This window comes from Sinosporangium siamense, assembly GCF_016863435.1.
In the GTDB taxonomy this organism is placed as follows: domain Bacteria; phylum Actinomycetota; class Actinomycetes; order Streptosporangiales; family Streptosporangiaceae; genus Sinosporangium; species Sinosporangium siamense.
Genome location: NZ_BOOW01000037.1, coordinates 1 through 115,343 on the forward strand (window position 1 = coordinate 1; position 115,343 = coordinate 115,343).

Annotated in this window: 100 protein-coding genes, 1 tRNA gene, 1 other RNA gene, 1 pseudogene and 1 riboswitch (1 of these 104 running past the window's edge); of the genes and pseudogenes, 52 read left to right on the forward strand and 51 right to left on the reverse strand. The window is 68.3% G+C overall.

From position 1 onward, the window contains the following. Positions 1 to 694 precede the first annotated feature (694 nt). The 5 genes and pseudogenes from Ssi02_RS40125 to Ssi02_RS28245 form a co-directional block, all read right to left on the reverse strand. A pseudogene (locus Ssi02_RS40125) lies at positions 695 to 1,150 on the reverse strand (transposase); the annotation flags it as partial. A gap of 339 nt (positions 1,151 to 1,489) precedes the next feature. Further along, positions 1,490 to 1,777, reverse strand: a complete 288-nt coding sequence (locus Ssi02_RS28230) for a hypothetical protein (RefSeq protein ID WP_204030628.1) — start codon at positions 1,775 to 1,777, stop codon at positions 1,490 to 1,492. 398 nt (positions 1,778 to 2,175) lie between these two features. Then, positions 2,176 to 2,640, reverse strand: a complete 465-nt coding sequence (locus tag Ssi02_RS28235) for a hypothetical protein (protein ID WP_204030629.1) — start codon at positions 2,638 to 2,640, stop codon at positions 2,176 to 2,178. Between the two features lie 1,614 nt (positions 2,641 to 4,254). After that, entirely contained in the window at positions 4,255 to 4,668 is a 414-nt protein-coding gene (locus tag Ssi02_RS28240) for a TIGR03668 family PPOX class F420-dependent oxidoreductase (protein WP_204030630.1), read from the reverse strand. A gap of 532 nt (positions 4,669 to 5,200) precedes the next feature. Beyond that, positions 5,201 to 6,541, reverse strand: coding sequence for an aspartyl protease family protein (locus Ssi02_RS28245; protein ID WP_204030631.1), 1,341 nt, complete (start codon positions 6,539 to 6,541; stop codon positions 5,201 to 5,203). A 470-nt stretch (positions 6,542 to 7,011) separates the two neighbouring features. On the opposite strand from Ssi02_RS28245, the gene Ssi02_RS28250 reads away from it, so the two are divergent. Then, a complete protein-coding gene (locus Ssi02_RS28250) occupies positions 7,012 to 8,001 on the forward strand; it encodes an ABC transporter substrate-binding protein (protein ID WP_204030632.1) in 990 nt (329 codons plus the stop codon). Positions 8,002 to 8,124: 123 nt separating this feature from the next. Here Ssi02_RS28250 and Ssi02_RS28255 read toward each other — a convergent pair whose 3' ends face one another. Then, the gene (locus Ssi02_RS28255; protein WP_204030633.1) at positions 8,125 to 8,898 is read right to left on the reverse strand and encodes a bestrophin-like domain; all 774 of its coding nucleotides are present in this window, start codon (positions 8,896 to 8,898) and stop codon (positions 8,125 to 8,127) included. Between the two features lie 775 nt (positions 8,899 to 9,673). Between Ssi02_RS28255 and Ssi02_RS28260 the strand changes: the two genes are divergently transcribed. Continuing rightward, entirely contained in the window at positions 9,674 to 10,381 is a 708-nt protein-coding gene (locus Ssi02_RS28260; protein WP_204030634.1) for a hypothetical protein, read from the forward strand. A 146-nt stretch (positions 10,382 to 10,527) separates the two neighbouring features. Here Ssi02_RS28260 and Ssi02_RS28265 read toward each other — a convergent pair whose 3' ends face one another. From Ssi02_RS28265 to Ssi02_RS28285, 5 genes are all read right to left on the reverse strand, one after another. After that, entirely contained in the window at positions 10,528 to 11,586 is a 1,059-nt protein-coding gene (locus Ssi02_RS28265; RefSeq protein WP_204030635.1) for an aspartate-semialdehyde dehydrogenase, read from the reverse strand. Further along, positions 11,583 to 12,872, reverse strand: a complete 1,290-nt coding sequence (locus Ssi02_RS28270; protein WP_204030636.1) for an aspartate kinase — start codon at positions 12,870 to 12,872, stop codon at positions 11,583 to 11,585. The genes Ssi02_RS28265 and Ssi02_RS28270 overlap by 4 nt, the downstream gene beginning before the upstream one ends. Before the next feature lie 110 nt (positions 12,873 to 12,982). Further along, on the reverse strand, positions 12,983 to 13,513 hold the full coding sequence (locus Ssi02_RS28275; RefSeq protein ID WP_204030637.1) for a DUF5063 domain-containing protein: 531 nt from the start codon (positions 13,511 to 13,513) through the stop codon (positions 12,983 to 12,985). Next, positions 13,506 to 14,105 carry a recombination mediator RecR gene (gene recR, locus Ssi02_RS28280; RefSeq protein ID WP_204030638.1) on the reverse strand — a complete coding sequence of 200 codons (600 nt, stop codon included), beginning with the start codon at positions 14,103 to 14,105 and terminating at the stop codon, positions 13,506 to 13,508. The genes Ssi02_RS28275 and recR overlap by 8 nt, the downstream gene beginning before the upstream one ends. Continuing rightward, positions 14,106 to 14,453, reverse strand: coding sequence for a YbaB/EbfC family nucleoid-associated protein (locus Ssi02_RS28285; protein ID WP_204030639.1), 348 nt, complete (start codon positions 14,451 to 14,453; stop codon positions 14,106 to 14,108). 328 nt (positions 14,454 to 14,781) lie between these two features. On the opposite strand from Ssi02_RS28285, the gene Ssi02_RS28290 reads away from it, so the two are divergent. Continuing rightward, positions 14,782 to 16,254, forward strand: a complete 1,473-nt coding sequence (locus Ssi02_RS28290) for a GAF domain-containing protein (RefSeq protein WP_204030640.1) — start codon at positions 14,782 to 14,784, stop codon at positions 16,252 to 16,254. A gap of 38 nt (positions 16,255 to 16,292) precedes the next feature. Here Ssi02_RS28290 and Ssi02_RS28295 read toward each other — a convergent pair whose 3' ends face one another. Beyond that, entirely contained in the window at positions 16,293 to 18,470 is a 2,178-nt protein-coding gene (locus Ssi02_RS28295) for a DNA polymerase III subunit gamma and tau (protein WP_204030641.1), read from the reverse strand. Between the two features lie 15 nt (positions 18,471 to 18,485). After that, an RNA gene (gene ffs / locus Ssi02_RS28300) (signal recognition particle sRNA small type) lies at positions 18,486 to 18,581 on the reverse strand. Positions 18,582 to 18,664: 83 nt separating this feature from the next. On the opposite strand from ffs, the gene Ssi02_RS28305 reads away from it, so the two are divergent. Then, a tRNA-Ser gene (locus tag Ssi02_RS28305) sits at positions 18,665 to 18,750 on the forward strand. Positions 18,751 to 18,862: 112 nt separating this feature from the next. Here Ssi02_RS28305 and Ssi02_RS28310 read toward each other — a convergent pair. From Ssi02_RS28310 to Ssi02_RS28320, 3 genes are all read right to left on the reverse strand, one after another. After that, entirely contained in the window at positions 18,863 to 19,756 is an 894-nt protein-coding gene (locus Ssi02_RS28310; RefSeq protein WP_204030642.1) for an alpha/beta fold hydrolase, read from the reverse strand. Further along, a complete protein-coding gene (locus tag Ssi02_RS28315; RefSeq protein WP_204030643.1) occupies positions 19,731 to 20,225 on the reverse strand; it encodes a hypothetical protein in 495 nt (164 codons plus the stop codon). Before Ssi02_RS28315 ends, Ssi02_RS28310 begins: the two co-directional genes overlap by 26 nt. A 364-nt stretch (positions 20,226 to 20,589) precedes the next feature. Next, positions 20,590 to 20,940, reverse strand: coding sequence for a winged helix-turn-helix transcriptional regulator (locus Ssi02_RS28320; RefSeq protein WP_204030644.1), 351 nt, complete (start codon positions 20,938 to 20,940; stop codon positions 20,590 to 20,592). Positions 20,941 to 20,983: 43 nt separating this feature from the next. Here Ssi02_RS28320 and Ssi02_RS28325 point away from each other — a divergent pair, with 43 nt between their 5' ends. Together Ssi02_RS28325 and Ssi02_RS28330 are read left to right on the forward strand one after the other, a co-directional pair. Next, positions 20,984 to 21,871 carry an NAD(P)-dependent oxidoreductase gene (locus Ssi02_RS28325; RefSeq protein ID WP_204030645.1) on the forward strand — a complete coding sequence of 296 codons (888 nt, stop codon included), beginning with the start codon at positions 20,984 to 20,986 and terminating at the stop codon, positions 21,869 to 21,871. A gap of 730 nt (positions 21,872 to 22,601) precedes the next feature. Next, entirely contained in the window at positions 22,602 to 23,189 is a 588-nt protein-coding gene (locus tag Ssi02_RS28330; protein WP_204030646.1) for a hypothetical protein, read from the forward strand. 43 nt (positions 23,190 to 23,232) lie between these two features. Here the strand turns inward: Ssi02_RS28330 and Ssi02_RS28335 are convergent, their stop codons facing one another. The 3 genes from Ssi02_RS28335 to Ssi02_RS28345 form a co-directional block, all read right to left on the reverse strand. Then, on the reverse strand, positions 23,233 to 23,661 hold the full coding sequence (locus Ssi02_RS28335; protein WP_204030647.1) for a hypothetical protein: 429 nt from the start codon (positions 23,659 to 23,661) through the stop codon (positions 23,233 to 23,235). Positions 23,662 to 23,816: 155 nt separating this feature from the next. After that, positions 23,817 to 25,814, reverse strand: a complete 1,998-nt coding sequence (locus Ssi02_RS28340) for a hypothetical protein (protein ID WP_204030648.1) — start codon at positions 25,812 to 25,814, stop codon at positions 23,817 to 23,819. Positions 25,815 to 26,023: 209 nt separating this feature from the next. Then, positions 26,024 to 26,266 (reverse strand): hypothetical protein, encoded by a 243-nt coding sequence (locus Ssi02_RS28345; protein WP_204030649.1) that lies wholly within the window; start codon positions 26,264 to 26,266, stop codon positions 26,024 to 26,026. Positions 26,267 to 26,683: 417 nt separating this feature from the next. Between Ssi02_RS28345 and ypfJ the strand changes: the two genes are divergently transcribed. Beyond that, a complete protein-coding gene (ypfJ, locus tag Ssi02_RS28350; RefSeq protein ID WP_204030650.1) occupies positions 26,684 to 27,616 on the forward strand; it encodes a KPN_02809 family neutral zinc metallopeptidase in 933 nt (310 codons plus the stop codon). 80 nt (positions 27,617 to 27,696) lie between these two features. Then, positions 27,697 to 28,014, forward strand: coding sequence for a type II toxin-antitoxin system VapB family antitoxin (locus Ssi02_RS28355; protein WP_204030651.1), 318 nt, complete (start codon positions 27,697 to 27,699; stop codon positions 28,012 to 28,014). Positions 28,015 to 28,038: 24 nt separating this feature from the next. Here Ssi02_RS28355 and Ssi02_RS28360 read toward each other — a convergent pair whose 3' ends face one another. After that, complete coding sequence (locus tag Ssi02_RS28360; protein WP_204030652.1) at positions 28,039 to 28,602, reverse strand: hypothetical protein; 564 nt, start codon at positions 28,600 to 28,602, stop codon at positions 28,039 to 28,041. Between the two features lie 162 nt (positions 28,603 to 28,764). On the opposite strand from Ssi02_RS28360, the gene Ssi02_RS28365 reads away from it, so the two are divergent. Together Ssi02_RS28365 and Ssi02_RS28370 are read left to right on the forward strand one after the other, a co-directional pair. After that, positions 28,765 to 29,064 (forward strand): hypothetical protein, encoded by a 300-nt coding sequence (locus Ssi02_RS28365; protein ID WP_204030653.1) that lies wholly within the window; start codon positions 28,765 to 28,767, stop codon positions 29,062 to 29,064. A 102-nt stretch (positions 29,065 to 29,166) separates the two neighbouring features. Beyond that, on the forward strand, positions 29,167 to 29,565 hold the full coding sequence (locus Ssi02_RS28370; protein ID WP_204030654.1) for a hypothetical protein: 399 nt from the start codon (positions 29,167 to 29,169) through the stop codon (positions 29,563 to 29,565). On the opposite strand, the gene Ssi02_RS28375 is transcribed toward Ssi02_RS28370, so the two are convergent. Beyond that, on the reverse strand, positions 29,532 to 30,620 hold the full coding sequence (locus Ssi02_RS28375) for an NAD(P)/FAD-dependent oxidoreductase (protein WP_239129878.1): 1,089 nt from the start codon (positions 30,618 to 30,620) through the stop codon (positions 29,532 to 29,534). The genes Ssi02_RS28370 and Ssi02_RS28375 overlap by 34 nt on opposite strands. A 1,409-nt stretch (positions 30,621 to 32,029) precedes the next feature. Here Ssi02_RS28375 and Ssi02_RS28380 point away from each other — a divergent pair. Beyond that, the gene (locus tag Ssi02_RS28380) at positions 32,030 to 32,410 is read left to right on the forward strand and encodes a DUF1232 domain-containing protein (RefSeq protein WP_204030655.1); all 381 of its coding nucleotides are present in this window, start codon (positions 32,030 to 32,032) and stop codon (positions 32,408 to 32,410) included. A 113-nt stretch (positions 32,411 to 32,523) separates the two neighbouring features. Here the strand turns inward: Ssi02_RS28380 and Ssi02_RS28385 are convergent, their stop codons facing one another. The 4 genes from Ssi02_RS28385 to Ssi02_RS28400 form a co-directional block, all read right to left on the reverse strand. Further along, positions 32,524 to 33,672: an amidohydrolase family protein gene (locus tag Ssi02_RS28385; RefSeq protein ID WP_239129880.1), complete on the reverse strand. Its 1,149-nt coding sequence runs from the start codon at positions 33,670 to 33,672 to the stop codon at positions 32,524 to 32,526. Positions 33,673 to 33,811: 139 nt separating this feature from the next. Further along, entirely contained in the window at positions 33,812 to 34,381 is a 570-nt protein-coding gene (locus Ssi02_RS28390; protein WP_204030657.1) for a putative glycolipid-binding domain-containing protein, read from the reverse strand. A 37-nt stretch (positions 34,382 to 34,418) separates the two neighbouring features. Then, entirely contained in the window at positions 34,419 to 35,234 is an 816-nt protein-coding gene (locus Ssi02_RS28395) for an SURF1 family cytochrome oxidase biogenesis protein (protein WP_204030658.1), read from the reverse strand. 34 nt (positions 35,235 to 35,268) lie between these two features. Then, positions 35,269 to 35,757 (reverse strand): winged helix-turn-helix transcriptional regulator, encoded by a 489-nt coding sequence (locus Ssi02_RS28400; protein ID WP_204030659.1) that lies wholly within the window; start codon positions 35,755 to 35,757, stop codon positions 35,269 to 35,271. A 193-nt stretch (positions 35,758 to 35,950) separates the two neighbouring features. Between Ssi02_RS28400 and Ssi02_RS28405 the strand changes: the two genes are divergently transcribed. Together Ssi02_RS28405 and Ssi02_RS28410 are read left to right on the forward strand one after the other, a co-directional pair. Continuing rightward, on the forward strand, positions 35,951 to 36,556 hold the full coding sequence (locus Ssi02_RS28405; RefSeq protein ID WP_204030660.1) for a TetR/AcrR family transcriptional regulator: 606 nt from the start codon (positions 35,951 to 35,953) through the stop codon (positions 36,554 to 36,556). Positions 36,557 to 37,168: 612 nt separating this feature from the next. After that, a complete protein-coding gene (locus Ssi02_RS28410; RefSeq protein WP_204030661.1) occupies positions 37,169 to 38,131 on the forward strand; it encodes an ATP-binding protein in 963 nt (320 codons plus the stop codon). A gap of 483 nt (positions 38,132 to 38,614) precedes the next feature. On the opposite strand, the gene rnhB is transcribed toward Ssi02_RS28410, so the two are convergent. Beyond that, positions 38,615 to 39,283 carry a ribonuclease HII gene (rnhB, locus tag Ssi02_RS28415; protein WP_204030662.1) on the reverse strand — a complete coding sequence of 223 codons (669 nt, stop codon included), beginning with the start codon at positions 39,281 to 39,283 and terminating at the stop codon, positions 38,615 to 38,617. Between the two features lie 11 nt (positions 39,284 to 39,294). Further along, complete coding sequence (locus Ssi02_RS28420; protein ID WP_204030663.1) at positions 39,295 to 40,236, reverse strand: LysR family transcriptional regulator; 942 nt, start codon at positions 40,234 to 40,236, stop codon at positions 39,295 to 39,297. Between the two features lie 670 nt (positions 40,237 to 40,906). Here Ssi02_RS28420 and Ssi02_RS28425 point away from each other — a divergent pair. Both Ssi02_RS28425 and Ssi02_RS28430 read left to right on the forward strand, forming a co-directional pair. Then, complete coding sequence (locus Ssi02_RS28425) at positions 40,907 to 42,205, forward strand: pyridoxal phosphate-dependent aminotransferase (RefSeq protein WP_204030664.1); 1,299 nt, start codon at positions 40,907 to 40,909, stop codon at positions 42,203 to 42,205. 564 nt (positions 42,206 to 42,769) lie between these two features. Further along, the gene (locus Ssi02_RS28430; RefSeq protein ID WP_204030665.1) at positions 42,770 to 45,763 is read left to right on the forward strand and encodes an AfsR/SARP family transcriptional regulator; all 2,994 of its coding nucleotides are present in this window, start codon (positions 42,770 to 42,772) and stop codon (positions 45,761 to 45,763) included. Positions 45,764 to 46,183: 420 nt separating this feature from the next. Here the strand turns inward: Ssi02_RS28430 and Ssi02_RS28435 are convergent, their stop codons facing one another. Continuing rightward, the gene (locus Ssi02_RS28435; protein ID WP_239129883.1) at positions 46,184 to 47,602 is read right to left on the reverse strand and encodes a DUF7059 domain-containing protein; all 1,419 of its coding nucleotides are present in this window, start codon (positions 47,600 to 47,602) and stop codon (positions 46,184 to 46,186) included. Between the two features lie 383 nt (positions 47,603 to 47,985). Here Ssi02_RS28435 and Ssi02_RS28440 point away from each other — a divergent pair, with 383 nt between their 5' ends. Beyond that, positions 47,986 to 48,297, forward strand: coding sequence for a hypothetical protein (locus Ssi02_RS28440; RefSeq protein WP_204030666.1), 312 nt, complete (start codon positions 47,986 to 47,988; stop codon positions 48,295 to 48,297). A gap of 212 nt (positions 48,298 to 48,509) precedes the next feature. Next, positions 48,510 to 48,695, forward strand: a complete 186-nt coding sequence (locus tag Ssi02_RS28445) for a hypothetical protein (protein ID WP_204030667.1) — start codon at positions 48,510 to 48,512, stop codon at positions 48,693 to 48,695. 39 nt (positions 48,696 to 48,734) lie between these two features. On the opposite strand, the gene Ssi02_RS28450 is transcribed toward Ssi02_RS28445, so the two are convergent. The 13 genes from Ssi02_RS28450 to Ssi02_RS28510 all read right to left on the reverse strand — a co-directional run bounded on the left by Ssi02_RS28450 (position 48,735) and on the right by Ssi02_RS28510 (position 62,006). Continuing rightward, the gene (locus Ssi02_RS28450) at positions 48,735 to 49,388 is read right to left on the reverse strand and encodes a potassium channel family protein (protein ID WP_204030668.1); all 654 of its coding nucleotides are present in this window, start codon (positions 49,386 to 49,388) and stop codon (positions 48,735 to 48,737) included. Positions 49,389 to 49,455: 67 nt separating this feature from the next. Then, complete coding sequence (locus Ssi02_RS28455) at positions 49,456 to 49,854, reverse strand: RrF2 family transcriptional regulator (protein ID WP_204030669.1); 399 nt, start codon at positions 49,852 to 49,854, stop codon at positions 49,456 to 49,458. Between the two features lie 9 nt (positions 49,855 to 49,863). Beyond that, positions 49,864 to 50,748 (reverse strand): ABC transporter permease, encoded by an 885-nt coding sequence (locus tag Ssi02_RS28460; protein WP_239129885.1) that lies wholly within the window; start codon positions 50,746 to 50,748, stop codon positions 49,864 to 49,866. A 32-nt stretch (positions 50,749 to 50,780) separates the two neighbouring features. After that, a complete protein-coding gene (locus Ssi02_RS28465; RefSeq protein WP_204030670.1) occupies positions 50,781 to 51,572 on the reverse strand; it encodes an ABC transporter ATP-binding protein in 792 nt (263 codons plus the stop codon). Continuing rightward, positions 51,569 to 52,642, reverse strand: a complete 1,074-nt coding sequence (locus tag Ssi02_RS28470) for an ABC transporter substrate-binding protein (RefSeq protein ID WP_204030671.1) — start codon at positions 52,640 to 52,642, stop codon at positions 51,569 to 51,571. Before Ssi02_RS28470 ends, Ssi02_RS28465 begins: the two co-directional genes overlap by 4 nt. Before the next feature lie 210 nt (positions 52,643 to 52,852). Further along, positions 52,853 to 54,088 carry an LCP family glycopolymer transferase gene (locus tag Ssi02_RS28475; RefSeq protein ID WP_239129892.1) on the reverse strand — a complete coding sequence of 412 codons (1,236 nt, stop codon included), beginning with the start codon at positions 54,086 to 54,088 and terminating at the stop codon, positions 52,853 to 52,855. Between the two features lie 223 nt (positions 54,089 to 54,311). Next, a complete protein-coding gene (locus Ssi02_RS28480; RefSeq protein ID WP_204030673.1) occupies positions 54,312 to 55,259 on the reverse strand; it encodes an NAD-dependent epimerase/dehydratase family protein in 948 nt (315 codons plus the stop codon). Further along, positions 55,256 to 56,728: a class I adenylate-forming enzyme family protein gene (locus Ssi02_RS28485; RefSeq protein ID WP_204030674.1), complete on the reverse strand. Its 1,473-nt coding sequence runs from the start codon at positions 56,726 to 56,728 to the stop codon at positions 55,256 to 55,258. Before Ssi02_RS28485 ends, Ssi02_RS28480 begins: the two co-directional genes overlap by 4 nt. Before the next feature lie 40 nt (positions 56,729 to 56,768). Then, positions 56,769 to 57,908 (reverse strand): cytochrome P450, encoded by a 1,140-nt coding sequence (locus Ssi02_RS28490; protein ID WP_239129893.1) that lies wholly within the window; start codon positions 57,906 to 57,908, stop codon positions 56,769 to 56,771. Continuing rightward, positions 57,905 to 58,654, reverse strand: a complete 750-nt coding sequence (locus Ssi02_RS28495; RefSeq protein WP_204030675.1) for a glycosyltransferase — start codon at positions 58,652 to 58,654, stop codon at positions 57,905 to 57,907. The genes Ssi02_RS28490 and Ssi02_RS28495 overlap by 4 nt, the downstream gene beginning before the upstream one ends. Before the next feature lie 2 nt (positions 58,655 to 58,656). After that, positions 58,657 to 59,604 carry a 3-oxoacyl-ACP synthase III family protein gene (locus tag Ssi02_RS28500; RefSeq protein WP_239129895.1) on the reverse strand — a complete coding sequence of 316 codons (948 nt, stop codon included), beginning with the start codon at positions 59,602 to 59,604 and terminating at the stop codon, positions 58,657 to 58,659. Positions 59,605 to 59,694: 90 nt separating this feature from the next. Next, a complete protein-coding gene (locus Ssi02_RS28505; protein WP_204030677.1) occupies positions 59,695 to 60,354 on the reverse strand; it encodes a response regulator in 660 nt (219 codons plus the stop codon). Between the two features lie 26 nt (positions 60,355 to 60,380). Further along, complete coding sequence (locus Ssi02_RS28510) at positions 60,381 to 62,006, reverse strand: sensor histidine kinase (RefSeq protein WP_204030678.1); 1,626 nt, start codon at positions 62,004 to 62,006, stop codon at positions 60,381 to 60,383. 183 nt (positions 62,007 to 62,189) lie between these two features. Here Ssi02_RS28510 and Ssi02_RS28515 point away from each other — a divergent pair, with 183 nt between their 5' ends. From Ssi02_RS28515 to Ssi02_RS28570, 12 genes are all read left to right on the forward strand, one after another. Next, positions 62,190 to 63,257: a sporulation protein gene (locus Ssi02_RS28515; RefSeq protein WP_204030679.1), complete on the forward strand. Its 1,068-nt coding sequence runs from the start codon at positions 62,190 to 62,192 to the stop codon at positions 63,255 to 63,257. Positions 63,258 to 63,448: 191 nt separating this feature from the next. Then, positions 63,449 to 64,033 (forward strand): hypothetical protein, encoded by a 585-nt coding sequence (locus Ssi02_RS28520; RefSeq protein ID WP_204030680.1) that lies wholly within the window; start codon positions 63,449 to 63,451, stop codon positions 64,031 to 64,033. Positions 64,034 to 64,185: 152 nt separating this feature from the next. Beyond that, a complete protein-coding gene (locus tag Ssi02_RS28525) occupies positions 64,186 to 64,875 on the forward strand; it encodes a hypothetical protein (RefSeq protein ID WP_204030681.1) in 690 nt (229 codons plus the stop codon). A gap of 75 nt (positions 64,876 to 64,950) precedes the next feature. Continuing rightward, positions 64,951 to 68,124 carry an AfsR/SARP family transcriptional regulator gene (locus Ssi02_RS28530; RefSeq protein ID WP_204030682.1) on the forward strand — a complete coding sequence of 1,058 codons (3,174 nt, stop codon included), beginning with the start codon at positions 64,951 to 64,953 and terminating at the stop codon, positions 68,122 to 68,124. Between the two features lie 214 nt (positions 68,125 to 68,338). Beyond that, entirely contained in the window at positions 68,339 to 69,994 is a 1,656-nt protein-coding gene (locus Ssi02_RS28535) for an MFS transporter (protein WP_204030683.1), read from the forward strand. Between the two features lie 37 nt (positions 69,995 to 70,031). Continuing rightward, a complete protein-coding gene (locus Ssi02_RS28540; protein ID WP_204030684.1) occupies positions 70,032 to 71,207 on the forward strand; it encodes a cytochrome P450 in 1,176 nt (391 codons plus the stop codon). A gap of 573 nt (positions 71,208 to 71,780) precedes the next feature. After that, entirely contained in the window at positions 71,781 to 72,941 is a 1,161-nt protein-coding gene (locus Ssi02_RS28545) for a LuxR C-terminal-related transcriptional regulator (protein WP_204030685.1), read from the forward strand. A gap of 1,260 nt (positions 72,942 to 74,201) precedes the next feature. Then, entirely contained in the window at positions 74,202 to 74,918 is a 717-nt protein-coding gene (locus tag Ssi02_RS28550) for a methionyl-tRNA formyltransferase (protein WP_275410755.1), read from the forward strand. 261 nt (positions 74,919 to 75,179) lie between these two features. Beyond that, positions 75,180 to 76,790, forward strand: coding sequence for an ABC-F family ATP-binding cassette domain-containing protein (locus Ssi02_RS28555; protein WP_204030687.1), 1,611 nt, complete (start codon positions 75,180 to 75,182; stop codon positions 76,788 to 76,790). A gap of 172 nt (positions 76,791 to 76,962) precedes the next feature. Then, a complete protein-coding gene (locus Ssi02_RS28560) occupies positions 76,963 to 77,856 on the forward strand; it encodes a hypothetical protein (RefSeq protein WP_239129897.1) in 894 nt (297 codons plus the stop codon). A 533-nt stretch (positions 77,857 to 78,389) separates the two neighbouring features. After that, the gene (locus Ssi02_RS28565) at positions 78,390 to 79,907 is read left to right on the forward strand and encodes a sigma-70 family RNA polymerase sigma factor (RefSeq protein WP_204030688.1); all 1,518 of its coding nucleotides are present in this window, start codon (positions 78,390 to 78,392) and stop codon (positions 79,905 to 79,907) included. A gap of 191 nt (positions 79,908 to 80,098) precedes the next feature. Beyond that, entirely contained in the window at positions 80,099 to 81,319 is a 1,221-nt protein-coding gene (locus Ssi02_RS28570; RefSeq protein WP_204030689.1) for a C40 family peptidase, read from the forward strand. Positions 81,320 to 81,560: 241 nt separating this feature from the next. Here Ssi02_RS28570 and Ssi02_RS28575 read toward each other — a convergent pair whose 3' ends face one another. Then, positions 81,561 to 82,049, reverse strand: coding sequence for an inorganic diphosphatase (locus Ssi02_RS28575; RefSeq protein WP_204030690.1), 489 nt, complete (start codon positions 82,047 to 82,049; stop codon positions 81,561 to 81,563). A gap of 109 nt (positions 82,050 to 82,158) precedes the next feature. On the opposite strand from Ssi02_RS28575, the gene dacB reads away from it, so the two are divergent. The 11 genes from dacB (at position 82,159) to Ssi02_RS28630 (ending at position 92,964) form a co-directional block, all read left to right on the forward strand. Beyond that, entirely contained in the window at positions 82,159 to 83,544 is a 1,386-nt protein-coding gene (dacB, locus tag Ssi02_RS28580) for a D-alanyl-D-alanine carboxypeptidase/D-alanyl-D-alanine endopeptidase (RefSeq protein ID WP_239129907.1), read from the forward strand. Positions 83,545 to 83,625: 81 nt separating this feature from the next. Beyond that, positions 83,626 to 84,720, forward strand: a complete 1,095-nt coding sequence (locus tag Ssi02_RS28585; RefSeq protein ID WP_204030692.1) for an Rv3626c family coenzyme F420 biosynthesis-associated protein — start codon at positions 83,626 to 83,628, stop codon at positions 84,718 to 84,720. 736 nt (positions 84,721 to 85,456) lie between these two features. Beyond that, positions 85,457 to 86,599: a tRNA lysidine(34) synthetase TilS gene (tilS, locus tag Ssi02_RS39965; protein WP_204030693.1), complete on the forward strand. Its 1,143-nt coding sequence runs from the start codon at positions 85,457 to 85,459 to the stop codon at positions 86,597 to 86,599. 67 nt (positions 86,600 to 86,666) lie between these two features. Further along, positions 86,667 to 87,227 (forward strand): hypoxanthine phosphoribosyltransferase, encoded by a 561-nt coding sequence (gene hpt, locus Ssi02_RS28595; protein ID WP_239129910.1) that lies wholly within the window; start codon positions 86,667 to 86,669, stop codon positions 87,225 to 87,227. Positions 87,228 to 87,567: 340 nt separating this feature from the next. Then, positions 87,568 to 89,541: an ATP-dependent zinc metalloprotease FtsH gene (gene ftsH / locus Ssi02_RS28600; RefSeq protein WP_204030694.1), complete on the forward strand. Its 1,974-nt coding sequence runs from the start codon at positions 87,568 to 87,570 to the stop codon at positions 89,539 to 89,541. A gap of 3 nt (positions 89,542 to 89,544) precedes the next feature. Continuing rightward, a complete protein-coding gene (folE, locus tag Ssi02_RS28605; protein ID WP_204030695.1) occupies positions 89,545 to 90,129 on the forward strand; it encodes a GTP cyclohydrolase I FolE in 585 nt (194 codons plus the stop codon). Between the two features lie 192 nt (positions 90,130 to 90,321). Continuing rightward, complete coding sequence (folP, locus tag Ssi02_RS28610) at positions 90,322 to 91,179, forward strand: dihydropteroate synthase (RefSeq protein WP_239129913.1); 858 nt, start codon at positions 90,322 to 90,324, stop codon at positions 91,177 to 91,179. Next, the gene (locus Ssi02_RS28615) at positions 91,176 to 91,616 is read left to right on the forward strand and encodes a nuclear transport factor 2 family protein (protein ID WP_204030696.1); all 441 of its coding nucleotides are present in this window, start codon (positions 91,176 to 91,178) and stop codon (positions 91,614 to 91,616) included. The genes folP and Ssi02_RS28615 overlap by 4 nt, the downstream gene beginning before the upstream one ends. Positions 91,617 to 91,637: 21 nt before the next feature. Beyond that, positions 91,638 to 92,009, forward strand: coding sequence for a dihydroneopterin aldolase (folB, locus tag Ssi02_RS28620; RefSeq protein WP_204030697.1), 372 nt, complete (start codon positions 91,638 to 91,640; stop codon positions 92,007 to 92,009). Further along, positions 92,006 to 92,506, forward strand: coding sequence for a 2-amino-4-hydroxy-6-hydroxymethyldihydropteridine diphosphokinase (folK, locus tag Ssi02_RS28625; RefSeq protein ID WP_204030698.1), 501 nt, complete (start codon positions 92,006 to 92,008; stop codon positions 92,504 to 92,506). Before folB ends, folK begins: the two co-directional genes overlap by 4 nt. Further along, positions 92,503 to 92,964 carry a DUF3180 domain-containing protein gene (locus Ssi02_RS28630; protein ID WP_204030699.1) on the forward strand — a complete coding sequence of 154 codons (462 nt, stop codon included), beginning with the start codon at positions 92,503 to 92,505 and terminating at the stop codon, positions 92,962 to 92,964. The genes folK and Ssi02_RS28630 overlap by 4 nt, the downstream gene beginning before the upstream one ends. Positions 92,965 to 92,976: 12 nt before the next feature. Here Ssi02_RS28630 and Ssi02_RS28635 read toward each other — a convergent pair whose 3' ends face one another. After that, the gene (locus Ssi02_RS28635) at positions 92,977 to 94,137 is read right to left on the reverse strand and encodes an NADH-quinone oxidoreductase subunit D (RefSeq protein WP_204030700.1); all 1,161 of its coding nucleotides are present in this window, start codon (positions 94,135 to 94,137) and stop codon (positions 92,977 to 92,979) included. Between the two features lie 17 nt (positions 94,138 to 94,154). Then, complete coding sequence (locus Ssi02_RS28640; RefSeq protein ID WP_204030764.1) at positions 94,155 to 95,420, reverse strand: aminotransferase class V-fold PLP-dependent enzyme; 1,266 nt, start codon at positions 95,418 to 95,420, stop codon at positions 94,155 to 94,157. Between the two features lie 53 nt (positions 95,421 to 95,473). Next, positions 95,474 to 95,589, reverse strand: a riboswitch (SAM riboswitch). Positions 95,590 to 95,719: 130 nt separating this feature from the next. Between Ssi02_RS28640 and Ssi02_RS28645 the strand changes: the two genes are divergently transcribed. After that, positions 95,720 to 96,490 carry a TerC family protein gene (locus Ssi02_RS28645; RefSeq protein WP_204030701.1) on the forward strand — a complete coding sequence of 257 codons (771 nt, stop codon included), beginning with the start codon at positions 95,720 to 95,722 and terminating at the stop codon, positions 96,488 to 96,490. 84 nt (positions 96,491 to 96,574) lie between these two features. Here Ssi02_RS28645 and Ssi02_RS28650 read toward each other — a convergent pair whose 3' ends face one another. Beyond that, positions 96,575 to 96,949, reverse strand: coding sequence for a YccF domain-containing protein (locus Ssi02_RS28650; RefSeq protein WP_204030702.1), 375 nt, complete (start codon positions 96,947 to 96,949; stop codon positions 96,575 to 96,577). Positions 96,950 to 97,089: 140 nt separating this feature from the next. Between Ssi02_RS28650 and Ssi02_RS28655 the strand changes: the two genes are divergently transcribed. Then, on the forward strand, positions 97,090 to 98,328 hold the full coding sequence (locus tag Ssi02_RS28655) for a cytochrome P450 (RefSeq protein ID WP_239129916.1): 1,239 nt from the start codon (positions 97,090 to 97,092) through the stop codon (positions 98,326 to 98,328). Here Ssi02_RS28655 and Ssi02_RS28660 read toward each other — a convergent pair. The 3 genes from Ssi02_RS28660 to Ssi02_RS28670 all read right to left on the reverse strand — a co-directional run bounded on the left by Ssi02_RS28660 (position 98,291) and on the right by Ssi02_RS28670 (position 101,320). Then, the gene (locus Ssi02_RS28660) at positions 98,291 to 99,469 is read right to left on the reverse strand and encodes a cation:proton antiporter (protein WP_204030704.1); all 1,179 of its coding nucleotides are present in this window, start codon (positions 99,467 to 99,469) and stop codon (positions 98,291 to 98,293) included. The two genes, Ssi02_RS28655 and Ssi02_RS28660, sit on opposite strands and share 38 nt — an antisense overlap. 17 nt (positions 99,470 to 99,486) lie before the next feature. After that, a complete protein-coding gene (locus Ssi02_RS28665) occupies positions 99,487 to 99,969 on the reverse strand; it encodes a cation:proton antiporter regulatory subunit (RefSeq protein ID WP_204030705.1) in 483 nt (160 codons plus the stop codon). A 391-nt stretch (positions 99,970 to 100,360) separates the two neighbouring features. Further along, complete coding sequence (locus Ssi02_RS28670; RefSeq protein WP_239129921.1) at positions 100,361 to 101,320, reverse strand: SAM-dependent methyltransferase; 960 nt, start codon at positions 101,318 to 101,320, stop codon at positions 100,361 to 100,363. A gap of 302 nt (positions 101,321 to 101,622) precedes the next feature. Between Ssi02_RS28670 and Ssi02_RS28675 the strand changes: the two genes are divergently transcribed. The 6 genes from Ssi02_RS28675 to Ssi02_RS28700 all read left to right on the forward strand — a co-directional run bounded on the left by Ssi02_RS28675 (position 101,623) and on the right by Ssi02_RS28700 (position 108,184). Further along, on the forward strand, positions 101,623 to 101,862 hold the full coding sequence (locus Ssi02_RS28675; RefSeq protein WP_239129928.1) for a chaplin family protein: 240 nt from the start codon (positions 101,623 to 101,625) through the stop codon (positions 101,860 to 101,862). A gap of 450 nt (positions 101,863 to 102,312) precedes the next feature. Further along, positions 102,313 to 103,203 carry a Rossmann-like and DUF2520 domain-containing protein gene (locus tag Ssi02_RS28680; protein ID WP_204030707.1) on the forward strand — a complete coding sequence of 297 codons (891 nt, stop codon included), beginning with the start codon at positions 102,313 to 102,315 and terminating at the stop codon, positions 103,201 to 103,203. Beyond that, positions 103,200 to 104,054 (forward strand): pantoate--beta-alanine ligase, encoded by an 855-nt coding sequence (panC, locus tag Ssi02_RS28685; protein WP_204030708.1) that lies wholly within the window; start codon positions 103,200 to 103,202, stop codon positions 104,052 to 104,054. The genes Ssi02_RS28680 and panC overlap by 4 nt, the downstream gene beginning before the upstream one ends. A 120-nt stretch (positions 104,055 to 104,174) precedes the next feature. After that, on the forward strand, positions 104,175 to 104,588 hold the full coding sequence (panD, locus tag Ssi02_RS28690) for an aspartate 1-decarboxylase (RefSeq protein WP_204030709.1): 414 nt from the start codon (positions 104,175 to 104,177) through the stop codon (positions 104,586 to 104,588). Between the two features lie 177 nt (positions 104,589 to 104,765). Next, positions 104,766 to 107,300 (forward strand): L-aspartate oxidase, encoded by a 2,535-nt coding sequence (locus Ssi02_RS28695; protein ID WP_204030710.1) that lies wholly within the window; start codon positions 104,766 to 104,768, stop codon positions 107,298 to 107,300. Between the two features lie 95 nt (positions 107,301 to 107,395). Further along, positions 107,396 to 108,184, forward strand: a complete 789-nt coding sequence (locus Ssi02_RS28700) for a type III pantothenate kinase (RefSeq protein ID WP_204030766.1) — start codon at positions 107,396 to 107,398, stop codon at positions 108,182 to 108,184. Between the two features lie 81 nt (positions 108,185 to 108,265). Here Ssi02_RS28700 and Ssi02_RS28705 read toward each other — a convergent pair whose 3' ends face one another. Then, entirely contained in the window at positions 108,266 to 108,778 is a 513-nt protein-coding gene (locus tag Ssi02_RS28705) for a hypothetical protein (RefSeq protein ID WP_204030711.1), read from the reverse strand. Positions 108,779 to 108,950: 172 nt separating this feature from the next. Here Ssi02_RS28705 and lysX point away from each other — a divergent pair, with 172 nt between their 5' ends. Then, the gene (gene lysX / locus Ssi02_RS28710) at positions 108,951 to 110,453 is read left to right on the forward strand and encodes a bifunctional lysylphosphatidylglycerol synthetase/lysine--tRNA ligase LysX (protein ID WP_204030712.1); all 1,503 of its coding nucleotides are present in this window, start codon (positions 108,951 to 108,953) and stop codon (positions 110,451 to 110,453) included. 159 nt (positions 110,454 to 110,612) lie between these two features. On the opposite strand, the gene Ssi02_RS28715 is transcribed toward lysX, so the two are convergent. Continuing rightward, positions 110,613 to 111,302: a TetR/AcrR family transcriptional regulator gene (locus Ssi02_RS28715; RefSeq protein ID WP_204030713.1), complete on the reverse strand. Its 690-nt coding sequence runs from the start codon at positions 111,300 to 111,302 to the stop codon at positions 110,613 to 110,615. Positions 111,303 to 111,467: 165 nt separating this feature from the next. Between Ssi02_RS28715 and Ssi02_RS28720 the strand changes: the two genes are divergently transcribed. Continuing rightward, entirely contained in the window at positions 111,468 to 111,716 is a 249-nt protein-coding gene (locus Ssi02_RS28720; RefSeq protein WP_239129936.1) for a LuxR C-terminal-related transcriptional regulator, read from the forward strand. A 977-nt stretch (positions 111,717 to 112,693) separates the two neighbouring features. Here the strand turns inward: Ssi02_RS28720 and Ssi02_RS28725 are convergent. After that, positions 112,694 to 113,734 carry a C40 family peptidase gene (locus Ssi02_RS28725; protein WP_239129938.1) on the reverse strand — a complete coding sequence of 347 codons (1,041 nt, stop codon included), beginning with the start codon at positions 113,732 to 113,734 and terminating at the stop codon, positions 112,694 to 112,696. A gap of 519 nt (positions 113,735 to 114,253) precedes the next feature. Between Ssi02_RS28725 and Ssi02_RS28730 the strand changes: the two genes are divergently transcribed. Then, the gene (locus Ssi02_RS28730; protein WP_204030715.1) at positions 114,254 to 114,832 is read left to right on the forward strand and encodes an amino-acid N-acetyltransferase; all 579 of its coding nucleotides are present in this window, start codon (positions 114,254 to 114,256) and stop codon (positions 114,830 to 114,832) included. A gap of 112 nt (positions 114,833 to 114,944) precedes the next feature. Further along, positions 114,945 to 115,343, forward strand: partial view of an RDD family protein gene (locus Ssi02_RS39440; protein ID WP_204030716.1) — the 5' end (the start) only. 1,374 nt of this gene lie beyond the right edge of the window; only the first 399 of its 1,773 coding nucleotides appear in the window; it begins with the start codon at positions 114,945 to 114,947; its stop codon lies off the right edge, out of view.

A 115,343-nucleotide genomic window follows, 5' to 3' on the forward strand; every position in this document is an offset into this window, starting at 1 on the left:
CCACCTCCACCGCCAGCAAAAAGAGCCGCTGACCTGCGTGAACAGGTCGGTGGCTCTTTTTGTTTGGCGATTTGGGGGCACATTTGGGGGCACGGCCCTCCCGGCGCGCCACGTCACAAGGAGGTTCCATGGCAGGGATCGAGACGAGGAAGGGCCCCCGGGGCACCACTTTCCGGGTCTACTGGCGGGAGGGCGGCGGCCGCGACGGGGCGCGCGACAGCGAGACCTGCGACACCAAGGCCACCGCCAAGCGGTTCAAGGCCCTCGTCGAGGCGGCCGGTGAGCGGCGGCCAGACGGCTACCCCAAGGGCTGCAGGGGCATGGGGATCGGCACACGCGGCACCCGCGCCGGCAACGGCCAGGCGGCCGACCCCGCCGGCGCCCCGACCTGCGCATGCTGGAGCAGCGCATCGAGCTCCTGCCGCCCAAGGCGCTGATCTTCACCGGGGCCCGCAGCGGCATCCTCAACAGCTCGGGCCGGCACCAGACCCACTGGCGCAAGGTCGTCCGGCTGGCCCGCGAGCACGAGGTGGCGACCCGCACCCCCCTTCACAAACTCAGGCACGCCCACGCCGTCGACCTGCTGGGCAGCCTGTCGCTGGACACCGTCTCCAAGCGACCTCCTGAACGACGCCGAGGCGATGGAGGCACAGATAGAGGCGGCTGAGGCGGCGGCCGCCGAGAAGGTGGCCGTGATGCGTGCGGCGGTCAGATCGTGCACCCCGCCCGGCAGCGCCCCCGACGTCCACAGCGGCGTCCCCTCGGGAGAGGCGACGACCTGCACGTTTACCCCGTGGGTGCGGTGGTTCGAGGAGAAGTACGGCCGGTCGGCCCGCACCCGGTCGGTGCGGACGAGCGTTCCGTCCAGCACCAGGTGGCGCGGCCCCGCCCTCTTCGCCGCGTCCAGCGCCCGCCCGAGTTTCGGGGAGCGCGCCGACAGCAGCACCACGGTCTCCTCCACGTAGCGCCACGCGGTGGCCGCCGACACCCCGAAACCGGCTCCGAGCTCGGCGAAAGTCTCTCCCTTGCGCAGGTGGACCAGCACCAGTAGCGCCTGCTGCCCCGGGTTGAGCAGCCGCCATGCCGACCGTACGGCCTTGCGTCGGCGGCGGATCAGCCCGGCGACGTAGTTCAGCGTTGAACGCGACAAATCGACGGCGGCACGCTAGAAAAGCACCTGAAGCTCCTGGCTCGACGGGTGTGGTTGTGGTGATCAACCCGTCTACCAGGAGCTTTCCTACGTCATGGGGTGAACGCCGGATCCGCGATCAGGCTGTGACCAGTGAACTGGCATCAGAGGATGAAAAAGGTTCAATGTTGGGTGAGGCGTCGAGCCACCACATTTCGTGCGGCAGAAAAGCGGCGACAATCAGACAGGCGGGTACGGCGCCGAGGGCCATCGCCCGCACTTATGGGAGCTCCGGTGGCGAGCAACCTCACATTGAACTGGAGTGCGGCCCGTTGGCCGTGTGCAGCACCCCGGAGGAACTCACCTGCTCGCCAGGTTGACGACCGCCTCCCAACCGTCGAGGTAGGGCCCGATCGGCGCGGCCTTGAGCACGAGGTCGGACGTGGGCGGCGGGAGTCTGTGCGCGGTCAGGGTGACACCGACGGTCCCACTCCGGCCGAGGCTCTCTCCTGGGACGGGAAACTGCGCGATGGTCCACTGGTCGCGGTCGACGGTGATGGGCGACTCCAGGCTCGCGCCACCGGGGAGGACGAGGCGTGCCGTCCGTTCGGTGGAGGGGGCGGCGGCCACTACGGAGTCGTCTTGCAATTCTGCTTCGACATAGCCGAAGTCAAAAGAGGAAGGATCGCCGAATTCCTTTACGGCTGTCGTCGTGTGGAGGAGGCAAATGCACCTCTCCTCACGCCGCACATGTTCAAAACCACCATCTGCCAGCGGCAGAGTATGCCCCGACCGGCGATTCGACATGTGCTTGAGATAACGGTGGCCGTTTCCATGTGGCGGCGGCAAAACGGTCTCGATCACCATCGGCCACATAGCGGCTACGCGCCCCCGTGACCGCTGGACGCCGACATCGAGCGGGACACGGTTTTCCTGCCACCACATGATTACTCCTCCGTGCGTAGGCATGTTTAGGCGGCAACCCCACCTTGAGGCCGCCGCCAAACATGTGTTATTCGAGTCCGAAAACCATTTCTGTCTTCAGGTCACAAGACGTTTGCGCTGTCCGAGGGGCCACCTGAATAGCATACTGCGCCGCTTGTGAGGATGGCATGGCTACCGGAGCGCACATATCCAAGGTGGGTACCGTTGATCGGTGACCTGTCGACTACGGTCGGACTCGACCAGGTGGCGGAGGGCCATTGAGGGCCGTTATCGCTCCATGACCTTGAGTAACCGCCTCCCACAAGGTCCTGGATGTAGACTCGCCATTGGAAGTCGTAGGCTTCGCCCCCGGTAAGGCGGAACCCCGTGTACCACTGGTAGAGGTCTCTACCAGGTGCGTTCATGATGTAGAACCACGAGCTTCCGCAGTTGCCCACGACCTCGTCTTCGGGTGTCACTCCCGCACTGGCGGCACTTTTCTCGACCGCCTCCTCCTGCGCCCGCTGGGAATCCGCGGGCACCCTCGCGAGCTCCTGGCCGCTCTTGCCGTCGACCAGGATTTTCATGTCGCCTTCAAGGCGTACGATGTTGCCTACTTACTTGGCCTGCGTCTCGTCTATGCCGCCGACGAACATGGCGAGTTCCTGTGCGATCTGCCGCTGAGCAGGGGAGGGTTCCGCGGCGGCGGACCCTGCGGTAACCATTGTTGCGCCGACTGCACATACGGCGGCAATGCCTAGCGTAACGATACGATGGCAGGCGGATGATTCCAGATATGGCTTTACAAATCCTCCATCTCCCTGTGACGAGAATTGCCTTGTCGCGAAGCTAACACGACCATTTCGCCAGGCTCAATATTCTCATTTCATTACTTTCCGTGGTGCCAGGCCTGCCTATACCGCCACACGTGGCCTAACTGCGGCGCGTACTGTCAGCACTACAGCGGGAATTATCTCCTGACGAATTCAGCAGGCCCGCCTTTCAAATTGCAGGACTGAATGGGCGGTGCCGGTGCCGCGACCCAACCCGCACGGTTAGCAGCGGTCGACTCGGGGAGCGTGAAGGCTTTGCGTGCACGCCACCTCGTCAAGAGCTTCGAAGGTGTGGATGTGCTCCTGCTGATCTCCGCAGGCTACGGCGAGGACGACACAGTGAACCCAACGAGTGGGGTGGGCAGCTCAGCGTTCTACCTGGCGCCTCGCGACAAGGGCGATGCCTGGTCTGAGGAACTCGCTGCAAGTGGCCAACAAGGTGCGCAACGCCTTCTGGGGGTCAGCCAAGTCATCCCTCCGCGGGAGAAGGGCCTGGCACTCAACTTGGCGGATGAGCCTGTGGTGCTGAGACGTCGGCTCATGTTGGCCGGTGATCGTCCTGTGGAGGTGACTGATTCGTACTACCCTGCCTCGTGTCACGGTCGAGGCGATGCGTGCGGCCGGACTACCGGTCATCGTCGAGTTGTGGATCCCGGGGAGCGAGTGCAGTCAGTGCCATCACGCGCTGGCCGGGGACACACTCCTGCACTACGACCTGCACCCCGGTAACCTCCACGTCACCCCGGAGCGGGTTGAGGTCATTGACGGGGGTTCGCGGCGCGTGGCGCCACCTGGATCGACGCCTTCATGTTCGGCCCCGCCTCATCGAGGCGGGGCACACACCTCCACAGGCCGAGGGCCTCCTCGCAAGGGTTCCCGTGTGGCAGAACGCTCCCGCCAACGCGGTGACCGGTCTAGCTGCCCTGTGGACCTTGTTCCGCGTTTACAAGGCGATGTATGGCCCCAGCGAAGACCGGGAGTTTCGGGCACGTGCTGCCGAGGCTGGCCGGGTTTGGGTGGATCACCGTACTCGCTGATCACGACGGCGGGGGGTGCTGCTCCCACTTCCAGGTCTACTGCGGTGCTTCAAGATCGAAAGGTGATCTGGGAAGCGGGTGACAGAGGCGTGCCGGCTATCCGTGGGTTCGAGTCCTGCCTCCATGACCGTGTGATGTCTCAGGACATTGGAAACCCGTGCATCTCGGCTGGCGGTGTCGAAGTCCATCATGCGTACGGCGAAGGCCTTGCTCATCAGGCGGTCGAACTGCTCTGCGTCGTGGGGGGCTACGGGTTCAGGTAGGACCAGCCGCCATTGTGCGTACGGCGAAGGCGTTGCTCGCCAGGCGGTCGAACTGCTCGTCGTGGGGCTTACGTGTTCAAGTAAGACCAGCCGCTCCAGCGGCTCACGGCGATATCGATCACCGGGCCTTGCGGGACACGGTCCTGGTACTGGGGGTATTTGAGGGCGAGCAGGTGGAGAGCGGGTAGGCGGTCCTCGTATTCGCGGATGGTGGCTCGTCCGTCGGCTCTGGCCCACCACAGCTGGGTCCAGTCCTCGGTGTACTCGTCGGCGAGTAGACACACCTTGGGGTTCGCCCGGATGTTCTGGAGCCTTCGCAGGTTGTGGGTGGTTTTGGATTTGTGGTCAATGGCGATGACCACGTGGTCGCCGTCGACGGCGAAGGTGACGGGGACGAGGTGGGGCGTGAGGTCAGCCGATGCCGTGGCCAGCCGAGCTACGCGGGACTGGCTCAGTCTCTCGCGTGCTTGGTCTTCCTTCATTGGTTCCCCCATCTCCGGCCCGCACCGAGGTAGCTGATCGTGGCGGGGACGCCGTGTACGGCCTGCCGGCGCTAAGGCCGCGGGTTGTCGAGAAGTAGCAGTGTGTATGCGGCCAGCACGATTACACCCGTTCGGATCATGTGCTCGACCTGTGCCCGAGGGAACCAGCGGTGGCGCAGGTCTTGCTCCTCGACTTCCAGCTCCGCGTTGCCAGGTGTCAGCTCTATCGACAGGAACGGTGGTCCTTGCGATCAGTCTCTTGCCCAGATCGGCGTGCTGATATCAATGCGTGTTGCCTGCCGGATTCGACAGCCGAGTCGATGAGACAGTCGCCTGGCCAACGCCCATCCTCGTGAGCAAGGGCCTCTGACCCGGCCGAATGGGGAAGAGGCCCTTGTGTTTCGCGATTGTCGTGGGGAACACGTTCCGTGCGAGAGGAAGGTTCGCCCGCCAGTGGCGGTGAACCTTGGTTGATCTTGCCTTCCGCCGCGAATGTGGTCCCGTCATTCGCTGTGATCGCGGATAGAAGCTGTTACCGGAGTGACTTGCCCGCGATGTAAAGGTGCATGTTGGTGTAGTCGAAGGTGATGGCGTACGGCTTGAAGAACTCGTGGGTGAAGTTGGCGATCAGGTCGAAGCCGAACTGGGCGGATTGGCCCGGGCCGGGGAAACCGGGGAAGACCTTGTCAGCCACGCGGCCGCGGACGTTGCGTTGGACGGCCTTGCCGAGGCTGATGCGATCGCCCTTGGCCCAGTAAAGCTTGTTGTTGCCGGGCTGGGGGATCGGGTTTTTGAGGTCCACCTCGAAGCCGACCTGTTTGGCGATTTCCACCGTGCTGTCGAAAGCAGCGCCGATGCCGCCGGTGTCGACGGTGACCATCCGGGGGCCGTAGTCACCGAGGCTGCCCATGCTGCACGGGAAGTGGTCGCCCGCCAGCCACAGGGGTAGCCGGTCGTAGCCGGTGCGTGCGGCCTCCGCGCGGAACCTCCGCAGCTGGGACTCCGTTTTGCGGCGCAGGATGAGGGCCTTGCCTGCATAATCCATCGTGGTGAGGAAGTGGTAGAAGATCGTCGTGCCGAACGCCCCCGCGGCCGCTGAGCCGTCAGGGAGGGGCGGCCTTTGCACGTCGCTCCACTGCACCGGGATGTTGCGCATCTCGATGTCACCGATCCGGAACGACTCCAGGACACCAAGGTAGATGTTGATCGGACGGTTGTTGGCGAACCCGCCCTCCATGGTGGCCACGGCGCGAATTCCAGCCGCCTCAGCCACCTCCGGAGACAGGTCGAGTGTGCCGTAGGTGTCGAGCCAGAACTTCTGCGGCTTGCCACCGTTGAGTGTGGCTTCGACGGAGGGAACGGGGTCCAGGGTGTGGAAGGGCACTCTGGTGCTTTGCGGACCCGACAATTGCCAGGCCTCGCCCTTGATGTGGGAAAACATCTCGGCGAACGACTTGTCGCGGGGGCGGCCGGTGCCCTGCAGAAGCGGCACCGCACGGGCGAATTGATCGCGCCGTACATAAGACTCAGCGAGTCGCTGGGCGGAGGCAATGTCGGTGGGTTGCAGGGCGACGGCCTTGGACAAGTATGTCTCGGCGTCGCGGAACCGGTTGGACAGCAGCGCCATGTAGCCCAGCTGGGCGAGGGCGCGCGCGTTTCGCCGATCCTTGTGCAGAAGGCGTCGGTAGCCGCGCTCGGCTGCGGAGAACTTGCCCTGCTTGAAGAGCTGATCCGGGTCCCCGCTGACGGCGGCGAAGGCCGGGCTCGCGGTGGAACTCAGCAGGGGGAGAGCGGCGCCCGCGGCGGCGGCCAGGCCCGCTCGCTGGAGGAATGCCCGCCGGCCGGGGTTGTGGATATCGTTGGGGAGGGTCATCCGTCGTGTCCTCGTGTTGTGGTTGAGCGCACCGCCGAGACGATCGAAGCGGAGCGCACGGTAATACAACAAAGCGACACGTTTCACCAGCGTTAACTCACTAGTGGCACCCCCTCTCGCTTCCTGTGGCGGGTCACAGGCACAGGCCGGCCGGCACGCCTGTCGGCAACCGGAAGGCCGCCCGCGGGGGGCACAGCATAAGGGGCACCAGCACAGGTCGGCATGCACGTTGGCGACCCCACGGCGATCCCCAGCCGACCGGTTCGATTGCTCTCCTTCACGTGCTTATCCCCCATGGAATCTGCGGCCAGAAGTATGGAGATCCTCCCTGGGGGTCATAGGGCTCGGCACACGACGTACGGAAGTCGTCCGCGATCGCCAAAGCCCGCGCATGATGAACGCGTTCGATCCTGTCGATCCGTGGTGAGGCAACAGTGAAGAACCCAGCGATCAGGTGGAGGAGGGTGAAGGTGGAGGTTGGAGCGGTGCTTTCGCTGTCGGGGAGGTATGCCCGGTTCGGGACGCAGGCTCGGTTTGGCCTGGAGGTGTGGCGGTCGTTCAACGGCACTGTGGGGCTCGTCATCGAGGACGACGAGAGTGACCCTCGGGGGGTTGAGATCGCCTTGCGGAGGGTCGCGGCGCGGTGTGACATCCTGCTTGGTCCCTATTCCACCCACCTGATGCGCAGGGCCGGGGATGTCGCGGCTGACCTGGGTCGTCTCATCTGGAACCATGGTGGTTCAGGGGATGACGTGCAGATCGCCCATCCGGGACACGTGGTGTCGGTGCTCACGCCTGCCAGCCGATATGCGGAGCCATTTCTCGGATATCTGTCGGCTTCTGGGGATATGTCGCCGCTTTGGCTCTATAGAGGCAAGGGGCGTTTCGCGGAGCAGGTCACCGCGGGAGCCGCAGCCATCGCGCGCTCTGTCGGTATTCGGGTCGTCGAGGACGAGCCGCCCCCACACCTCGAAAGCGGCTGGAACCTTTTCTGCGCCGGCTCCTTTGAGGAGGATGTGGACAGAGTGCGGCAGGCGTTGGCTCTACCACACCCTCCTGCGACCCTGTGTGCTGTGGCGGCCGGCGTCCGCGAGTTCGGTGCGGCGGTTGACAGGGCCGACGGCGTCTACGGGGTCGGGCAGTGGTTCCCCGGGGCCGGGCACGAGGTTCAGGTCGGAGTCTCGGAGTCCGACTTTGTCCGTGCTTACGTTGATCGTGTTGGACATTTGCCCGACTACCCGGTCGTCCAAGCGGCTGCCGCCGCCACGATCGCCACTCACTGCGCGCAGCTCGCGGGTAGCACCGAGCGCACGGCACTGTGGGCGGCGGCCACGGCGTTGGAGACGCCCACGCTGTTCGGTGGTTTCCGGGTCGATCCGGTGACCGGAGCACAGGCCGGTCACGCCGCGACACTCGTGAGATGGGGATCCGGCGGCCTGGCAGCGGCCCGGCCAAGATGATCTCACGCTAGGGGACGAGGCTCTCGCCGTACGGCGCAGCCAAGGGAACGCTCTGCCGTACGGTCTCGTCGGCGGAGCGTTGTCCACAAGGTCGGTTGTCCGCGAGGTTGGTTGTCCACAAGGTCAGTTGTTGGCGGTGGTGACCACCGGGAACTGCGCGTCGATGCGGTTGTACTGCTGCTGGGCCGACTCGAAGGCGGTGGGCTCCACGGCGCTGGCGCCGCTGTAGGGATGGCTGATCATCTGGATGAAGACGATGCCAAACAACACCACGGTCATCCGGACGACGTCGCCGACAACCGACGCACCTGAGGGTTTCGCACCGTTGAACCATGGAAGTGCGATGACGAACATTCCGGATAGGAGCATGGCCACCACGAAGATGCTTTCCAAGTGGGTGCCGGCGTCTTCGGCGCGGATGGTGCGGGCGTGGCTGACCTGGGAGGCCAGGGAAAGGGCGTCCTTGTGGAGGTCGCGCATGTCCTCTTGCTTGGGGCTGAGGCGGAGCAGCGACGCGCGGAGGCCTTCCAGCGTGGTGTCGGGCACGGGGGAGAGCTTGTCCTCGGGCATCAGGGGCCAGTCGAGGGTGATGCTCTGCGAGGTGTACGTCTTGATCTGGTTTCTGATCTCACCCGAGCCGGGTATGGGCGCGACCGTCCAGTAGAGCTCGGTAAGGGTTTCGGCCTCGGCGGTGGCGTCGGTGCTGGCGGCGGTGATGGCGTCGCGGCAGAGTACGGCGGCGTAGGCGAGGACGAGAAGGTATACGGCCAATGCCAGGTTTGCGGCGAAATCCAGGGCGATGGGACCGTGTTCATGGTTATCTGCGCCTTTTCGCCGCAAAATCAGAAGTACGATGAGCAGTACGGCAACAGCCACTCCGATGGTTAGCGCGATCAACCGTGGTCCCTCCTCAGTTTGTTCATCACTGAGAGTAAGGGGACGGCGCGCCACACACGAGCTTTCCACCGTGTTTCCCAAAGAAATCCAGCTCTGAGTGGAAATTGTTACACACCGCCCGCTAGCCGATCAGGCACATGCGGCCACCAAAGCTTGATATATGGGGCTTTCAGATAATTTTTCGGGTCATATGGTGACAAGTCGGCTGGCGTCCGACCCGGCGGGGCGCCGCCGAGGAGCTGCGGCTTCGCCGCGGGACGACGAGCCGCCCTGCGACGCGATACCCCGACAAATCCCAATCTTTCCTACGAGCTGCCGCTTAATGCGCAAGCGCGGGCATAAATAACCACGCTCCTCACATAGCCAAGACAAGCACCCGAATCTACCACCGCAAAGAGTGACGCGCCGAGCCAAAAATAAAGGCTCAGTCACGTATCCGCTCCATGATTGCCGACATCATGTAAAGACTCCCACCAGACAGGGATCATCCACGCGAAATCGTGGGATTGAACGTCTTGGCGGAAGGGCACCCGTGAAAAGAGATCATATGTGGATACGTCCCTGCAGTCGGGGGGCTGTGCGGCTGACCATGGCCACACTGTTCGCCACGCAGATATCGATCATTGTTATCGCCTCAACCGGCCATCCGGCCACGGCGAAGACACCCGCGGACTCGCCGCCGATCAGGCTTGACCTCGCACCGCCGGCAGCCGCGCACACACCGCTCACCGTCTCATCGGCACCCGCACAGTCCACAAAACCGGACCGGCCAAGCATGCAGCACCAGCTGGTCATGCTGACCTACGGCCTGGACGGACTCATCGAAAGCGCCCAGCCCGACGACACAAGCGCCGCCGAGAAGATCCCGGTCATCATCTACACCACCGAAGCCGACGAGGCCGCCACAAAGGCCAAGGCAGCCCGAGAGGCTGACAAGCACCACGACACCCGCAAAGTCAGCCGAACCGCCTCAGGCGACACCCAGGATGCCGACAGCCAGGACACAGCGGGTACGGCAGAAGCCGTCGAAGGCATCGCCGTACTCAAACGTGCCATTCCCCGCCGCGCGGCGCGGGCCGCCCGGGCGGGGGCGCGGATGGCGCATTCGGCGGCGATGTTCCGGCTGCGCCGGGCCGGGCTGGGATGGCGGTCGTCCCGGGGGTGTTCCCACCGCTGGCTGCGGTGGTGCACCTCGCTGGAGACGATGCGCCGCGGCACCCTGACGGAGGTCATCCGTCTCAAACGGCGCAGCGGGTGTCCGATCATCGTCACCGGGGGCACCGAGGTGGGCCACGCACCGGGGCCCTTCAGCCACGGCGCGGGGTACAAGGTGGACATTGCCCAGGGCAAGTGCATCAACCGCTACATCAACCGGAAGTACCGCTATATCCGCACCCGTGGTGACGGCGCCCGCCTCTACCGCGACCGCGACGGCGACATCTACGCGAGGGAACCCTCCCACTGGGACATCCTCGTCACCTAGGAAGCCGCTCAGCGCGGATCAAACGGTGCCGCGCAAAACAGTGCCGCGCAAAACAGTGCCGCGCAAAACAGTGCCGCGCAAAAACTGAGTGCCGCCGCCCCGGCAAACAAGGGCGGCGGCACTCAGCGTGCAGCGTGTATCAAACCTCAGGCGTTGAACTCCGCCGCCACCAGCTCGCCGATCTCAGCCGTGTTGAGCGCGGCCCCCTTACGGAGGTTGTCACCACACACAAAGAGGTCGAGCGTGTTCGGGAAGTCAAGCGCCTGCCGGATGCGCCCGACATAGGTCGGATCCGTGCCCACCACATCGGCCGGCGTCGGGAAGATCCCGGCAGCCGGGTCGTCGAGCACGACGACGGTCGGCGCGGCGTCGAGGATCGCCCGCGCGGCCTCCACCGTGATCGGCTTGGCGAACCTCGCGTGCACGGCCAGCGAGTGGGTGGTGATCACAGGCACCCGCACACAGGTCGCGGAGACCTTCAGATCGGGGATGCCGAGGATCTTGCGGGACTCGTCGCGGACCTTGAGCTCCTCCGACGCCCACCCGTCCTGCTTGAGCGAACCCGCCCACGGCACCACGTTGAACGCGATCGGCGCGGGGAACGGCGACTCCGCCAGGTCGGGCACGGCCTTGCGCACGTCGCCCGCCACGGTGCCGAGCGTGCGGTCACCGGCGAGGGCCTGGACCTCATCGTAAAGCCGGTCGGAACCGGCCACACCTGCGCCCGACACCGCCTGGTAGGAGGCGACGACAAGCTCGCGCAAGCCGAATTCCCGGTGGAGAGCTCCCATCGCGGCCATCATGGACAGGGTCGTGCAGTTGGGGTTGGCGATGATGCCCTTCGGGCGGTTGCGCACCTGCTCGGGGTTGCACTCGGGCACCACGAGCGGAACGTCGGGATCCATCCGGAAGGCGCCGGAGTTGTCCACCGCGATGGCGCCGCGGGACACCGCGACCGGCGCCCACTCGGCCGACACCTCGTCCGGCACGTCGAACATCGCGACGTCGACGCCGTCGAAGGCCTCCGGGGAGAGCGCCTGGACGACGACGTCCTCGCCGCGGACCTGGAGGACCTTGCCCGCTGAGCGCGGGGAGGCGATCAGGCGGATCTCGCCCCACACGTCGGGGCGGTGGGTGAGGATGTCGAGCATGACGGTGCCGACCGCACCCGTCGCGCCGACGACCGCCAAGGTGGGCCTGCTCATCGTCCGGTACCTCCGTAAACCACTGCCTCGACCTGGTCGGCGTCAAGGTCGAACGCGCGGTGGGCGGCGGTGACCGCGGTGTCCACCTCGTCCTGTCCGACGATGACAGAGATGCGGATCTCCGAGGTGGAGATCATCTCGATGTTGACTCCCGCGTCGGCGAGAGCCGCGAAGAACTTCGCGGTCACACCGGGGTGCGACCGCATGCCGGCGCCGATCAGCGAAACCTTGCCGATCTGGTCGTCGAACAGCAGCGACTCGAAGCCGACGGAGTCCTGGATCTTCTTCAACGAGGTGAGCGCGGCCGAACCGTCGCTCGCCGGAAGTGTGAAGGAGATGTCGGTGCGTCCGGTGGCCGCCGCCGAGACGTTCTGCACGATCATGTCGATGTTGACGCCCGCGTCAGCCAGGGTTTTGAAGATCGTCGCAGCCTCACCGACCTTGTCGGGCACACCGACAACAGTGATCTTGGCCTCGCTCCGGTCGTGGGCGACGCCGGAGATGATGGGCTGCTCCATCTCGGTTCCTTCGCTGTTTGCGTCACGCATGGCGGCACCAGAGACCACCCACGTGCCTTCCTTCTGGCTGAACGAGCTTCTGACGTGGATTGGCAGGTCGAACCGGCGCGCGTATTCGACGCAGCGCAGGTGAAGGATCTTTGCCCCGCAGGCCGCCATCTCCAGCGTCTCCTCGTAGGAGATGCGCGGGATCTTCCGTGCCGTAGGCACGATGCGCGGGTCCGCGGTGAAGATGCCGTCCACGTCGGTGTAGATCTCGCAGACGTCGGCGTCGAGGGCGGCGGCCAGCGCCACCGCCGTGGTGTCCGAACCCCCGCGACCGAGCGTGGTGATGTCCTTGGTGTCCTGAGACACGCCCTGGAAGCCGGCCACGATGGCGATCTGGTTGTTCTCGAGCGCGCCCCGGATGCGCCCGGGGGTCACGTCGATGATGCGCGCCCGGCCGTGGCTGGAGTCGGTGATCACACCTGCCTGGGAGCCGGTGAACGACCGCGCCTCATGACCGAGGTTCGCGATCGCCATGGCGAGCAATGCCATCGAGATGCGCTCACCGGAGGTCAGCAACATGTCGAGCTCGCGTCCCGGCGGGAGCGGCGAGACCTGCTGGGCAAGATCAAGCAGCTCGTCGGTGGTGTCACCCATCGCGGAGACCACTACGACGACGTCGTTGCCGGCTTTTTTCGTCGCGACGATCCGCTGGGCGACCCGCTTGATGCTGGTCGCATCAGCGACGGACGAACCACCGTATTTCTGCACAACGAGCGCCACGAGATGTCTCCCCACTCAGAGATGTGGAGCTCACAGTCTAACGGCGCTCGAATATGCCACTTGAGTGAGACCACAATGTGGACATTTCATGCTCAGAGGACGTCTTCCCGTCAGGCAGTCGTGCGCTCCTCCACCACGTCGAGTCGGGTATGCGCGACAAGTGCCTGAAGCGCCCGCAGAGCGGCACCCGCGTGATTGCCCCAGGTGTTGAAATAGGAGTATTGCCACCACCACAGCGCCTCCAGCGGACGACCCGCCTGGAAGTGCCGCAACCCGTGGATCAAGTCCGCCGCCACCGCCGCGAGATCATCCGAAAGCCGGTACGGCGTGACCGACGTGTCCTTGTACGGATCGAACACCTCGGCATAGTCGTCGACCGGGCCAAGCCGCTCGGCGAGAGCCGTACGAATCTCGTCGAGATCGGGATCCTCGCTGAGATGCGGCTCCCAGTTGCCGGAAAGAATCACGTCCTGGCTCGCTCCCAACTGGGCACCGGCCAGACTGACCTGGGAAACCTCCATAAGCAGCAGCGGCAGGGTGGCGTCACCCCCTTCCCCACGGGCAAGGCGGGTCAACCCGTCCAGATAGTTCTGTGCGTGCCCGGCGACACTCTCCGCGAGGGCACTCCACTCGTCAGACATCCAGCAGCCTCCGTCCTTCGAACGCGCGGCCCAAAGTGACCTCGTCGGCGTATTCGAGATCACCGCCCACCGGCAGGCCGCTGGCGAGCCTGGTCACTTTCAGGCCCATCGGCTTGACGAGCCTCGCGAGGTAGGTGGCTGTCGCCTCCCCCTCCAGATTGGGATCGGTGGCGAGGATCAGCTCCGTCACCACCCCGTCCGCCAAGCGGGTCATGAGCTCACGCACCCGCAGGTCGTCGGGGCCGACGCCGTCGATCGGGCTGATCGCCCCACCGAGCACGTGGTAGCGGCCCCGGAACTCGCGCGTCTTCTCGATCGCGACGACGTCCTTGGACTCCTCCACCACGCAGATGACATGCGGATCGCGGCGGGCGTCCCGGCAGATCCGGCACTCCTCCTCCGCCGCCACATTTCCACATGTACGGCAGAAGCGGACCTTGGCCTTCACCTCCAGCAGCACGTGAGCCAGCCGCTTGACATCGGCGGGATCGGCCGCGAGCAGGTGGAACGCGATCCGCTGCGCGCTCTTGGGACCGACGCCGGGAAGCATCCCGAGCTCGTCGATCAGGTTCTGCACGACCCCTTCGTACATCTAGAATCCCGGCAACTGTCCGAGCCCGCCGCCGAGTCCCTGGGCGAGCGGGCCGAGTTTCTCCTGCTGAAGGTCGGCCGCCGCGCGCACTGCGTCGCGCACGGCCGCGATGACCAGATCCGCGATCGTGTCCGCCGTCTCCTGGGCGTCGCCGGAGTCGACGACCTCTGGACTGATCTTGAGTTCGAGCAGCTCGCCCGAGCCGTTCACCGTGGCCACCACAAGGCCACCGCCCGCGGTGCCCTTGACCTCGGCATCGCTGAGCTCCTGCTGGGCGCTGACGAGCTGCTGCTGCATGAGCTGCGCTTGCTCCAGCAACTGCTGCAGGTTGACATCCCCTGGGTTCACCGTCGTGCGCTCCTCGTGACTCCGTGTCCGTGACTTTCCCGAGCCTACGGGGTTTGGGTCGGCAGTTGCACTGAGCGGTCACGTGTTCCCGCGAGGGAGGGGTGAAGGCCGGGCCCCGGCCCCCTCTACCGGAAGGGCCCGGCCTTTGACGCTAGCCGCAGCGGCCGCACTACGGCAGCGCGCCGAGTGAAAACTAGCCGGAGCGAGGTTGCGCACACGTTGCATGCGTTCGATCACTCTTCGTACACGTCGGATCGGCGGAATCGGTTGCGAGAAGGGGTGCATAACCCGGATGCTTCGCCCAAGTAGCCAAGAAATGGGGGTGGCGGTGAGCACGGGCCACCTGCACAGTGGAACAATCCAAGATCTAGAAGCGTACGGCGAACGAGTTCGGACGGCGCACGACATGATGGCCGCGGGTGACGGGCACCACTCCGCCGATCCGCCCCGAGGAGTGATCTCCGCCTCGTGGCGGCGCTCCCTGGCCGCCGGTGTCGACCCCGACACCCAGTCCGCCACCCAGGTCTGCGATCACCGCGACCTCGGCACCGTGCGCTCCTCCCACCCGCTGCAGCCCCTGCTTCCCATGCTGGCCCACACCCTGCTCGCTGTGGCCGACGAAACCGCCCACATCATGATCGTGACCGATGCGCGGGGGCTCGTCCTGTGGCGCGACGGCAACCACGGAGCCATGCGCAGCGCGGACCGGGTCGGGCTCGCCGACGGCTTCGACTGGGGGGAGCAGGCCATCGGGACGAACGGCATGGGCACGGCTCTTGCCGTACGACGGCCTGTTCACGTCTATTCCACCGAGCATCTCGTCCGGGCGTTGCACGTGTGGTCGTGCAGTGCGGCCCCCATCACCGATCCTGATACCGGTGACCTGCTGGGATGTGTCGACATCAGTGGGCCTATGCACAGCATGCACCCGGCCACCGTCGCTCTGGTCGGGGCGGCCGCGCATCTCGCGGAGAGCCATCTCGAACTCAGGATGCGCGAGCGGGACGATCGGCTCAGGGTGCGTTATGAGGCCTATGTTCGCTCGCGTCAGGGGGAAATTGCGGCACTTGTCACCCGAACCGGGCGTGTCATCGCGGGGGATCCAGCGGGCACCTGGGGGAATCGTGTCCATATGCCCGTCGTCGGCGACCACGTCACCCGCCTCGACGGTGGGGCCGGTGTGCTTGAGCCTCTGGGCGAAGGTTTCATTCTGCGCACTCCCGACCGTCCCGGCACCACACCTGCTCTGCGGCTCGCCTTCCTCGGCACCGAACCGCCTCAGGCGAATGTGGACGGCAGGTGCATCGTGCTTTCCCTCCGCCATGCGGAGATCCTCGCTCTTCTCGCGCTCAACCCGCGGGGATTGACGGCGGAACAGCTCTCATTTCACCTCTATGGCGATGATGGCAACCCTGTCACCATCCGTGCGGAGATCCATCGGTTACGGGCACAGCTGGGGGGCATGGTGGTGGCCAAGCCGTACCGGCTGGCCGCTCCCGTCTATGCGGACTTTCTCGATCTTCAGCGGCTTTTGTCCAACATGGACACTATGGCGGTTGCGCGTGCCTATACCGGGCCGTTGTTGCCGCGCTCGGAGGCCCCTGAGATCCGCAGGGAACGTGAACAGCTCGAAGGTCAGGTCCGGGCCCGGCTGTTGCTCAGCGGCTCGGCCGAGGCCCTCTGGGCTTATGTTCAGACCGAGGGCGGGCGTGAGGACTATGAGGTGCTGGAACGTGTCAACGCCATGTTGCCGCCCGACGACCACCGCGCGGTGGCGGCCCGGCTGCGGTTGCGCGGGTAGCCGTTCGCCGTTTGCGAGCCTTGGCGGCGCCTGCTCCGCTAGCTGTGGTCGATCTCCCCGATGACCTTCGCGCCCAGCATGCGCTCAAGCAGCGCCATGCCGCTGACCGTGTCGACATCCGCGTCGGCGTCGTTGAGCGGGTCGACCTCGTCGGCCTCCGGCCTGGCCGGCTGCCGCGACGGCACCGACTCCGGCCAGCCCGCGGAACCCGCCTGCCGGGGACCACTCTGCGCCGCCGCCCTCGCCGCGGACCGCGCCGCCGCCAGCCCCGAACCGGGCGGGGGGGAGTCCGGCGGGGGCGCGCCGACATCCTCGGGAGGTGGGGCGGTCGGCCATGACTCGTCGGTGACCTGCGGGGCCGGCCTGGCAGGCGGGCCCTGCTGCGGCTGCGGGGCGGGCGGCTGGGGTTGTGACTGGGCTTGTGGCTGGGTTTGTGGCTGGGTTTGTGACTGCGGGGCCTGCGGGGCCGCGGGTTCCGGCCGGCGCGGTGGCGCCTGGCGTACGGTGGCCGCGTGCGGAGGTCCCCCCGGAGACCCGCCGACGACCGCCTCGACCCGCCAGTGGCCGCCGAGCACCTCGGTCAGCACACCGGCCACCACGGAGTCCTTGCCGCCGCCCATGAAGTTCTTCATCGCCCCGACCTGGGCGAAGCCGAGGGTCACCGTGTTGCCCTCGACCCCCACGACCTGGGCGTTGGTGTTGACGTTGGCCCAGACGACGATGCTGCGCTGCTTAAGCGCGGCCAGCACCGACGGCCACGCCTGCTGCACCCCGCCCACCGCACCGGACAGCGCGGCCGCGGGCGTGTCGGGCCGGGCCTGAGCCTGGGCTGCGGCCTGGGAGTGGGCCGGGGACGGCGGTTGTGAGCCCGGGCGTGTCGCCGCGGGCCAGTCGCCCTCTCCTCCGGAGGGCTGCGGCGCCGGGGCCTGGGGCTGGGCTTGTGGAGCTGTGCCGTATGAGACCGGGGGGGCAGGAGGTGCCGAGGGCGGGGCCGCCATCACGGGGGGTGCGCTCGGAACCGGCGCCGGGGCCGGGGCTGCGGAGGCGGCGAGCGACGGCGGCGCGCCGCGCTCAAGGCGCTCAAGCCGCGCCAAAAGCGCGGTCTCCCCCTGATCAGCCGCAGGCAGCAACACCCGTGCACACGTCAACTCAAGGACCAACCGGGGCGAAGCCGCCCCACGCATCTCCGTCAGCCCCGCGTTGAACAACTCAGCCGCCCGCGTCAGCTCGGCCGACCCCATGGACGCGGCCTGCTGGACAAGCCGCTCAAGCTCGTCACCCGGCCGATCGAGCAGCCCGCTCGACGCCGCCTCAGGCACATTCGCCAAGATCACCAGGTCGCGGAAACGTTCCAACATGTCCATGGTGAAACGCCGGGGGTCATGTCCCCCCTCGATCACCCGGTTGACCGCCTGGAACACCAGGCCGCCGTCGCGGGCCGCGAACGCTCCGACCATCTCGTCAAGAAGATCGCCGTCGGTGTAACCGAGCAGCGAAACCGCCCGCGCGTAAGTGATGCCGGCCTCGTCGGCCCCCGCCAGCAACTGGTCGAGAATCGACAACGAATCGCGCGCCGACCCCGCCCCGGCCCGCACCACCAGCGGCAGCGCCGCGGGCTCGAACGGCACGTTCTCCGAGACCAGGATCTCCTCCAGCAGCGCCCGCAGCGTCGCGGGCGGCATCAGCCGGAACGGATAGTGGTGCGTGCGCGACTTGATGGTGCCGATGACCTTTTCCGGCTCGGTCGTCGCGAACACGAACTTCAGGTGCGGCGGAGGCTCCTCGACCAGTTTGAGCAGCGCATTGAACCCCTCGCGGGTCACCATGTGCGCCTCGTCGATGATGTAGATCTTGAACCGCGCCGACACGGGCGCGAAGAACGCCCGCTCACGCAGATCACGCGCGTCGTCCACACCACCGTGCGACGCCGCGTCGATCTCGATCACATCAAGGTGGCCCGGCCCCGTCGGCGCCAGCGCCACACAGGACTCACATTCCCCACAGGGATCGGGCGTCGGCCCCTTCTCGCAGTTGAGCGACCGGGCGAGGATGCGCGCGCTGGACGTCTTGCCGCAACCACGCGGGCCGCTGAACAGATATGCGTGGTTGATGCGCCCGCTCCGCAAGGCCTGCCGCAGCGGATCGGTCACATGCTCTTGGCCCTTGACCTCTGCGAACGTCCCGGGCCGATACTTGCGGTACAGCGCGAGGCTCATGGGGCTGCCCTCCGACTAAGAGACCCCCCGCACACCCGCCAGAGCCCGCTTATCCTTGCTGCCTTCCGGCCCTGGGGAGGTTCACAGGATGACGCCGCGCGAGGGGTCCTGACACATTCTAGCGCTGTACGGCACCGCCTCGACCCATGTTTTTCCCGTCACACCGACTCCAGAAGTCCGGTAAGCTTCTCGACGGAGGATTCGCCTAGTTGGCCTAGGGCGCACGCTTGGAAAGCGTGTTGGGGGCAACCCCTCGCGAGTTCGAATCTCGCATCCTCCGCGCTTGGTTGAGGCAGCTCGAAGCCCGGTCCCTACCCAGACCGGGCTTCTCGCTTTCCAGGCTTCAGGGACGTCCCTGTCCTGGGGATGCGGTCAGTCGTTGACGTCAAGCGTCAGTACGGCAGGCCGGGCCGATCACTCGTGGCCTGGCCGGCGATCCCCCTCTGAAGCCCCAGCACTGCCTGGGCGATCTGCTCAGGCTGCTCGGCGACCATGTTGTGGCCGGCGGCCAGTTCGAGCACCTGCAGATGCGGCCGGTGGGCGGTGACGGCCAGCAGATCCCGGCGGATTCCCGCACGCAGCGCCTGCATGAGCTCGCCGACTCGGCCCGGCATGCCAGGCAGATCCCGCGTGGCTAGGACAAACAGGGCGGGACACTGGATATCGGCCACCGCCGCGACGCTGTCCTGGAAGTACGCGTCGTACCTGATCTGCCCGGCCAGCGCGGCGTCCGGACGCAAATACACGCCCTCGTCCGTGGTGCGCAGTGCACGCTGGGGATACATCACGGCGTGGGCCTCGGGCAGTGGCCGCGCCATCGCCTCGGCCTGGGCGTCGAAGACGGCCTTCATCTCCGCCAGTAGCGCGGTCAGTTCCTCTTGCCCGATGCCGGCGTAGTGCCGCGGCGAGGTCTCGGCCGAGCGCAGCCCGTCGAGGTTGACGATCCCGGGACCGCCAGGATGACGCAGCGCCCACCGCACCGCGACCATGCCGCCGAGGGAGTGTCCCACCACGAGGGGAGTGTCCAGGCCGAGGTGGTCGACGACCGCCTCTATGTCGTCGAGCACCGCCTCCCATTCCCACGCCCCGTCGCCGGACAACCCGTGGCCGCGCAGGTCCATGGAGACGACCTGGTGCGCGCCGGTAAGCAGCGGCGCGACCGCGTCCCAGTGCTGAAGGGTGCCGCCCAGGCCGTGGAGCAGCAGCACAGGAGTCCCTTGGCCCCCATGATCGCGGACTGCCAGGTGGACGGGACGGTTGTCAATGAGGAGATCGTGCGGTGCCACGGGTGCTCTCCTGAGGTCGGTTGAGCCGGTCGCGAATGGATGAGGTGGTGACGCCGCCATCGGGATGTTTGGCGAGCTTGCCGCGTTTGACCAGATCATGGACACCCTGGCGGGTGATGCCGAGCATCGCGCCGGCCGTGGCATACGACACCGTCACGGCCGCGGGATGACCGACAGAGCGGGCCACGGCCCGCCCCAGCGCGGTGCGCCACCACGACTCGGGCGGATCGAAGGGCCCGTCCCCGGGAAACAACGTCCCGATGAGCCGGCCCGCGGTCAGGGCGGCGCGTTGCCGGTCGGCACCGAGCAACTGAGCGGCCCAAACCTCGGCCTCCACGTGCAACCGTGCCCTGATCGGGCGAAGGAGCTCGTCGGAGGTCAACAGGATCTCCAGCGGGTCGAGGATCCGCGTCTCCAACAGCCGGACCAACTCGGCCACCAGCTCGACATGCTCTTCAGTGGTCGTCACTTGACGGACGATAGCAAGTACTTGTCGGCTGGTGTCAAGTAGTCAGGCTTGCAAGGCTCCTGCCGTACCCTGACGCGGCCGGGCGTGTCGATCGCATGCGGGTATGGCTTCGCCGTACCCGTGCTTGACCAGCCCAGGGTGAGTGTGTCGGGCATCGTGAAGCCCCGCGGCCTTTAGAAGATCTTTCCGCTGGCGGTAGTCGGTGTTAGGGCCGACAGACCGTGATCGCCCCGGAGGCCCATACGACTGGGGTAGCCACTTTTTTGTGGGTACTTGTCGCCCCGATCGGGGGGGCCTGAAGCTTGGTTGTGCCGGCCGGGGTGCCTGCAGAACCCAGAGATGAGATGGGGAGGTTGGCTGTGTTTCAGGAGACAGGCTGGGACTCCGCCAGCTTCCCCAGGCGTCGATGGCCCCAGTCGGAAAGCGGTGCCAGCGCTTCGGAGAGCTCGCGGCCGAAGTCGGTAAGGGAGTAAACGGTCTTCAGCGGCAACACATCATGCACCTCGCGGTGGACCAGCCCGTCGGCTTCCATTTCGCGTAGCGCCTGAGTCAGCACCTTCTCGGTCAGTTTCGGCAGTCGCCGGCGCAGCTCGCCCGGGCGCTGCGGGCCTGATTCCAGGGCCCACAGCAGAGCCGTCTTCCATTTGCCGTGGATTACGGCGATCGCGGCTGTCACTCCGCAGACGTTCAGGTCTTGGGTACGGCTGTGCGTCATCTTTCCCCCATTCACCCGTTTTACATCTCCGAGGAGTTGAGGCATGGCCTCGCACACTGAACAGTCTGCCGTCACCGTGCTCGGCCTGGGGCCGATGGGGCGTGCCCTGGCCGGCGCCTTCCTGGATGCCGGGGTGAGGACCACGATCTGGAACCGCACGCCGGGCAAGGACCGGGAGCTGGTCGAGCGCGGTGCGGTCAGCGTTCCGTCGCCCGAAGAGGCGGTCGCCGCCGGTGGGCTGACCGTGATCTGCGTGGTGAACTACGACGCGGTGGACGCCGTCCTCCGCCGTGACGCGGTCACCGGCGCGCTCAAGGGCCGCACGGTCGCCAACCTGAGCGCCGACACCCCAGACCGGGCCCGGGACACCGCGTCCTGGGCGGCCGAACACGGCATCGGCTACCTGGACGGTGCCATCATGACGCCGACCCCGACCATCGGAACCCTGGCCGGAGTGTTCCTCCACAGTGGCCCGGAGCAGCTGTACCGCGAACACAAGCCGGTGCTGGACACCCTGGGAGGCACCCAAACCCACCTCGGCGAGGACACCGGCAGGGCAGCCGCATATGACCTCGCCTTGCTCGACATCTTCTGGACGGCGATGGCGGGCTACGCACACGCGCTGGCGATGGCCCGAGCCGAGGGCATCACCGCACGTGAACTGGTCCCGTTCGCCAAGGGAATCAGCGAGATCCTGCCCTGGGTCTTCGAGGTGTCCGCCGAGGGAGTGGACAGTGGCGACTACACCGACAGCAACAACCCGATCACCTCGGCGGCGTCGTCGATGTCCCACATCGTCCACGTATCTGAATCACATGGCATCGATGCGAGCGTGATGCGCGCGGCAGAAGGCTTGGCCCGCCAAGTCATCGGGCAGGGCCATGGCGGCTCCGGATTCCTTCGGGTCACCGAGCTCCTCAACCCTCGGTGAGAACGGCTCCCGTGCTGGTTCGGCGTCGTCGCGTCATCCGGGGGGCCGGCTCCGAACCCTTTGAAGGCTGCTGCTGAGTGCGCCGATGGCCCATCTCAGGACGAACCCCTCCTGGCAGGCCTGGGCGGGGTTCGTCTGCTGAGGTTCGCGACTACAGGCCGAATTTCTGCGCCTACCCAATGGCGGAGGCGTCGTTGCCCCGGACCCCAATAATTACAAACGCGGCCCGCCTTGCCGATTTAGATAACTGTTCTACGCGGTCTCTGCTACATTCTCGCTGCGAAAACGACGTTGCCATGCCTTTGCTATTCAGTTCTATGGCAGGAGTTTCACGTGGTCGCCCCGCAGTGCACTCACCGGCTGGAGCGGCGGCACATGCGTGGAGGCCCGGCACGTCGCGGCCCGGTTTGATGACGGCCCCGCGGCGTTCACCCCCTTGTGCAGCCGCTTGGAGGAGATGTGCTGAGGAGCGCAGTGTTCGCTGGGTCGTTGGCTTGTATCGTTCTTCTGTCCGGATGTGCAGGTGAGTACATCGCTCCCGTGGCGGCGGGGTAACCAGGACAATGCACTGGAAAAGGCGCGCTCCATTGAGGCGCTACGGGCCGACTGCATGAAGCAGAAGGGGTTTAAATATCTACCGAGCCTGCCACCTGCCACGATACTCAGGAATCGGGTAAGGCCCGGAGACTACGCTACCCTAAAGGCATATAGGCAAAAGTATGGTTACGGGGTGTTCTCGCAAATCATGTACCCCAGCGACCCCAAAGCCATGGGGCCCGCCTCCTCATGGGATAACCCGAACAACGCCAACATGATGCGGCTGGGGAAGAGCCAGCTCGCCGCCTACAAGGTGGCCGACAAGGCCTGCTACCGCAGCGCCTCCGGCTCTGTGCTGGGCAAGGAGATCGACTCCGACGAGACGCTCTACTCACAGTCCTCCGAGGCCATGAGGTCAAGGGAAGATCGAGCCTTGAACGGTGACGCCAAGCTGCTGGAGCTGGCCCAGCCCTTCGGCGACTGCCTCACCGGCAAGGGATACTCCGTCAAGGCGACGAACCCCACCTCCCTGGCCGCACGGGGGAGGGAGCTCTACATGAAGAAGATGCGGGACTTCCAGCAGACGCAGTCCGCCCGTCAAGGGGGAGACGGCGGCGAGGGCGGAGTGCGGCTGCGACCGGAGGACGCCCGCCCACTGCACCAGGCCGAGGTAAAGGATGCCCTCGACGACCTCACGTGTGGCAAGGATTTCTATTCGGCCTACCAGCCGAAGTGGATGGAGATCAACACAAAGGTCCGGGAGGAGTTCGGGATGCCGTAAGCCTTCCGAAGAGGTTCAGACGCCCTGCCTCCCCGGTCGCCGGCTACTTGCCGACCGTGCACTTGTGAATCTCCCCGTAACGCTTCTGAGCAATGCGCATCAGGTCGATCATGTCTCGCACCGCGTCCCTGCCCTTGGCAAATCGTGCGATGTTCAGGTCGAGAATACGATCTTTCCCACTACAAGCGAACCTAGAGGTGACCTGGTAGTTCTGCGCGTCTACCTGAACGACGGGGATGTAGGCGGCGTAGCCCTCACCGAGCTCTGTGGGTAGCTTGGTTGCCCCATGGCGGGTGAAGACGGCTCTCCTGTCATCCATGAGGAAATCTATGTGCTCGGGTGATCTTTCCGGCTGATCCTGGTCCCAGACCGTATCCAGTGCTCTGGGCACTGAACCGGCGATGCCGCAACCCCCGGACTCATGGTTACCTCTCTTCTCCTCGACCAAGGAGAGATTGAGGCCGCTTATCATCTGAAAAGCCTTCTGTGGCACCAAGCCGCAAATATAAGGTGCAGAGTCAATTACCATTGATACTGGCGCTGGAGGCGGGGCGGGTTCCTGCTTCGCGTTGCAAGATGCCGTGAGGAGCATCAGCACGCCAAGAAAGAGGGGTGCCCGAGCTTGCCTCACTTCCCGCCTCCGGGTTGACTGATGCGAAGATCCAATAGGTCGTTGACATCGCTGGTTCTGCGGTAGGTATTGCTGAACCGGTCGAACAGATCCCTGGAGCCGACATTGTTCCGTGCAAGCTCAAGGAAGGATTTATACTCCGCAGGGCTCATGGCGGCAAATGGCTTCATTTGTGGAGGATCCCCTATTAAAAAACCCGCGTCCTTCAGGGCGTCATCCTCAAGCATTCCCTTCATCAACATGGCCGTGCCGATCGTTTGCTCCATGATCCGCTCCACGCCTGTACGGTCGTCGGCCAGTGTCCGGTAAGCCTGGTCCAAGCTTAGATTGTGTGCGGCGGTCTGTTTGGCGACCTGCTTGGCGATCTCGTCGTAGCCGACACCAGCCAGTTTCTCATAGCCATTTACGACCAGTTTTCCAAAAACGTTGTCGAACGCCGTGCCGACCCGGTCGGCATACGGAACCGGGAGAAGGCCGATGGTGTCCCGCACCATAATGCGAACCTCCTCGCTGGCCGTCTTATGGTCTAGGCCGGCCGCTATCAGGCTTTGACGGCGAATTTCTACGATATGACTGAAAGGTCGGGCTTCTGCTACCGCGTTGTCGATGAGGAATTGTTTGACGTCGGTTCTATCCACTCTCCCGTCCTCGTCGAAGTCAAACTTCTTGAGGTCGGCCATGGTGAAGCCGAATTCCTTCAGGTTCGACTTGTCAAGCCCGACCGGGGGGACGCCGTTGAGCGCCGCCTTCATATGTTCAGTCTGTGCTCTGATCAACGCGTCGTAGGCGACGTCATCCCGGGTGGCCAGCACCAGGGCATAGGACATGTCGGTGGCGTCGACCTTGCCGAAGGTGTCCCGGAGGTGCAGCAGGCGGGACAGTTGGTCGATGTTGGCGGCGAGGGCCATGCCGAGGGGGCGGCCGAGATGTTCAAGGCGCTCGAAGACAGCCCGGTTGGTGATTCTGAGGTTGCCGTTCTCATCTCTGCCCACTGCTCCTCGGATTTGATCGGCTACCGCCTTGGTCAGATCGGAGGCGAGGTTCCTCGAGATCTGGTCCTGTCCGGTGAGGCCGGTTGTCAGCAGGTCGCTGAAGGGGCCGCGTTCGCCGGCGTATTCGAAGGCGCCCAGGCGGGTTGTGAGCATGTGGGTGAGGACGGTCTCCTTCCAGCCGGGTGGGGTGAAGGAGAGGAGTGCGCGGGTGGCGTCCTTGCTGGAGCCGGCGGCGTGGAGGAGGTCTGCGATGACGGAGCTGCGGACCGGGGCGCCGGGTCTGGTGGCGATCGCGCCTGGTCGCATCAGGGTGCCTAGGCCGAGGGCGCCGGCCAGGTTGTAGAGGGGGACTTGGCGGCCGTTGAACACCTGGCCGAGGGGGTCCTTGCTTGCGTCCCACCTGCCCTTGTACTCCTCCTTTTCGTAGGCGACCGCGTCCGCGCCGACGACCTGCATGAACTTCTCGGAGAAGGGGGGCTTTCCGTCGTGGGCGCGCCAGATCAGGGCTTGGGCCTGATAGCCCGCGTATTTCGTGGGACCGGCTGAGTGTTCGGCTCTGCCTTGTCTGGCGAGGTCTCGTAGGAAGTCGTCGCCCATGTAGCTCTTGTTTTTGGGGTCGGTTCCGGCGGCCAGGGCCTTGCTGAGCATGGTGAGGGCTCGTTTGCTCTGGGGGGAGAGGTGTTCCTTCGTTTTGGTGTCTCCCTCGTTCAATGCCTGGCGGAGGCGGGCGGCCATGGCGGCGGGGAGTTGGGTTATGCCTTTGGCGCCCAGCCTTTGCAGGAACACCTTGGTGAAGTCCGGGTCGTTGACGCGGTCGGCGTATTTCTCCAGGAGGGCCAGCGCCTTGCCGTCCCCGGCGTTGAACTTGAAGGCTGCGCCGGCGGCCAGGGAGGCGTCCAGTAGGCCTTGGGAGGCGTTCAGGGTGTCCGGCATCTCCAGGAAAGATCCCTCGGCTCGGGAGGTCCCGAAGGTGATCTTCTCCCGTTCGAGTTCTCGGATCAATGTCTGCCTGCGTCGTAGGTCCGCGGCCTGTTTTCCGACCCGGGCGGCCAGCTCGCGGATGCGTAGCGCGGGGGAGGTGTCGAGGCCGGCGTTCTGGAGTTCGCCATATAGCGTCTGGGCCAGTTGTTCGAGGCGGCCGGCGGCTTCGGTGTGTTTGCCGGTCATAGTGTCGAAGTCGGGCTGCTTGACCCCTGAGAACTCCGGGCTTGTCATGCTTTGTCGGGCAGGGTGGCCAGTTTGTTGCGGGCGCTGTGCACTGCCTTGGCGAGGAGGTCGCGGAGTTCGCGCTGGTCGCCGTGGACGTCGGTGCCGAAGCGGGTGCCGGTGGGGCCCATCCAGGCGTTGTTCTGCATCAAGCGGCAGGATGGGTCGAGAGCCCACCAGTGGTCGTCGGACAGCCGCTGAATCCGGTCCGCTGCCGCCTGCATCGCCTCGCGGTCCATATTGGCCACAACGATCCCCTCGTTGGTTTGCCGAAGAGGAAATGGGTGGGGAGGCGGCCCCCGTCCACGACATAGGTTAAACGACGTCTACTGGACCGAACAAGATCTTATCGTTCTCGATATCGATATTCCGATGTCAGTGTCATGTAGGTAAGTCAGTGCAAATCGCGACTCCCTCGGGTGGGCGATCGGCGGCGTCCGAATTTGAGTATCGGGTCTGGTGTTGTTGTCATGACGATGAGGAGGAAAGTGGCTAATAGTGGGGCGAAGCGCTCTTAAGGGCATCACCCCAGTACAGCCGTCGAACCGCCGCGCAACTTTCATCGCCAGACCCATCATCGAAGCGCCCCCGAACAGCAAATATAACTGTGAGTAGCGGTCTCGTCGCAGGGAATGATCCCCCCGATCAACCGGGGGGCGTTTCACATGCAGTTCGACGACGAGGCCAAACTCGACCCTTCGCAAGTGGAGGACGTCCGGGCGACAGGGCCCAAGCGTGGGGGCGGCGGGATGCCGGGCTGCGGGACGGTGCCTTTCACCGGAAAGGGAGGCGGATGCCTGCTGGGACTCTTCGCCTTGGCCGCCGTGTTCGTCTTCACAGTGGACCCCCTGCGATTCCTGGGCGACGACCCCACATCGTCACCCTCCCCGGCGAGGCCGAGCACGCCCGTGCATTCGACCGGTGACCTGGCCTCGCGTTGCCGTACCGGTGCCGACGCGGATCAGTCGGAGGACTGCCGTGCCGTAGGGGTCGTCAACAGTGTGCAGGCCTACTGGAACCGGTTGTTCAATGAGCGCGGGCAGGCGTACTCGCCGGCGAAGACGGTGTTGTTCTCCCGGTCGGTGAACACCGCGTGTGGTTATGCGGACGCTTCCGTGGGGCCGTTCTACTGCCCGGGCGATCAAAGGGTCTACCTGGATCTCTTGTTCTTCAACACCTTGCAGCGCGACTTCGGCGCCGCGGGCGGGCCTTTCGCGCAGGCATATGTGATCGCCCATGAATACGGGCACCACATTCAGAATCTGACCGGCACGATGAACCGCGTCGGCGGTGATCGCCAAGGGGCGACGAGCGGGTCGGTGCGGCTGGAGTTGCAGGCCGACTGCTACGCCGGCGTGTGGGCGAAGAAGGCGGTGGACACCGGTTTCTACCGTGTGCCGTTCACCCGGGAGGACATCGCCGAGGCGCTCAACGCGGCCTCCGCCGTGGGGGACGACACGATCCAGGAACGTGTCCAGGGCCGAGTGGATCCGGAGGGTTTCACCCACGGTACGTCGGCGCAGCGGGAAAGGTGGTTCAGCACCGGCTATGAGACAGGTGATCCACGGCGCTGCGACACCTTCTCCGGTGTAATCTAACAACAGGACACTCCACCCCTGACCTGCACTAAGAGCGGTGAAGAAGACGAAAGTCCGGTTATTGTCCTAAAATTCGCAGGGTGATCTTTAAGCTGGTCGGCGACGGACGGCCTTATCCGGAACACGGCCTCACTCACCGCGAGTGGGCGCAGATACCGCCCCGCCAGGTCAGACTGGACTCACTGGTCACCACGAAGGCGGTGCTCGACCTCCACTCGCTCCTCGCCAAGGACTCCACCTTTTACGGCGACCTGTTCCCCCATGTCGTCCACTGGCAGGGCGAGTATTACCTCGAAGACGGCCTCCACCGGGCGCTGCGGGCCGCGCTGCACCAGCGGTCCGTGCTCCATGCGCGCGTGTTGTCGGTTCCGGATCAGGGCAAGCCAAGCCTGCGCTGACGTACGGCAGAGCCGCCGCAGAATTCAGTTCACCGGCCTGCGCGACAACACGGGCGGGATTTCGGGGACGGTGTCGAGCCACGCCTCCACGACCCTGATGGTCTGGGGGCGGTTGAGCCGTGCGGCTTCCACGATGGTGCAGAAGTCGGCCCTGATGATCGGCAGAAGCGTCTCGCGTTGCCGATTGAAGATCTTCAACCACTCGGAAACGACGGCCTGGAGCAACGACGGATTCCTGCACGCCCCTCCGACCGGGATATCCCGGCCGGCGTTGGTGAACGCCGCTCTCACCGAGGCGAGGAGTTCCGCCGGGATGGTGCCGCGCCACACCTCGGTGAGCTGGTCGCGCAGTGCCAGCACCTGCTCCGCCGTCGGTATCTTCCGCCCCGTGGCGCTCGCACAGGCCCGCTTGTGCGCGTCGAAATATCTCCTGGCCTCCAAGAGCAGTTGCAGCGCACTGCATTCGGCTGTGGCCGCCGCGCACGCCGGCCGGTTGGCCGCGGCGTGAGCGGTGCCGGTGGCCGTTCCGGGGGTGAGCAGGGCCATTCCGGCGATCGCGGTGGCGGCGAGGACTCGTGAAACAGGCATGCTCTCTCCCGATCGTCGACCGGCCCGGGTGCGGCCCGGCCCTCGGAACTGGTTACCTTCAGGGTTGTCGACCTGCCTGAACACGCCTATCGGCACGCCGGGGGCTTTGCCGGATGCGCACGGAATCCAGGAAGCCCCCTCATAGGCGTTACGGTGGAGGGCATGGGGTCTCAGGGCGTTCACGTGGTCGGCATCGAAACGGCGGCCGGGAGCAAAGTCAGCCTGCCTTTTCTCACCCGTGAGCAGGCCAACGCCGTGCACGCCGGTTTCGCCGATCTGAACCGGCCCATGGAGCCTCGGCCGACCTCGCCCGGCAATCCGCCGTGTGAGCTCTGCGACGGCACCGGCGCGTGGGAGGAACGGCGTGGAAGCGCCACCGCCTCGGGCGGTGTGGTGATCACCAACATTCTCGTGCCGTGTGAGCTCTGCGCCGGCACCGGCCAGATGCCGGATGTGAACTGACTCCGAAGGCGTTAGCCGTATCAAAAGTCCGCGGACGGGGCTCTGTCATTACGTCACCGCGTACGGGTGACATGACATGGCCCCGGCTGCGAAAGGACGACGATGACCGGCGATGCCGTTCCCCGCGAAGTCGAACTGCTTTTTCGCGTGAACGCCCAGCTCAATCAGCACGGCCTGCAAACGACCCTCGGACGGGATCACCAGGGCCGCCCCCACGTGAAGGTGTGCGACTGCCACGGCGTCGTCCGCCGTGTCTATGTGCATCTGGCGTTCCGCTGGTTCTACTGGGGTGATCAGCCCGACGAACGTATTCCCATCGAGACCGTCGACCTGGCCGCGCTCGCCATCGGCCGGGCGGCCGAGCAGGGATGGCGGCGCGGCGAACAGGGTGAGCTCCGGCACGACATCCCCCGGCCCCGCCGGGCGCCGCGCCCGTGGCAGGCCCCCCGGGACACGGCGGACGACGATCACCACCCCTGGGACACGCCGCTCCTACCGTGATCGGCGACCACTCCGGACGCCGTCCACCAGGGGCGGCGAAGGCTGAGTGCCCCTTTCTGGATGGATGAGGGAGAGTGACCGGCCCCGATGGGTGAAGGGCGGTTGAGGGCACGGTGGGTCTCTTCGGCGATCAAATGCGTGTTGATGGCCATCGCGGCACGGGAGCCCGCCGCGGCGGCGGCGATCAGCTGGTCGAGGGGACTGGTGACGTTGCCGGCCACCCACACCCCGCGGGCGCCGGTCGCGCCCGCCTCGTCGGCGGCGATGTGGCGGCCGATGACCTGCCCGCCGGAGATGAAGTCTGCCGGTTTCACCCCCAAGGGGGCGAGGAAGTCGGCACGTGGGCGAAACCACGGCGCGATCACCAGGGCCCGGCACGGGTAGGCGGTGCCTCCGTCGCTCAGGCGCAGGTGGGAGAGGCGGCCACCGGTGGTGTCGAGCCTCGCCACGGTCCCCCGCACGACGGGGATGCCCCGGGCGGCGAGCTGGAGGTGTTCCTCTTTGGTGGGTTCCGGGCCGGTGTGCTGGAAGAGCGTGATGTGGGTGGTCCACTGTCGCCAATGCAGGGCTTGGTGCACAGCCCGCCCGTCGGTGGCCAAGACCCCGATGGTTTCATCCCGCACTTCCCACCCATGGCAATAAGGGCAGTAGAGCACGTCCTTTCCCCATAGCTGGGCGATGCCCGGAACGTCCGGTAGTTCGTCGGTCAGCCCCGTGGTGACCAGCAATCGCCGAGCATGAACCACGCTTGTATCGGCAAGCACGACATGAAAGCTCTTGTCCCGGCTTACCTCGACAACCGTCCCCTCCCGCACCATTACGCCGTATCGCCGTACCTCGTCCCGTGCGATACGCAGCATCTCTCCAGGGGCCGTGCCGTCCCGGCCGAGGTAGGTGTGCAGGTTCTCCGCGTGCATATTGCGCGGTCCACCCGAGTCGATCACCAGCACCGAACGCCGGGCCCGCCCCAGGGCCAACGCGCCGCTCAGCCCGGCGACCCCACCCCCGATCACCACGACGTCGTAGTGCTGCTCCTGCATATGCCGTTCGCTCATAGGTGCACCGCATTCCCCAAGCCGGCGCACCTAGCCCCCCACCGGGGACAAAGATCCCCGGCGGTACGGCAAAGCCTTGTTCAGCGCCCACTTCTGGAAAACGACGACACGGTCACTACCGCCACGATCCCCGTAAGCAGGACGACGAGCAAGGTCCGGTCCATGCCCTTCCTTCGATCCCCGAACCGGTTGAGCACCACCGGCCGGTCCAAGGCGCGATATTCCTCGGTTTTTGTGGGCGTCGGTTTCGGGCGGGGACTGGGCCGCTGCGACGGGCGCGCCGGCCGGGGCGGCGCGGGCCTGGCGATCGGCACGGGGGCGGGCTGCGGACGCGGTTCGGCCCTCGGCGGATCGGGCACTCGCGGCGGCTCCGGCGGAGGCGGAGGATCCGGAAGCGGCGGCGGCTCCGGCGGGTCGGGTACGGCAGGAGCCTCCATAGGCGGATTAGCCGGCATGTCGGGAAAGGACGGAGGCTCTGGGCGCGGCGGGGCAGGCCGTTCCGCGGGTTGCTGCGCTGGCGGTTGTGCCACCGGCGCGGAGTGTTTGTGCTTGTGCGAGTGGTGATGAGGGACAAGGGGCCACAGCAGCCCGGTGACCCCGGAAAGCAGCCCATCGTCGCCGACCAGGGGGAGGTTCGGCGTCACCGCCTTCACGATCCGCGTGAGGGGCTCGGGTGAGTCGTCGGGGTGCGGTGCGGGGGACTCCTCTGCTTGAGCCGCTGGTTCCGGTGATTCGTCCGGCAATGGGGCAGGGAATTGCGCCCCTCGAACCGATTGTGTGACCGGGGCAGGTGAGTCGTCGGGTTGTGGGGCGGCAGGGGATTCCTTGGCGTGAACGGCTTTCGCACGAGGCTCGGGGGAGTCGTCCGGTTGAGGGGAGGGGGACTCCTCTACCGGGTCGGGTGCGGTCCTGCCCAGCATGACTTCTGGCTCGGGCGACTCCTCCGTCTCGGGTTCGACCGTGCGCTCCGCCGACCTCTCGGGGGAATCGTCAAGCAGGCTCTCGCCGTACGAAACGGGGAGTGTGGGCGGGCTTAGCGGCGCTATCGCCTGATCGGTGCCCGCCATCGCTTGAGTCGCATGCACGGCGCCGGTGAGGACAGGTGCCAGAAGGCCGCCTGAAAGCACCACCGCGCCCAACCACCCCATGCGCCGCGTCATGCGAAGAGTAATAGCACGTTACTTATCGTGATTGTAGGGATCTTCAGCGTGTGGGCAGGAAACAGTCATGGAGTGTTCCACTCTGCGGCACAACATGCCGTTAACGTGAGCTTTTCTCATTCATGCCGCCGCGGAGAAGCTCCGGCACGTGGCGCTGGAACCAATGCCGGTGCGTTCCACGTTGACTCAGTGCGGTGGCCGGGTAGATCGCATATGGCAGCGACCGGACGCGGCAGAGAGGTGCCGGAGATGGGGAAGACAGCTCGCGCGGCGGCGGCCTGGCGCACTTACAAGGAAGTCAACAAGCCGGGAGCCCCGCCCATCGGTGCGCGGATCCGCGCCGTCCCGAGGCTTGTGCGCGGGGTCGCCAAGGGCGATTACCCACACATGGGGCGTGGCAAGCTCGCGATGATGGCGCTCGGCGTGCTTTACATCATCTCCCCGATCGACATCATTCCCGACTTCCTCATGCTCATCGGCGTCGCCGACGACTTCGGCCTTCTGCTGTGGCTGACCGGCTCCCTGCTGGGGGAGAGCGGGCGGTTTGTGCAGTGGGAGGACCAGAGCCGGGTGGCCCCCCACACGGAGAGGGTGTTCCCGCCGCCGGGCGACGGGGCCACACATCACTGACGGGCTGCGTTAGGCCCGGGCGACCATACGGATCGGCCCACGTCGGCCTGGTGAGCCAGGCCGACGACCTCCCCGGCGCGAGGGTCGGAGCTGCGCCGGGCCCCACGCGGGGGTCAGAGCTGCTCCATCCTCAGCCAAGCCCGGGAGGGGAGCGGGTGGCCGAACAACCTTGCCGCGTTGCCATAGGCCACGCGTGCGATGTCGGCCGGAGGGAGCGTGCCCAGATTGCGCGCGACGCAGCGTTGCGTGTCGGGCCACGTGGAGTCCGAGTGGGGATAGCCGCTCTCCAAGAGCACCCGCTCAAGACCGACGGCCAGGCGCACCCCGGAGAGGGCGTGGTCGTTGAGCGTGCCGAAGTAGAAGTTGCGGCGCAGCACCTCGCTGGGTTTGAGGCCGCCGTCCCACGAGGTCTCCTCGGCCACCGGGTGGTCGAGGGCATAGTCCGCACGTTCGGCCAGCATGGGCAGCCAGCCGACGCCGCCTTCCACGATGAGGATGCGCAACCCGGGGAATCGCAGCGGCACGCCCGACCAGAGCCAGTCCGCGCAGGCGAACATGGCGCTGGCGGGGATCAGCGTGGTGATCGCCTCGATGGGGGTGTCGGGCGAGGGCACGGGCGCCCAGGAGGCCGCTCCGGCGTGCAGGCAGACGACCGTGCCGGTCTCCTCGCAGGCCTCGAAGAACGGATCCCAATATGGCGTGTGAATCGATGGCAGACGCAAGCGTGAGGGGAACTCGGGGAAGAGCACCGCTTTGAAGCCGCGTGAGGCGTTGGCGCGGATCTCCTTCGCGGCTATCTCGGGGTCGGAGAGCCAGGGCAGTTGCAGCGCGATGATGCGCTCGGGATAGGTGCCCGCCCATACGTCGACATGCCAGTCATTCCACGCCTTCAGCACGGCAAGGCCAAGATCTTGGTCGCGAGTCTTCGAGAAGAGCATGCCGGCCTGCCCGGCGAGCATGGCGGGGAAGCAGAGCGCGGCCCAGATGCCGGCGCGGTCCATGTCCTCGATCCGCGCCTCGATGTCGTGGGCACCAGGGCGCATGTTCTCAAACCGCACGGGCTCCAGGGTGCGCTGCTCATGAGGCAGGCCCGCGCCCACGTCGAGGCCGGCGCACGAGTAGGTGGCTCCGCCGTACCGCCAGACCTGGTGCCCGGCTTCGGTCTCAACCACCTTGGGGGCCAGGTCGACATACTTCTCGGGCAGGCGATCGGTGAACAAGTCCGGCGGCTCGATCAAATGATCGTCAACGGAAATGATCACATAATCCCGCCGCCTCGGTTCGGGGTCAGCGGGCAGCGGCGTAGTCACAGTAAAACCGTACGACGCTGGCATAACACCTAACAACCTGCGAGGTCTCCGGTTGGTCTCCGTTACCACACCCTAGCGGACCCCCTCCCACTCAAGGGATGGATCTCGCCAAACCCGGATAGTCAATCACGAACCCATCCGAACTGTAGGTCAAGTCCACCTGGAAGCCCTCGCTTTCGTACCGCACGACATGCGGTCGGAGATGCGTATACCGCTGCTCATCTCGTACAACAGACAAATACGGCACGCTCACCCAGGCCATGACGAAGTCCACGGTGCCCGGCACGGTCAGCAGATGGCGGCGGAGCGCAGGCATGGTGTTGGTGAGCGGAGAGAGGCCGAGATCACAGTCGGCGGCGTCGGCCAGACGCAACGGATCACCGCCCGGCAGGGGCTCGTCGAGCTCGCCGTCGGCCTGCGCCTCACACGACCACAGGCCGTCGGCGGACCGGCGCAGATCGAGCGAACGCCACCACCCCGCACCCGACGACTGCACGCTCAACGCCTCGGTCGTAAGGTTGGGGAAGGTCCGCAGCGAATATTCCAGGCGATACGGCACAGGGTCCGCCCCCACGGCCACCCCCGTGGCCGTCAGCCCTTCCAGCAGCTCGACATCGGCGTATTCCGCTCCTGCCTCCTTCAACCACACCAGTGACCGCATGTCCGCCTCCCTCCACAATTTCAGCGTAGAAGGCGCTTCAGGGGTTGGCAGGGGCCTCCGTGGTGTTCTGCCCTGCGGCGGAGTCTTCCGCCTCCTTGGCGGCGGCCTGCCGGAGATCGGCTGCCTCCCTGCGAATCAGGATCAGCCAGCCGCCAACCGCGATGCCGATGAAAAGCCACCACTGCACCCCATAAGCGAGGTTCAGCCCCCCGCCGCCACCCACATCCGGCGGCGGCACAGGCTCAGGCGCGGCGGCGATGGCCGGGCTCTGCTCGGTCAGATCGACATATCCGACAGGCATCTTGTACGGCATGCGCCCGCCGATGGCCGGCACATCGATCAGCAGGACCTGCCCCGGCGGCAAGCCGGCGCGGTTTCGGATGCCGCTGCTCTCCTCGGTCTCGCTCAGCCGCAGCCGCCCGGTGACGGCGACCTGGCCGGCTGGGGGCGGCGGCACGTCGGGGACGGCATCAGCGCTCGCGCCGGCCTTGACCCAGCCCCGGTTCACGAGCACGGCCTGCCCCTGGCCGGTGATCAGCGGGGTCAGCACGTAGAAGCCGGTCTGGCCGTTTTGCGGACGGCGGCGGACCAGGGTCTGGTTGCTTACGTCGTATGTGCCGGTCGCCGTCACGGTGCGAAACTTGTCACCGGGCTCCGCCGTACCCCCCTCCGGGAGGAGCGACCCGATCGGCACCGGGGCCGCCGCGAGGTTGCCGGTCGCCAGGTCGGTGGCGGACGACTGCTCCTCATATCGGCCGAACTGCCACTGCCCGAGCAGCACGAACGCCGGGATGACCAGCAGCACCACGACGTGGAGCACCAGCCAGCGCGGAGTCAAGAGGAACCGGTACACGTCCCCAGCGTAGGTGCCGGGGGGACCGGTCCCGTCACTGCGTCGGAGGCTTCCGGACCTGCGGGGTCTTGGGGGAAACAGGATCCCGGACGGGCGTGACCTCGCGCGGACCGGCGAGCTCGTGGCCCTCGGCACAGCGGAACTGCTGGTGGATCGGCGCGCCGCAGCCCCGGTGAGTGAGCACCATGGGCGGACCGTTCTGCTCCGCGAGGTGACGATCACCCCAATGCATAAGCGCGACCATGATCGGATAGAGGTCCAGCCCCTTTTGGGTCAGCCGGTATTCGTCGCGCTTGCGTTGCCCCGGCTCGCGGTACGGCTCCTTGGCCAGCAACCCCTCGTCGACCAGGCGGGCCAGCCTCGCGCTCAGCACCTGTCGGGGGGCTCCTGTGCCCTGGTGGAGATCGGCGAAACGGCGCACCCCGTTGAACGCTTCGCGCAACACGAGGAAGGTCCACTTCTCGCCAACGATGCCCAGAGTGCGCTGAATCGAACAGCCCTGCACCTGGTGAGGCCCGGTCATGTCCGAATGGTAGGTCGTTCTTCGGGGGTGTTCGGTCATGTGGGTAAGATCTTGTGGGCTTTCCTTCCCGATCACAATCCGGCAAGGTGGTTTGTCGCCATGAGATCCAGGGTGATCTTCAGAAAGCCACACATGGTAGGCAAAACCAGCTTATGTTTGCGGAACAACGTTCTGTTAGCTCACCATTGAGTGTGTGAAGAGTGTCAAGAACGGACGCGATGGGCGAAGCCGCATCATAGAAGGTGCACTCCGGCGTTTCAGTCAAGACGGTGTTTCGGCCACGACCCTGGCCAGCCTCCGAGAGGAGAGCGGCGTCAGCGTCGGCAGTTTCTACCACCACTTTGCCAGCAAAGAACACGTCTACGGCGTGCTCTACGCGGAGACCCAGGCGATGTACCAAAGCGCCTTCGTCACAGAGCTGGAAAAGCACGCGAGCGCCCGCGACGGCATCCGCGCCATCGTGGCCCTCCACATGGCCTGGTGCGGCGAACACCCCGAACGTGCCCGCCTGCTTATCAGCGAACGCCCGCCCCGCCGCCACGAGCCGGGCGGCACCGAGGTCTCCGAACAACGCCGCGCCTTCTTCCGCCAGGTATCGGAGTGGTGGCTGCCCCACACCGAGGCCAGGCTGCTCCCGCCCATCCACGCGACCATGTGTTATGTGCTCTGGCTCGGCCCCGCTCAGGAGATGTGCCGCCTGTGGTTCGCCGGCGCACACCAGCCCACCCCCGAGGAGATCGAGTCCCTCTGCGACGCCGCCTGGCTCAGCCTGCGCGTCCCCGGTGCCCCTGGCGAGTAAGTCACCCCCCGGCCCGCCGGCGATCCCGGTGCTGCCGCTCACAGCGCCGCCGCCGACAACCCCTCCCACGTCAACGAGGTGACCGCCAAGCGGGCTCGCACCGCCGCCCGCCCCCTACGGCACAGCCGGCCCCACCCCGGCACCGCCCGCTCACCACGCCGATGTGTGGCTACCCCGGCGCTCCACCCCCCACGGTTCCGTACGGCAAAGCCAGTGCACCCGCGACCTTGATCGGTGGCCGCGCGCGGCCCACTCCTGCACGTAGCACCCGGTCGCGGCGTCCATCCCGCTCAAGCGTCCGCTGCGGTGCCCTAGCCGCGAGGTGCCTTGTGTATGTGAACAATTCCCTCGCCAGAACGTGTCCTGCTCTCGGCCGCTCAATTCACCACTGAGCCCACCAGCGAAGGGCTTCCCCGCCGCGTCGCCCCGGAACTGCGCAAATCAGGACCCAACGCCCGTCGGTATGTAGCGCGGTGTGCCGATTCCACTACCCCGGCCGACATGACTTTCCCACCACGTCGGCGGAAGACCGCTCCCTCACTCCGCACCCGTGGCATGATTATCACTTCCACAAGACCGTAATGGTTTTCATAGTCAGATTGGAATCCAGTCGTGAGGGTTGCGTTCGTCGGCAAGGGCGGTAGCGGCAAGACGACCATGTCCGCGCTGTTCGCCAGGTATACGGCGCTCCGGGGTGGTCCCGTCGTCGCGATCGACGCGGACATCAACCAGCATCTCGGCATGGTCCTAGGAGTCGCAGACAACGAGATGCCGAAGCCGCTCGGCAGCCATCTCACCGAGATCAAAGACTTCCTCCGGGGCGACAACCCGCTCATCGAGAGTGCCGCCGCCATGGTGAAGACCACCCCGCCCGGCCGCGGCTCCCGGCTGCTCCGGCTCGACGGGGACGACTCCGTCCACGAGCGGTTCGCCGTCACCACCGCCGAGGGGGTGCGGCTCATGGTCACCGGCCCCTTCGCCGAGTCCGACCTAGGCGTGTCCTGCTATCACTCGAAGGTCGGCGCGGTCGAGCTCTACCTCAACCACCTGGTCGACGGTCCGGGCGAATACGCCGTGATCGACATGACCGCGGGGGCCGACTCCTTCGCGTCGGGGTTGTTCACCCGGTTCGACCTCACGGTGCTCGTCGCCGAGCCCAGCCGCCAGGGCGTCGGCGTCTACCGGCAATACCGCGACTACGCCGCCGACTTCGGGGTGTCCATCGTGGTCGTCGGCAACAAGGTGCAGGGGCCGGACGACGTGGCCTTCCTCCGGGACCAGGTGGGCGACGACCTGTTCGCCTGCTTCGAGCACTCGGCCGCGGTCCGCGCCATGGAGCAGGGCCGCCCGTTCACCCTGAGCGACCTGGAGCCCGCCAACCTCGACGGCCTGGCCCGGCTGCTGGACCGCGTGGACACCCAGCCGAAGGACTGGGAGACCTTCGGCCGCCAGACCGTGGAGTTCCACCTGCGCAACGCCGAGGCATGGGCCAACCGCGCCACCGGCGCCGACCTGAAGTCCCAGATCGACCCCTCGTTCGTCTACGGCCCCGCCGCCTTGGCCCTCACCGGCTGACCACCCCTCCGAGCCCCTCGGCCCCGCACCCCACCGGCCGACCACCCCTCCGAGACGCCCGGCATCGCGCCTCACAGGCTGACCATGCCTCCGAGACACCCGGCCCCGCACCCCACCGGCCGACCACCCCTCCGAGACACCCGGCATCGCGCCTCACAGGCTGACCACCCCTCCGGAGACACCCGGCCCCGCCGCCTCCCGGCACGCACAACCTCGGCACCATGACCGCCGCCCCTGCGAGGCGGCGACCGCCCCTGCCGAGCCGGACCGAAAACTGTGACGCTCGCGGAGGCCGGCGGTGGCTGGGCCTAGCGCTCGTCCGAGGAGGGGTCGTCCACCGTGACGCTCACGGAGGTCGAAGGTGTCCTATTTCCCGGCCGTATGGTGCACCGCTCGTCCATGGAAAGTCTTTGCCGCGCTTGCTCCACCACCGTCCGGCACCTTGATGACTCCCCGAAACTGACTCCCCGAACGCCGGGTGTCCTACCCGAACAGTGAAAGTTGTCCCTCCCCGGCAAGGCTGTTGCGGTGTTTCTTGAGGTGGCGCCACTGGGGAAGGTCGTCGAGATATGACCACGAAAGTCGATGATGCGGCGTAGGCCCGAGTTCGGCCAGTGCTGCCTGGTGGACAGGGGAGGGGTAGCCCGCGTTGTCGGCGAAGCCGTACTCCTCGTGGCCGAGGGTGGCCATGTGCGTGTCGCGGCGCACCTTGGCGACCACCGAGGCCGCGGACACGGACACGCAGGTGAGGTCGGCCTTGATCTCGGTGCGCACGGCCCACGGGGAGCCGAGGTAGTCGTGTTTGCCGTCGAGGATCACGACGTCCGGCCGCACCGGGAGGGCCTCAAGCGCTCGGCGTGCGGCGCGGCGCAGGGCCTCGGTCATGCCGAGTTCGTCGATCTCGGCCGGGGAGGCGTCGCCGCAGGCGTGGGCGACGGCCCAGGCGGCCACCTCGGCGGCGAGGGAGACACGGCGCGCGGGGGAGAGCAGTTTCGAGTCGGTGAGCCCGGCCGGCGGTTCGGACAGGTCGGTCACGACAGCGCAGACGGTGACGGGGCCCGCCCAAGCGCCGCGGCCGACCTCGTCGACTCCGGCGATCACCGTGGACGGGTTGGACCGGAGGAGATGCTCAATGGCGTAGGTGGGGGCCACGAGCGCAGACCCTAGCGGAAGCCCAGGCTCACCGAGTCGATGTCGCCGGCAAGCCCGTGAGCGGCCATGTGGAGGGCGCGCAAGGTGACCGAGACGGAGGGCCGGTTGATGCTGGAACGCCGGGCGACGGCCAAGATGACGCGGCCCGAGTGGTTGCTGGGCAAATGCCGTACGGTGATCCCGCGCACGCCGGCGGCGAGCACCAGGCCGGGCACGGCGGCGATGCCGAGCCCCTTGGCGACGAGGACGAGCAGCGTGCCGAGTCCCTCGAACTCCCAGGGAACGGGCGGTGTGCCGCCGACTTCGGCGAGGAGCCGGTCGAAGTTGGAGCGGGAGGGTTCGCCCGCGGGGGCGGCCATCCAGGGTTCGTTGCGCAGGGTGGTGATGTCGACGAGTCCCTCACCTTTCGCCAGCGGATGCTTGTTGGGGACGACCAACACAAGCGGGTCATGCAAGAGTGGGAACACGCGAAGCGTGGAGGAATGCCGGTCCGGCCGGTCGCCATCCCATATGTCAACTAAGGCAATGTCGGCTTCGCCGGATTGCACCTCCCGGATCGCCTGTTGTGATCGACCTTGCCGCATGCTCAAGGTAAGGGAATCGTGGCGCCGCAGGGCACGCGCCACCAAGGGGGCAAAGGCGACGGCGCCGGTGGGAAAGGCGGTGATGACGACCCGTCCGCTGGGCGTGCTGACATGAGAGGTCAGATCGTATTCAGCTTCTTCCACCATCGACAGGATGGTTTCCGCGTGCTTCACCAGCCTGCGCCCGGCGTCGGTGAGCTCGGCACTGCGTGCGGTGCGGTCGAGCAAAGCCGCGCCTGTCTCGCGTTCCAGCTCGGCCAATTGCTGGGATACGGCCGAGGCACTATACCCCAGTGCCGCGGCCGTCGCCGCGATACTTCCACGACGGGCAAATTCGCAGATCAGGGCGAGTCTACGTAAATCTAGCATCGGTTCTCCTTATGCCTACCCCCGAAAACCCTCGCTTGCGATGATGCCGGTCGGCCCTCACTCTTGGTCGTGTCCGACGTAACAATGTTCAGCTGCAAACGACGCCAACAATGCACTGCGAAGTGAGGGCCGCGTGGCTGATTGCTTTGTCGTCGTCCCGGGGCCCGCATGGGGTGGGGCTTGGTTCACGACCGACACTCCGTTTCCGATCGCAGGTCACGCGAGGTGGCATGTGCTGACGGATCCGAGGTTAAGCAGTCCACCGGGCGGCAGGCAATCGGTGCGCTGATCAGGCGGCGGCCGGCCGGACAGGCGTTGAACAACTCAAGCGATGAGCACTTCTCATAAACGAGAACCTTCTCATTAAACGAGAACCTTCTCATAAAACAATCCCTCGCCGAACCCGGCACCCAACCTGCCGGGCCCGGCGAACCTGCACGGTGAATGAGCACGGTGAACAAGCAGAGGGCGAACAGCCCACCGGTGAACAGAGCGACCACCGGTAGAGCTGAGCCGAAGGTTCAAAAGACATCCGATGAACCATGTTCTGTGAACCATGCCGGAGAAACGTGTGTAAAGCGTGCCCTGCAAACGTGCGCGGCAAAATGGGAAGAATGAGAAGTCTGTTCGCAGAATAAGGATGTTACCGGTAGAAGCAAGGGGTTGCCCGATGAATGTCTCCCACTCCGCCACTCTTGCGGCCAACGAGGAGCTCCAACGAAGACGAGGATCCGGGGAGCGGGTGCTCAATCTCGCCTTCGGTGAGGCCGGCCTACCCGTCCACCCGGCGCTCCGGGAGCGTCTATCGGAGGCCTCCGGACACAACGGCTACGGCCCCGTAGCCGGAATCCCCGCCCTGCGGGAGGCCGCGGCGGGTTACTGGGAGCGCAGAGGGCTGTCCACGGATCCCGAGTTAGTGGTGTGTGGCCCGGGCAGCAAGTCCCTGCTCTACGGGCTGCTCCTCGCGATCGGCGGCGACGTCGTGCTGCCCAAGCCGAGCTGGGTGAGCTACGCGGCGCAGGCGGAGATGGTGAGGGCACGCCCGATATTGCTTCCGGCGCCCCCGGGCGAAGGGGGGGCGCCGGAGCCCGACCGCGTGGCCGAGGCGGTGCTCGCCGCGCGTGCGCAGGGCCGCACCGTCGGCTCCCTGCTCATCACGCTGCCCGACAACCCCAGCGGCACGCTGGTGCGCCCGGGCACGGTGAAGCGGCTGGTCCAGGTCGCACGCGAGCTCGACCTCGTCATCATCTCCGACGAGATCTACCGCGACCTGGTGCACGACAACCTGGCGGGCTACCTGAGCCCGGCCGATCTGGCCCCTGAGCGCACGGTGGTCACCACCGGCCTCAGCAAGAACCTCGCCCTCGGCGGCTGGCGCATCGGCGCCGCCAGGCTTCCCGACCGCGCCCACGAGCTGCGCACCAAGCTGCTCGGCGTGGCCAGCGAGATCTGGTCGTGCCCGGCGACACCCGTGCAGGAGGTGGCGGCCTACGCCTTCACCGAGCCGCCGGAGCTGCGCGAGCGGGTGGTCGAAAGCCGCAGGCTGCACGGGACGGTGGCCCGCGCGGTGCACGCGAGGTGCATCCGGGCCGGCGCGGCGGTGGCGCCACCACAGGGAGGTTTCTACCTCTATCCCGACTTCGGCCCGCTCCGTGCCCGGTCCGATCTGCGCACCAACGCCGACCTCGCGGCCATGCTGCTGGAGAAGCACGGCGTCGGTGTGCTGCCGGGGCACGTCTTCGGCGACGATCCGGCCGCGATGCGGGTGCGGCTGGCCACGAGTCTGCTGTACGGCGAGACCAGCGAGCGTCGCCTGACCGCGCTCGCGAGCAGCGACCCTTTGTCGCTGCCCTGGATTTCCGACGCGCTCGACCACCTGACCGAGGCGCTGTCGGATCTGGTTGTACCAAGGCCGGGGGGAACACGGCTTCGGCACCACTCGCTGGTGTCCGACGTCGCCTCCGGTTGATCGGGGGCCCACCCGGCGTTCGGCGTCGTTCTGAGGGGGAGCTTCGCAAAGACGCCGGGTGGCCTAATCGCCGCTCCCCGGGGCCGCTCCCCGGCGGGGCGGCGATCCCCAGGAAGATCGACAGCCCGGCCGGTCGAACCGGCCGGGCTGTCTTCTGGCTGGCTTGTGGATGGTGCGTGTACCGCCCGGGGAAGAATTGCGGCTTCGACCGGCGGAACGGTGGCGTCGACGCTGACGCTCGGTTACCGACCTCTTACGCCGAAGGGACGAGCCTTCGGCGTTTCGACGTGCTACGGTCACGACCGCCCCCGCAGTCCTGGGGCCATGCCCGCTGGTTATGGCCAGCATGGCCCCCGGCGTTCAACAGGGGATCAACGGCGAATAAATGCCCTGTAACCCATCTAGGTGGGCGGCTACCAGGACAAGCGATCGGTCACGCGTGTCCGTCGCCGTCCGGCTGCATCGGGGGGCGTACGGGCGGTGTACGAGCACGTCTTTGGAGTAACCACGGTTGGATCTACAATTTAGCTACAAAATTTCCCATTGGTAGTGGAGAAAATAGGAATGGCTGGTCAGGGCAGCGAAGCCGGGCTGCGCTTCGCCGTACTAGGCCCTGTCCAGGCGTGGCGGGACGGGAGAGAGCTGGATCTCGGCACACCGCTCCAGCGCTCGATTCTCGCGATGCTGCTCCTGAAGGAAGGCCGCGCCGTCTCCCCATCGGAGATGATCGACGCGGTGTGGGGGGAGGACGCCCCGCCACGAGCACTCGGCGCGTTGCGCACATATGTGTCCCGTCTCCGTGCCGTTCTTGAACCGGATCGTTCGCCCCGCTCCCGGCCCGAGCTCCTTACCTCCGTCGGCCGCGGTTACGCGCTCCGGGTGGGCGACGACTCCCTCGACCTCACCCGTTTCGAACGCGGCGTCGGCGTCGCCGAGAACGCGCGCCGCGACGGCGACCTCGCGGGCGCCGCGGTGAACCTGCGTGAGGCGCTGGACCTCTGCGGCGGCGAGCCGCTGGCGGGCGCGGTCGGCCCCTATGCCGACCACCAGCGCGAACGGCTGGCCGAGCGCCGCGTCAACGTCGTCGAGACCCTGATGGACCTCGACCTCGAACTCGGCCGCCACACCGAGGTCGTCGCCGAACTCCTCGTGCTCACCGCCGAACACCCCCTGCGTGAGCGGCTGCGCGCCCAGCTCATGCGCGCGCTCTACCGCTGCGGCAGGCAGGCCGAGGCACTGGCCGTCTTCACCGACACGCGCAAAGCGCTCATCGAAGAGCTCGGCATCGAGCCGGGCCCGGAGCTGACCTCGCTCCACCAGCGCATCCTCGCCGCCGACCCCACACTCGCCCACCAGGAGCAGCCGCGGCCGGCCGCCCACGAGGAGATCACGCTCACCGCGGCTCCGGCCAAGGCCGAGGCCGACGCCGTGCCCGATATGCCGCGCCCGGCGCAGCTGCCCGCGGCGGTGACCGACTTCACCGGCCGCCAGGCCATCATCGGCCACCTGATCAAGCTTCTGTCGTCCGGCGAGGCCGAGGGGGTGCCGGTCGCGGCGATCTCCGGCATAGGCGGGGTGGGCAAGACCACGCTCGCCGTGCACGTCGCGCACGCCCTGCACGCCCGGTTCCCCGACGGACAGCTCTACGCTGACCTGCGGGGATATGCCCAGGAGCCGGCCGCGCCCGAGTCGGTGCTCGCCGGGTTCCTCCGGGCGCTCGGCATGCCCGCCGACCTGGTGCCCGAGGGGCTGGCCGAGCGGTCGGCGCTGTTCCGCTCGCTGCTCGCCGACCGGCGCATCCTGCTGCTGCTCGACAACGCCAAGGACACCGAGCAGGTGCACATGCTGCTCCCCGGCACCCCGGGATGCGCCGCCATCGTCACCAGCCGCGGCAAACTCGCCGACCTGACCGCGGCCCGGCTGGTCGACCTCGACGTGATGAAGCCCGACGAGGCGCTGTCGCTGTTCACCGCCGTGGCCGGGCCCGAGCGTGTGGGGGCCGAGCGCGCCGCCGCGATGGACGCGGTCGCGGCGTGCGGTTTCCTGCCGCTGGCCGTGCGCATCCTGGCGGCCAGGCTGACCGCGCGGCCGGCGTGGACGGTGGCGTCCCTGCTCGGCCGGCTCGCCGACGAGCGCCGCCGGCTCGACGAGTTCAAGGTCGGTAATCTCGCGGTGGACGCGACCTTCGCCCTCGGATATGGGCAGCTGGATCCGTTGCAGGCCCGCGCGTTCCGGCTGCTCTCCCTGCCGAACGGGCCGGACATCTCGGTGGGGGCGGCGGCCGCGGTGTTGTCGCTCAGCCAGTTCGAGGCCGAGGACGTGCTTGAGTCGCTCGTCGACACCAGCCTGCTTGAGGCGTCCGCGCCCGGACGTTACCGCTTCCACGATCTGCTGCGGCTCTTCGCCCGGCGCAAGGCCGAGCACACCGAGTCGCCGCCGATGGTCGAGCGGGCCATGCGCGGACTGCTCGGCTACTATCTCGCCTCGGCGCGCTCGGCGCACCGGCTGGCCTACGAGGGCAGCATCATCGCCGACCGCCTCGCCGTCGTCGGCACCGGCCGCGCGTTCCTGTCGGCCGACGAGTCCATGGCGTGGCTCACCGACGAGGCCGAGTCGCTGTTCGCCGCCATCGGCCACACCGTGTCGGCCGCCACCACCCCCGAGACGCTGCTGCCCACGGCCGATCTGCTGCTCGCGATGGAGCCGCTGCTTGAGTCCGGCACGCACCTGCACGAGTTCGACCGGCTCGCCCGGCAGGTCATGACGGTCTCGCACCGCCTCAAGGCACCCGCGAGCGAGCTGCGCGCCCGCTATGTGCTGGCGCGCGTGTTGTTCGGCGTCAACCAGCTCGCCGAGGCCGGCGACCACTTCCAGGCGGCCTACGACCTCGCCGGCGAGATCGGCGACAACATCATCACAGGTGAGCTGCTCAGCGGCATGGCCGTCGTCGCCGGCCGGCAGCGGCGCCACCACGAGGCGCTGGTGCTGTGGGACCGCGCCGCCACTGCCTACCGTGAGCAGGGGGTGCCCGCCGGCGAGGCGCTCGTGCTCAGCTACTCGGTGCGCGACCACCTCGGGCTCGGTCACGCCATCGACGCCATCACCGCGGCCGAGCGGGGCCTTGCCATCTTCACGGAGTTCGGCAGCGGCGCCGGCACCGCGCGAGCCCGCTACCACCTCGGCATCGTGCTGTCCCGCGTCGGCCGCCTCAACGAGGCCGTGCACCACCACGCCGAGTGTCTCGCCTTCTTCCGTGCCAGCAATCAGCGTGTGTGGGAGCAGCGGGTGTGCTTCCGGCTCGCGGAGACCTTCCTCGCCGCGGAGCGTTTCTCCGACGCCGTGCGCCACGCCGAGCAGGCGCTGGCGGTCAGCCATGAGATCGGTCATCCGTACGGCGAGGCCCAGGCCCTAGGAGTGCTCGGGCGGGCTTACGCCGGCCTCGGCAGCACCACGCGAAGCAGAGAGTGCCTCAGACGCGCCTACGACATATTTGCTCGAATCGGCGCCCCAGAGGCAGAGGATCTCAGGGTCCTCCTCAATCTCGGCGTAGGCGACTGAAACCTGGTACGAACCCTCGATGTCCAGCCCGGAGAACAGGTCGTCGTCTATCCGCGTCATCCGTATGTGGTTGATCAACGTCGATCCCCGTTCCATTCGGTGATGGCATTAAATAGAGGCGGCGTTTCAGACGGGAGAAGTACGGTAGTTCAGTGGCGTTCCCCAAACGCCACTGAACCCCGTCCGTGCATCCGCGGACCCAACCTCCGCGAACGTGGTCCGGCCGATCGTCTGACCACCACTTGGCGCCAGGGGGCCCGTGTTACCGGATGCGCCTTGCGGCGGCTAGCCGCCTCACATCGACGACCGGCCGGACTGTGGAACGAGTCCCCGAACCCCCCGGGCTCGTCTCCACGCTCAGAAGCCTCGCCTAACGCGGTTGACGTCCGATTGACAGATGATTGACGCTGACTGACCTGCTCAGATAAGAAATCCCTCGGCGATCAGCGGGCGGATCGCCGCAGGAGCCGCAGGCTCCCCTTCGGTGAGTTCGGCGATGGCGGCCAGCAGGGGCGCGAGCGGCAATTCACCGTCGCACACGCTCGCGAGCGCGGCCTCGACCGTGCCCACCCGGCGTGTACGCCGAAGGCCCCTTGTCTGGTGAAAGATGATATGTGTGGGATCGTCGGCACCGGGCGGGCCGGTGCGCTCCTCGACGACGCCCTCCGCGACACGCAGGCACGCCGCCATGAGCTCCTCGTCGGACAGGCGATGCGCGGCGCCGACGGCGTCGAGCACCTCCTGCACATAAGCGCCGACCGGCAGCTCGACCCGCTGCGTCAGCTCCTCCACCCGCACGACCGGGTCGAGCGTGCCGGAGTCGTGCAGGGTGATCCACCCGAACCCCACACCCTCCACCCCAAGCTCCTCAAACCACCCGAGCCACGTGTCATAACGCTCCCGATAGGCAGCTGTGCCCTGCTCGGCGGAGTCCCGCAGCCACAGCTCCACATACTCCGCGGGGTCCTGCGCGTCCCGTTGTACGGCCCAGCCGTCGAGGCCGGTCTCCGTGAGCCAGCCGCCGACCCGGTCACGCCAGTCCTCGCCCTTGACGTGCAGCCAGTTGGCGAGGATCGCGGCGTGGCCGCCGGGGGCGAGGTGGCGGGGCGCCAGACGCATCAGGTCGCGGCAGAAGTCGTCGGCGTGCTCGCCGGTCTCCCTATAGGTGAAGCGGCCGCTCGGCGCGATGACGAACGGCGGGTTGGATACCACCAGGTCGAAACGTTCCCCGGCGACCGGTTCGAAACCGGAGCCGAGCCGCGCCTCGGCGTTGTTCACGCCGGACAGCCGCCAGCTCAGCTCGGCCAGCTCCAGGGCTCGCGGGTTGACGTCCGTGGCGGTGATCCGGCCGGTGCGGCCGGCCAGGTGGAGCACCTGCACACCGCATCCGGTGCCGAGGTCGAGCGCCGTGTCGGCCTGCCGCACCGGCACAAGCTGCGCGAGGTTGGCCGAGGCGCCGCCGGCGCCCACCACGTGGTCGGCGCGCAGCGCGGGGTCGCCGGGCCGCACCTTGGGGTCGGACACCACGTAGCCCCCTGTCTCCCAGGGGCGCACGTGGACGGTCGCGCGGACCTGTGCCCCTTCCGCCGTCAGCAGGCCGGCGGCCAGCAGATCGGGGAGCAGCGGGCCCACCGCGTGCCCCTCGACCGGCGCGCCGAGCCACCAGAGGCGGATCAGCGTGGCGAGCGGGTCGCCGTCGCGCGTGGCCCGCAGGGCGGGCACGAGCTCCTCACGGGAGAGCGCGGTGGCCGCCGTGCGGCCGAGGCGGTCGCGCACGCCGTCGAGGGTGTAGCCGGCTTGCAGGAAGGTCTCACGCAACTGGGCGGGCAAGGAGTTCACCCGGCCATCCTGACATCGGCGTGCGGGTGTCCGTGCTGGTGGTGCGCGGTTCACCGACTTGCGTGGAAAAAACATCACACATGACTCGATATGGTCATTGGCACGGTCCAAGAGGGGTGCGCGTGCGGTGTCGTATTTGGTGATGTTTGATGCTCTTTGGGGTATTTTTCGGACCCCTCCGGCGTGTCTCCGCAATGCCCACGCATACCCATTGATGTGGATAATTCGGACCGATTTTTGTAACGGTCCAATCGCTATTCGGCTGTGAACCGATAGTAATCACTCTGTTACCTTGCGGCGTAAGCGTTCTGCAAGCGGCGCTCAAGTGCGTCGCGCACAATCTGTGATGTGCCGCCCCGTCCCCCTTTAGGAGCGGATCCACCATGATGATCCCTTGCCTCGCCTGCGAGTCCAGGTTCCGGCCTGACGAATATTTCCGTGCCTGCCACGACTACAACCGGAGTATGGACCTCGTCGCATGGACCTGCCCCTGCTGCGGCAACCGTGACGACCTCCGGGTTCTCCCCGGAGAGCTTGGTTTCGGCTATCCCCGCAAAGGGCGTTTCGACGTCCACGACCGCATCCGCGTCCCCGGTCTCCGCCGGCACCGCAAGGAGCTCCGACTCGACATCACCCTGGACACCAATGTCTGGCGTGTCCCCACCCGGCTCCGCCAACTGGTAGGAGCCCGCTGAACGTGACCACCCGCCCCCGAGGGCTGCCCCCGCACCTCGGGCCGGGTGGTCACCCCATGTTCTTGATCCTCCGCGAGAACGGCCGGACGAGTGACGTGAGTGCCCCGATGGCGAACCCTCCCGATGGCGAACCCCCAGTCCCGGCCGGCGGAACTCCCCCGAGGGGACGCCGTGAAGCTGCGCCGGCAGACGACGGTGCCCGGGTCCTCTGATTGAGGGGTTGGCGATGGCTCAGCATTGAGACCCTGCCCGCGCAGACCGTGGCCTCGGTGCGCCGCCACACCGGCCTGGCCGGCATTGGCGCGGCGGCCGGTCCGCCGCGGGAGACCTACCTCAACGACCCGGCCGTGACCCCGGAGGCCGAGCTGCTCACCCAGGTGGCCTATCCCATCCGGTGATGTACGGCATAGCCACCCCGTGACGCGCCGGACGGCGCGTCACGCCGGTGGGTCCTCGTCGAAGCGGGAGACGAACCACGCCGTGAAGGAGGCGGTGACCACCCCGAACAGGCCGATCCCGCTGAGCATGAGCACCGACCCCACCAGGCGGCCCTGCCAGGTGACCGGATAGGTGTCGCCGTAGCCCGTGGTGGTCATGGTGGAGGCGGTCCACCACAGGGCGTCGCCGAAGGTCGTGATGGTGCTGCCGGGCGCGTTCCGCTCGAAGATCAGGGCGGACAGGGAGGCGCTGAATCCGAGCAGGGTCGTGGTCAGCATCGCATACCAGGCGGTCTGGGCGCGCACCCCGAGTCGCCGGCCGCGGTGGGCGATGCCGGCCCGGCTGAGCATCCCCACCACCCGCAGGGGCGCGAGCGGCGGGATCAGGAGGATCGCCAGGTTGAGCACCTGCTTGGCCAGGTAGGCGCCCCGCCGGGGCGCGAGGGCGAACCGTACGGCGAAGTCCACGAGGAACAGCGCCCAGGTGATCAGCAGGACGGCCCGGAAGACGGTGTGCCACACGCGGGGGAGGCCGGGGGCGAGGGCGATCACGGTGAAGGCGCCGAGGAAGAGCAGCGAGAGCACGATCAGCGGCACGTCGGTGCGGCGCTCCCAGGCCGCCAGGCGCGCCACCCGACCCGGGGGAGAGGCCATGTCTCCCCCCTCTCCGTGTCGATCGCGCGGTGCTAAGGCGATGTTACGGAGAGTGAGGGGCTGCCGGTCACGTGGGGGGCACCGTACCGGCCGCGATGTGCGCGAGGGTGATCTCGGTGAGCAGTGTCTCCTCGTGCTCGCGCAGGGCGCTCCACACGTCGGCGAGGGGACGGGCGACGCCGGGATAGCCGCCGTGTTCGCCGTATTCCGGCGCGCCCTCGACCACCGCGATGACGTCGGCCAGCGTGATCTGATCGGCCGGCCGGGCCAGCCAGTATCCCCCTTCGGGTCCCCGCTGGCTGTGGATAAGTCCGGCCCGGCGCAACTGGAGCAGGATGTTGTCCAGGAAGCGCCGGGGGATGTTCTGCGTGGAGGCGATTCTCTCTGCGGGCACCGGTCCGGGCGGTGCGACGGCCAGTTCGGCGACCGCCCGGAGCGCATATTGGGTTCTCGCGGAGATTCGCATGACCGCCTTTCAGTTGCGGACCTGGTGCAGGCCCCATCGGCGGCGCAGTGAGTTGTCCGCCGCCTCGAAGACCATGTCCACCACGATCCCGATGAACAGGATGACGATCATCATGGCCAGCAGTGCCGCCGAGTCCGACAGCTCACGGGCGAAGTGGAGCTGCTCCCCGATGGACGCCTGGTTGGCGATGATGACCAGGAGTTCGCCCGCCATGAGCGAACGCCAGGCGAAGGCCCAGCCCTGCTTGAGCCCGGCGAGGAACGACGGGAGCGACGCTGGCAGGATCACGTGCCGATAGAGCTGGAGCCGCCTGAACCCCAGCATGTGGCCGGCGCGTAGCAGGATCGGCGGCGTGTAGTCGACCCCGGCGATGAGGCCGTTGGCGATGGACGGCGCCGCGCCGAGGACGACCACGAACAGGATCGCCGTCTCGGTCAGGCCGAACAGCAGGATGGACAGCGGGAACCACGCGATCGACGGCATGGTCTGCAGACCGGTGATCAGCGATCCGACGCCGGCCCGCAGCGGCTTGATGCGGGAGACGAGCGCCCCGATGACGAGGCCGATCCCGACCGCGAGGGCGAACCCCGTGAGTGCCCGGCGCATCGTGACGGCGATCGCGCCGTAGAATTCGGGGTCGCCGAGGCGGGCGCCCAGCTCGCCGATGACGGTGAAGGGCCCCGCGAGCACATATTCCGGCCAGCGCCCGCTGAGCACGACGAGCTCCCAGACCGCGAGCACGATGAGCACGGCGATGCTCATCGGCCAGACGCGCCCCCACAGCCGGGCGGCGAGGCTTTTGCGCTGCCCGCCGGCGAGCTCGAGGGCGTCAAGGCCGGCGATCTCCGCCGACAGGCGGTCGGAGCCCTTGGTGGTGGTGGTCTCAACGGTCACGGCGGACCTCCTCTAAGGAACCGGAGGGTGGCTCAACGTGCATGCCGTACCACCTCTTCGCGGAGGTGGCCGGTGATCTCGGCGGCCAGGGAGGCCACGTCGGAAGAGTCGGTACGGCGGGGCCGCGCGAGCGTGACCGGGAAGTCCCGCACGACCTTGCCGGGTCTGCTGCTGAGGAGGATGACGCGGTCGCCGAGGCGTACGGCTTCGCGCACGTTGTGTGTCACGAAGAGCACGGCCAGCGTGCGTTCCCGCCAGATGCGCTCGAGTTCGTCGTGCAGCAGGTCGCGGGTCATGGCGTCGAGCGCGCCGAAGGGCTCGTCCATGAGCAGCACGTCGGCGTCCTGGGCGAGGGAGCGGGCGAGGGCGACACGCTGGCGCATGCCGCCGGACAACTCGTGCGGGCGTTTGTCGCCGAAGCCGCCGAGGTGCACGATCTCCAGGAACTCCTGGGCCTTGGCCCGCCGCTCCTTCTTGTCGAGTTTCTTGGCGCGCAGCGCCATCTCGACGTTGGCCGAGACGGTGAGCCACGGGAAGAGCGCGGGTTCCTGGAACATCAGGGCCACCCGCCGGTCACCCAGTTCGATGGTGCCGGCGCTCGCGGCGTCGAGACCGGCGACGAGCGAGAGCATGGTGCTTTTGCCACAGCCGGAGGCGCCGAGAAGGCAGACGAACTCACCTTGCGCGACGGTGAGGTCGACGTTGTCGAGGGCGAGAAGGCCGCCCTTGCTTGTGCCGTACATCTTGGAGACGCCCGTGAGCCGGACCGCGGGCGAGGTGCCCTCGGTTCGGCTCACGGCGTGCTCCTTGAGCGGAGCTGTCATTTGTCGGCGACTCCCTGCTGTCCCTTTGCGGTGAGGATTTCGTTCAGAACCTTCAGGTCGTAGATGCCGTTGAGGTCGACCGGCTCAAGCAGGCCCACCTTGACGGCGTGGTCGGCGCTTCCCACGAGGGAGGAGGCGATCGGGTCGTTGGTGAAGGTGATGTTCTTGAAGGCGGCGTCTAGGACGTCGGCCTTGAGCGGCTTGCCGGTCAGCTTCTCCAGGGCGGCGTTGACGGTCTGGGCGGAGCCCGCGGGGTCGGCGGCGATCTGGGCGTTGGCCTCGACGTGGGCCTCAAGCAGCTTCTTGACGGTCTCCGGGTGTTGCTTGGCGAACTCCTGGCGCACGATCAGGTGCGTGATCACGAACTGCTTGTTGGGCCACAGGTCGCGCTCGTCGATGAGGACCTCGCCCTTGCTCTCCTTGATGAGGCGGCTGGCGAAGGGCTCGGGCACCCAGGCGCCGTCGATGTCGCCGGTGGCGAAGGTCTGGATGGTCTGCGAGTTCTCCTGCGGGACGATCGAGACGTCGCCGCCGCCCTGGGTGGTGGTCTTGAGGCCCTTCTCCTGGAGGAGGTAGCGCAGTGCGACGTCCTGGGTGTTGCCGAGCTGCGGGGTGGCGATCTTCTTGCCCTTGAGGTCCTCGATGGACTTGATGCCGGGCTTCACCACTAGGTAGACGCCGCCGGAGGCGGAACCTGCGATGATCTTGATGGCCTGGCCCTTGGACCTGGCCCAGGCGTTGATCGCCGGGTTGGGGCCGATGTAGGTCGCGTCGATGGCGCCGGAGAACACCGCCTCGATTGCGGCGGGACCGGCGTTGAAGGTGCTCGTCTTGAGCGCGGTGCCGCTGCCGAGCGCCTTGGTGAACAGCCCCTTCTCCACGCCGACAAGAGCCGTCGAGTGGGTGATGTTGGGGAAGAAGCCGAGTCTGACCTCTTTGGGGGCGGAAGACGTGGAGCCGCCGCCGGTTGTCGTGGTGTTGGTGCCGTCGCCCCCGCAGGCAGCCGCGAGGGTGGTCACCACGATGGCGGCCAGCGCGGCTGCTATCCCGCGAACCCTGCGAGCTCTCATGAACTTCCCCTATTCCTACTAAATAAGTCGGTTATATGTGTATATACGCCTCCAGCGATTGCCTAGTCAACCCGTGGGGAATGCCTGTTATCCGTTCGTGCCATACGGATGGCTCCTGAGCTGGTCAAACGTGAGGGGTGCCCATATCGCGAGGCCCCGAGGACGCGAGCGCCCCGGGACGCTGGTGTCCTCGGGGCGCAGGGAGGGGGCTTAGCGGCAGATCGCGTCGAGCGGCACGGGATCGTGCGGGTCGGCCGCCGTGCCGGGGGACCTCCGCACACCGCGGTCGGTCAGGGCGACGGCGACCTTGTCCTTGATCAGGTAGTAGTCGGGCTCGCCGGTGTTGATCAGCGGCGGCACGAACTGAAGGCTCTTGATCTTGGCCTCCTTGACCCGCTGTGCCAGATCCACCAGGCCCGGCAGGAACTCCTGCGGCAGGTCGGTGGAGATCGCCCCCTTCGCCGCCCGGGCGAGCTCATCGAAACTCCGCAGCACGGTCAGCGGGTCGGCCTGCCTCACCATCGCGTTGATCAGGCACTTTTGCCGCCCCATCCGCACATAGTCGTCGCTGTATGTGCGGGACCTTCCGTACCAGAGCGCCTGCTCGCCCGACAGCCTGCGTGTGCCCGTCGCGATCAGACCCTCGTTGTGGCGGCCGTAGATGATCTGCTCCTTGATCGTGACGGTGACGCCGCCCATCGCATCGATGATCCGGGCGAACCCCTTCATATCGATCATCGCGTAGTAGTCGACCGTCAGACCGAGGATGCCGGCGACGGTGCTCTTGAGGAGCGTCGGCCCGCGCTTGCCGTTGGGCACCCCCGGCACCATGTCCGGGTGGTCCTCGGCGTATTGGTAGACCTCGTTCAGCAACCCGGGGGTGTGCGTGCCCTCACCCGTGAAGCCGAACGGGAACCACTCGCGCGCGGGCCCCGGCGGCATGGGGACGTTCTGCAGGTTTCGCGGCAGTCCGAAAAGCACCGTGTGCCCGTTGTGGGGGTCGATGCTGGCCACAGTGATGCTGTCGGTGCGCACGCCGTAACGGCTCGGCGCGGAGTCCGCGCCGATCAGCAGCAGGTTGACACGCTCGGTGCCCTCCCAGGGGTCGGCCGTGCTCCCGACGGGCACGCCGGGGTTGAAGAGCGAGGTCACAAGGTCGCGGGACACGTAAGCGAGGTGCGCGCCGTAGGCCAGCGGCGCGAGCACCGCGAGGCAGAGCACTGCGGTCAGCACCACCGCCGAGCCCCGGGCGAACCACTTGCGCGCCGGCGGGCGCACGAGCTGGTAGGAGCGGACGATGACCGCGATCCAGATCAACGCGATCACGATCAGCGCGACCATCAGCACGATGAGCCAGCGCGGCTGCACGATCAAGGTCAGCAGGTTTGAGCGGAACACCGTGATCACCGTGAGGACGACGGCGTTCAGCCCGAGGAACAGCGCCATAAGCGCTAATCCCACTTTATTGCGACCCACCCAAAGATGAGCGAAGCCCCAGAGCAGAGCCGACCCCAGCGTGAGCGCGAAGCTCGCCGCGAAGCCGTGACCTTCGCCGTTATCCCTCATCTCCGAGTCGCTACCTCCGGTCAGCACGCCTGACAGGTTAGTAACTTTTTACGGATGATTAACTCATACCCCATCCCGCGTCGCGTAAATGGTTCACTAAGAACTACCAGTCGGCCGCCCCGAGAAAAGATGTGGGCTCGGGCTTAAATCCAAGATCTCGCCGTGCGGCGGAAATATCCAGGGTGCGCTCCACCGCCAGATGCCCCACCGCATATCGCGTCAACCGCGGCGGACGAGTGGTTCCGAGCCGCTCACACACCGCCTCCACCACTCCGGCCAGCGGCTCCACCACCCGCGCCGGCAGATAGTACGGCCTGGCCCGCACACCCCGCTCCCGCAATATGGCCCGGAGCGCCTCGTCCAGCGTGATCGGATCGGCGTCGGTCACGTTGTAGACCCCGCGGTCCACCGGCCCCGACGCCGCCAGCAGACATGCGCTCACCAGGTTGTCCACCGAGGTCAGGCTGATCCGCTGGCGTCCGCTCCCCACCGCGGGCAACCACCGGCCCCGCACCGCGCCGAGCACCCGGGGCAGCAGGGTCGTGTCGCCTTTGCCGTACACCGCGTGAGGTCGCAGCACGATGCCCCGGCCGATCACGAGCTGCTCGGCCCGCGCTTTCGAGGCGCCATAAGCGTTGACATAACGCCGCACCGGCGCGGCGTCCTCCCGCGCCATCACGGTGGGCCGGAACGGATCGTAGACACTCGCCGTGCTCACATGCACGAACCGCGCTCCGGGGAAGGCCGCGAGCACCGCGCGGGTGCCGTGCACATTCGCCGCCCAGATGTGGTGCGGCGGCCCCCAGTCGGTCACGCTCCCCGCACAGTGGACCACCGCGTCCACCCGCGGCAACCCGCGCGGACGCGCGCCCAGCAGATCCCACGAGCGGTACGGTGCCCCGCCCACATGGCCGCCCACATGGCCGCCCGCCGGGCCGTCCGTGGGCGACGCGCGGCGGCCGAAGGGGTGCACCGTCCATCCCGCCTCCACCGCGGCCCGGCACACCGCGCCCCCCACAAACCCCGACGCCCCGGTCACCGCGATCCTCATCGCGCCACCTCCGCGCGAAGCGCGGCACGGTCGAGCTTGTCGGTGCGGCCGGCGCGCGGCAGCGCGGTCAGCACCTCGACCCGGTCGGGCAGCGCCCAGGCGTCCACGACCTCGGGGAGGGCGGCCAGCACATGCGCCACGTCGAGTGCGGGGGAGTCAGGCACCAGGGCGAGGACGACCTCCTCGTCCCCGGTCTCGGGGTCGGCGAGACCGACGATCGCGGCCTCGGCGACGTCGGGGAGGGCGGCGACGGCCGGCTCATACAGGCCTGGATAAATGTTCACACCGTTGCGCAGAATCATGTCCTTTTTTCGGCCTAGCAGGATAAGTCGTCCGTCGTCGTCAATAAAGCCTAAATCTCCGGTCGCGACCTCGGTGAGGGGGTCGCCCCCGAGATAACCCTGAGCGAGATTCGGCCCCGACACAAAGAACTCCCCGTCCTCCGCCACCCTCACGTTCACCATCGGCTTTCCCAGCGAACCGGGATTGTCGAGTTTCTCCTGAGCCGTAGTGATCGCAATGGGAAGTGCCTCGGTCATGGCATAAACGGAGAGCACAGTGGCCTCCGGCGCGGCGGCCAGCGCCCGGCGCAACACCGCGGGCGGCGCCGGAGCCGCCCCCAAGAGCAGATAACGCAAGGTGCCCGGCAGATCCGGCGTCTCCCGCAGAATCCTGTCCAGCCGGACCGGCACACAGAACGCGTGCGTCGCCCCCCGCTCCGCCAGTTCGGCGGCGAGCGGCCCGCCACCGGGCAACGACCACGCCGCCCCGGCCAGCAGCGCGGGCAACCCCAGCATCAGCTGATCGGTGTGCACCACGTCCCCTGGCTCGATCGGTACGGCACCGCCGAACAGGCCGACCCCCGCCGTCAACGACGCCCGCGTGTGCACCACCCCGCGCGGCAGCCCGGTCGTGCCCGAGGTGAAGATGACCACGGCAGGCGTATCCCCCGTGACCGGATCAAGCCCCCGTCCCGGAACACCGCCCCCGTAGACGCGGGCCAGGCTGAACGCCCCCCGCGGCACCCCGGGCAACCACGGTCCCGCCCGCAGGTGTCGCACCCGGTGGCCGGGCGCGGGATCGGCGAGGCGGGGGAGCAGCAGGCCGCGGCGGCGGGCGACGCCACGCAGGGGGCCGCTCAGCGTGTAGAGCAGCGACTCGGCCACCACCCACGCGGGGCGGGTCAAGGCGATCCGCCCGGCGAACACACCGGGCGCGACTCCGGGGTCGGCCAGCACCAGCGTCCGGCCCGCCAGCACCGCCCCGAGGGCCGTGGCCACCGCATCGGGGCCTGGCCGTACCGCGAACAACACGGCCCCCTCCTCCCCGCCGGACAGAGCGGCGGCGACGGAGAGCACACGTGTGCGCAGATCGCCATAGGTGAGGGCACGGCCGCGGCCGTCGCGGATCGCGACGCGCGAGGGATGGCGGGCGGCGGTCTCAAGGATGCCGGTGACGAGATCGTTCAACGGTCTTTCCCGTTCGGGGTCGGGCAAGGGGTCGGCCGGCTCATGGTTCCTTCCGGATCCACAGTTCGCGGTAGGCGGGGATGAGCACCCGGCGAGCCGCACGTCGCCGTACGACACGCACGGCCGGGTCGGCCACCACGTCGGCGATGGCGCGGATCTCGGCCATGGCGAGCGGATAGCCGATGCAGAAGTGCGGCCCGGCGCCGAACCAGAGGCGCCGCAGCTCGGGCGGATGGACGAAGTCCGGGTCGAAGGGGCCGTGAGCGCGGGTGCAGGTGTGGGTGACGATGACGACCCGGTCGCCTGGCCGCACCCGCACCCCGCCCACCTCGGCGGGCGCCGACACCGACCGGAGCATGACCGGGGTCGGGGTGGTGACCCGCATGGCCTCGTCGACCAGCCTGTCGTCGACGGAGGGAGAGGAGGCAGCTCGTGCCCGATGGTCGTGCAGCAGCGCCACCAGCCGGGGCACGAAGGTCGCGACCGTCTCGGTGCCGGTGAGGAAGAACGCCCCCGCGGCCCCCCGGGCCTCGTCCGCGGAAAGGCCGAGCGCCCGCATGCGCCCGGTGACGGTGCTCTCGTCGCCCGCCGTATACGCGGCTTCCGCGATGTCGCCGATGCCGGACAACACGCGCCGCGCGACCACCACCTGCCGGGGGGACAACCGCCGCGACCGCAGCGACACCATGGACACGACCCGCTCCCCGGCCTCGAACAACTCGCGCGCCCGCACCGGTGTGACCTCGCCCAGCCCGATGACTCGGCAGATGACCGCCCCGGCCATGACGCGTACGGCGTCGGCCAGCTCGACGAGCTCCCCGCGGTCGAGCCGGGCCCTGAGGTCGTCCAGCGGGCCTTTGAGCACCTCGGCGACGAGCCTGCCGACATAGCCGGGGGTGAACAACGAGGACAGCCGCGCCCGGAGCTCGGCGTGCGCGGGTCCCTCCATGTTGAGCAGGACCGAAGGGCCGAGCACGGGGGTCCACAGATCGCCCGGAGACCCCGGGCCGTCCTTGCGGAAGCGCGGGTCCATGAGCACCGAGCGGGCGGTCGCGGCGTCGTTCACCACCACCCCGACGCCGGGCAGCCGCACCACGGGGCCGCACATGGCGAGCAGCCGCAGGAGCGGGTAGACGATCGGGTGGGCGGCGAGGTAGAGCCGCGTCTCGTGGTCGATCAACGGACGTCGACCACCTCGGGGCGGTAGTGGTGGTCCATGTACCACGCCAGTGTGCCGATCAGGCCGTATGCGCGCAGCCGCCGCACAGAGCCGTAGACGACGACGTCGCGGCGGGAGCCGTACGCTCCGGTGAGGCGCCGCACCTTGTTGACGAGCGCGCGGTCCTCGTGCACCTCTTCGATCGCGGTCCTCGGGAACCCGCCGCACCGCTGATAGAGCGCGGCCGTGATGGCGAGGGTGGCCCCCGGCATCATCACGTAGGGTCCGCGGAACTCCGGATCGCGGTTGCCCGGCCGCAGTTTGCCGAAAAACGCCGCCGTCTCCACCACAAGGGGGATGAACCGCCGCTCCCAGAACTTCAGCTTGAACTGGTCGGTGCGCGGCCGGAGTTTGCCGCCGATCAGCTCCAGGCCGTCGGCGAAGGCCCTGCGGATGTTGCGCGTCCAGTCGGCGCGAGGCAGGCAGTCGGCGTCTGTCCTGGCCAGGTGGGTCGCGCCGCGGGCGATGGCGTGGCGGACGCCGGTGTCGGACGCGGCGCCGGTGCCCTTGCGCGACTCCTCGATCACCTCGATGCGCAGGGACGAGGTCTTCGCGTAGTCCCGCACCACTTGAGCGGTGCCGTCTGTGCTGACGTTGTCGACCACGACGACGGTGAAGTCCCGGTCGAGCTGCGCCTCAAGCGCGCGGAGCGTGCCGGCGACGCCGTTCGCCTCGTTGTAGGCCGGGATCACCACCCAGAGGTTCATCGTCACATCTCCGCCAACATGATGCCGAGGCTGATGCCGCCGCCGAGCCCCAGCATGGCCACGCGGTCGCCGGGCCGCCAGTCGCCCGCCGTCAACTGGAGCGGCAACGTTGCCGAGGCGCAGTTGCCGTGCTCCGGCAGCGTGACGACCAGCCTCTCCTCGGGGATGCCGAGCGCCCCCGCCAGCACCGAGAGGTACGGCAGAGCCACCTGATGCACCGCCACAACCGCGAAGTCGTCCCAGCTCAGCCCGGTCCGCTTGAGCGCGTTGAGGAAGATGTCGGGCCCGGCCAGCTCGAACGCCTCCTTCAGCCTGCGCCCGTCGCCGCGGAAGTAGGAGAACTCGGGGTCACGGGGATGTGCAGAACCGCCACCCGGGAGCGTGCCAATCGCCCATGCAGTCGATTCGGCCGAGAAGTCACGGTAAAAGATGCCGCGCCGGGGGTCGGCGGTCACCAACATCGCCGCCCCCGCGTCCGACAGCGTGTAGCCCGCGAACGCGTCCACGAACTGCCGGCGGTCCGCGACCCGCCACCGCACCGCCCGCGACGGCATCTCGCCGGTGCACACCACCACCCTGCGGTGCGCCCCCGTCGCGATCAGCGCCTCGGCCACCTGTAACCCGTTGAGCACACTGTTGCACGCGTTCTTCACGTCGAACACCGGGCACGCCACCCCGAGCTTGGCCGCCACGATGTGGGCCGTGGCGGGCTCCACCATGTCCTGGGAGGCGGACGCGAAGATCAGCAGATCGGCGTCGGCGGGGTCGAACCCGTCGAGCCGCCGCACGGCCTCCACCGCCAGGTCGGACGCCTGCTGATCGTCCCGGGCCACGTGCCGCCGCCGGATGCCGGTCATCCGCTCGACGATGCCGGGGTTCGGCTTGTAGCCCTCGATCCGGAGCTCAACCTCGCGACTTGTCACCGTCTGTTCGGGCAGGTAAGAAGCCACGCCCGATATCTTCGCTTTCATCCCGGGCAATGTAGCGTCGCCGAGTTGCAAGTTTCTTGAAGGGGGGCCGATCCGCGGGGTTAACCCCGCTCACGGCCCCGGCAGCAACCCCGCGTCGTGGGCGAGGATGGCGGCCTGCACGCGGTTCGCGCAGTCGAGCTTGGTGAGGATCCTGCTCACATGCGCCTTCACGGTGCTCTCCCCCAGGAAGAGTTCCTTGCTGATCTCCACGTTGGACAACCCGGCCCCCAGCTTGACCAGCACGTCCCGCTCACGCTCGGTCAACGTCGTCAACCGCCGCGACGCCTGCGCGGCCCGCCCGTCGTCCGCCATGACGTATTGATCGATGATCTGCCGCGTGATGCGCGGCGACAGGATCGACTGGCCCCCCGCCGCCGTCCGCACCGCCTGGATCAGCTCCTCCGGCCCGGTGTCCTTGAGCAGAAACCCCGCGGCCCCCGCCCGCAGCGCCCGCGCCACGTAGTCCTCCTCGCCGAACGTCGTCAGCATCACGACCTGCACCTGCGGCGACACCCGCGCCATCTCCGCCACCGCCGCCAGGCCGTCCATCCCCGGCATACGGATGTCCATCAAGGCCACGTCGATGTTGTGCCTGCGGGTCATCTCCACCGCCTCGGACCCGTTTCCGGCCTCGGCGACGACCTCGATGTCGTCGGCGTGGCGGAGGATCAGCTTCACCCCCGCCCGCAGCAGGGACTCGTCGTCGACGAGAAGCACTCGGATCGCCATGTCAGTCATCGTCCTCAAGTAGTAAATCAATCCCGCGCATACACCCGGAGGGCCTTCTTCTCCGCCAGATAGCCGTCCCTGAAGCAGTAGCGGTGGACCTCGATCGGGATATCGGTATAAAGCGTGCCGGTGAAGATATAGCTGCACGTGGTGCCCGCGGGGCGCGGCGGCTCGACGTGCCGCACCGCGAGCTCGCTGATCAGCTCCGACGAGCCCGCCACGCCGCGCACCGCGCCCTCCGTCATGCCCACCTCGATCGGCTGGGTCCGCCCCGGCAGCGGCACATAGATCAAAGTGCCCAGCAGCAGCACCGCGACGGAGAACAGCCCCGCCCCCTTCAACGCCGCCATCGCAGTGCGCGTCCCCAGGGTCTCCTGCCGCTCCGCCGGAGGCTGCTCAGGCGGCTCCGGCCGCGGCCGCTCGGCCAGCGGCAACGTCGCGCGTACGGCGAAGCCCCCCGAAGCCGTGCGATCGGCGCTGAACGTGCCCCCGAGCAGCCTCACCCGCTCACGCAGCCCGATCAGCCCCTTGCCTGTGCCCTGCCCTCCAAGCCCGCCGCCCGGACCGCCGGCCTGGCCGCCACCTGCCGCGTGCGGGCCGTTGGCCACGGTGACGCGGACGGTGTCGGCGGCGCGGCCGACGTCGATCTGGACGGCGGCGCCGGGGGCGTATCTGTGGACGTTGGTCAGCGACTCCTGCACCACGCGGTGCAGCGCCGCCCGGACCGCCGACTCGACGCCGGCGAGGTCCTCGCCCGACCAGGTCAGGGTCGCGGCGATGCCCGCCGCGGTCGACTCGCCCACCAGCCTGCGCATGTCGGCGCGGGTGCCGGTGGCGTCGGTGATCTCGGTGGGCCCGGCCGGATCGGCGCGGCGGTCGCCCGGGTCGCCGCGCAGGATCCCGAGCACGGTGCGCAGCTCCTGCATCGCGGTCTGCGCGGTGTTCCTGATCAGCTTGACCTGCGGAGTGTTCTCCCTGGCCTCAAGCTCAAGGCCGCCGGCGTAGAGCGAGATCAGGCTGAGCCTGTGGCCCAGCACGTCGTGCATCTCCCTGGCCACCCGCGAACGCTCCTGCAACCTGGCCTCGGAGGCGGCGAGCGTGGAGCGTTCCCGCAACGTCACGAGGAGCTGCTCACGCTGCTCAAGCAGGATGGCGACCATGGCGGGCACCACGACGCACACCACGGCCGCGATGACGAGCACGGCCACCGTGCGGCGCCAGTCGTACAACTGCCGGTCGGCCAGCGCGGTGAGCGCCGGCAGCAGCGTGGCCGCGGCGAGCACGGGCAGGCGGAGCCTCGGCCGCACCACCCCGGCCGCGTTGTAGGCGAGCGCGGCCACCGCCACGCCCATCTCCAGGTGGCGGCTGAACACCACCGCCGCCGCCAGGAGCGTGAGGATCGGGAACCTCCCGCGCAGCAGCACGAGCACGGCGCCGGTGCCGGCGACCATGAGCATCGTCGGCGTGTCCTCCGCCGCGGTGTTCGTCACCCAGGCCAGCCACTCCATCGTCTCGGTCATCAACAGGGTGAGCACCACGATCAGCAGCACTAGCCCGATCTCACCGGCCAGCCGGGCCCACCCGCGGTTCCCGCCGGAACCGGAGCGCTGCGGAAGCTCCCCGGCGCTCCGCATCCATCCGAAAACCTTCACCCGTCTATCGTCGGTCCTGGTCAGGGGTGATTGAGCCCGCCACCCGGACAGGGGGCACCCCACTTTCGTCCTGCTATTACCGGCCGAAGGGAGGAGACCTGCGGTGAGTCGCGGGAACCGAGCGTTGTGCCCGCCCGTTTCTCTCTGCGATCACTCGATTCCATGTGCAGCAGAAAGGCCGCTGTGATCTTCAAACGGATGTTGGGAGCCCTGGGCATCGGTGGACCGTCGGTGGACACCGTGCTCGCCGTCCCGTCGGTCGAGCCCGGGCAGCTCTTGGCCGGAGAGGTGCGAGTGCAAGGGGGTGACCACGAAGTCGAGATCCAATACATCGCGCTCGGCCTGGTGACCCGTGTGGAGGTTGAGCACTCCGAGGGTGAGCACACAGGCACCACGGAGTTCGCCCGTCTTGACGTCTCAGGGCCGTTCAGGCTCGCGGCCGGGGAGAACCGGGTCGTGCCGTTCCAGTTCCCCGTGCCCTTCGAGGCCCCGATCACCGAGTTCTACGGGCAGCATCTCCACGGCATGTCCCTTGGAGTGCGCACCGAGCTCGCCGTCGCCAAGGCGGTCGACAAGGGCGACCTCGACCAGGTGTCCATCCGCCCGCTGCCCTCCCAGACCCGTGTGCTTGAGGCTTTCGGCCAGCTTGGGTTCCAGTTCAGGAAGGCCGACCTGGAGGTCGGCAGGCTCGCTGGGGTCGTCCAGCAGCTTCCGTTCTTCCAGGAGATCGAGTTCTACCCGCCGCCCGCTTACGCCGGGCGGATCAACGAGGTGGAGCTGACCTTCGTCGCGAGCCCCCACGGGCTTGAGATCATCCTGGAGGCCGACAAGCGCGGCGGCATGTTCGGGGGCGGCGGCGACAGCTTCGCCCGCTTCCAGGTGAGCCACGACCAGGCCCTGCACATGGACTGGGCCAATGAGATCCGCACCTGGCTCGACGGCCTGATCTCGCGCCACGGCCAGGCGCCCGGTTATGCGAGCCACGACCCTTACGCCTCCCCCGGGCACCACGACCCCTACGGCCAGGCACCGCATGGGCAGCCCGGCCCCTACGGCCAGCCCGGCGCCTACGGCCACCCCGGCTCCCACGGGCACCACGACCCGCACCACCACGGCTCGCACCACGGGAGCAGCGGCCCGGGCGTCGGCGGCATGGTCGTCGCGGGCGCGGCGGGCGTCGCCGCCGGGTTCGTCGCCGCGGAGATCATCGACGAGGTGGGCGACTTCCTTGAGGGCGACGACGAAGAATAGCCCTGATTTATGACAAGGACGGCGGTGGTTTCGCTCGGATGAGCGCCACCGCCGTTATCGTCAACAAGTGTTCATCCCCTGATTAAAGCTTTCAAGCAAATTGGCAGCACCCGCGCGTCTGTCTTTCCCTGGCCTGTTGAACGGCGACTAGAAACGGTAGCCGAAACGGAGTGAAACCAGGGAGACAAATTATGGCTGATATGACGGGACGCGGCGGACGGGCAGTCACGTGGCGGTCGATCGCCGTGCTCGCCGCCACCCCCGTGCTCGTCGTGGGGCTGGCCGGCACACTCATGCCGGTCCTCGCGAGCAGTCCCGAGCCCGACAGCCTGGCCGCCGAGCTCGGCCAGAGCAAGGACAACGACCCCGAGCGCGACTCGGCCGTCCTCACCGCCCGGCCGAAGCCGGGGGCGAGCGCTGCCGCCCAGCAGCAGCCGCAGAGCCCCGCCAACTGCCGCGCCTACATCGACGCGCCCAAGCTCACCTACCGTCCGGCGCGGGTGGTGGTCAAGGCCGAGTCCAGGTGCGCCGACCGCGCCTGGCTCGAAGTCGTGGCCGTGGTCGAGAGCCAGGAGAGCACCGGCTGGCGCAACCGCGGCCGGGCGAGCGACGCGCGGCGGGCGAAGAGCATCAGCGTCGAGGCCCTGTCCGACGTGTGCGGGGGGCAGCGCAGATACTGGCGGGGGAGGAGCTTCCACAAGAGCATCGAAGCGGGTACGGAATACGTTGCCCGCCTCAGGACTCCGCAGAAGTGGATCGGGTGCCCCGTCGGCTGATAAATCACCCCTTTCTCGATTCTCGGGGTAAAAGGTGCAGCGTCTGAGTGCCGCCTGCTATCGCTGACATATATCGGATGAGATGTCTTTCCGCGTGGAAAGCGCGGAAAGACACATCCGGCGTGCGATTTCACGACAAGGGAGGTCAAGTGATGCACCAGACGTGGGCGGGGGCGAAAGCCGGGATGTCCGCCACACTCGTGCTGAGCGCCCTCACCGGATGCGCGGGCGCCCACCCGGCGGGCAGCGTCGCGGGCGGCGGCAGGCCACTGGCCGACGCGCCGGTCCCGACGACGCCCGCGCCCACCACACCACCGGACGTGCTCCCCGACGGCAGGATCCGTGCGGTCGACCCACCTGTGGACATCCCCGGAGCCTTCGCCCGCCTCTCCCCCAGCGGCGGCACGGTGGCCGGCGAAAAGATCTACCACCTGTGGATCCGGGACGGTGGTGTGGAAGAGCGCGAAGCCGACCGGACCACCGCCAGGACCATGGTCCGCCTGCCTCGCGACTCCCCGATCACCGTGGAGCTCGCCACAGCCCGCACCCCCGTCCGGGTCGACCTGCTCCTGTTCCGCGGCCTCAGCCGCTCCGGCGCGCCGAAGGGCGTCGTGGGCAACGTGATCTGCGACATCGTCGTGCCGGCCCGTCCCGTTGCCGACGCCGAACGCTGCGTCTACTCGACGACCGACCGGGTCACCGTCCGCGCCGGCATGCCCTCCTCCGCCCGCGTCGTGGTGGTCAACGCCGGGTGGTATGTCCCCACCGCGATGCGTGAGCACGACGACGACCTCCCCGTCGAGGTGTCCGCCTCCTGGGTCTTCCCCCTCGCCCCGCGGTGACCCGGCAGGCGCCGATGATCGGATGAGTTCGGCCTTGACGCCAAACCGCTTGAGGTGACCCGACAGAATCGAGATATGCGCTTTGGCGTTCTGGGCTCGACGGAAGTGTGGCGTGCGGCAGGGCAGCCCGTCCGGGTGACCGGTGCGCGGCTTCGCGCGCTCCTCGTCATGCTGCTGCTCGACGCCGGCCGGGTGGTCCCGGTGGACCGGCTGATCGACGGTCTGTACGGCGACGCCCCGCCGGCCAGAGCCGGCAACGCGTTGCAGTCACAGGTGTCGCGCCTGCGCGCGCTGCTCGGCGACGAGTGCGCGCTCGAGCTGAGCCCGGCCGGCTACCGGCTCGCGGCCGACCCCGACGCCGTGGACGCGCACCGGTTCGCCCGCCTGTTCGCCGAGGGGCGCGCCGCGCTCGCGGATGGGGAGAACCGCCGGGCCGCCGAGCTGCTGAACGAGGCGCTGGGGCTCTGGCGCGGTCAGGCGCTCGCCGACGTGCTGGACGCGCCGTTCGCCGAGGCGGAGTCGGCACGGCTCGCGGAGTCGGCGCTCGCGGCGCACGAGGAGCGGATCGAGGCGGAGCTGCGGCTCGCCGAGTCCGCGGGCGGCGGACCGGCGCGCGGCGCGACAGCGGAGGAGATCCGGTCCCTGGTGGGCGCACATCCGCTGCGCGAGCGGCTGCGCGGGCAGTTGATGCGGGCCCTGGTGCTCGCCGGCCGCGGCGCCGAGGCGCTTGCGGCCTACGAGGACACGCGCCGCACCCTGGCCGAGGAACTCGGCGCCTCGCCCTCGCCGGAGCTCTCCGCCGTGCACCTCGCCGTCCTCCGGGGCGAGCAGGCCAGGCCGGCTCCCGCCGTACGCGGGCTGCGGGCGCAGCTCACGAGTTTTGTGGGCCGGGCGGCCGAGGTGCGCGAGGTGCGCAGGCTGCTGCGCGAGCAGCGGCTGATCACGTTGATCGGGCCTGGCGGCGCGGGGAAGACCAGGCTGGCGGTGGAGGTGGCGGCCGGGCTCACCGGGCAGGAGGTCTGCTTCGTGGAGCTCGCCCCGCTGACGAGCGGGGCCGATCTCCCGCAGGCGATGCTCGCGGCGATCGCCGGAGGACAGGGGGAGCTGGTCGCACGAGGCGACTCCGCCGCTCGCCTGCTCGCTCAACTGCGCGGCCGCACGATGGTGGTCGTGCTCGACAACTGCGAACACGTGGTGCACGACGCCGCCGTGCTCGTCGACGACGTGCTCGCCGCCAATCCCTCGGTGCGGGTGCTGGCCTCCAGCCGTGAGCAACTCGGGATCACCGGCGAGGTGCTGGTCCCCGTGCCCCCACTGGCCCTCCCCCCGCCGGGGGCGCTGCCTGAGGAGCCCACGGCTTATGCGGCTGTCGCGCTGTTCCAGGACCGCGCCGCCGCCGTGCGGCCGGGGTTCACCGTCACCGCCGGCAACGTCGCCGACGTGGTCCGCATCTGCCGCACCCTCGACGGCCTGCCACTCGCCATCGAACTCGCCGCGGCCCGCACGCGGTCGCTGCCGGTCGAGGTGATCGCCGCCAAGCTGGACGACAGGTTCCGGCTGCTGACCGGCGGCAGCCGTACGGCACTGCCCCGGCATCGCACGCTGCACGCGGCGGTGGCGTGGAGCTGGGACCTGCTCGAGGGGGAGGAGCAGGCACTCGCGCGGCGATTGTCGGTGTTCGCGGGGGACGCCACGTTGGACGACATGGAGAGGGTCTGCGGGGGTGACGTCGTCGGCCCGCTGATGGCGTTGGTGGAAAAGTCCCTGGTCCTGGAGGTCTCCGGGCGCTATCGCATGTTGGAGACGATCCGCGCGTTCTGCCGGGAGCAGCTGGCCGCGTCGGGGGAGGAGGCCGGGTTGCGGCGCGCGCACGCCCTCTGCTTCCTCGATCTCGCCGAGGAGGCCGAGCCCTATCTGCGCGGCGCCGAGCAGGTGGTGTGGCTGGGGCGTCTCATCGAGGCCCACGACGACATGGGCGTGGCGCTGCGCTGGGCGATCGAGGTGGGGGACGCGGAGATCGCGCTCCGCCTGGCCGCCGCGCTGACCTGGTATTGGTGGTTGCGGGGGCTGCGCGCGGAGAGCGGGGCTCTGATCAGGCAAGTGATGACACTGGTGGACTATCGGCCACCGAAGGGGCTTGAGGCGCCCTACGCATATTGCGTGCTCAAGCTGATCCTGAGCACCCCGCCTGACGACGACCTGCGGGCGATACTCGCCGAGACCATGCGACTCGTCGACTCCCTGGACCTCGTCGGCCGGCATCCGCTGCTGGTCGCCCTCAAGCCGCTGCACGCCTTCGTCGCGCAGAACTACGACAAGATCGCGCCCGCCATCCTGCGCGTGACCACCCACTCCGACCCCTGGGTGCGCGCGTGGGGGCATCAGCTACTCGGCTATCTGCGGCTCATGACCGCGCAGATCGACCAGGCGGAGGAGGAACTCACCCGCTCACTTGAGGACTTCCGCCGCCTCGGCGATCGATGGGGCATGGCCCAGGCGATGCTTCCGCTGTCGCAACTTTCCGGATATCGCGGTGACCACGCCGCCGCCATGGCCGCCACCGCCGAGGCCCTCGACCTCGTCAGCGTGCTCGACGCGCCGGAGGAGACGGCCTACCTCCTCGTCAGACGTGGAAACGAACGTTTCCGCGTCGGCGACCCGGCCGGCGCGGCAGCCGACTACGAACGCGCGATCGAGGTCAACCGGCGGGTCGGCGCCGCGGAGGTGGACGTGCTCGCCCTGTGCGGCCTCGCGGACACCCAGCGCGTCCGCGGCGACCTCGTCAAGGCCCGCGAGACGGCGGAGGAGGCCATCCGCAAGTGCCACATCCCGCTGGGCGGCGAAGAGGCCCGCAGCCTCGCACACATCACGATCGGGCGGGTCGCCGAGGCCGAGGGCGATGTGCACAAGGCCCTCGCCCACTATCGCGACGCTCACCGCTTCGCCGTGATCATGATGGATTTGCCGGTGATGGCGGACATCGCGGAGGCGCTCGCCTCCGTCGCCGTGGCGATACGGGACCCCGGCCGCGCCGCGACTCTGCTCGGCTCGACCCGCGTGCTGCGCGGCGTGGCCTCCGTCGGCGACCCCGACAGGGACCGTACGGTGACCGCGGCCAGAGCGGCCCTCGGCGACGAGGCGTTCGACCGCGCTCGCGAAGCCGGGGCGGCCCTGGACCAGGAGGAGGCGCTGACGCTGCTCGACCGCTGCCTGGCCGTGGAGGACGGTCAGGGGGGCCTGGGCCGGTAGGGGCGCATTGGATCTCCCAGGGCCATGGGCGGCCCGGCCTGGGCACACCCGCCCAGGCCTCCGGGTGGTGCTCGGCCTCAGGTGGTCTTGACGGCCTGCGCGTGGCTCCCCGACGGCGCCGCGCCGATCTCCCGGCGAGCTCCGGGGCGTGCCCGTCAGCGCGCGTCAGCGGCTCGTGCGAGCGCGGTCAGCGCCGCCGGTCACCGTGGGACACATGAAACCTGTCCTCGACCCGACCGGCGGACCGCCGTTGAGCAAGGCCCGCCGCTGGGCGGTCTTGGCGACGGCGTGTCTCGCGGTGCTGCTGATCGGTATCGACGGCACTGTGCTGCACCTGGCGATCCCGAGCCTGACGGAGGCGCTGGAGCCGTCAAGCACACAACTCCTGTGGATCGCCGATGTCTACGGCTTCGTGCTCGCCGGCCTGCTGATCACCATGGGCAACCTCGGCGACCTGATCGGCCGCAAGAAGCTGCTGATCATCGGTGTCGTCGGCTTCGGCCTGGCCTCGCTGGTGACGGCCTACGCGCCGAACGCGGAGTCGCTGGTGGCCGCCCGCGCGCTGCTCGGTGTCGCCGGGGCGACGATCATGCCGTCGACCCTGTCCATCATCAGGAACGTGTTCACCGATCCGCGTGAGCGCACGACCGCCATCGGTCTGTGGAGTTCGGTGAGCGCCGGGGGGATCGCCGCCGGCCCGCTCATCGGCGGAGTGCTGCTGGACCATTTCTGGTGGGGCTCGGTCTTCCTGATGAACGTGCCGATCATGGTCATTGTGCTGGTCGTCGCGATCGTCACCCTGCCCGAGTCGCGCAACCCCAGGCCCGGCCCGATCGACCTGCAGAGCGTCGCATATTCCATCGTCGGCATCGTCGGCCTCATCTACGCGATCAAGGAGACCGCCCACCACGGCATCGGTCAGGCCGACGTGGTCGTGGCCGGACTTGTGGGCCTTATCGCCCTGGTCGCCTTCACTCGCCGTCAGGCCAGACTCGCCCACCCGCTCATCGACGTCCGGCTGTTCAAGATCCGCGCGTTCTCCGCGTCGGTCGCCGGCGACATGATCGCCATCTTCGCCATGGTCGGCGCGCTGTTCTTCCTCTCGCTCTATCTGCAGTTCGTCCTCGGCTGGTCTCCGCTGCAGGCCGGGCTCGCCCAACTCCCCGTGGCCGTGACCTCCGTCATCGGCGGCCTGATCGCGTCCCGCCTCGTCGGCAGGTGGGGGCGGGCCCGCGTCGTCGCCACCGGTCTCGGCACCGCGTCCGTCGGCCTCGCCGTACTCGTCAGGCTCGGAGCGTCCGACGGATATCCGGTCATCCTCACCGCACTGATCCTCATCGGCATAGGCGTGTCGATCTCCTTCACCGTCACCGCCGACACCATCCTCGCCACCGCCCCCAAGGAGCGGGCCGGCGCCGCCGCCTCGATCGCCGAGACGGCATATGAACTCGGCGCGGCACTCGGCATCGCCATCCTCGGCAGCATGCTCGGCGGCCTCTACCGCGCCGGGCTCAACCTTCCTGGCGGGGTGCCCGCTCCGGTGGCGGCAGCCGTACAGGACTCCATCGGCACGGCGACGCACGCCGCCGCGGCCGTGCCTGGCGCCGCCGGGCAGGCGCTCAGGGACGCGGTGAACAGCGCATATGCCGGGGCCGTCAACGGCACCGCGATCATCTGCGCCGTGCTCGTGGCCGCCGTCGCGATCGCCGCTCTCTTCACCCTGCGCGGTGTGCCGACCGTGATCGAGGAGGCCGGGATGCCACAGAATGATCAAGACGGGGAGTACGGCAGGGGCCCGGTGGTCGTGTCCCTCGGTGAGCCGGAAGGCCCCGGCGGGCACGTGCGATCCACCTCACGTCCATCTAAATGATCTTTTCCCATCCACTCGCAGGTAAGAAGGGAAGACCATGAAGTCCGTGGAAACCTCGCGAAGCTGCCCCTTCAGTCCACCGGATGAGATGGCGCGGCTGCGGCTGGACGACCCCGTCGCCCGCCGGCTTCACCCCGGCACCAGTGACGGGGTCTGGCTGGTGAGCCGCTACGACCTGGTGCGCGGCGTGCTCGCCGACACCCGGTGGAGCTCGGGGGTCGGCAACAAGGACGAGAGCGCCATGACCTTCGGCGATGTGGCGGGCCCTCCCGGCATGTTCATCTCCCAGGACCCGCCCGAGCACACCTTCTATCGCCGGATGCTGACGGGGAAGTTCACCCTCGCGCGGATGAACCGGCTGCGGCCGCGCATCGAGCAGATCGTCACCGAGCAACTCGACGAGCTGGAGCGTATGCCGAGGCCCGCCGACCTGGTGCAGGGGTTCGCCCTGCCGGTGCCGTCGCTGGTGATCTGCGAGCTGCTCGGCGTGCCGTATGACCAGCGGGACAAGTTCCAGCGCACGAGCGCGATCCTGCTCAGCCTCACCGCTACCCCGGAGGAGATGCTGGAGGCACAACGGGAGTTCATCGAGTTCCTGTCCGGGTTTGTCGCCGAGCAGCGCGTCAAGCCGGACGACGCGCTCATCGGCGACCTGATCCGCGACCACGGCGACGAGCTGAGCGACGACGAGATCGTGCAGATCGCGCTGCTCCTGCTGGTCGCGGGCCATGAGACCACCGCGAACATGATCGGTCTCGGCGTCCTGCTGCTGCTCCGGCACCCTGACCAGGCGGCGCTGGTGCGGGAGGGCGGCGAGGCGACCAAGGGCGCGGTGGACGAGTTGATGCGTTATCTGTCGATCGTCGACCAGGTCATGGTGCGCCGGGCCACGGAGACGTTGCCGCTGCACAACCGCACGGCGAAGGAGGGGGACTACGTGTTGCTCTCCCTGGCCAGTGCGAACCGCGACCCTCAGCTCTGCGCGGATCCCGACCGGTTCGACGTGACACGGCCCAAGGTGCCGCACGTCGCGTTCGGGTTCGGCCCGCACCAGTGCCTGGGGCAGAACCTCGCGCGCCTGGAGCTGGAGATCGCCTACTCGGCCGTGCTCCGGCGTTTCCCCGATCTGGCTCTCGCCGTACCCCTGGAAGAGGTGCCGTTCCGCACCGACATGGCGATCTACGGCGTGCACAAGCTCCCCGTCACGTGGTGAGTGGATCCTTGCGGTCGGTCACCGCGGAAAAGCTGAAGAAGCTCCCGGTCGACCTGGGCTGACCAGGTCGAGCGGCACCCCGGCCGGAGGGCCGGCGCCTTCCCATCACCGCAGGATGGAGGAGGTGCCGGCCCTCCGGTGTTCCCAGCTCGCGGCGCGTGGTCGGTTCGGCCGCGCACGGAGACGGGCATGAGTAATCATGTGCCTAAGAATGTGAAAAAGCGTGATATCGCGGCAATGCCGATTAGTGTGCTAGTCGGGTACGGCAGGAGCCGAGACGGGCGGCCGCCACGTGAGTGGTGTGAGCCGGGCAGTGGAGATACACCGAGCGGATGGTGTGGGACTGCGAATGAGAATTCGCCGGACGAGTGGTGCCGGCCGGACAGGCGGAGTTCACCAGGCGGGAGTCTCCGCCGCCCATGATGCCCGGCATCACGATTACCGGCCGCAAATCCACTGTGCGACGGCTCACGCATGCACCTATGATCGGCCGAAGCCTTCCGTTACCATCCCATCACTTAGCGCGAATTCGCGCCGAGCATCTCCCTCACGTACTCGAATAGCAGGAGGCGCGTGGCAGTGGACACCCCAGACCGAGAGAAGTCGTCGGCCCCTCTGCCACGATCGATCATTCGTCGGGATCGCCTCCACCGCCGACTTCAGAGCGCCCTCGACCACCCGCTGACCGCCGTCGTCGGCCCGGCGGGCTCGGGCAAGACCGTCCTCGTGCGCACGTGGCTGGACGAGCAGACCGCCCCGCCCCACGTGTGGATCTCCCTGGACGACCCCGACCGCCCCCCGGGCGGCCTCCCGCTGCCCCGCGCGGGCGCCGCCCGCTCCCGCTTCTGGGCCCTGGTCGCCGACGCCGTCATCCGCTCGGGGAAGATGTCCCCCGGCATCGCCGGCACTCGCGCCTATCCCCTCACCCGGGGCACCCCCGCCTCCGGCACCGCCGCCGGCGTCGGCACCGGCCTGGAGCTCCGGCGGTGGCTCGTCGAGTCACTGGCCCGCCTCCGCGACCGGCTCATCCTCGTCATCGACGACGCCGACCCGATGCGCCACCCCATGCTCGCCGAAGACCTCGCCCTCCTCGCCCGGCGCGCCCCCCGCCTCCGCACGATCGTCCTGGCCCGCACCCGCGTCACCGCCGCCTGCGACACCGCCGAGATCCGCGCCGAGGACCTCGCCTTCACCCGCGCCGAGGCGGCCCAGCTCTTACAGGTCGCCGACCTGCCGCTGTCGGAGGAGGACCTCGACGTCATCATGGCCCACAGCCGCGGCTGGCCCGTCGCCGTCAGGCTCATGGCCTACGAACTCGCCGCCACCTACCACTTCCACCAGCTCATCCGGCACGACCTGCGCCCCTCGTCCCCCCACCTGGGCGACACGCTGCCGCCGCACCTCCAGCTCCGCCAGATCCGCGCCGCCCGCGACTTCCGGGTCCTGTCCGACCTCGTCCACCGCCACTGGGGCGGCGGGGCCCCACCCCGGCCCGAGCTTCCCAAGAAGGGGCAGGACACCCTGCTCAGCCCCCGTGAGCGGGTCGTTCTGGCCCACCTGCGCAGCCTGTCGACGGTTGAGGAGATCGCCCGCGATCTCTATGTGTCGCCCAACACGTTGAAGACGCAGTTGCGGAGCATCTATCGCAAGCTCGGCGTCACCCGCCGCCGCGAGGCCGTCACCGTGGCCGAGCAGATGGGCTGGCTCGACCACGGCCTTCCCGGCGTGCGCTGACCGCCTGGCACCGGGGGACCGGTTCCGATCCGAGCCGGTCGCCCCTCGAACTGCGCTGAGCCCTGGCCGCGTGCGGCCGGGGCTCTCACGTGCGTGGGGGCGATCCTTTTACGCCATTTAGTGGTTTGAAACCACTTAATCCATTGGCCGGTGGCAAACCATCGAAACCAATCATTCCACCTAATCGGATAGATGGCTCAAGTCCATTCATTCCAACGTATCGATTTGTTCTGTCAAGTCCATTGGTTCCATTGGGCGGATCAACCCCAATCGGTCCGATGCACCCATTAGACAGACTGATGCCAACAGAGCCATTTGTACCATACATTCGCCACCCGGCCCTGGGTGGTGTCTGGCGTTGGTTTTGCCTGGTCAAGGGGATATTGCGGGGGTGTGGGTACGGCGAAGCCCGGTCGCTCCGAGTCCGCCGGAGTCGGCCGTCGGTGCCTCGAGTGCACGTTTGAGTCCGAACAGGTAGTGCGGCCCGCCGTGGCGGCGAACAGGCCGCGGCCCCTCAGGGCCGTCCGCGGCTACGTCCCCTTTTTCGCGACGGAAATAATGGAAAGGGTTGTCCGGCGTGGCTCGGCCGTAAAGTCACTGTCGGCTTGAAAGTCGCTTCCATTCGTGTCCTTCATTCTTCAACCGCTGAGGGCTCGCCGCTGCTCTGAATCGCCGTGGCCGCGATCGATGTATCGGCCGCCTGTCGATCTGAGAGGCTTGTCAATTTGAATCCGGCGACGGCGCCGGTCTCCCGCAAAAATTCTTTAAGCCGATCGCCGGCGCGATTAGCCGCCGTTATCCCATCCCGCGATCGGCGGGACGCCAGGGAATGCCGTCGTCGCGGATCGCGGAAAACCGGGTGACCGGTAGGGAGGGTGCGGCGGTGGAGAGTTGCCTGCTTGGGGTCGGCGAGGAGGGTGGGGCGGGCTGCCAGGTGATCATGAAGGGCAGGGTGGATCGGGCATTGGGGAAAGGCTTGGAGAATAAGTCGTCCGCCTGAGATTTCCTCGGCCCTTGGATAAACTGCTGTGCACTGTGGGAGGGGGATGGAAACCTCTAGGAGGGATTGTGTCGGCTCCGCTTCGCGTGGCGCTTGTCTCGTTTCGCCCCGATCTGTTCGCTGCACTTCACTCCGGTTGTATGAGAAGCGGCCACCTCCCCGTTCTATATATCGCAGGCCGTTCCCCTCGGCCGGGTAAGCCAAGCTACCCACAGGTCGGGGACAGGGTAGGTGAAATACTCTGCCAAATCCCCCCGGATATGGACCTTCTACTACCCGGAAGTTCCCGGGGGTTCGCCCAGGCGTTAAAGGGATACGGCGTGGACGTGGTCGTGGCCTGCGGCCTTTCCTGGCGTTTGCCCAAATCCGTGCTCGATGCGCCGGCCCTCGGTGTGATGAACGTCCATGCTTCGCTCTTGCCGAAATACCGCGGCCCCTCCCCGGTGCAGTGGGCTCTCCGCAACGGCGACCCGGACATCGGCCTGACCGTCCACTGGATGGACGAGCGCATCGACACCGGCAACATCCTGGCCCGGCGCGGCGGCATCCCGCTGCCGGAGTTCGTCACGTTCGCCGAGCTGTGGCGGCACCTCGGCCCCGCCATCGGCGACCTGGTCGCCGATGCGCTGGGCCAGGCGGCCGGGGGCTCCCGGGGCGAGCCCCAGGACGACTCCCAGGCGAGTTACGCCGGGGCCATGGAGCGAGGCTTCGACTTCATCAACTGGTCACACACCGCCGAAGCCGTGCACAACCAGGTCCGCACGTTCTATTTCGGCGCCGGCCTGCCGGGCCCCTTCGCCAAGGTGGACGGCGAGTGGCTGCTGGTGCGCCGCACGTCCCTGACCCCACAGGAGGGCATTCGCGTGGAGTGCCGTGACCGCCCGATCTGGATCGTCGAGTGGGCCTCGGCCCGCCTCCCAGGCGCGGCACCGCCCTCCGCTCCCCACCTGATCCGTCCGATCCCCACAGGCACCTGAGCCTCGACCGGCAGGCGGTCCGCGGTGGCCGAGTGGCCAGTGGGGCGAGTGGACCTCGGCCCACCTCCCTGGGACGACGCCGCTCGCCGGCCCACCTGGCTCGCCCGATAAGTCTGATCTCCGGGGATAAATGGAATGCCGAGGTGGGGCACCCCCAGATAGCCTCCGCAGAGTATGGAGACCCCTATCCATCCTCTGGCTGAGCACCATGACGTGTGGAGGTGAGGTGGCAGGGGCGGTGTTCGACAAGGGGGAAAGATCGTGGGGCACGTCGAAGTCGGGCACCTGGTCTATGTGCTGCCCGATGGCCGGCCGCTGCTGGACGATGTGTCCTTTCGCGTAGGCGAAGGGGTGAAGGCGGCCCTGGTGGGGCCCAACGGCGCGGGGAAGACGACCCTGTTGCGGCTGATCGCAGGTGATCTTCAGCCGATCGAGGGGACTGTGGCGAACTCCGGTGGGCTGGGGGTGATGCGGCAGTTCGTGGGGAACATCCGTGACGGCAGCACGGTGCACGACCTGCTGTTGTCCGTGGCGCCGCCGGCGGTGCGCCGGGCGGCCGACAGGCTGCACCGGGCCGAGCTCGCGATGATGGAGCGCGACGACGAGAAGACGCAGATGCGTTACGCACAGGCCATCACCGACTACACCGACGCCGGCGGCTACGACATCGAGGTGCTCTGGGACACCTGCACTGTGGCCGGCCTCGGGGCACCATACGACCATGTGAAATATCGCGAGGTCAACACGCTGTCGGGCGGTGAGCAGAAACGCCTGGTGCTGGAGGCGCTGCTGCGGGGGCCCGATCAGACGCTGCTGCTGGACGAGCCGGACAACTACCTCGACGTGCCGGGCAAGATCTGGCTGGAGGAGCGGCTCAAGGAGACGCCCAAGACGGTCCTGCTGGTCAGCCACGACCGGCAACTCCTGGCCAACGCCGCCAATCGCATCATCACCGTCGAGTCAGGCAATGTGTGGATCCACGGTGGCGGGTTCGCGACCTACGCTGAGGCGCGCAAGGAGCGCAACGAGCGCCTCGACGAGCTGCGCCGCCGCTGGGACGAAGAGCACTCCAAGCTCAAACGCCTGGTCGTCATGCTCAAGCAGAAGGCCTCGTACAACGACGGCATGGCCCCGGCCTACCACGCGGCCCAGACCCGGCTGCGCCGCTTCGAGGACGTGGGGCCGCCGGAGGCCGCGCCCAAGGACCAGCTCATCCAGATGCGCCTGCGCGGCGGCCGCACGGGCAAACGCGCGGTGATGTGCGAGAACCTTGAGCTGACCGGTCTGATGAAGCCCTTCGACACCGAGATCTGGTATGGCGAGCGCATCGCCGTGCTCGGCTCCAACGGGTCGGGCAAGTCCCACTTCCTGCGGCTGCTGGCCGGTGAGGAGATCCGCAGCACGGGCAAGGCCGCCCTCGGCGCGCGGGTCGTGCCCGGACATTTCGCCCAGACGCACTCGCGTCCCGATCTCCAGGGGCGCACCCCCTGCGAGATCGTCATGACCGAGCACGCCAAGCTCAAGAACGAGGCCATGAAGGCCCTGGCCCGCTACGAGCTGGCGGGAACCATCGCCGAGCAGCGCTTCGAGACCCTTTCCGGCGGGCAGCAGGCCCGGCTGCAGATCCTGCTGCTCGAACTCTCCGGCGCCACACTGCTCCTGCTCGACGAGCCCACCGACAACCTCGACCTGGCCAGCGCCGAAGCGCTCCAGGAGGGCCTCGCGGGCTTCGACGGCACCGTGATCGCGGTCACCCACGACCGCTGGTTCTCCACGGACTTCGACCGGTTCCTGGTCTTCGGCTCGGACGGCCGCGTCTACGAGTCCCCCGAACCGGTCTGGGACGAGTCCCGCGTCGTCCGCCCCCGCTAAGGGGCCGGGAGCGCCGGGCGAGCACAAGGCAGCAGGCGCCGCCTGCCCGCGTTCATCGCCGCGGGTTTGCGGCTCGGGCTCGGGCAAGGCAGGTCGGGTAAAGGCTGTGTACGGCTGCCGCGTGTCGGCTTAGCCCCGTGCCTTTGGCGGGGCTAAGACAGGCAGGGTGAACGTGCGCAGTGCCATCGCCGCCCTGGACGCGGCCTCGCCTCTCGCTCTCCGCATGGCCTCCGGGGCCGGTGCGGGCCGTGTCGCCGGTCCGGGGCGTGCCGCCCGTGGGGCGGCGGCCGGCGTGGTGGTGCTGCTGGGGGCCGCCGTGCTCGCCGGGTGCGGCGGGGAGGAGAAGCCGGCGCCCGAGTTGCGTCCCCTCGCCGTGCGCGATCAGGTTTCGTCGATCATCAAGACCGGCGACAGCTATCTGATCAACTGGGCCGGGGTGCTTGGCAACGACAACAAGTGGCATTTCGGCGAGCAGGTCGTGGCCACGATCACCGGGCAAAACGCGGCGGGCAAGCAGGTGGTCCGCACCGACCAGCCGCTCGACGCCGTCCCGCCGGCAGGGGCGCTGCCGTTCAGCGGTCAGGCGGTCTCGCCGGAGAAGCCGGAGAAGGTGACGATCACCTTCCGCCCGGCGCAGTGGCGCAAGGCCTCGCGGGTGACCTCGGCGTTCCGCCCGTTCCCGGTGTCCGACTCGATGACCACGCGGCAGAACAACGGCAATTACATCGTGACCGGACGCGTCGCCAACCCCTACAACCTCTCGGCCAGCAGCCTTGTGGTGACGGCGCTGCTCCGCGACAAGATGGGCAAACTGGTCGGCGGCGGCACCACGTTCGTGGACGACGTCGCATCGGGGGTGCGCCCCCGGTTCATCCTCAGCGTCGAGGGGCTGCCCAAGTCGGCACAGGTGGCCAGGACCGAGGTCGTCGCCCGCACGTGGGGGTCCACCGGCAAGCCTTATGAGGATCTCGTGCTCGGCGGGGCCAAGCCCCTCCACACGGTCAAACCGACCACCGCGCCGTTCCCCAGGGATCGCGGCCGCCAGGCCCTCCCCATCGCGCCTTGACCGTCGTCCGCCACTCGTCCGGCCCAGGGCCGGGGGCGTGGTCACCATGGTTTGTCCGTACGGCACAGCGGGGTTTATCGACCGTGTTACCTGCATTGGCGTGGGTGCTTTGGTGTTGCGGAACCTCGGCACCCACGCTTCCCTGCCGATGCTTTCTCGCCGGGGCATCCGGGCTCTCCTGTCCGCCGCGTCTCTCCGATCCGTCGTCGCGGCGTTGAGGAAGGCGCCAGGGGGGCCGCGCACCCAATGGTGAATAACTTTCACGCCGCCGGGGCGGCGATCCCCGGGGCTCGGAAGTCCCTGGTCAGAGGCATGCATGAGCAAACGGAAACGGGTAAGGTAATGCACGGTGGCCCGGAGGTATGCGTGCCGAGTGCTAATAGTGCGACAGTTCTCAAATCGCACAATTAACGAGATGTCGCGATATCGACCTGCTTTCCCCGGCCAATATGCGTGCCGCTTGTGTTACGGCATGAAGACTTTCCCGGAGAAGCGGTGGAGCGCGCAGTTACAAGCCGTTTACTCTCGGTCATATGAATGACAGCGTTCTGGTCGGAGCACTCCGTGCCCGCGACCCGGATGCCCTCGCCGTGCTTTACGACTGCCACGCCGAGAGCATCTACAGATACTGCTGGTCCCTGCTGGGCCACCCCGACAGTGCGCAGGTCGCGCTGCGGGACACGCTGATCGTCGCCGAGGCCCGCGTCCACTCCCTCGCCGATCCCGCGAAGTTCGTGCCCTGGCTATACGCCTTGGCCAGAGGCGAGTCTATGCGCCGCCGCGCGGCGGCGACGGCCGCGGCCGGGGTCGATCAGGCCCCTGCCGCCGTGGTCACGGGAGAGGAGCCCGCCGACGGCGAGTCGCGGGTCATCGCCTGGGACGCCGTCCGCGGCCTGGCGCCCGAGGAGCGTGAGGCGCTTGAGCTCTCCGCCCGGCACGGCATGTCCACCGCCGCCGTCGCGGCGATCGTGCGCGTGTCGTTCCGTTCGGCGGAGGCACTGCTCGAAGGGGCTCGCGACCGGTTAAGGGACGCGGTGACGGCCGAACTCCTGGCGCGGAAGGGCCCGTTCGACTGCCCGCGCCGGGCCCGCATCCTCAGCGGGTTCGCGGGTGAGCTGAGCCGGGAGACCAGGGCGCAGGTGATCCGCCATCTGGAGCGGTGCGATGTCTGCGCACCGCACCGCAACCGCCGGGTGGCGCCGGCCAAGGTGTTCGGCCTGCTGCCGACGGTCGCGCTGCCCGACACGCTGCGGGTGCGTGTGATGAGCTGCTTCGTCGACCCGGAGCTTGTGCCTTATCGCCGATATGTCGCCCGGCGCGTGGGTGCGCTAGATGCGGAGGGATTTCCCCTCGACGTCTCGTCTAGCGATCGCGGATGGCCTCAGGCGGCTGCGGGCATGGTTGCGGCGGTGGCCGCAGTGATGGCGGTGGCGTTCGCGTTCCAGCAGTGGGGGGCGGGGGCCGAGCAGGCGATCATGGGCATCGCCTCGGGGGCGTTCCCGGCCTCGGGTGAGCCGCCCGGCATCCGGGTGCCGTGGAGTCAGGGGCCGGGTGACGGTTCGCTGCTGTTCGAGCCGCTGCGCAGCGGCGGGCCGGTGGATCCCGACGAGGTCACCGTGTCGCCGGTCGGCGCGCCGGCTGCGGGCCCGGCAGCCGCCCCTTCGGCCGTGCCGCAGGTGCCGCGGCCCACCATCCGGCAGGGGCCGTCGCGGTCGCCGGTCCGCACGCGCGGGCCGATCCCGGCCTCCACCGCCGACGCGGCTGTGCGCCCGGACATCCACTTCTATCCGGAGGAGCGGCCGTTGAGCCGCGACCACCACACCGGGCCGCTTCAGCCCAAGCCGCTCCCCGGCCCGGGCAAACCCCCCGTCGGCCCGACGCGGGAACCTCCGTACACCGCCACCGCCCAGCCGACCTCGACCGATCGGCCCGCCACGCCGAGCCCCGAGGAGACGCCGAACGGCAGCGAGAAGACACTGAGCAGCAGCCCGATGGGCGGCTCGTCGAGCGCGGCAGCCGAACTGTCGCCGGAGAGCCCTCGTTCCTCGTGAAATATCACCGTCTGTAATTGCGGTCGCGTGCCCCCTGCCTCTCCCGCCCCTGTCGCCTCGCATCGATCAAGACCCCTCACCTGCCATGACTACGTGTAGTTAGAAGCATGTGTGCGGAATGTGATTGCGGGGAATCGTGTGCGTTGAGTTAACGCTTGTCACGTAGCGACACGCGGGTGAAAGGGGGACGCATGCGTTTCGACGGCAAGGGCACCTCACCACGACCGCGAAATACGACCGCAGCCGCGAGGCTCTCCAGTGGCCTGGTCACATGCATGGCCGCGTGCCTCCTTACCGCGGTGCCCGGCCCCGCCCTGGCCCACCGGCCGGGCCCCTCCGCCAAGGACGTCGCCGACGCCCGCGCCGCCGTACGCGCCCGTGGGAAGGAGCTCGGCACCGCCGCCTCCCGCCTGGCCGCGGCGATGGCGAGAAAGGAGGAGCTGGCCGCCCGGGCCGGCCGCCTCGTGGAGGCGTACAACGGAGAGAAGGTGCGCCTGGCAGCCGCCGAGCGGGCCGAACACGAGGCCGGAGTACGGCTGACGCAGGCGGTCGGCCGCCTGGAGGAGGCACGCGACGCGGTCGCCGCGGTCGCCACGCACAGCTACGGCGGGGTCGACCTGACGCAACCGCTGATCGCCGCGATGGCCGACGCGGGCGGTCTGTCCGGGATGCTCCACCGGGCCAGCGTGCTTGAGCACATGGGGGACGCCCGAGGCCAGGTAGTCCAGCGGTTGAGCGACGCCGAAGAGGTGGCAGGCATCCTGCGGCGGCAGGCCGAGGAGGCGCTGGACGCGCGCCGGGACGCGATGGAGCGGGCCGAACACGCCAAGGCACAGGCGCAGGCCGCGGTGGAGCGCCAGGTGGCCGAGACCGCCCGCCTGGAAAAGGCGAAGGACGCCCTCGCGAGCCGCCTCTCCGCCGCGCGTACCAGGGCGGAACGGCTGGCCGCGCAGCGCGCCGCCGCCGTCGAGCGGGCCGTATTCGCCCGTCAGCGTGCCGCCGTCCTGCGCGGCGCCGCCGTCGCGGGAGCCAGGATGGGGGACTTCGCCGCGAATTGGGCCTTGACGCAACTGGGGAAACCGTACGTATGGGCGGCAGCCGGTCCGAACAGCTACGACTGCTCGGGATTGACGATGCGTGCCTGGGAGAGGGGCGGGGTGCGCCTGGACCACTGGACCGGCACTCAGTGGAGTTCGGGCCCGCGCATTCCCCTCGGCGCGTTGCGCCGGGGTGACCTGCTGTTCTTCGGGAGAATCACCAGTGATCCCGGGGACATCCACCACGTCGGGATCTACATCGGGCGGGGGCTCATGGTGCACGCGCCGCAGACGGGCGACGTGGTCAGGATCGCCTCGATGTGGCGGCGCGACCTCGTCGGGGCGACCCGGCCCGTGGGCCGGGTCGCACCCTAGCGTCGTCGTTGTTGCTCGGTCTGTCAGTGTTTCTTTGGAGGGGGGCGACGTGCCGGTTGTCCAGGCTCCCGGAGCCGTCCGCCGCACTCGGCGCGGTGCGCCGAGCCGCGTCCGGCAGGGCCGCCTCAGTCACCTGAGTGGTTCGAATCCATGCTCACACCCCAGGTCAGACGGGGAGCTGGGGCCGGTGATCCGCTCGGTGCCCGAGTCGGCGGCGCTCAGGCTTCCCGGGCCTGAGCCTTCAGTGCCCGAGTTCGAGGTGGCGCTTCAGCGACCGCTCGATCTCGGCCTCCGCCTCGACCCGGCCGACCCAGTTGGCCCCTTCGACCGACTTGCCCGGCTCAAGGTCCTTGTAGACCTCGAAGAAGTGCTGGATCTCCAGCCGGTCGAACTCGGCGACGTGGTGGATGTCGCGGATGTGCTCCATCCTCGGGTCGGTGGCCGGGACGCACAGCACTTTGTCGTCGCCACCTTTCTCATCGGTCATGCGGAACATGCCGACGGCGCGGCATTTGATCAGGCACCCTGGGAACGTCGGCTCTTGCAGCAGCACGAGGGCGTCGAGCGGGTCGCCGTCCTCGCCCAGCGTTTCCTCGATGAAGCCGTAGTCTGCGGGGTACTGGGTGGAGGTGAAAAGCATCCGGTCGAGCCGGATGCGGCCGGTCGCGTGATCCACCTCGTACTTGTTCCGTTGCCCCTTGGGAATCTCAACGACAACGTCGAACTGCACCGGGGTTCCTCCGCTCGCGCCCCCGGGCACTCCCGGCCGGGCGTTAATGTCTCGTAAGCGATACCAACTAGGGGAGAGGGTCGGCGACGTGTTTCGGCGCGAGCGTTGGATGGCGATCGTCACTCTCGTCCTGCTTCAGGCATTTGCAGCCGCCGCCGGCACATATGTGATGGCCAACGACGTCAGCTTGAACGCGCTGACCGAGGAATCGCCACGTCCGATCGTGTCGGAGAAGCCACCGCCCGTCCCCGTGAGAACCGCCGGACCTGTGCTGGCGGCGGGCGGGAACGGACCTCTCCCCACCAAGGGTACTTTGGCCGGACGTCTAGCCAAGGCGCTGGGTGACCCCGCGCTGGGACCCCAGGTCGGCGCGTCCCTGATCGACGCCCGGACTGGCGTGGCACTTTACGGCGAAAGCCCCGATGTGGGCCTCACTCCCGCCTCAACGACCAAGGTCGTCACGGGCATCGCCGCCCTCGCCTCCCTGGGCCCCGACACCCGCCTGGCCACCCGTGTCGTGCCGGGGTCACTGGCCGGGTCGATTGTGCTGGTGGGAGGCGGTGATCCCACCCTCGCAGGGCCCAAGGCCGACCGCGGCCGGCCATACCCGCAGGAGGCGTCGCTGACCACGCTCGCCGCCCGCACCGCCACGGCCCTCAAGAAGGCGGGCAAGCGGAAGGTCACCCTTTTCTACGACGATCATCTGTTCACCGGCCCGCGCACCGGACCCGGGTGGAAACCCGGCTACGTGCCGGAGGGCAGCGTCGCCCCCGTTCACGCCCTCGCCATGGACGAGGGCCGGGTCGCGCCCGACCTCGGCGCGCGGGTCGCCGACCCCGCCCGCTCGGCCGCCGACGCCTTCGCCGGGCTGCTCCGCCGCCAAGGCGTCACCGTGGTCAAGGGGCTGCGCCCGGCCAAGGCCGGCCTCGGGGTGCAGGAGCTCGCGCGGGTCGAGTCCGCCCCCGTCTACGCGCTCGTCGAGCGCATGCTGACCCTGAGTGACAACGATCTCGCCGAGGCCCTCGCCCGGCACATCGCGATCAAGGAGGGCAGGCCGGGGACCTTCGCCTCGGTGGCTCCCGCCGTAACGGGTGTGCTCAAGCGGCTCGGCGTGCACCAAGGTGTGCATGTGGTGGACGGCAGCGGCCTGTCCATCCGCAACCGGATCACCCCCGCCGCGCTCGCCCGGCTGCTCTCCCTCGCCGCCGCTCCCAGCAACCCGCACTTGCACTCCGCGGTGAGCGGCATGCCCGTCGCGGGGTTCACCGGCACCTTGCGCAACCGGTTCGAGACAAAGGACGGACGGCCCGGTGCGGGCATGGTTCGCGCCAAAACGGGCACGCTGAACGGCGTGAACACGTTGGCCGGAGTGGCGACCACTGCGGAGGGACGGCTGCTGACGTTCGCCTTTATGGCCGACAAGGTGCCGATGGGGTGGGGCAAGGCCGAAGCGGCCCTGGATCGCCTGGCTGCCATCCTGGTGGAAGGCGCCTGATCCGCTTCCGTCTCTCCGAGCTCAGGGCCCTCCGCCGCCGCCCCTACGCGGGTGGCGGCCCGACCACATACGGTGGGAGCTATGCAGGTGATCGACTGGGATCTGGCCGTAGCGACCGGGACACGGCTGGTGCGCCCCGGCCCGCAGGTGAGCCGTGAGGAGGCCCGGCAGGCCGTCGTCGAGCTACGGCGGCTGTCGCGCGAGGCCGAGGGACATGTACGCGACTTCACCAAGATCGAGGCCGACGCCCCGCCCCAGCCGGCGACGATCGTCGACCGCCCCGGCTGGATCAAGGCCAACGCCGACGGGTTCCGCGTCGTGCTCGAACCCCTGACCGACCGCATGGCCAACAGGCGCAACCCGCCGCCCGCGATCGTCACGGCGGTCGGCTCGCGGATCACCGGCGTCGAGGTGGGCGCCGTGCTGGCCTTCCTCGCCTCGCGGGTGCTGGGGCAATATGAGCTCTTCCTCCCGCCCGACCCCAGCGGTGAGGCGCCCACAGGCCGCCTCACCCTCGTCGCCCCCAACATCGTGCACGCCGAGCGCGAGCTCGGGGTGAACACGCGCGACTTCCGCCTCTGGGTGTGCCTGCACGAGGAGACCCACCGGGTGCAGTTCACCGGGGTGCCCTGGCTGCGGGAATATGTCAGGTCGCAGATGACCGAGTTCCTGCTCGCCTCCGACCTCGACTTGCCCACCCTCTTCGAGCGCCTGCGTCAGGCCGCCGACGCCGTCGCCGACGCCGTCCGCGGCGGCGACTCCTCGCTCCTCGACGCCATTCAGAGTGACGAGCAGAAGGTCATCCTCGACCGGCTCACCGCCGTCATGACCCTCGTCGAAGGCCACGGCGACTTCGTCATGGACGCCGTCGGCCCCGCCGTCGTCCCCACCGTCGCCGAGATCCGCGGCAAGTTCCACCACCGCCGCGAAGGCGGCTCCCGCCTCGACCGCACCCTGCGCCGGCTCCTCGGCATCGACCTCAAGATGAAGCAATACGCCGAGGGCTCGGCGTTCGTGCGAGCCGTGGTCGACGCGGCGGGCATGGACGGCTTCAACAAGGTGTGGACCTCCCCCGAGACCCTCCCCACCCAGGCCGAGTTCGCCGACCCCGCCGCCTGGATCGCCCGCGTGGTCCACCCACCGAACGAACTCTCCTCCAGGGCCGCCGCCAACTGACCTCCCACCTTGTGCCTTCCCCGATGACGGTCGGGGGGCCCGGCCAATAGGTTCGTGTCCGACGACGGTCGAGAGGGTGTCTCCGATGACGATCGGGGGCCGGGGTGCCTTGTTCCCGATGTCCATCGGGGGCTTGGCCATTCCGTTCCTTCCCGATAACTGTCGGGAGGGTTCGTCCGCGACGACGGTCGGGGGTCTGGGTGCCCTGTCTGTTCCCGATGTCCATCGGGGGCTTGGCCACTCAGTTCCTCCCCGATAACCGTCGGGGGGCGGCGTCCCCGACGACGGTCGGGGGCTGGCCACTGGGTTCGTGTCCGACGACGATCGGGAGGGTGTCTCCGATGACGATCGGAGGCCGGGGTGCCTTGTCCGTTCCCGATGTCCGGCGGGGGCCTGGCCACTTCCCATTCCTCTCCGATGACCGTCAGGAAGGTGTCTCCGACGACCGTCGGGAGGGTTCGGCCCGGCCCCGGTGACGGTCGGGGGCCAGCCCGCCGCCGGCCCCGCCCCGCGGGCGGCCGGGGTAGCGACGACGGTGACGTCATGGTCCCGGGCGAGGAGTCCCCGCCCAGCGGGCGGCCGGGGTAGCGGGTGGCGGTGGAGACCGGTCACGTTCGGCTCGTCGCCCTTACTCTGTGCGCGGGCCCGGGGCGGTGGAGACCGGTCACCTTCGGCGTGCCGGCACGGGACTGTCCGCCGTGGGTGGCCGGGGGTGGCGGGTGGAGACAATGGGGGCATGGGTCCTCATCCGGCGGTGGCCGACGTCCGCCGTGCCGTGCGCGAATCCCTCGCCGACCTTCCCGCGGGGGGGCTGGTGCTGGTCGCGTGCAGTGGCGGGGCCGACTCGCTGGCGCTGGCCGCCGCGCTCGGGTTCGTGGCGCCGCGGATCGGTGTCCGCGGCGGCCTCGTGACCGTCGATCACGGCCTCCAGCCGGGCTCGGCCGATCAGGCCGATCGTGTCGTACGGCTTGCGCCGGTTCTCGGCCTCGACCCCGCCGAGGTGCTCAAGGTGACCGTAGGGGTGGAGGGAGGGCCGGAGGCGGCCGCCCGCAAGGCGCGCTACAACGCGCTTGAGGGGGCGGCTGAGCGCCTCGGGGCCTCCGCCGTACTCCTGGGGCACACCCGGGACGATCAGGCCGAGACGGTGCTGCTGGGGCTGGCGAGAGGCAGCGGGCCACGGTCGCTGGCGGGGATGGCGGGGGTGGTGGGGCTGTATCGGCGGCCGTTCCTGGGGCTCGGGCGGGCCGCGACGGAGGCGGCGTGCGCCGCCCTGGGACTCGCCCCCTGGGAGGACCCCCACAACCGGGAGGCCCGGTTCACCCGGGTGCGGGTGCGCGAACGGGTGCTGCCCGTCCTCACAGAAGAGCTCGGCCCGGGGATCGCCGAGGCCCTGGCCCGCACGGCCTCGTTGTGCCGCGACGACGCCGACGCCCTGGACGCCTGGGCCGACCGCGCCTACCGCGAGGCACTCGCGGCGGCTCGCGAAAGGTCCCCCGAGACGCTCACGCCAGGTGATCGTGCTCCCGCTTCACGTGGGTCCTCCGTACATGAGCGCGGGTCTGCTGGGGGTGAGGCGCCCCCCGGCGAGGCGCCGCCCGCCGAGGTGCCCGCGCAGGTGCTGGCCGTGGAGGTGCTGGCCGCTCTGCCCGGGGCGGTGCGGCGGCGGGTGTTGCGGCGGGCGGCGCTTGGGGCGGGGGTGCCCTCCGGTGCGTTGGCGGCGGTTCACATCGCGGAGGTGGAGCGGCTTGTGACGGAGTGGAGGGGGCAGGGGCGGGTGGACCTGCCGGGCAAGGTGGGCGCTGTCCGCAGGGCGAGGGTTCTAACGCTTGGCGGGCTCTCCAGGGGGTCTGCCGCAAAAGAGAGGGGCTCTCCCGGCTAAGGTTGTGGCCTGTGGCGAGCCCGGCTCTCGGCGGGGTGGAAGAGCACCGACACGAAGGAATTCGCAGGTGGACGCAGCCGACATCGGCACAGATCTGGAAAAGGTCCTCATTTCCCAGGAGGAGCTCCAGACCAAAATCTCCGGCCTTGCCGCGCGGATAGACGCGGACTACGCAGGCGAGAAGCTTTTGATCGTGGGTGTCCTGAAGGGCGCCGTGATGGTCATGGCCGACCTGGCCCGTGCGCTGCGCACGCCGCTGGAGATGGACTGGATGGCGGTGTCGTCGTATGGCGCCGGCACCAGGTCCTCCGGCGTGGTGCGCGTGCTGAAGGACCTCGACACCGACATCGCCGGGCGGCATGTGCTCGTGGTCGAGGACATCATCGACTCGGGCCTCACGCTGTCGTGGCTGGTGCAGAACCTCCAGTCGCGCAATCCGGCGTCGGTGGAGATCTGCGCCCTGCTCCGCAAGCCCGACGCGCTGAAGGTGGAGCTCGACGTCAAATACGTGGGGTTCGATATCCCGAACGAGTTCGTGATCGGCTACGGGCTCGACTATGCCGAGCGTTATCGCAATCTGCCCTTCATCGGCACGCTCGCGCCGCATGTCTACGGGGGGTCCCGCTAGCCTGCGGCAGGCGCTCCGACGTCTGAGGACATCCTGAAAAAGAGGCCCGGGAATGCCGTAAAAATACGCCCTGGGCGAAGCCGCCACCCCGGGAACGCGACATTGGTATCCAGGGGAGGGGAACACTAGCGCACCTGACGTACGTTGGTAGGGCAGGTGCGTAGCGTTTGGGCGGTGACCCTGCGCGGCGCAGCGGTGTACCTTCGGACAACGAGGGCGTGTTCACTCGCCCTCGCGCTGTCAGTTGGAGCGGTGAGGATGCCGCGACCCCCAGGAGGCGACTGCTGGGGGACCAGGCCATGGTCAGGAAGGGACGGGCCCGCAAGGGGTTCCGCATCGGATGGATCTCAAGCGATTTACACGTGGGCCACTCCTGTGGATCCTGGGCATCGTCGTGTTGCTGCTGGTCGTCACCACTTTGTGGAACACCGACAGCAATTACGAGAAGAGAGACACATCGGCCGTCGTCAGTCTGATCGAAGACGGCAAGGTGTCCAACGCGAAGGTCATTGACAAAGATCAGCGTATTGAGGTCACCACGACCGACGGCCATCGCTATTACGCGCAATGGGTGTCCGGTCAGGGTGTGCAGCTGACCAACCAGCTCACCACGGCCCAGAAGGCGGGCAAGCTGCCCAAGGGCTACAACGTCGAGGTTCCCCAGGAGAACTTCCTCGTCGGGCTGCTGGTGAGTTTCCTCCCGTTCGTCATCATCATCCTCATCTTCCTGTTCCTGATGAACCAGATGCAGGGTGGCGGCTCGCGGGTCATGAACTTCGGCAAGTCCAAGGCCAAGCTGATCACCAAGGACACGCCCAAGACCACCTTCGCCGACGTCGCCGGTGCCGACGAGGCCATCGAGGAGCTCCAGGAGATCAAGGACTTCCTCCAGGCCCCGGCCAAGTTCCAGGCGATCGGCGCCAAGATTCCCAAGGGTGTGCTGCTCTACGGCTCGCCCGGCACCGGTAAGACCCTGCTCGCCCGAGCGGTCGCCGGTGAGGCCGGCGTGCCGTTCTACTCGATCTCCGGTTCCGACTTCGTCGAGATGTTCGTCGGCGTCGGCGCCTCCCGGGTGCGCGACCTGTTCGAGCAGGCCAAGGCCAACGCTCCCGCGATCATCTTCATCGACGAGATCGACGCCGTCGGCCGGCACCGCGGCGCGGGCCTCGGCGGCGGTCACGACGAGCGCGAGCAGACGCTCAACCAGCTCCTCGTCGAGATGGACGGCTTCGACGTCAAGGGCGGCGTGATCCTCATCGCGGCGACCAACCGTCCCGACATCCTCGACCCCGCGCTGCTGCGCCCGGGCCGTTTCGACCGGCAGATCGTCATCGACCGCCCCGACCTTGAGGGCCGCAAGGGCATCCTGAAGGTCCACGCGCGCGGCAAGCCGTTCGACTCCGACGTCGACCTCGAGGTGATCGCCCGGCGCACGCCCGGCTTCACCGGCGCCGACCTCGCCAACGTCATCAACGAGGCCGCGCTGCTCACCGCCCGCCAGGACAAAAAGCTCATCTCGATGGCCATCCTTGAGGAGTCCATCGACCGGGTGATGGCGGGTCCCGAGCGCAAGACCCGGGTCATGTCCGACCAGGAGAAGAAGGTCATCGCCTACCACGAGGGCGGCCACGCCCTGGTGGCGCACGCCCTGCCCAACGCCGACCCGGTGCACAAGATCACGATCCTGTCGCGGGGCCGCGCGCTCGGTTACACGATGACCTTGCCGATGGAGGACAAGTTCCTCGCGACCCGGTCGGAGATGCTCGACCAGCTCGCCATGCTGCTCGGCGGGCGCACGGCCGAGGAGCTCGTGTTCCACGAGCCCACGACCGGCGCCTCCAACGACATCGAGAAGGCCACGTCCATCGCGCGCCGCATGGTGACCGAATACGGCATGAGCGAGCAGCTCGGCGCCCGCAAGTTCGGCAGCGGCAACAGCGAGGTCTTCCTCGGCCGCGACATGGGTCACGAGCGTGACTACTCCGAGAAGATCGCCTCGACGATCGACGAGGAGGTGCGCCGTCTCATCGAGTCGGCCCACGACACGGCCTGGGAGGTCCTCGTCGAATATCGCGACGTGCTCGACAACCTGGTGCTTGAGCTCATGGAGAAGGAGACGCTCTCCCGCGACCAGGTCCTTCAGATCTTCTCGCCCGTGGTCAGGAAGGAGCACCGCCCCTCCTACTCCGGATATGGCAAGCGGCTACCCTCGGACAGGCCGCCGGTGTTGACCCGCAAAGAGCAGGCCGGCAACGGCGCGCTCCCGGCGGGCACCTCGGCCCACCAGGATGTCGTCCCCCGAGACGGAAACTGAAACGTGACACACCAGCACCACCAGGTTGACTCGGCCCGGATCGAAAAGGCGATTCGCGAGATTCTCCTCGCGATCGGCGAAGATCCGGACCGAGACGGCCTGCGCGCCACCCCCGGGCGCGTGGCCAGGGCTTACGCGGAGCAGTTCGCGGGCCTCGGCCAAACCCCGGAAGATGTTCTGACCACGGTTTTCGAGGCCGACCACGAAGAGATGGTCCTGGTCAAGGACATCGAGGTCTTCAGCACTTGCGAGCACCACCTGCTTCCCTTCCACGGGGTGGCCCACGTGGGCTACATCCCCAACGAGAAGGGGCAGATCACCGGTCTGTCCAAGCTGGCGCGGCTGGTCGACGTCTACGCGCGCCGTCCCCAGGTCCAGGAGCGCATGACGTCCCAGATCGCCGACGGCCTCATGCGCGTCCTCGAACCCCGCGGCGTCATCGTGGTCATCGAGGCCGAGCACATGTGCATGACCATCCGCGGCGTCCGCAAGCCGGGCGCCAAGACCACCACCTCCGCCGTCCGCGGCAACTTCCGCGACAGCGACAGGACCCGCTCCGAGGCCATGTCCCTCATCCTCAGCCGCTAGGTCCAACGACATCTCTGAGGCCGGAGAGGACGACTCTCCGGCCTCAGTCGTGTTCCCACCACATGGACCTGGTCACATGCAGGTCGGGGCCCATTTCAAGAGGTGTGGTCCGGTGGGGATGGGGCTGATTCGTTATCGGCAAGACCGACCCTCTGGGTGGTTCGGGTGGTGTGAGCGCCTAGGCTGGTCCGCATGACCGTGTACGCCGTTCCCGGGCTCCCCAGCGTGGAGCGCTGCCTGGTGATGGGCGTGGTCAACGTGACTCCCGACTCCTTCTCCGACGGTGGCGAGTGGTTCGACGTGCACTCGGCCGTCAGGCATGGCCTGGAGCTGGTCGAGGAGGGCGCCGACCTGATCGACGTGGGTGGCGAGTCCACCCGGCCCGGTGCGAGCCGCGTCTCCCTTGAAGAGGAGCTGGCGAGGGTCACGCCGGTGATCAAGGGCCTGGTCGCCGAGGGTGTGCCGGTGAGCGTCGACACGATGCGGGCCGAGGTGGCCAAGGTCGCCGTGGAGGCCGGCGCGAGGCTGGTCAACGACGTGAGCGGTGGCCTGGCGGATCCGGACATGTCCAGGATCGTGGCTGCCGCGGGCGTGCCATACGTCGTGATGCATTGGCGTGGGCACAGCAAGGGCATGGACGACCTGGCGGTCTACTCCGACGTGGTGGCCGAGGTCCGTGAGGAGCTGAGCAAGCGGGTCGCGTCGGTGATGGCCGAAGGCGTCAAGGAGAGCCAGATCATCCTTGACCCGGGTCTCGGCTTCTCGAAGCAGGCCGAGCAGGGCTGGCAGCTCCTCGCGGGGCTGGACCGGCTCGCCGAGCTCGGCTTCCCGCTCATCATCGGCGCCTCGCGCAAACGGTTCCTAGGCCGCCTGCTGGCCGGGCCCGACGGCATCCCCCGCCCGTTCGGAGCCTCCGACGACGCCACGACGGCCGTGACGGCCCTCGCGGCGCAGGCGGGGGCCTGGTGTGTGCGTGTCCACAATGTGCGGCCCAACGCCGACGCCGTGCGCGTTGCCGCCGCGTGGCGGAAGGGCGGGGAAAGCGGATGAGTGTGGACATCGGCGCTGTCGAGACGGCTAATCAGACGTTCTACACGGCGATCGAGAACGCCGACCTGGATCGTATGACCGAGGTGTGGGCCGAGGACAGCGAGGTCGGCAAGGTCTCGTGTGTGCATCCGGGGTGGCCGCTGCTGAGCGGACGGGCCGAGGTGCTGCGCTCGTGGGCGTTGATCATGGCCAACACCCCCTACATCCAGTTCGTGCTCACCGACGTCGTGACCACGATCATCGGTGACGTGGCCGTCCTCAGCTGCGCCGAGAACATCTTGACCGCGGGCGACGCGGGGGACGCGAGTTTCGCCGCGGGCAAGGTTGTGGCGACCAACACCTTCATTCGCACCCCGGCCGGTTGGCGGCTGTGGATGTACCACGGTTCCCCGGTCCTCCAAGGGGAGGATGAAGAGGGGGAAGAAGAGACGGCCTAAACGGGCTTCGGGGAGAATGGGGTGGTTTCCGTCACGGATCGAGTAAGCCTGCGCGGCCTGCGGGTGCGAGGCCGGCATGGGGTGTTCCCCGCCGAGCGTGAGCTTGGCCAGGAGTTCGTCGTCGACGTCACACTGTTTCTGGACACCGCGCCCGCCGCGGCGGGCGACGATCTCACCAAGACCGTCCACTACGGCGAACTCGCCGAAAAACTGGCCGCCGTCGTCGCCGGCGAGCCGGTGAACCTCGTGGAGACCCTGGCCCAGCGCCTCGCCGACACCTGCCTCTCCTACGACCTCGTGGAGCGCGCCGAGGTCAGCGTGCACAAGCCGGCCGCGCCGATCCCGCTGCCGTTCGAGGACGTGGTCGTGACGATCGCGAGGAGCCGCACGTGAAGGCCGTCATAGCGCTGGGGAGCAACCTCGGCAACAGCTTCGAGACGCTTCAGGGTGCCCTGGACGTGCTGTTCGACGCCCCCGGGCTGGTGTTCACCGACGTGTCCCCCGTCTATGAGACCGACCCCGTCGGCGGTCCCGAGCAGGACGTGTTCCTCAACGCGGTCGTGCTCGCCGAGACGGCGCTGGAACCTCACGCGCTTCTCGAACGTGCTCAAAGTGTGGAGAACGCCTTCGGCCGGGTGCGTGCGGAGCGGTGGGGACCGCGCACCCTCGACGTCGATCTGATCGTCGTGGGCGACGTGGTCGTCGACGACGAGTTGCTCACCCTTCCCCACCCCCGGGCACATGAGCGCGCGTTCGTGCTGGCGCCCTGGCTGGCCGTCGATCCGCAGGCGGCGCTGCCCGGTCACGGCGAGGTCGCGGGCCTGCTCGCGGCGCTGGACGACCAGGGTGTGCGCCGGCGCGAGGACCTCGTGCTCCAGGGGCCGCAGTGAAGCCGACCCGCCCCGGTGTCCTGGTCGCGATCCTGCTGGGTTTCACGCTCATCACCTGGTGGGTGCTGCAGCTGACCTATTCGTCGCTGCCGCGCCTGCCCTGGACGGCGATCCCGACCCTCCTGCTGCTCGCCCTCGGCGAGGCGTACACCGGCTGGATGACCCGCGCACGCATCCTCCGCCGCCCGGGCACCCGCCCGGTGGAGCCTCTCGCGGTGGCGCGGCTGGCCGCTCTCGCCAAGGCCTCGGCATACGGCGGAGCCCTCTTCGGCGGGTTCTTCGGCGGGTTCGTGCTGCACACCGTCGAGATCCTCGACCGCGAGACGCCGAGGACCGACTTCTTCGTCGCCTCCGGATCGTTCCTGGCCTGCGTGGTGTTGATCTGCGCCGCCGCCTACCTCGAATACTGCTGCCGGGTGCCGAAGGACCAGGGCCCCCAGCGCCCCGAGGGCGACTGACCGCACCTCACCTCATTTGTCGATGTCGCCGACAACGAAGAACATCGACCCGAGGATGGCCACCATGTCGGCGACCAGGTGGCCCGGCAGCATCTCGCGGAGCACCTGGATGTTGTTGAAGGACGCGCTGCGCAGCTTGAGCCGCCAGGGCGTCTTCTCCCCCTTCGACACGAGGTAATAGCCGTTGAGGCCGAGCGGGCTCTCCGTCCAGGCGTAGGTGTGCCCCTCGGGCACCTTGAGCACCTTCGGCAGCCGCTGATTGATGGGGCCCCGCGGCAGCTCACGCAGCCGCGCGAGGCACGCGTCGGCCAGGTCGAGTGAGACCTTGACCTGGTCGAGCAGCACCCCGAAGCGCGCGTGGCAGTCGCCCGCCGTGCGCGTGACGACCCTCACCGGCAGTTCGCCGTAGGCGAGGTAGGGTTCGTCGCGCCGCAGGTCGAAGTCCACCCCGGAGGCACGGGCTATGGGCCCGCTCACGCCGTACGCCATGATGGTGTCGCGGTCGAGCACGCCGACGCCCTTGGTCCGGGCGAGGAAGATCTCGTTGTCCATGATCAGGTTCTCGATGTCGGGCAGGCGCCGCCGCACCTCCGCGACCGCCGCGCCCGCGCGGTCGAGCCAGCCGGCCGGCAGGTCCTCCTTGAGGCCGCCCACCCGGTTGAACATATAGTGCATGCGCCCGCCGGAGATCTCCTCCATGACCGCCTGCACGGTCTCACGCTCCCGGAACGCGTAGAAGATCGGCGTCATCGCGCCGAGCTCAAGCGGATAGGAGCCGAGGAACATCAGGTGGCTCAGCACCCGGTTGAGCTCCGCCAGCAGCGTGCGCGCCCACACGGCGCGCACCGGCACCTCCATGCCGAGCATGCGCTCGACCGCGATCACGACGCCGAGTTCGTTGGCGAAGGCCGACAACCAGTCGTGCCGGTTGGCGAGCACGACGATCTGCCGGTAGTCCCGCACCTCGAAGAGCTTCTCCGCCCCCCGGTGCATATAGCCGATGATCGGCTCGGCGGCGGTGATGCGCTCACCGTCGAGGGTGAGCCGCAGCCGCAGCACCCCGTGAGTCGAAGGGTGCTGCGGACCGATGTTGAGGATCATGTCCTCGGTGGCCAGCTCTTTGCCACCCACCGCCTGCGCGCCTGCGCCGATGCCCACAATCCGCTCGGTCATGGACTAATCCAAGCACCTCAGCGGCGAGAGGCAAGCTCCCGGAGCGCCGTGATCAGCCGATCGACGTGCTCCTCGGTGGTGCCGATGCCGATGGAGGCGCGTACGGCGGAAGCCGTGCCGTCCTCGCACCCCGTCGTCGAGACGCCGTCGAGCAGGTGGTTCACGAACGGGTGGGCGCAGAACTTGCCGTCGCGCACCCCGATGCCGTATTCCGCGGACAGGGCCTCGGCCACCTCACGCGCGGTGCGGCCCTCCACCACGAAGGACACGATGCCCACCCGGGGGTGCTCCGGCCCCCACAGCCCGAGCTCTCGCACACCCTCGACGCCGGCGAGCCCGGCGCGCAGCCGCGCCAGCAGCCGCTCCTCCTCCGCCAGCAGCGGGGTCCAGCCGGTGGCGCTGAGCGCGTCGCAGGCCGCCGCCAGGGCGATGGCGCCGAGCACGTTGGGGGTGCCCGCCTCGTGGCGCTGCTCGGCGTCGGCGCACCACTCGACGTCCGGCCCGACCGCCTTGGAGGCGCCGCCGCCCCGGAGGTAGGGCTCGGCCTCGGTGAGCCAGTCCGAGCGCCCGACGAGCACACCCGCGCCGAACGGAGCGTAGATCTTGTGACCGGAGAAGGCGACGTAGTCGAGGTCGAGCGCGGTGATGTTGAGCGGGCGGTGCGGCACGAGCTGGGCGGCGTCCACGAAGATGCGTGCGCCGTGCCGGTGGGCGATGTGGGCGAGCGCCGCGATCGGCCAGAGTTCGCCGGTCACGTTGGAGGCGGCGGTGACGACGAGGAGCTTGCTCCCCTCGACCGCCGAGAGGGCCTCGTCGGCCGCGCGCACGGCCTCGCCGGGGAAGGCCGGCGCGGCCAGCCGTACGACGTTGTCCCACGGCAGCAGCGAGGCGTGGTGCTCGGTCTCGAACACCACGACCGTGGTGCCCTTGGGCAGGCAGTGGGCCAGCAGGTTGGTGGCGTCGGTGGTGTTGCGGGTGAAGACGGCGGCGTCGCCCGGGCGGGCGCCGACGAAGGCGCGGACCGTGTGGCGCGCCTGCTCATAGCGGGCCGTCGTGAGCTGCGAGGCGTAGCCGGCGCCTCGGTGCACGCTGGAGTAGGCCGGGAGGGCGGCGCTGATCGCCTCGCTCACCGGCGCCAGACAGGGTGCGCTCGCAGCGTAATCGAGATTGGCGTATCCGACCAGGTTGCCGCCCTTGACCGGCACCTCCAGGTCGGCTCCGACGATCTGCGGAACGGCGCGGACCTGGGAAAAGTTGTGAAATTGTGCTGTGGCGGTCGTCACGGCGGTCAAGGCTGTCCCCTCGGGTCGATCGGACCCGTCACCAGGGGTGGCAGAGCCCGCGCTTGCCCGGCGCACCGCGCGCCGGACCTGGTCTTCACCCGGGGCACCCCGCCGCGAGCGCGAGGGTTGCCGTCCAGCTAGCCGGGGCTTGTCGCTGGCACTCATGACCTTCGGCCGAACTATAACCGACGCCGGGGCACTTTCCGCAAGTAGGTATCTTGTCCATTCGGTAAGAAGTTCCCTCCGACTGTGCATGGGCTCGGTCGGCATATACGGCTTGCGAGCCACAGGAGGTGCCGATGGACTGGGTGGCCGACCCCCAAATCTGGATCGGTTTTCTCACCCTTGTCGGCCTGGAAATCGTGCTGGGCATTGACAACATCATCTTCATCTCGATCCTGGCCGGGAAGCTTCCCGAGCACCAGCGGGATCGGGCGAGGAAACTCGGACTCGCGGCGGCGCTGATCTCACGCCTGCTGCTGCTGCTCGCCCTCTCATGGGTGGTACGGCTGACGCAGCCGCTTTTCGAGGTGCTCGGTCATGAGATCTCCGGGCGTGACCTTATTCTGATCTTCGGTGGACTGTTCCTGCTGGCCAAGAGCGTCTACGAGATCGGCGACAGCATGGAGGGCAAGTCGGGCCACGCCAGTGGCAAGGCGGCTGCCTCCTTCACCTCCGTGATCATCCAGATCATGATCCTCGACATCGTCTTCTCCCTCGACTCGGTCATCACCGCGGTCGGCATGGTCGACGAACTGGGCGTGATGGTCGCCGCGGTCATCGTCTCGGTGATCGTGATGCTGATCGCCTCCGGCCCGATCAGCCGCTTCGTCGAGCAGCACCCGAGCATCAAGATGCTGGCGCTGTCCTTCCTCGTGCTGATCGGCGTCCTGCTGGTGGCCGAGGGCTTCGAGCAGCACATCCAGAAGGGCTACATCTACTTCGCCATGGCGTTCTCGCTGGTGGTGGAGCTGCTCAACATCCGCAGGCGCACGAAGATGGGCACGAAGGAGCCGGTGGTCCTGCACAAGCGCTACACCGAGGAGGACGAGGTCCCCGAGACCAAGTGACCCCAGTGAGATCGGGGGCGCATCCGGCGAATCGCCGCGGTGCGCCCCCGGTTTGCTGCAAGGGGGGCGACCCCGGCCGCCGGCCTAGGGAACGTCCACGATCCTGGCTCCCAGCGGCAGCAGCGAGATGGGGATCAGCTTCAGGTTGGCGATGCCCATCGGGATACCGATGATCGAGATGAACAGCGGTATCGACGTGATCAGGTGGCCGATGGCCAGCCAGATCCCGGCGACCACCAGCCAGATGACATTGCCGATGGTGGACATGACCCCGGCCTGCGGGTCACGCTCGACCGTCCTGCCGAACGGCCACAGGGCGTAGCCCGCGATCCGGAAGGACGCGATGCCGAACGGGATCGTGATGATCAGGACGCAGCAGATGATCCCCGCGATCACGTAGCCGATGGCCAGCCAGATCCCCGCGAAGATCAGCCATATGACATTGAGGAGAGTCCGCATAGATCAAGCATGTCACGCGCTGTCATGCTCGGTCCTCGGCACCCGTTTTCGCCGAGTCGCCGCGGTGCGCCCCCGACCTGCTGGAAGGTTGATTCCGGACGACGTTGATCCGGACATACGGTGGCAAACGACCACCTACTATGGGGTTCGTGCGTTTTGATCCATGGAACCCAGAGTTCGTCGCGAATCCCTACGACGTCTACACGGAACTGAGGCGCGACCGGCCGGTCAGCTTCTTCGAGCCCACCGGCCAGTGGCTCATCGCACGCCACGCCGACGTCAACGCCCTGCTGCGCGACCGCCGCCTCGGCCGCTCCTACCTGCACGTGGCCACCCACGAGGAGTTCGGCCGCACTCCCGAGCCCGACTTCCAGGAGCCCTTCTGGCGGGTGGTCCGGGCCGGCATGCTCGACGTCGAACCCCCCGTCCACACCCGCCTGCGCCGCCTGGTCTCCAAGGCGTTCACCCCGCGCATGGTCGAATCGCTCCGCCCCCGCGTCCGCAAGATCGCCGGTGAGCTGGTCGACGGCTTCGTGGAGCGCGGCGGCGGCGACCTGATCGCCGAGGTGGCAGAGCCGCTCCCCGTCACGGTGATCGCCGAGATGCTCGGCGTGCCCGAGACCGACCGCCCCCTGCTCCGCCCCTGGTCGGCCGACATCTGCGGCATGTACGAACTCAACCCCGGCCCGCAGGCCCAGCACACCGCCGTGCGAGCCGCCGAGGAGTTCGCCGGCTATCTCCGCGACCTCTCCCGCGCCCGCCGCGACAACCCAGGCGACGACCTCGTCAGCCTGCTCGCCCAGGTCGTCGACGAGGGCGACCGGCTCACCGAGGACGAGCTGATCGGCACCTGCGTCCTGCTGCTCAACGCCGGCCACGAGGCCACCGTCAACGTCACCGGCAACGGCTGGTGGTCGCTGTTCCGCAACCCCGCCGAACTCGACCGCCTGCGTACGGCCGCCGCCGCCCACGACGGCACCCCGGACACGCTGCCGCTTCTCGCCACCGCCGTCGAGGAGATGATGCGCTGGGACACGCCGCTGCAAATGTTCGAGCGGTGGGTTCTCGAACCCGTCACCGTGGGCGGCGTCGAGATCCCGCGCGGGGCCGAGGTGGCTCTGCTGTTCGGCTCGGCCAACCGCGACCCCGAGGTGTTCGAGGACCCCGACCGGTTCGACGTGGGCCGGACGGACAACCCGCACATCTCCTTCGGCGCGGGCATCCACTTCTGCCTTGGCGCACCCCTGGCCCGGGTCGAACTCGTCGAGTCGTTCTGGGCGCTGCTCAAGGCCGCTCCCGGCCTTGAGCTCACCCGTGAACCCTCCTGGGGCCCCGGCTACATCATCCGGGGTCTGGAATCGCTTCCCGTGTCCGTGTGAAGCGGGCCAGCAGCGGCTGGAGCGCCCTGGCCGCGAGCGGCCCGAACGCGGCCAGGATCAGCACGTAGGCCGCAGCCAGCGGCCCGAGGTCCGGGTGCGCGCCGGCCCCGACGGCCAGGCCCGCGATGACGATGTTGAACTCCCCCCGGGGGATCATCGCGATGCCGGCCCGCGCCTGGCCCGCCTTGGCGATGCCCGCCCGGCGCGCCGCGTATGCACCGGTCAGCAGCTTGGTGAACATGCTGATGACCGCCAGCAGCAGCGCCAGCCCCGCCACAGGCAAGATGGCTTTTGGATCGGTCTGCAAGCCGAAGAACACGAAGAACACCGCCGCGAACAGGTCGCGCAGCGGCATGAGCAGCTCACGAGCGCCCTCGGCGATCTCACCCGAGACCGCGATGCCCACTAGGAACGCGCCAACGGCGGCCGACACTTGAAGCTCGGAGGCGATGCCGGCCACGAGCAGCGCGAGGCCGACGACCTTGAGCAGGAGCACTTCGGAGTTGGGGCTGGAGATGAACGCCGAGATGTACCTGCCGAAACGCAGCGCGATCACAAGCACCACGGTGACCGCGGCCAGCGCGATGCCCACCGTGATCGCCCCGCTGAGCAGGCTCGCCCCGGAGAGCACCGCCGTCAGCACGGGCAGGTAGAACGCCATCGTGAGATCCTCGAACACCAGCAGCGACAACACCACCGGCGTCTCCCGGTTACCGATCCATCCCAAGTCGGAGAGGACCTTCGCGGTGATACCGGAAGACGTCGCATAGGTCACGCCCGCCATCGCCACGGCGGCGACCGGCCCCCACCCCAGCAGGAGCGCGATGATCGCGCCGGGCGCGGCGTTCAGCACCAGGTCGACCAGACCACCCCTGGCGTTGCTCTTGAGGCTCGTCATGAGCTCGTCGGCGTTGTATTCGAGGCCGAGGGTCAACAACAAGAGAATGACGCCGATCTCGGCGCCCACCTTGATGAAATCCTCGCTGGTCGCGAGGGGAACGACGCCGCCGGTGCCGAAGGCGAGACCGGCAACGAGATAGAGGGGGATGGGGGAGATGCCGACGCGCAACGCAAGGGCCCCGAGCACACCGAGACCGAGGATGATGGCGCCAAGCTCAATAAGAAGAATCGCTCCGTGCACTCGTCTGTTTTCCGTCGCTAACCTTGCGCCAGCAGGTCGGCGACCGCCGACGTGCTGTCCTGACTGCCGACCACGACGACGACGTCGCCGGGGTCGAACCTGAACTCCGGCCCCGGGCTCGCGTTGACCTGGTCACCGCGGACCACCGCCACGATCGACGCACCCGTCAGGGTGCGCGCACGCGTCTCACCCAAGGTGCGCCCGCCGTACGGCGACCCGGCGGTAATGGGGATCTGCACGCTGACCAGGCCCTCCACCTCGCGGTGCAGTGCGTTGAGCCGCTGCACGATCCGAGGCGCGCCGAGCAGCTCCACGAGAGCGTCCGCCTCGTCGTCGTTCAGCTGCACGGCCTCACAGGCCCGGTCGGGGTCCGACTGGTCGTAGATGATGAGGTCGCGGCGACCTGTGCGGTGAGAGACGATGCCGATGCGGCGTCCACACCGCGTGGTGAACTCGTGCTTGAGTCCTATGCCAGGCAACGCGGTCTGCTCGATGTCCACCGGGCACTCCTCCGACAGGTGGCGAGGATACGTATGTTTCGGGGGTGGCTCTCCTGGGAGACGGCTCGACTGCCGGTTGGGATGGAGATAACACCCTCTTTAACCGTACCCCGAACTGGATGTCCGATCCCCGCGGTCAGATCCTTTATGTCACGCGGTTGGTGCCAACGGGAAACCAGCCGAAAACCGGCAGACCGGGCCTGGTGCCGCGGAGAGAGGTCGCGGGGGTAATCGTGGGGTGGGGATGACCCCCTCTTTAGAACCCCTTGATCAAGCGGTCAGCGCCCCTGGGGTCAGCGCCCCTGGGGTCAGCGTCACTGCTCAGCACCACTGGGGTTAGCGCTACTGCTCAGCGCTACTGCTCAGCGCTACTGCTCAGCGCCAACACTGCTCAGCGCCACTGGGCGAGCCAGCCGAAGCCGCCCAGCCCGGCGGGGTTGATCAGCTCGGCCTCCTCGGAGGCGCGGGCCAGGGCGCGGAGGTAGGCGCGGGGATCGCTGTGGGCGGTTTCCAGCGGCGGGCGGGTGCCGGTGAGGCCCAGGGCGCGGAGGGCCTCGCGCTGGGTGGTGAGGGTGGTGGAGGTGGCGCCCGCGCGGCGCCCGGCCTCGGCACAGGCGTCCAGGGCCACGTGGGCGGTGATGTCGCACGAGCCGTCGGGCACAGGGGGAACTGCGATGCCGTCGCGGTAGCCCATGAGGGTGCCGCGCGCCGGGCGGTCATCCGCCCGATGGGCGTAGTCGACGGCCACGGCCAGGCCGCGCTCGAGTTTCGCCACGACCTCCGCCCAGGCCTCGTCGCGGGGGCGGCCGAGCTCGGCGCGGGCGCCCGCGCGGGTCAGCGGCCACCACCGGGCGAGCCAGGCGAGGTCGACCTCCTCGGGCGGCGGGCCGAGGCGCTCGTCGCCGGCGGGGTCGACGAGCACGAGTCGCGGGCCCCGCGCGGTGTGCTCCGCGACGTCGACGGGGACGTTGTCGAGCCACTCGTTGGCGACGACGAGGCCGGTGACGCCGCCGGGGAGCGAGGGGGACCAGGTGACGGCGGCGGGCAGGTCGCGCGGGGGCGGGGCCAGCTCGACGGCGGTGACGTGCAGGCGGGGGCGCAGCGAGGCGGGGGCGAGCTCCAGCACATGGCGGGCGAGGGTGCCCTCGCCCGCGCCGACGTCGACGAAGTCGAGCCGGGGCGGTGCGCCGAGCGCGGTGTCGACGTCGAGGAGAGTGCGCAGGACCGCCTCGGCGAAGGCGGAGGAGGCCGCCACGGAGGTCCGGAAGTGGCCCGAGGGGCGTTCACGCAGATAGAACCCATGATCGCCGTAAAGCGCTCGCCGGGTCGCCTCTCGCCACGTCAGCCACACGGCCAACGAGGTTAGCGGCCGGCAGCCGATCTTGGCGGCAGAACACGATGACACCCTTGAAAGACAGAGAGTTACATCATTGCTACTCATTGTCGATAATCAGGTGCGTCTTTGTGCGCTAACGTAGCTGTCCGTGAGTAGGTGATTACCGTCCGACTCGGCCCCCTGGCGGGTGCGGCCGGCGATCCCTTCTCAAGCAAGCAGGGCGAGGTGCAGAGACGCCGTGATGCGTCTCGAGTGCGGGCACCCCGCCGTCGGCGAACAAAGGGCGTGGCTTCGGCCGCGTCACGAAGGGAGCAGAGGTGTTCAAAAACACGCTGAAGACCGGCATCGTTGCCCTCGGTGTTACCGGGCTGATGGCTCTGGGCGCCCCCGCCGCCATGGCTGACGCCACCGCGACCGGCGGCACCACCAGCGGCGCCGCCAGCATCCTGGGCGGCAACCAGGTCAAGATCCCGGTCAGCGTTCCGATCAGCGCCTGCGGCATCCCGGTCAGCGTCATCGGCCAGGGCATCGCGGGTTGCAAGGGTGGCATCGGCTGAGCCACGGCCAGTGGGCGTCAGGTCGGTGAAGGGAGCGTGGCCGGGCCTTCTCGGGTGTTCATCCGGCCGCGCATGGAGTTCATCCGGCCGCGCGGTGTCCGCCGGGGCGTAAGGGGTTCAGCCAGACGCTGAGGCGTTCACCTCACCCTGCGGATTCAACCTGCAGAGGCTACAGAAGGGGCGCCGGGTCCGCGTTCGGACCCGGCGCCCGTTCGCATACCTCTCTTGGTGATAGCTGTCCCATCCTTTCTCCATCGGGTCCCCATGCGGATACAGGGGACATAGGGCTGGGCTACCCCTGAGCCAGGCACTCTTATCCCTAGTGACCGTCAAGCGTGACCCATCTTTCGGTGACGACTCGCCGTTGCCCGTGCCCGAGGCCGAGCCGGGTAGTCGATCACGAAAGTCTGCCGGTTACCCTGGGCTGCTGGATCGATAGGACGGGGCGTCATGGATGCAGGCGATCGCCCGGCACGACTGGCAATCGGCGTGCTCGGGGCAGGACGGGTCGGTTCCGTGCTCGGGGCCGCTCTGGCACAGGCGGGCCATCGGGTGGTGGCGGCGTCGGGGGTCTCCGACGCCTCGCACCGCAGGGCGGCCGAGCGTCTCGGTCTCACGCCCGTGCCCGCGGAAGAGGTCGTGGCCAGAGCCGAGCTCGTGCTCATCACCGTCCCCGACGACGTGCTGCCGGGGCTTGTCGCGGGCCTCGCCGCCACGGGCGCGGGGTTGTCCGGCAAGCTGCTGGTGCACACGAGCGGCGCGCACGGCCTGGCCGTGCTCGACCCCGCCGCCAAGGCCGGTGCCGTCCCGCTCGCGCTTCACCCGGTGATGTCCTTCACCGGCCGCGAGGACGACATGCGCCGCCTGGCCGGGTGCTCGTTCGGGGTGACCTCGCCCGAGCCGTTCAGGCCGGTGGCCGAGGCCCTCGTCATCGAGATGGGCGGGGAGCCGGTCTGGGTCGCCGAGAGCGACCGGGCGCTCTATCACGCGGCTCTGGCGGGTGCCGCCAACCACATGGTCACGCTCGTCGCCGAGTCCTCCGAGCTGCTGCGCGCGATCGGTGTGGAGCAGCCTGGCCGCATGCTGGGGCCGCTGCTCGGCGCCGCCCTCGACAACGTGTTGCGCCTCGGCCTCGCCGGGCTCACCGGCCCCGTGGTCCGCGGCGACGCCGGCACCGTGCGCAAACACGTCGACGCGTTGATCCTCGCCGCCCCCGAGGCCGCCGACGCCTACGTGGCGCTGGCGAGGCTCACGGCCGATCGTGCGCTGGCCGCGGGGTTGCTCAAGCCCGAGGCCGCCGAGCGCCTTCTGGACGCACTGGGAGGAAACATTTGGACATGATCGTCGCCACGGACCGGGCGGAGCTGACCGCCGCCCGGGAGGCTCTGGGCGTGGCCCGAGGGAAGGCCACGCTCGCCCTCGTCCCCACCATGGGCGCGCTCCACGAGGGCCACCGTTCGCTCATCAGACTGGCCCGCGAGCACGCCGACCACGTGGCCGTGAGCATCTTCGTCAACCCCCTTCAGTTCGGCCCGAACGAAGACTTCTCCCGCTATCCCCGCACCTTCGACACCGACCTGGCCGCCTGCGAGGCGGAGGGGGCGTCGGTGGTGTTCGCCCCCGACCCCGCGGCTATGTATCTCCCGGATCGGCAGGTGACCGTGTCGCCCGGCACGATGGGCACCGTGGCCGAGGGGGCATTCCGGCCAGGGCACTTCGAGGGTGTGCTCACCGTTGTGCTCAAGCTGTTCAACCTCGTGCGTCCGGACGTCGCGGTCTTCGGCGACAAGGACGCCCAGCAACTCGCGATCATCCGCCGCATGGTCACCGATCTCGACCTGCCCGTCGAGGTCGTGGGCGCGCCCACGATCCGCGATGCCGACGGGCTCGCCATGTCCAGCCGCAACCGCTATCTCGGCCCCGCCGAGCGCATCACCGGGCTCGCCCTGTCGCGTGCCCTGCGCGCCGGAGCCGAGCGCCACACTCCGCAGGAAACGCTCGACGCCGCTCACGCCGTACTCCGCGCGGCGGAAACGGCCGACCCACCGCTCGCCGTCGACTACCTTGTGCTCGTCGACCCGGGCACTTTCGCCGAGGTCCGGCCCTCCCATCGGGGGCGGGCCGTGCTGGCGGTCGCCGCGCGGGTCGGCACGACCAGGCTTATCGACAACGTCGTCGTCTCCTATGCCTGACCAGTCCCATCCCTGATCTCGGTCCCCGACAGGCCCACCCTCCGTTCTCCCGACAGGCCGCCCCCACTCCCAGACGGCGCGCACGCGTGTGCGGCGCGACCGAAGAGAGGCAGACCGCGCATGCTCAGGACCATGCTCACCTCCAAGATCCACCGCGCCACCGTCACCCAGGCCGACCTGCACTATGTGGGATCGCTGACGATCGACGAGGACCTCATGGACGCCGCCGGGCTGCTGCCGGGTGAGCAGGTCCACGTGGTGGACATCGACAACGGGGCACGCCTCGTGACCTATACGATCGCCGGGCCTCGGGGCTCGGGGGTGATCGGCATCAACGGCGCGGCGGCGAGGCTCGTGCACCAGGGCGATCTCGTGATCGTCATCGCCTATGGGCAGATGGACGACGCGGAGGCGCGGACCTTCACCCCGCGGGTGGTCCACGTCGACGACAGCAACCGCATCGTGGCGCTTGGCACCGACCTGGCCGAGCCGGCGGGGGCGCCGGACGTCCTGCGTGGCGACCTTGTTCACTGAGGTCCGCTGAGCGTTCCTCAACCCCCCTGTAACACCACCACAAGCGCACCGTCCCGCCGCCGGTACGCCGGGTACCCCCGGGGCGGTGCGATATTTCGCACACCGTTATCGTCATATTGACGAAATTGGGCCGGAAAGTCAGGACCGGCCCCGGGCACCAACGCTCAAGGAGTCCCGATGAGTGCACCGAACCTCCCCAGACAGCTCACTGCCCCTCCCCCCGGATGGACCGTCTCCGCCGAGGTCGTCGTCGTGGGTTCGGGCATCGCGGGACTCACGGTGGCTCTGCGTTGTGCCGAACTCATGCCCGAGGCCACCGTGCTCGTCGTCACCAAGGACGTGTTGTCGGCCGGCTCCACCCGCTGGGCCCAGGGCGGCATCGCCGCCGTGCTGGACCCCGGCGACACCCCCGGCGAACACCTGTCCGACACCCTGACGGCCGGTGTCGGGCTCTGTGACGAGGAGGCCACCCGCATCCTCGTCACCGAGGGGCCGGGCGCCCTGCGCCGGCTCATGGAGCGCGGCGCCAGGTTCGACCGCGACGAGCGGGGCGAACTCCAGCTCACCCGGGAGGGCGGGCACCGCCGCGACCGCATCGTGCACGCCGGCGGGGACGCCACGGGCGCCGAGGTGCAGCGGGCCCTGGTCGAGGCGGCCCGTGCCGTACCCCGCATCCAGATCATCGAACATGCCCTCGTCCTGGACCTGCTCAAGGACGCCGGCGGTGCCGCCTGCGGCATCACCCTGCACGTCATGGGGGAGGGCACGCGCGACGGGGTCGGCGCGGTCAGGGCCGGGGCCGTCGTGCTCGCCACGGGCGGCATGGGCCAGGTCTACGCCGCGACGACCAACCCCGCCGTCTCCACCGGCGACGGCGTGGCGCTGGCACTGCGCGCCGGGGCGGTCGTGCGCGACCTGGAGTTCGTGCAGTTCCACCCGACCGTGCTCTGGCTCGGCCCAGACGCCGTCGGAAGGCAGCCGCTCATCAGCGAGGCCGTGCGCGGCGAGGGCGCGGTGCTGGTGGACGGCGCGGGCGAGCGCTTCATGACAGGCGTGCACGAGCTGGCCGACCTCGCCCCCCGCGACGTCGTCGCCAAGGCCATCACCCGCCGCATGCACGAGACCGGCGCCGACCACGTCTATCTCGACGGCCGCCACTTCGGCGCCGCCAAGTGGCGCACCCGCTTTCCCACGATCTACGAGGTCTGCCGCGCCCACGGCATCGACCCCGCGGAGGATCTCATCCCCGTCGCTCCCGCCGCGCACTACGCCAGCGGCGGCGTGCGCACCGACCTGCGCGGACGCACCACCGTGCCCGGCCTCTACGCCTGCGGCGAGGTCGCCTGCACGGGTGTGCACGGCGCCAACCGGCTGGCCTCCAACTCGCTGCTCGAAGGGCTGGTCTTCGCCGAGCGCATCGCCGCCGACCTCGCGGCTGTACGGCATGAGCCCGGCGAGCCGGTGCCGGCCGGCGTGGCCCCGTCCCTCGTCGACCCGAGGACCAGGGCGCGCGTCCAGGCCCACATGAGCAGGGGTGCCGGGATGGTCCGGAGTAGACAGAGCCTGGCGGAGGTCCACACGGCCCTGGCCGGGGCCAGGTGGACACCCGTCAAGGTCGAGCCGCACACCGAGTCCTGGGAGGCGAGCAACCTGCTCACCGTGGCCTCCGTGCTTGTGGCCGCCGCCGGGGTTCGCGAGGAGAGCCGCGGTTCCCACTGGAGAGACGACTTCCGCGAGCGCGACGACGCCCGCTGGCGCGGGCACATCGACATATCCCTCGGCGAGAACGGACTGACCATGGAATTCACCCCGAGAAGCGCCGTGGGCGGCGTGTTGCCTGAGCGGCTGGAGCAGGAGCTGGTGGAGGCGGGCCTCGACCCGGCGGGCGTGCTCGCGGTCTACGACGCCGCGCTGAAGGAGGATGTCTGGGCGGCGGGCGATGTCACCAGCGCCGCCACCATCCCGGCCGGCGCCGTCGCCACCGCCGACGTCGTGGCCCGCGCGCCCGGCGTGGTCGCGGGGCTCGCCCTCGCCGAGGGGCTGATCGCCTACTCCTCGCAGGGCCGCCTCACCGCCGAGCGGCACGTCAAGGACGGCGAGCACGTCGAGCGGGGCGACGTGCTCATGACGGTGACCGGGCCGGCCCGCGAGCTGCTGACCGCCGAGCGCACCGCGCTCAACCTGCTCACCCACCTCTCCGGCATCGCCACCCTCACCGGCCGCTGGGTGGCGGCGGTCTCGGGCACGGGGGCGCGGGTGCGCGACAGCCGCAAGACGCACGCGGGGCTGCGGGCGCTGGAGAAGTACGCCGTGCGGGCGGGAGGCGGGGTGAACCACCGCATGTCGCTGTCCGACGCGGCGTTGATCAAGGACAACCACGTGGTGGCGGCCGGGGGCGTGGCCGAGGCGTTCCGCGCGGTGCGGGCCGCCTATCCCGATCTGCCGGTGGAGGTGGAGGTCGACCGGCTCGACCAGCTCGAAGCGGCACTCGCCGAGGGGGCCGACGAGGTATTGCTCGACAATTTTCCCGTGGCGGACATGGCTCGTGCCGTACAGATCAACAAGGGGCGCGCCAGGCTGGAGGCGAGCGGGGGGTTGACACTGGAGTCGGCGCGTGCAGTGGCCGAGACCGGGGTGGACTTCATCGCGGTGGGTGCTCTCACCCACTCCGCGCCGGCGTTGGACATCGCTCTGGATCTTCGGAGTGATTGAGGCTTTCGGGCCTTCCGTGTTCTGCCTAATCTGTCTTCCGTGACTGATCCCCCCGGTAGTGGGATGGCTCTGCCCGAGATAGGAACCATGTGTCACTGCTACTAACGATCGACGTCGGCAACACGCATACGGTCCTCGGCCTGTTCGACGGTGAAGAGGTGATCGAGCACTGGCGGCTCGCCACCGATCCCCGTCGCACCGCCGATGAGATCGCCGTCGTGCTCCAGGGGCTGCTCGCGCAGTCACCTTTGCTGAAAAATGCCGACATCGGCGGCATCGCCATCTGTTCGACCGTGCCGTCCGTGCTCAACGAGATGCGCGAGATGTGCCGGCGATACTACGGCGACGTCACCGCGGTGATCGTTGAACCCGGGGTCCGCACCGGGGTGCCGGTGCGCATGGACAACCCGAAAGAGGTCGGCAGCGACCGCATCGTCAACGCGCTGGCCGCCATCAACCTCTTCGGCGGACCGTGCATCATCGTGGACTTCGGCACGGCCACGTCGTTCGACGCGGTGTCGGCCAAAGGCGAATACATCGGCGCGGTGACCGCCCCCGGCATCGAGATCTCCGTCGACGCGCTCGCCGCCGCGGGCGCCCAACTCCACAAGGTCGAGCTCGTCAGGCCCCGATCGGTGATCGCCAAGAACACCGTGGAGGCCCTCCAGGCGGGCATCATCTACGGCTTCGCCGGACAGGTCGACGGCATCGTCGAGCGTATGGCGGCCGAGCTGGCCGACGACCCAGACGACGTCACGGTGGTCGCGACCGGCGGCTACGCGACGCTGGTCAGCGGGGAGGCCCGCTCGATCGACGTGCACGAGCCGTGGCTGACGCTCATCGGGCTTCGGTTGATCTACAACCGGAACAAGCCCATGAACTGATCGTCCGTACACACAAGAACTGGTTCGCCCCGTCACCGAGGCGAACCAGTTCGTTTTACCGGGAAGGCCTAAGCCCGGCGATCACTCGTCGTCGGCGCTGTAGAGGTATTTCCAGGAGCCGCACTTGATCGGGGTCACGTCGTACCGCCCGACCTGGCAGACCTTGGCGCGGATCGAGTCCACGTCGTAGTTCCAGAAGGTGAAGGACTTCCACTCGCCGGCGCCGCAGTGCTTGTAGGTCTTGCGGTTGGTCCAGGAGGCGTCGTCCGCCAGCCCGTGGGTCTGGAAGCGGATGTAGGCGCACTTGCCGCCCTTGGAGTAGGTGCGGTAGTCGATGTCGTAAAGCGTGCCCTTGACGCGGACGCTGTTGGACTCGTCTTCGGTGTCCCACTCGGCGCGGACGGTGCCCTTCGCCTTCGCCTTGTAGTTGGCCGAGTAATACGTGCCCCAGTAGTCGAAGCTGCCGGCGGAGGCCGACGAAGAGGCGACGGGCTTGTTGTTGGCGGCGGCGGCGTTCGCGGGGACCGCGAGGACCAGGGCGCCGGCGGCGACGGTGGTGGCGACGGTGGTCAGGATGCTTCGGGTGCGCTTCATTCCTCTACTCCTCTTACTGCCCCCGGACCGGCGGCGAGTGGGCCGGCCCCCCCTGGGCTGATGAGTCATTGGTAACCCGGGCTTCTTGCAGCGGCCCTTACTCCGGCCTTACACGCGCTTTCATGACACCGTCGGCTTCTTGCAGTTCGCCAAATCGGTACTCTTTGGGGTTGTGACCGATGACGTGACGAATCCAGCCGAGGATCTGCCCGAGCAGATGCGCGTTCGCCGTGAGAAGCTCGACCGCCTGCGCAGCGAAGGCGTCGACCCCTACCCGGTGACTTTCCCGCGCACCGCCACCGTCGCCGAGGTCCGCGAGAAATACAGCGATCTTCCGATCGACACCCAGACCGGCGACCGCGTCGGCGTCGCGGGCCGCGTCATGCTGTCCCGCCAGGGCGGCAAGCTCTGCTTCGCCACCATCCGCGACGGCTCGGGTGACCTGCAGATCATGCTCTCGCTCGACCGCGTCGGCGAGGAGTCGCTCGCCGCGTGGAAGCGCGACACCGACCTCGGCGACCACGTCGGCGTCGAGGGCGAGGTGATCACCTCCCGCCGGGGCGAGCTGTCGATCCTGGTGGAGAGCTGGCAGATCACCTCCAAGTGCCTGCGCCCCCTGCCGGAGAAGCACCACGGCCTCACCGACCCCGAGTCACGGGTACGGCTGCGCTACGTCGACCTGATCGTCAACGACGAGGCCCGCCGCATGGCCCGGCTGCGCAGCGACACCGTGCGCGCGGTCCGCGACTTCTGGCACGAGGAGGGCTACCTCGAGGTCGAGACCCCGATGCTCCAGCCGATCCACGGCGGCGCGGCGGCCCGGCCCTTCAAGACCCACATCAACGCCTACGACATGGAGCTCTACCTTCGCATCGCGATCGAGCTCTATCTCAAGCGGCTCGTGGTCGGCGGCATCGAGAAGGTCTTCGAGATCAACCGCAACTTCCGCAACGAGGGCGCCGACGCCACGCACAACCCCGAGTTCACCATGCTCGAGGCATACGGCACCTACCTCGACTACAACGACATGGCCCTGCTCACTCAGCGCATGTACCAGAAGGCCGTCGTGGCCGCGCTGGGCACGACCGTGGTGGTGCACGAGGGGCAGGAGATCGACCTCGGCGCCGAGCGGTGGCCGCGCATCACGCTTTACGGCTCGGTGTCCGAGGCGCTCGGCGAGGAGATCACCACCGACACCCCGCTGGAGGTCGTGCGCAAGCTGGCCGACGCCCGCGAGATCCACTGGGACCCCAAGTGGGGACAGGGCAAGCTGGTTCAGGAGATCTTCGAGGCCCTGGTCGAGGACACGCTGGTCCAGCCGACCTTCGTCATGGACTATCCGCTGGAGACGTCGCCGCTGACCCGCCAGCACCGCGACAACCCGCTCCTGACCGAAAAGTGGGACCTCATCGGGTTCGGCACCGAGCTGGGCACGGCCTACTCCGAGCTCGTCGACCCGATCGAGCAGCGGCGCCGGCTCACCGAGCAGTCCATCCTGGCGGCGGGCGGCGACCACGAGGCCATGCAGCTCGACGAGGACTTCCTGCAGGCGCTCGAATACGCGATGCCGCCCACGGGCGGCATGGGCGCGGGGATCGACCGAATGATCATGGCCTTCACAGGGCGTAACATCCGCGAGACCATCCTGTTCCCTCTCGTCAAGCCGACGGGCTGAATCCGGGCTCTACACACCGCCGGTGGCCTTCGGGCCGCCGGCGGTTTGTCATGTCCGGGGGAGTGCATGCGGATGTTGCCGGTCGGTATCTCAATGGTTCGGACGGGGTTCGGATGACTTGACATGATTCGCGGGAAATGAGGAACTGATAATCGACTGCTAGTTGTCATGCAACCCGGCGGTCAACCATCGCACGGCGTCCGCGAACAGCGACGAAGGCACCGCGTCCCGGTCCACCCGCCGCTGCAGCGCGAGGCCGTCGAAGAGCGCGACGATCGCAGTGGCCGCGGCAGGGTGGTCCCGGCGGTGCCCGGCACGGCGGTCTGGTACGGCGGGAGCCGGCATGACCGGTCGCCCGGCAAGCAGGCGTGCGACAGCCGTACGGGGATCCCGGCGGCGGGCGCGCAGCCCCTTCGATAGCTCCTCGTCCGCTTCGGCAAACCGAACAAACTCGATTTCAAGGTCAATCCACCTGCTGTGGGCGTCTGTATCGTCGTGGAAATACCGCCTTAATAGTGCGGACGGTGGCGCTGTCGGCACTTCCGGACCAGCCATTTCTTCTAGGTTGCTCAGCGGAGCTTCTAGGTTGGTCAGCGGGTGAGCGACACGCTGGGTGAAGGACGACGTACCCAACCCCAGTGAGGAACGTAACACTGCACGGAATAGCTCATGTTTTCCTGAGAAATGTGCGTAGAGGGCGCCGATGGTGTATCCCGCTCGGGCGGCGATCTCTTCCATGGAGGCGCTCGCGTAACCCCGCTCGGCGAAGACTTCGGCGGCGGAAGCGAGGAGGAGTTCTCGAGTTCCGGCCTTCGCCTCGGTCCGATTTGGCGGAATTGGTCTAGACATATTATGAGTACTTCACATAGCGATGACTATGTCAATGGCGAGCCCGCCGCATGTACCCGTCTGAACTTGACGACCTTTCAAGAAGGCGTTTACCGTTCCTGGCGGGCCACCAAGATAGGTTCACGTGCCGCGTCGCCGAGTTCCGAGTTGAGGGGAGGGCTTCCGATGGCATATCCCGATGTGGTTTCCCGCCGACCTATCGGCTCCTTGGAGGCTCATGGCCTCGGTCTGACAGATGACGACCTGGTCATCCTGGCCGAGCTCGCCAGAGGCATCACCGTCGACCGGGTCGGACGCAGACTCGACATCAGCGGCCGCACCGTCCGCCGCCGGCTCCGCGGCATCTGCGACCGCATCGGCGTGGCCACCGCCATCGAAGCCGTAGCCTGGGCCGCCCGGCGCAGGCTGATCTAACCTGTCGGCTACTTTTATGGACCGTTCCCAACCATCCTGAACTGCACGAAGAGCGATAGGCGTGGGCGAACAGCCTCCCCGCGATGGGAACCCAGGCTACGCGCCTCTCCGGTCTCTTCCGATTCCCGGACTTTGGCCCCCGGCCCCCGGCTTCCGGACGTTGGCTCCCAGCTTCCGGGCCCCGTTTCCGGGCCCGGCCCCCCGGGTCTCAGTTTCCGGGTCCCCAGCCCTTGACCTCTCGCTCCTTGGCCCTCTGAGCGCCGGTTCTCGGCCCCGGCCCCGGCTTCCGGGCCCCGGCCCCAAGTCCCCAGCCCTCGTCCCTTAGCCCTCTGGGGCACAGGGTGCAGTTTTCGGCTCTGGCCAGCGGCCCCCGGCCTCCGACTTTCAGGCCCTGGTTCCCGGCTACTCGCTCTCGGCCTCTGGCCTTGCGGCCTCTGGCCTTGCGGCCTCCGGGCTTCGGTTTCGGGCCTGATCACAGGGCCTCTGGCCTTACGAGCCGCCCGGCGTCCAACCCTCGGTCCTCGGTCCTCGGCTCTCGATCATCGGTCCCGGGCCCTGGTCGCTGGCCTTCGGTCTCAGGCCGGCTCCCTGGGCCTCCGGCCACTGGCTTCGGGCCTGGTCACCGGCCCCAGCATGCGGTGTCTGTCAAGCACGACTTGACGTCCTCCGCCGGGTGCTGCGGGCAGGCGGGTTCCGGGTGCCGCCCGGCACCGCCGTACTCCGTATGGCCGGCATGCGCGCACGCCGCCCTGCGGTCGTTTGGGTCGGCTTCGCCGTACTCCGCGTGGCCGCTTCGGGGCGTGTGGGTCTGTCTCCTGGCCCCGGCCCCCGGCCCGGGCTTCCGGGCCTTGGCCGCGGCCTTCGGGGCCCTGGTTACGTGTCCCGGGCACCCTGGGGCGGTCCGTGGGCGCCCAGGGAAGTCGGTCCGGGGGCACCCAGAGGGCTGGGGTGGGGCGTGCCGGGAGGTCGGGGAGGGGTTAGTCGGCTATGCGGATGGCGCCGGCGAAGGGGCGTTTGGCTATGGCGGCTACGCGGACGACGTCGCCGGTGCGGGGGGCGTGGACCATTAGGCCGCTGCCGATGTAGATGCCCACGTGGTGCAGGTCGTTGTAGAAGAAGACCAGGTCGCCGGGGCGGAGGTCTTCCTTGGGGATGCGTTTGCCGGCGCCCCACTGGGCACCTGTGTAGTGCGGGAGTTTGATGCCCACCTTGGCGTAGGCCCACATGACCAGCCCCGAGCAGTCGTAGCTGTTTTCGCCCTCGGCGCCCCAGACGTAAGGCTTGAGCTGCTGGGTGAGGGCCCAGCGGGCCGCGGTGGCGGCTTTGCCCTTTCCGATGACGGGCACGCTCACGCGCACGGCTCGGCCGCCGGCGGTGGCCTGGTCCATGACGCGGCGGAACAGGTTGCTCTCGACCTTCGCCACCAAGGAGATGATCTTGCTGCGCTTGTCGGTGATCTCCGTGACCAGCCTCTTGACCTCGCTCGTGCGGGCCGTCGCGGTCTCCCTGGCCTTCTCCGCGGCCTCCATCGCGCGGGCGACCTGGTTGACCTCCTCGCCCTGCCGCTGCTCCAGCGCGTAGACCGTGGCGGCGCTGTCGAGGAAGACGTCGGGGTCGCCCGTGGCGGTGAGCGCCACGGTCATGCTCAGGCCGCCCGTCATATAGGCGCTCTGAGCCAGCAGGACCGCCTTGCGGCGCCCCTCCTCCAGCTCGGCCTCACTGGTCGACAACGTCTTGTTCGCGGCCGCAGAGGTGCGCTGAGCCTCTTTGAGGCGCACCCGCTCGCCGTTGTATTGCTCGGTGAGCGTCTCGATCTCCTCGTGGAGCTTCTCCACCTTTTCGGTGAGCTCCTTGAGGGACGGCTCGGGGGCGGCGGTCGCGGGCCCGAGGGGCGCGCCGACGACCAGGGTGGTCAGGGTGAGGCCGGCGACGCCGAGCCTGAACACCGCGCGGGGCCGGCCCTGCCCGCCCGTGCGCCTTCCCGCCTGCCCGCCGCGAAGGAAACGCCTCCGGATCACCGACCAGCTCCTCTCGCGCGTCATCCGCCGGGATGCGCGGCATGGGTCGACCGGTCGATGCGGGCCCTTTTGAGGTGAAAAGGGCCCGTGAAGTGGGCCCGGATTCACCCGAGGGGCCGTGGGGCCGCCGCATGTGGATCCCGGTGTCCCCTGGGAGGGGGATCGGATGCTCGCCGCGCCTTCCGAACACGGCTCATAACGTCGGTGGACGATAGTGCACCGAGTGGTTCGTGCTCAACCAGAACTGCGAACTCTGTTGAGGTTTCACAACCAGGCGATCACAGGTGGATTACGGGTGTTCATGATCGTTGATTGGGTTAGGCTGGCTTTGTCGACCTCTCTTGGCTTGTGAGGTAGGTCACCGCCCGTGTTCGGTGGCCAACCTATGTGGCTTTTGGGCCCCACACGTTGAGTGACCACGATGTAACTCCCGTAACGCTCGTTGTCATATCATCACGTTGGGTCGCCGAATATAGGCCGACCGAAATTTCGCAACATGAGGACGTACGCTGATCGGTCATGGAGCAGGTCGCCGAGCCCCCCACACCCGCAGCCGACACAGCCGCCCGGACCGCCCCCGGGCGGGCCGAGGTCGTCGTACGCCGTGCCCGCACTCCTGACGTCCGCGCCATACGCCGCCTGGTCGACACATACGCGGGCGCGGGCCCGCGCCTGCTGGAAAAGGCCACCGTCACGCTGTACGAAGACATCCAGGAGTTCTGGGTCGCCGAACTCGACGGCGAGGTCGTGGGCTGCGGAGCCCTGCACGTGCTCTGGGAGGACCTCGCCGAGATCCGCACCGTCGCCGTCGACACCGCCTGCCGCGGACTCGGCATCGGCCACGGCATCGTCGCCGCGCTGGTCGCGACGGCACGCGACCTCGGACTGCGGCGGGTTTTCTGCCTCACCTTCGAGGTGGACTTCTTCGCGCGCCATGGATTCCACCCGATTCAGGGCACACCAGTCTCACCCGAGGTCTATGCCGAACTCCTCGCGTCCTACGACGAAGGGGTCGCCGAATTCCTCGACTTGGAACACGTCAAGCCCAACACACTCGGAAACACGAGGATGTTGCTGCACCTCCCCGCAGCCGACTAGTGCGGCGGCCCCGGGGAAGGAGAACTGACGTGGGCTATGCCGATACCTTGTGCGCAGCGCGGGGCGCGCGCCCGCGCGTCCACCGCTTGCGCAGCCGAAGTGAGGTGACACGGTGAGCACCGAACAGCCACCCCGTCCGCAGGACGACTCCCCCCGCAACGGTTTCTCCGCGGAGCAGTCGGAATACGGACAGCAGAACACGGGGTGGAGTCCAGTTGACTCCGACCCGGATGTCACGATCATCGGCCACCGCCTGGACACGGGCACCGGCCCCTTCACCCACCCCGGCGGCGCGCCCTCGCAGCAGTCCGCAGGCCAGGTGGCTTCAGGGCCGGCGTCCCCGGGTCAGGCGGCTCCCGGCATGCCGGCGCCGGGTTCGGCGTCCCAAGGCGGTTCGGCGTCCTCAGGTCAGGCGGCTCCCGGTCCGGCGACCGCGGGCCAGGCATCCTCGGGTCACACATCCTCAGGTCAAGGCGGCGGCGTGCCGCACGGCGACGATCAGGCGTCGGTC

Coding starts and splice junctions, on each gene's coding strand:
- Ssi02_RS28245 (WP_204030631.1), bottom strand. CDS start 6,541: ATGACCCTCCCCAACGATATCCACAACCCCGGCCGGCGGGCATTCCTC.
- Ssi02_RS28615 (WP_204030696.1), top strand. CDS start 91,176: ATGAGTGTGGACATCGGCGCTGTCGAGACGGCTAATCAGACGTTCTAC.
- Ssi02_RS28715 (WP_204030713.1), bottom strand. CDS start 111,302: ATGTCTAGACCAATTCCGCCAAATCGGACCGAGGCGAAGGCCGGAACT.
- Ssi02_RS28570 (WP_204030689.1), top strand. CDS start 80,099: ATGCGTTTCGACGGCAAGGGCACCTCACCACGACCGCGAAATACGACC.
- Ssi02_RS28730 (WP_204030715.1), top strand. CDS start 114,254: ATGGAGCAGGTCGCCGAGCCCCCCACACCCGCAGCCGACACAGCCGCC.
- Ssi02_RS28400 (WP_204030659.1), bottom strand. CDS start 35,757: ATGACCGGGCCTCACCAGGTGCAGGGCTGTTCGATTCAGCGCACTCTG.
- Ssi02_RS28540 (WP_204030684.1), top strand. CDS start 70,032: ATGAAGTCCGTGGAAACCTCGCGAAGCTGCCCCTTCAGTCCACCGGAT.
- Ssi02_RS28335 (WP_204030647.1), bottom strand. CDS start 23,661: ATGATAAGCGGCCTCAATCTCTCCTTGGTCGAGGAGAAGAGAGGTAAC.
- Ssi02_RS28705 (WP_204030711.1), bottom strand. CDS start 108,778: ATGAAGCGCACCCGAAGCATCCTGACCACCGTCGCCACCACCGTCGCC.
- Ssi02_RS28240 (WP_204030630.1), bottom strand. CDS start 4,668: ATGAAGGAAGACCAAGCACGCGAGAGACTGAGCCAGTCCCGCGTAGCT.
- Ssi02_RS28465 (WP_204030670.1), bottom strand. CDS start 51,572: ATGACAGCTCCGCTCAAGGAGCACGCCGTGAGCCGAACCGAGGGCACC.
- Ssi02_RS28365 (WP_204030653.1), top strand. CDS start 28,765: ATGGGGTCTCAGGGCGTTCACGTGGTCGGCATCGAAACGGCGGCCGGG.
- Ssi02_RS28420 (WP_204030663.1), bottom strand. CDS start 40,236: ATGCTAGATTTACGTAGACTCGCCCTGATCTGCGAATTTGCCCGTCGT.
- ftsH (WP_204030694.1), top strand. CDS start 87,568: ATGGATCTCAAGCGATTTACACGTGGGCCACTCCTGTGGATCCTGGGC.
- panC (WP_204030708.1), top strand. CDS start 103,200: ATGATCGTCGCCACGGACCGGGCGGAGCTGACCGCCGCCCGGGAGGCT.
- recR (WP_204030638.1), bottom strand. CDS start 14,105: ATGTACGAAGGGGTCGTGCAGAACCTGATCGACGAGCTCGGGATGCTT.
- tilS (WP_204030693.1), top strand. CDS start 85,457: ATGGGTCCTCATCCGGCGGTGGCCGACGTCCGCCGTGCCGTGCGCGAA.
- Ssi02_RS28525 (WP_204030681.1), top strand. CDS start 64,186: ATGCACCAGACGTGGGCGGGGGCGAAAGCCGGGATGTCCGCCACACTC.
- Ssi02_RS28295 (WP_204030641.1), bottom strand. CDS start 18,470: ATGAGCCTCGCGCTGTACCGCAAGTATCGGCCCGGGACGTTCGCAGAG.
- panD (WP_204030709.1), top strand. CDS start 104,175: ATGCTCAGGACCATGCTCACCTCCAAGATCCACCGCGCCACCGTCACC.
- Ssi02_RS28550 (WP_275410755.1), top strand. CDS start 74,202: ATGGACCTTCTACTACCCGGAAGTTCCCGGGGGTTCGCCCAGGCGTTA.
- Ssi02_RS28650 (WP_204030702.1), bottom strand. CDS start 96,949: ATGCGGACTCTCCTCAATGTCATATGGCTGATCTTCGCGGGGATCTGG.
- Ssi02_RS28480 (WP_204030673.1), bottom strand. CDS start 55,259: ATGAGGATCGCGGTGACCGGGGCGTCGGGGTTTGTGGGGGGCGCGGTG.
- Ssi02_RS28325 (WP_204030645.1), top strand. CDS start 20,984: ATGGCCTCGCACACTGAACAGTCTGCCGTCACCGTGCTCGGCCTGGGG.
- Ssi02_RS28375 (WP_239129878.1), bottom strand. CDS start 30,620: ATGAGCGAACGGCATATGCAGGAGCAGCACTACGACGTCGTGGTGATC.
- Ssi02_RS28320 (WP_204030644.1), bottom strand. CDS start 20,940: ATGACGCACAGCCGTACCCAAGACCTGAACGTCTGCGGAGTGACAGCC.
- Ssi02_RS28430 (WP_204030665.1), top strand. CDS start 42,770: ATGGCTGGTCAGGGCAGCGAAGCCGGGCTGCGCTTCGCCGTACTAGGC.
- Ssi02_RS28530 (WP_204030682.1), top strand. CDS start 64,951: ATGCGCTTTGGCGTTCTGGGCTCGACGGAAGTGTGGCGTGCGGCAGGG.
- ypfJ (WP_204030650.1), top strand. CDS start 26,684: ATGCAGTTCGACGACGAGGCCAAACTCGACCCTTCGCAAGTGGAGGAC.
- Ssi02_RS28450 (WP_204030668.1), bottom strand. CDS start 49,388: ATGGCCTCTCCCCCGGGTCGGGTGGCGCGCCTGGCGGCCTGGGAGCGC.
- Ssi02_RS28380 (WP_204030655.1), top strand. CDS start 32,030: ATGGGGAAGACAGCTCGCGCGGCGGCGGCCTGGCGCACTTACAAGGAA.
- Ssi02_RS28520 (WP_204030680.1), top strand. CDS start 63,449: ATGGCTGATATGACGGGACGCGGCGGACGGGCAGTCACGTGGCGGTCG.
- Ssi02_RS28425 (WP_204030664.1), top strand. CDS start 40,907: ATGAATGTCTCCCACTCCGCCACTCTTGCGGCCAACGAGGAGCTCCAA.
- folP (WP_239129913.1), top strand. CDS start 90,322: ATGACCGTGTACGCCGTTCCCGGGCTCCCCAGCGTGGAGCGCTGCCTG.
- Ssi02_RS28680 (WP_204030707.1), top strand. CDS start 102,313: ATGGATGCAGGCGATCGCCCGGCACGACTGGCAATCGGCGTGCTCGGG.
- Ssi02_RS28440 (WP_204030666.1), top strand. CDS start 47,986: ATGATGATCCCTTGCCTCGCCTGCGAGTCCAGGTTCCGGCCTGACGAA.
- Ssi02_RS28505 (WP_204030677.1), bottom strand. CDS start 60,354: ATGGCGATCCGAGTGCTTCTCGTCGACGACGAGTCCCTGCTGCGGGCG.
- Ssi02_RS28495 (WP_204030675.1), bottom strand. CDS start 58,654: ATGAACCTCTGGGTGGTGATCCCGGCCTACAACGAGGCGAACGGCGTC.
- Ssi02_RS28390 (WP_204030657.1), bottom strand. CDS start 34,381: ATGCGGTCACTGGTGTGGTTGAAGGAGGCAGGAGCGGAATACGCCGAT.
- Ssi02_RS28720 (WP_239129936.1), top strand. CDS start 111,468: ATGGCATATCCCGATGTGGTTTCCCGCCGACCTATCGGCTCCTTGGAG.
- Ssi02_RS28265 (WP_204030635.1), bottom strand. CDS start 11,586: ATGAGCAGGCCCACCTTGGCGGTCGTCGGCGCGACGGGTGCGGTCGGC.
- Ssi02_RS28455 (WP_204030669.1), bottom strand. CDS start 49,854: ATGCGAATCTCCGCGAGAACCCAATATGCGCTCCGGGCGGTCGCCGAA.
- Ssi02_RS28695 (WP_204030710.1), top strand. CDS start 104,766: ATGAGTGCACCGAACCTCCCCAGACAGCTCACTGCCCCTCCCCCCGGA.
- Ssi02_RS28655 (WP_239129916.1), top strand. CDS start 97,090: ATGGGGTTCGTGCGTTTTGATCCATGGAACCCAGAGTTCGTCGCGAAT.
- Ssi02_RS28260 (WP_204030634.1), top strand. CDS start 9,674: ATGCAGCACCAGCTGGTCATGCTGACCTACGGCCTGGACGGACTCATC.
- Ssi02_RS28645 (WP_204030701.1), top strand. CDS start 95,720: ATGGACTGGGTGGCCGACCCCCAAATCTGGATCGGTTTTCTCACCCTT.
- Ssi02_RS28360 (WP_204030652.1), bottom strand. CDS start 28,602: ATGCCTGTTTCACGAGTCCTCGCCGCCACCGCGATCGCCGGAATGGCC.
- dacB (WP_239129907.1), top strand. CDS start 82,159: ATGGCGATCGTCACTCTCGTCCTGCTTCAGGCATTTGCAGCCGCCGCC.
- Ssi02_RS28475 (WP_239129892.1), bottom strand. CDS start 54,088: ATGGCGCTGTTCCTCGGGCTGAACGCCGTCGTCCTCACGGTGATCACG.
- Ssi02_RS28635 (WP_204030700.1), bottom strand. CDS start 94,137: ATGACCGAGCGGATTGTGGGCATCGGCGCAGGCGCGCAGGCGGTGGGT.
- Ssi02_RS28370 (WP_204030654.1), top strand. CDS start 29,167: ATGACCGGCGATGCCGTTCCCCGCGAAGTCGAACTGCTTTTTCGCGTG.
- Ssi02_RS28565 (WP_204030688.1), top strand. CDS start 78,390: ATGAATGACAGCGTTCTGGTCGGAGCACTCCGTGCCCGCGACCCGGAT.
- Ssi02_RS28470 (WP_204030671.1), bottom strand. CDS start 52,642: ATGAGAGCTCGCAGGGTTCGCGGGATAGCAGCCGCGCTGGCCGCCATC.
- Ssi02_RS28535 (WP_204030683.1), top strand. CDS start 68,339: ATGAAACCTGTCCTCGACCCGACCGGCGGACCGCCGTTGAGCAAGGCC.
- Ssi02_RS28235 (WP_204030629.1), bottom strand. CDS start 2,640: ATGAAAATCCTGGTCGACGGCAAGAGCGGCCAGGAGCTCGCGAGGGTG.
- Ssi02_RS28585 (WP_204030692.1), top strand. CDS start 83,626: ATGCAGGTGATCGACTGGGATCTGGCCGTAGCGACCGGGACACGGCTG.
- Ssi02_RS28275 (WP_204030637.1), bottom strand. CDS start 13,513: ATGTCTGACGAGTGGAGTGCCCTCGCGGAGAGTGTCGCCGGGCACGCA.